Annotated in this window: 93 protein-coding genes, 1 tRNA gene and 1 CRISPR repeat array (2 of these 95 only partly in view); of the genes, 52 read left to right on the top strand and 42 right to left on the bottom strand. The window is 38.9% G+C overall.

Translation table 11 applies throughout. The features are described 5' to 3' along the window. Together R3E32_09145 and R3E32_09140 are read right to left on the bottom strand one after the other, a co-directional pair. On the bottom strand, positions 1–5,561 hold the 5' portion of the coding sequence (locus R3E32_09145) for a T9SS type A sorting domain-containing protein (protein ID MEZ4884877.1). It extends 4,318 nt beyond the left edge of the window; only the first 5,561 of its 9,879 coding nucleotides appear in the window; its start codon is at positions 5,559–5,561; its stop codon lies off the left edge, out of view. A 221-nt stretch (positions 5,562–5,782) separates the two neighbouring features. Continuing rightward, a complete protein-coding gene (locus R3E32_09140; protein MEZ4884876.1) occupies positions 5,783–7,108 on the bottom strand; it encodes a hypothetical protein in 1,326 nt (441 codons plus the stop codon). A 35-nt stretch (positions 7,109–7,143) separates the two neighbouring features. Between R3E32_09140 and R3E32_09135 the strand changes: the two genes are divergently transcribed. The 4 genes from R3E32_09135 to R3E32_09120 are packed head-to-tail and all read left to right on the top strand — an operon-like array spanning position 7,144 to position 13,016. Next, positions 7,144–8,232 carry a nucleotidyltransferase domain-containing protein gene (locus R3E32_09135; protein ID MEZ4884875.1) on the top strand — a complete coding sequence of 363 codons (1,089 nt, stop codon included), beginning with the start codon at positions 7,144–7,146 and terminating at the stop codon, positions 8,230–8,232. Positions 8,233–8,244: 12 nt separating this feature from the next. Further along, positions 8,245–8,520 (top strand): 50S ribosome-binding protein YggL, encoded by a 276-nt coding sequence (locus R3E32_09130; protein MEZ4884874.1) that lies wholly within the window; start codon positions 8,245–8,247, stop codon positions 8,518–8,520. 51 nt (positions 8,521–8,571) lie between these two features. Continuing rightward, on the top strand, positions 8,572–9,435 hold the full coding sequence (locus R3E32_09125; GenBank protein ID MEZ4884873.1) for an Rpn family recombination-promoting nuclease/putative transposase: 864 nt from the start codon (positions 8,572–8,574) through the stop codon (positions 9,433–9,435). Between the two features lie 53 nt (positions 9,436–9,488). Next, positions 9,489–13,016: a LamG-like jellyroll fold domain-containing protein gene (locus R3E32_09120; protein MEZ4884872.1), complete on the top strand. Its 3,528-nt coding sequence runs from the start codon at positions 9,489–9,491 to the stop codon at positions 13,014–13,016. Positions 13,017–13,258: 242 nt separating this feature from the next. Here R3E32_09120 and R3E32_09115 read toward each other — a convergent pair whose 3' ends face one another. After that, positions 13,259–14,284, bottom strand: a complete 1,026-nt coding sequence (locus R3E32_09115) for an SPASM domain-containing protein (protein MEZ4884871.1) — start codon at positions 14,282–14,284, stop codon at positions 13,259–13,261. Positions 14,285–14,664: 380 nt separating this feature from the next. On the opposite strand from R3E32_09115, the gene R3E32_09110 reads away from it, so the two are divergent. Further along, a complete protein-coding gene (locus R3E32_09110) occupies positions 14,665–14,994 on the top strand; it encodes a hypothetical protein (GenBank protein MEZ4884870.1) in 330 nt (109 codons plus the stop codon). Between the two features lie 252 nt (positions 14,995–15,246). Here R3E32_09110 and cysS read toward each other — a convergent pair whose 3' ends face one another. The 5 genes from cysS to R3E32_09085 form a co-directional block, all read right to left on the bottom strand. Next, on the bottom strand, positions 15,247–16,743 hold the full coding sequence (cysS, locus tag R3E32_09105) for a cysteine--tRNA ligase (protein MEZ4884869.1): 1,497 nt from the start codon (positions 16,741–16,743) through the stop codon (positions 15,247–15,249). 37 nt (positions 16,744–16,780) lie between these two features. Next, positions 16,781–17,308, bottom strand: a complete 528-nt coding sequence (locus R3E32_09100; protein ID MEZ4884868.1) for a T9SS type A sorting domain-containing protein — start codon at positions 17,306–17,308, stop codon at positions 16,781–16,783. Positions 17,309–17,440: 132 nt separating this feature from the next. Further along, the gene (locus tag R3E32_09095) at positions 17,441–18,982 is read right to left on the bottom strand and encodes a trypsin-like peptidase domain-containing protein (GenBank protein ID MEZ4884867.1); all 1,542 of its coding nucleotides are present in this window, start codon (positions 18,980–18,982) and stop codon (positions 17,441–17,443) included. 134 nt (positions 18,983–19,116) lie between these two features. Continuing rightward, positions 19,117–20,355 carry a serine protease gene (locus tag R3E32_09090; GenBank protein ID MEZ4884866.1) on the bottom strand — a complete coding sequence of 413 codons (1,239 nt, stop codon included), beginning with the start codon at positions 20,353–20,355 and terminating at the stop codon, positions 19,117–19,119. A 529-nt stretch (positions 20,356–20,884) separates the two neighbouring features. Then, positions 20,885–22,420 carry a serine protease gene (locus R3E32_09085; protein ID MEZ4884865.1) on the bottom strand — a complete coding sequence of 512 codons (1,536 nt, stop codon included), beginning with the start codon at positions 22,418–22,420 and terminating at the stop codon, positions 20,885–20,887. A gap of 723 nt (positions 22,421–23,143) precedes the next feature. Here R3E32_09085 and recG point away from each other — a divergent pair. From recG to R3E32_09055, 6 genes are all read left to right on the top strand, one after another. Further along, entirely contained in the window at positions 23,144–25,267 is a 2,124-nt protein-coding gene (gene recG / locus R3E32_09080; GenBank protein ID MEZ4884864.1) for an ATP-dependent DNA helicase RecG, read from the top strand. A gap of 349 nt (positions 25,268–25,616) precedes the next feature. Beyond that, on the top strand, positions 25,617–26,543 hold the full coding sequence (locus R3E32_09075; protein MEZ4884863.1) for an oxidoreductase: 927 nt from the start codon (positions 25,617–25,619) through the stop codon (positions 26,541–26,543). Between the two features lie 67 nt (positions 26,544–26,610). Further along, positions 26,611–27,099 carry a (2Fe-2S)-binding protein gene (locus R3E32_09070; protein ID MEZ4884862.1) on the top strand — a complete coding sequence of 163 codons (489 nt, stop codon included), beginning with the start codon at positions 26,611–26,613 and terminating at the stop codon, positions 27,097–27,099. 104 nt (positions 27,100–27,203) lie between these two features. Continuing rightward, positions 27,204–29,477 carry a molybdopterin cofactor-binding domain-containing protein gene (locus R3E32_09065; GenBank protein MEZ4884861.1) on the top strand — a complete coding sequence of 758 codons (2,274 nt, stop codon included), beginning with the start codon at positions 27,204–27,206 and terminating at the stop codon, positions 29,475–29,477. 147 nt (positions 29,478–29,624) lie between these two features. Next, on the top strand, positions 29,625–31,349 hold the full coding sequence (locus R3E32_09060) for an AAA family ATPase (GenBank protein ID MEZ4884860.1): 1,725 nt from the start codon (positions 29,625–29,627) through the stop codon (positions 31,347–31,349). A 208-nt stretch (positions 31,350–31,557) separates the two neighbouring features. Beyond that, entirely contained in the window at positions 31,558–33,801 is a 2,244-nt protein-coding gene (locus R3E32_09055; protein ID MEZ4884859.1) for a PQQ-dependent dehydrogenase, methanol/ethanol family, read from the top strand. Between the two features lie 408 nt (positions 33,802–34,209). On the opposite strand, the gene R3E32_09050 is transcribed toward R3E32_09055, so the two are convergent. After that, positions 34,210–35,097 (bottom strand): PhzF family phenazine biosynthesis protein, encoded by an 888-nt coding sequence (locus R3E32_09050; protein ID MEZ4884858.1) that lies wholly within the window; start codon positions 35,095–35,097, stop codon positions 34,210–34,212. A 74-nt stretch (positions 35,098–35,171) separates the two neighbouring features. Beyond that, complete coding sequence (locus R3E32_09045; GenBank protein MEZ4884857.1) at positions 35,172–35,696, bottom strand: sigma-70 family RNA polymerase sigma factor; 525 nt, start codon at positions 35,694–35,696, stop codon at positions 35,172–35,174. 429 nt (positions 35,697–36,125) lie between these two features. On the opposite strand from R3E32_09045, the gene R3E32_09040 reads away from it, so the two are divergent. Together R3E32_09040 and ltrA are read left to right on the top strand one after the other, a co-directional pair. After that, a complete protein-coding gene (locus R3E32_09040; GenBank protein ID MEZ4884856.1) occupies positions 36,126–36,290 on the top strand; it encodes a hypothetical protein in 165 nt (54 codons plus the stop codon). A 155-nt stretch (positions 36,291–36,445) separates the two neighbouring features. Beyond that, entirely contained in the window at positions 36,446–37,732 is a 1,287-nt protein-coding gene (gene ltrA / locus R3E32_09035; GenBank protein MEZ4884855.1) for a group II intron reverse transcriptase/maturase, read from the top strand. A 107-nt stretch (positions 37,733–37,839) separates the two neighbouring features. Here ltrA and R3E32_09030 read toward each other — a convergent pair whose 3' ends face one another. From R3E32_09030 to R3E32_08995, 8 genes are all read right to left on the bottom strand, one after another. Further along, positions 37,840–38,508, bottom strand: a complete 669-nt coding sequence (locus tag R3E32_09030) for a hypothetical protein (protein MEZ4884854.1) — start codon at positions 38,506–38,508, stop codon at positions 37,840–37,842. Between the two features lie 342 nt (positions 38,509–38,850). Continuing rightward, positions 38,851–38,994 carry a hypothetical protein gene (locus R3E32_09025; GenBank protein ID MEZ4884853.1) on the bottom strand — a complete coding sequence of 48 codons (144 nt, stop codon included), beginning with the start codon at positions 38,992–38,994 and terminating at the stop codon, positions 38,851–38,853. Positions 38,995–39,296: 302 nt separating this feature from the next. Next, the gene (gene katG, locus R3E32_09020) at positions 39,297–41,480 is read right to left on the bottom strand and encodes a catalase/peroxidase HPI (GenBank protein ID MEZ4884852.1); all 2,184 of its coding nucleotides are present in this window, start codon (positions 41,478–41,480) and stop codon (positions 39,297–39,299) included. A gap of 1 nt (position 41,481) precedes the next feature. After that, positions 41,482–41,895, bottom strand: a complete 414-nt coding sequence (locus R3E32_09015; GenBank protein ID MEZ4884851.1) for a transcriptional repressor — start codon at positions 41,893–41,895, stop codon at positions 41,482–41,484. Between the two features lie 621 nt (positions 41,896–42,516). Next, positions 42,517–43,116 carry a hypothetical protein gene (locus tag R3E32_09010; GenBank protein ID MEZ4884850.1) on the bottom strand — a complete coding sequence of 200 codons (600 nt, stop codon included), beginning with the start codon at positions 43,114–43,116 and terminating at the stop codon, positions 42,517–42,519. A 264-nt stretch (positions 43,117–43,380) separates the two neighbouring features. Further along, complete coding sequence (gene mgtE, locus R3E32_09005; protein ID MEZ4884849.1) at positions 43,381–44,754, bottom strand: magnesium transporter; 1,374 nt, start codon at positions 44,752–44,754, stop codon at positions 43,381–43,383. Between the two features lie 22 nt (positions 44,755–44,776). Then, positions 44,777–45,661: a hypothetical protein gene (locus R3E32_09000; protein ID MEZ4884848.1), complete on the bottom strand. Its 885-nt coding sequence runs from the start codon at positions 45,659–45,661 to the stop codon at positions 44,777–44,779. Beyond that, positions 45,658–45,783 (bottom strand): hypothetical protein, encoded by a 126-nt coding sequence (locus R3E32_08995; GenBank protein MEZ4884847.1) that lies wholly within the window; start codon positions 45,781–45,783, stop codon positions 45,658–45,660. Before R3E32_08995 ends, R3E32_09000 begins: the two co-directional genes overlap by 4 nt. Positions 45,784–45,797: 14 nt before the next feature. Here R3E32_08995 and R3E32_08990 point away from each other — a divergent pair, with 14 nt between their 5' ends. The 3 genes from R3E32_08990 (at position 45,798) to folE (ending at position 49,429) form a co-directional block, all read left to right on the top strand. After that, on the top strand, positions 45,798–47,342 hold the full coding sequence (locus R3E32_08990) for an oligosaccharide flippase family protein (GenBank protein MEZ4884846.1): 1,545 nt from the start codon (positions 45,798–45,800) through the stop codon (positions 47,340–47,342). Positions 47,343–47,549: 207 nt separating this feature from the next. Next, entirely contained in the window at positions 47,550–48,452 is a 903-nt protein-coding gene (locus R3E32_08985) for a histone deacetylase (GenBank protein MEZ4884845.1), read from the top strand. A gap of 200 nt (positions 48,453–48,652) precedes the next feature. Beyond that, positions 48,653–49,429 (top strand): GTP cyclohydrolase I FolE, encoded by a 777-nt coding sequence (gene folE, locus R3E32_08980; protein ID MEZ4884844.1) that lies wholly within the window; start codon positions 48,653–48,655, stop codon positions 49,427–49,429. A gap of 86 nt (positions 49,430–49,515) precedes the next feature. On the opposite strand, the gene R3E32_08975 is transcribed toward folE, so the two are convergent. From R3E32_08975 to R3E32_08965, 3 genes are all read right to left on the bottom strand, one after another. After that, positions 49,516–50,544 (bottom strand): FecR domain-containing protein, encoded by a 1,029-nt coding sequence (locus R3E32_08975; protein MEZ4884843.1) that lies wholly within the window; start codon positions 50,542–50,544, stop codon positions 49,516–49,518. A gap of 113 nt (positions 50,545–50,657) precedes the next feature. Then, positions 50,658–53,900, bottom strand: a complete 3,243-nt coding sequence (locus tag R3E32_08970) for an RNA polymerase sigma-70 factor (protein MEZ4884842.1) — start codon at positions 53,898–53,900, stop codon at positions 50,658–50,660. A gap of 338 nt (positions 53,901–54,238) precedes the next feature. Beyond that, positions 54,239–55,054: a hypothetical protein gene (locus R3E32_08965; protein ID MEZ4884841.1), complete on the bottom strand. Its 816-nt coding sequence runs from the start codon at positions 55,052–55,054 to the stop codon at positions 54,239–54,241. 487 nt (positions 55,055–55,541) lie between these two features. Between R3E32_08965 and R3E32_08960 the strand changes: the two genes are divergently transcribed. The 7 genes from R3E32_08960 (at position 55,542) to R3E32_08930 (ending at position 59,202) form a co-directional block, all read left to right on the top strand. Continuing rightward, on the top strand, positions 55,542–55,685 hold the full coding sequence (locus R3E32_08960) for a hypothetical protein (GenBank protein MEZ4884840.1): 144 nt from the start codon (positions 55,542–55,544) through the stop codon (positions 55,683–55,685). A 63-nt stretch (positions 55,686–55,748) separates the two neighbouring features. Next, on the top strand, positions 55,749–55,925 hold the full coding sequence (locus tag R3E32_08955) for a hypothetical protein (protein ID MEZ4884839.1): 177 nt from the start codon (positions 55,749–55,751) through the stop codon (positions 55,923–55,925). A 123-nt stretch (positions 55,926–56,048) separates the two neighbouring features. Then, a complete protein-coding gene (locus R3E32_08950; GenBank protein ID MEZ4884838.1) occupies positions 56,049–56,192 on the top strand; it encodes a hypothetical protein in 144 nt (47 codons plus the stop codon). A 63-nt stretch (positions 56,193–56,255) separates the two neighbouring features. After that, entirely contained in the window at positions 56,256–56,438 is a 183-nt protein-coding gene (locus tag R3E32_08945) for a hypothetical protein (protein ID MEZ4884837.1), read from the top strand. Positions 56,439–56,527: 89 nt separating this feature from the next. Continuing rightward, positions 56,528–56,671: a hypothetical protein gene (locus R3E32_08940; GenBank protein ID MEZ4884836.1), complete on the top strand. Its 144-nt coding sequence runs from the start codon at positions 56,528–56,530 to the stop codon at positions 56,669–56,671. A 60-nt stretch (positions 56,672–56,731) separates the two neighbouring features. Continuing rightward, a complete protein-coding gene (locus R3E32_08935; GenBank protein MEZ4884835.1) occupies positions 56,732–56,941 on the top strand; it encodes a hypothetical protein in 210 nt (69 codons plus the stop codon). Positions 56,942–57,042: 101 nt separating this feature from the next. Beyond that, complete coding sequence (locus R3E32_08930) at positions 57,043–59,202, top strand: tetratricopeptide repeat protein (GenBank protein MEZ4884834.1); 2,160 nt, start codon at positions 57,043–57,045, stop codon at positions 59,200–59,202. A gap of 3 nt (positions 59,203–59,205) precedes the next feature. On the opposite strand, the gene R3E32_08925 is transcribed toward R3E32_08930, so the two are convergent. Together R3E32_08925 and R3E32_08920 are read right to left on the bottom strand one after the other, a co-directional pair. After that, the gene (locus R3E32_08925; GenBank protein ID MEZ4884833.1) at positions 59,206–60,096 is read right to left on the bottom strand and encodes a glycosyltransferase; all 891 of its coding nucleotides are present in this window, start codon (positions 60,094–60,096) and stop codon (positions 59,206–59,208) included. Positions 60,097–60,406: 310 nt separating this feature from the next. Next, positions 60,407–62,812 carry a YfhO family protein gene (locus tag R3E32_08920; GenBank protein MEZ4884832.1) on the bottom strand — a complete coding sequence of 802 codons (2,406 nt, stop codon included), beginning with the start codon at positions 62,810–62,812 and terminating at the stop codon, positions 60,407–60,409. A gap of 168 nt (positions 62,813–62,980) precedes the next feature. Between R3E32_08920 and pseB the strand changes: the two genes are divergently transcribed. The 16 genes from pseB (at position 62,981) to R3E32_08840 (ending at position 77,839) form a co-directional block, all read left to right on the top strand. Beyond that, the gene (gene pseB, locus R3E32_08915; protein ID MEZ4884831.1) at positions 62,981–63,997 is read left to right on the top strand and encodes a UDP-N-acetylglucosamine 4,6-dehydratase (inverting); all 1,017 of its coding nucleotides are present in this window, start codon (positions 62,981–62,983) and stop codon (positions 63,995–63,997) included. A 25-nt stretch (positions 63,998–64,022) separates the two neighbouring features. Further along, positions 64,023–64,409, top strand: coding sequence for a DUF2306 domain-containing protein (locus R3E32_08910; protein MEZ4884830.1), 387 nt, complete (start codon positions 64,023–64,025; stop codon positions 64,407–64,409). Between the two features lie 167 nt (positions 64,410–64,576). Further along, complete coding sequence (locus R3E32_08905) at positions 64,577–64,936, top strand: Imm51 family immunity protein (protein MEZ4884829.1); 360 nt, start codon at positions 64,577–64,579, stop codon at positions 64,934–64,936. Between the two features lie 24 nt (positions 64,937–64,960). Further along, on the top strand, positions 64,961–65,560 hold the full coding sequence (locus tag R3E32_08900) for a GNAT family N-acetyltransferase (protein ID MEZ4884828.1): 600 nt from the start codon (positions 64,961–64,963) through the stop codon (positions 65,558–65,560). Between the two features lie 451 nt (positions 65,561–66,011). Next, the gene (locus tag R3E32_08895; protein ID MEZ4884827.1) at positions 66,012–67,055 is read left to right on the top strand and encodes an endonuclease; all 1,044 of its coding nucleotides are present in this window, start codon (positions 66,012–66,014) and stop codon (positions 67,053–67,055) included. A 280-nt stretch (positions 67,056–67,335) separates the two neighbouring features. Continuing rightward, the gene (locus R3E32_08890; protein ID MEZ4884826.1) at positions 67,336–68,538 is read left to right on the top strand and encodes a serine hydrolase; all 1,203 of its coding nucleotides are present in this window, start codon (positions 67,336–67,338) and stop codon (positions 68,536–68,538) included. Between the two features lie 573 nt (positions 68,539–69,111). Beyond that, positions 69,112–70,122, top strand: a complete 1,011-nt coding sequence (cmr1, locus tag R3E32_08885; protein ID MEZ4884825.1) for a type III-B CRISPR module RAMP protein Cmr1 — start codon at positions 69,112–69,114, stop codon at positions 70,120–70,122. Further along, positions 70,122–71,915 (top strand): type III-B CRISPR-associated protein Cas10/Cmr2, encoded by a 1,794-nt coding sequence (gene cas10, locus R3E32_08880; protein MEZ4884824.1) that lies wholly within the window; start codon positions 70,122–70,124, stop codon positions 71,913–71,915. Before cmr1 ends, cas10 begins: the two co-directional genes overlap by 1 nt. Beyond that, on the top strand, positions 71,915–72,982 hold the full coding sequence (gene cmr3, locus R3E32_08875; GenBank protein ID MEZ4884823.1) for a type III-B CRISPR module-associated protein Cmr3: 1,068 nt from the start codon (positions 71,915–71,917) through the stop codon (positions 72,980–72,982). The genes cas10 and cmr3 overlap by 1 nt, the downstream gene beginning before the upstream one ends. Continuing rightward, positions 72,979–74,127 carry a hypothetical protein gene (locus tag R3E32_08870; GenBank protein MEZ4884822.1) on the top strand — a complete coding sequence of 383 codons (1,149 nt, stop codon included), beginning with the start codon at positions 72,979–72,981 and terminating at the stop codon, positions 74,125–74,127. The genes cmr3 and R3E32_08870 overlap by 4 nt, the downstream gene beginning before the upstream one ends. Further along, positions 74,120–75,109: a type III-B CRISPR module RAMP protein Cmr4 gene (gene cmr4 / locus R3E32_08865; protein ID MEZ4884821.1), complete on the top strand. Its 990-nt coding sequence runs from the start codon at positions 74,120–74,122 to the stop codon at positions 75,107–75,109. The genes R3E32_08870 and cmr4 overlap by 8 nt, the downstream gene beginning before the upstream one ends. Further along, positions 75,081–75,464, top strand: coding sequence for a type III-B CRISPR module-associated protein Cmr5 (gene cmr5, locus R3E32_08860; protein MEZ4884820.1), 384 nt, complete (start codon positions 75,081–75,083; stop codon positions 75,462–75,464). Before cmr4 ends, cmr5 begins: the two co-directional genes overlap by 29 nt. 4 nt (positions 75,465–75,468) lie before the next feature. After that, positions 75,469–76,587, top strand: coding sequence for a type III-B CRISPR module RAMP protein Cmr6 (gene cmr6, locus R3E32_08855; protein MEZ4884819.1), 1,119 nt, complete (start codon positions 75,469–75,471; stop codon positions 76,585–76,587). Between the two features lie 10 nt (positions 76,588–76,597). Further along, positions 76,598–76,870: a calcium-binding protein gene (locus tag R3E32_08850; GenBank protein ID MEZ4884818.1), complete on the top strand. Its 273-nt coding sequence runs from the start codon at positions 76,598–76,600 to the stop codon at positions 76,868–76,870. A 21-nt stretch (positions 76,871–76,891) separates the two neighbouring features. Further along, positions 76,892–77,263 carry a hypothetical protein gene (locus R3E32_08845; protein ID MEZ4884817.1) on the top strand — a complete coding sequence of 124 codons (372 nt, stop codon included), beginning with the start codon at positions 76,892–76,894 and terminating at the stop codon, positions 77,261–77,263. Between the two features lie 51 nt (positions 77,264–77,314). Beyond that, positions 77,315–77,839: a hypothetical protein gene (locus R3E32_08840; protein ID MEZ4884816.1), complete on the top strand. Its 525-nt coding sequence runs from the start codon at positions 77,315–77,317 to the stop codon at positions 77,837–77,839. Here R3E32_08840 and R3E32_08835 read toward each other — a convergent pair. Together R3E32_08835 and R3E32_08830 are read right to left on the bottom strand one after the other, a co-directional pair. Continuing rightward, positions 77,830–78,465: a hypothetical protein gene (locus R3E32_08835; GenBank protein ID MEZ4884815.1), complete on the bottom strand. Its 636-nt coding sequence runs from the start codon at positions 78,463–78,465 to the stop codon at positions 77,830–77,832. The two genes, R3E32_08840 and R3E32_08835, sit on opposite strands and share 10 nt — an antisense overlap. 224 nt (positions 78,466–78,689) lie before the next feature. Continuing rightward, the gene (locus R3E32_08830) at positions 78,690–79,646 is read right to left on the bottom strand and encodes a YpdA family putative bacillithiol disulfide reductase (protein ID MEZ4884814.1); all 957 of its coding nucleotides are present in this window, start codon (positions 79,644–79,646) and stop codon (positions 78,690–78,692) included. A gap of 311 nt (positions 79,647–79,957) precedes the next feature. On the opposite strand from R3E32_08830, the gene R3E32_08825 reads away from it, so the two are divergent. After that, positions 79,958–80,761 (top strand): amidohydrolase family protein, encoded by an 804-nt coding sequence (locus R3E32_08825; GenBank protein MEZ4884813.1) that lies wholly within the window; start codon positions 79,958–79,960, stop codon positions 80,759–80,761. Here R3E32_08825 and lpxA read toward each other — a convergent pair. The 3 genes from lpxA to lpxD are packed head-to-tail and all read right to left on the bottom strand — an operon-like array spanning position 80,758 to position 84,110. After that, a complete protein-coding gene (gene lpxA / locus R3E32_08820) occupies positions 80,758–81,612 on the bottom strand; it encodes an acyl-ACP--UDP-N-acetylglucosamine O-acyltransferase (GenBank protein ID MEZ4884812.1) in 855 nt (284 codons plus the stop codon). The genes R3E32_08825 and lpxA overlap by 4 nt on opposite strands. A 44-nt stretch (positions 81,613–81,656) precedes the next feature. Beyond that, complete coding sequence (locus R3E32_08815; GenBank protein ID MEZ4884811.1) at positions 81,657–83,054, bottom strand: bifunctional UDP-3-O-[3-hydroxymyristoyl] N-acetylglucosamine deacetylase/3-hydroxyacyl-ACP dehydratase; 1,398 nt, start codon at positions 83,052–83,054, stop codon at positions 81,657–81,659. Continuing rightward, positions 83,055–84,110, bottom strand: coding sequence for a UDP-3-O-(3-hydroxymyristoyl)glucosamine N-acyltransferase (gene lpxD / locus R3E32_08810; protein ID MEZ4884810.1), 1,056 nt, complete (start codon positions 84,108–84,110; stop codon positions 83,055–83,057). A 98-nt stretch (positions 84,111–84,208) separates the two neighbouring features. Here lpxD and R3E32_08805 point away from each other — a divergent pair, with 98 nt between their 5' ends. The 8 genes from R3E32_08805 to R3E32_08770 all read left to right on the top strand — a co-directional run bounded on the left by R3E32_08805 (position 84,209) and on the right by R3E32_08770 (position 96,999). After that, a complete protein-coding gene (locus R3E32_08805) occupies positions 84,209–85,465 on the top strand; it encodes a glycosyltransferase family 39 protein (protein ID MEZ4884809.1) in 1,257 nt (418 codons plus the stop codon). Positions 85,466–85,487: 22 nt separating this feature from the next. After that, entirely contained in the window at positions 85,488–86,123 is a 636-nt protein-coding gene (locus tag R3E32_08800; GenBank protein ID MEZ4884808.1) for a CAP domain-containing protein, read from the top strand. Between the two features lie 34 nt (positions 86,124–86,157). Next, positions 86,158–86,997, top strand: a complete 840-nt coding sequence (locus R3E32_08795; protein ID MEZ4884807.1) for a peptidylprolyl isomerase — start codon at positions 86,158–86,160, stop codon at positions 86,995–86,997. Further along, positions 86,994–87,992, top strand: coding sequence for a HupE/UreJ family protein (locus R3E32_08790; protein ID MEZ4884806.1), 999 nt, complete (start codon positions 86,994–86,996; stop codon positions 87,990–87,992). The genes R3E32_08795 and R3E32_08790 overlap by 4 nt, the downstream gene beginning before the upstream one ends. A gap of 103 nt (positions 87,993–88,095) precedes the next feature. After that, the gene (locus tag R3E32_08785; GenBank protein MEZ4884805.1) at positions 88,096–90,105 is read left to right on the top strand and encodes an oligopeptide transporter, OPT family; all 2,010 of its coding nucleotides are present in this window, start codon (positions 88,096–88,098) and stop codon (positions 90,103–90,105) included. 506 nt (positions 90,106–90,611) lie between these two features. Then, on the top strand, positions 90,612–91,682 hold the full coding sequence (locus R3E32_08780; GenBank protein ID MEZ4884804.1) for a potassium channel protein: 1,071 nt from the start codon (positions 90,612–90,614) through the stop codon (positions 91,680–91,682). Between the two features lie 307 nt (positions 91,683–91,989). Then, positions 91,990–94,884: a CRISPR direct-repeat array (repeat unit 37 nt; unit sequence GTAATAACCCCATTTCCAGTGTAATTAGGATTGCGAC). A 243-nt stretch (positions 94,885–95,127) separates the two neighbouring features. Next, positions 95,128–95,781 (top strand): Maf family protein, encoded by a 654-nt coding sequence (locus R3E32_08775; protein MEZ4884803.1) that lies wholly within the window; start codon positions 95,128–95,130, stop codon positions 95,779–95,781. A 6-nt stretch (positions 95,782–95,787) separates the two neighbouring features. Continuing rightward, positions 95,788–96,999: an ATP-grasp domain-containing protein gene (locus R3E32_08770; GenBank protein ID MEZ4884802.1), complete on the top strand. Its 1,212-nt coding sequence runs from the start codon at positions 95,788–95,790 to the stop codon at positions 96,997–96,999. Between the two features lie 105 nt (positions 97,000–97,104). Here the strand turns inward: R3E32_08770 and R3E32_08765 are convergent, their stop codons facing one another. From R3E32_08765 to R3E32_08725, 9 genes are all read right to left on the bottom strand, one after another. Next, positions 97,105–97,764, bottom strand: coding sequence for a carotenoid biosynthesis protein (locus R3E32_08765; GenBank protein MEZ4884801.1), 660 nt, complete (start codon positions 97,762–97,764; stop codon positions 97,105–97,107). A 142-nt stretch (positions 97,765–97,906) separates the two neighbouring features. After that, positions 97,907–98,611 carry an SDR family oxidoreductase gene (locus tag R3E32_08760; protein MEZ4884800.1) on the bottom strand — a complete coding sequence of 235 codons (705 nt, stop codon included), beginning with the start codon at positions 98,609–98,611 and terminating at the stop codon, positions 97,907–97,909. 31 nt (positions 98,612–98,642) lie between these two features. Beyond that, positions 98,643–100,229, bottom strand: coding sequence for an NAD(P)/FAD-dependent oxidoreductase (locus tag R3E32_08755; protein ID MEZ4884799.1), 1,587 nt, complete (start codon positions 100,227–100,229; stop codon positions 98,643–98,645). Positions 100,230–100,279: 50 nt separating this feature from the next. Beyond that, positions 100,280–101,221, bottom strand: coding sequence for a C45 family peptidase (locus tag R3E32_08750; protein MEZ4884798.1), 942 nt, complete (start codon positions 101,219–101,221; stop codon positions 100,280–100,282). A 14-nt stretch (positions 101,222–101,235) separates the two neighbouring features. Next, a complete protein-coding gene (locus R3E32_08745; protein MEZ4884797.1) occupies positions 101,236–101,910 on the bottom strand; it encodes a hypothetical protein in 675 nt (224 codons plus the stop codon). Between the two features lie 6 nt (positions 101,911–101,916). Then, positions 101,917–103,107, bottom strand: a complete 1,191-nt coding sequence (locus R3E32_08740) for an SAM-dependent methyltransferase (GenBank protein ID MEZ4884796.1) — start codon at positions 103,105–103,107, stop codon at positions 101,917–101,919. 203 nt (positions 103,108–103,310) lie between these two features. Beyond that, a complete protein-coding gene (locus R3E32_08735; GenBank protein ID MEZ4884795.1) occupies positions 103,311–103,766 on the bottom strand; it encodes an HNH endonuclease signature motif containing protein in 456 nt (151 codons plus the stop codon). Then, positions 103,759–104,157, bottom strand: coding sequence for a hypothetical protein (locus tag R3E32_08730; protein MEZ4884794.1), 399 nt, complete (start codon positions 104,155–104,157; stop codon positions 103,759–103,761). The genes R3E32_08735 and R3E32_08730 overlap by 8 nt, the downstream gene beginning before the upstream one ends. Positions 104,158–104,289: 132 nt before the next feature. After that, entirely contained in the window at positions 104,290–106,506 is a 2,217-nt protein-coding gene (locus R3E32_08725; GenBank protein MEZ4884793.1) for a RelA/SpoT family protein, read from the bottom strand. 116 nt (positions 106,507–106,622) lie between these two features. On the opposite strand from R3E32_08725, the gene R3E32_08720 reads away from it, so the two are divergent. The 4 genes from R3E32_08720 to clpX all read left to right on the top strand — a co-directional run bounded on the left by R3E32_08720 (position 106,623) and on the right by clpX (position 110,717). Then, positions 106,623–106,704: transfer RNA gene (locus R3E32_08720), tRNA-Leu, on the top strand. A gap of 170 nt (positions 106,705–106,874) precedes the next feature. After that, positions 106,875–108,419, top strand: a complete 1,545-nt coding sequence (locus tag R3E32_08715; GenBank protein MEZ4884792.1) for a trigger factor — start codon at positions 106,875–106,877, stop codon at positions 108,417–108,419. Between the two features lie 97 nt (positions 108,420–108,516). After that, entirely contained in the window at positions 108,517–109,230 is a 714-nt protein-coding gene (locus R3E32_08710; protein MEZ4884791.1) for an ATP-dependent Clp protease proteolytic subunit, read from the top strand. A 245-nt stretch (positions 109,231–109,475) separates the two neighbouring features. Next, a complete protein-coding gene (clpX, locus tag R3E32_08705; protein MEZ4884790.1) occupies positions 109,476–110,717 on the top strand; it encodes an ATP-dependent Clp protease ATP-binding subunit ClpX in 1,242 nt (413 codons plus the stop codon). A 179-nt stretch (positions 110,718–110,896) separates the two neighbouring features. On the opposite strand, the gene R3E32_08700 is transcribed toward clpX, so the two are convergent. The 5 genes from R3E32_08700 to R3E32_08680 form a co-directional block, all read right to left on the bottom strand. Next, a complete protein-coding gene (locus R3E32_08700; protein MEZ4884789.1) occupies positions 110,897–111,616 on the bottom strand; it encodes a gliding motility-associated C-terminal domain-containing protein in 720 nt (239 codons plus the stop codon). 78 nt (positions 111,617–111,694) lie between these two features. Next, positions 111,695–112,234, bottom strand: a complete 540-nt coding sequence (ung, locus tag R3E32_08695; GenBank protein ID MEZ4884788.1) for a uracil-DNA glycosylase — start codon at positions 112,232–112,234, stop codon at positions 111,695–111,697. A 171-nt stretch (positions 112,235–112,405) separates the two neighbouring features. Next, positions 112,406–112,588: a hypothetical protein gene (locus R3E32_08690; protein MEZ4884787.1), complete on the bottom strand. Its 183-nt coding sequence runs from the start codon at positions 112,586–112,588 to the stop codon at positions 112,406–112,408. Positions 112,589–112,729: 141 nt separating this feature from the next. Further along, a complete protein-coding gene (locus tag R3E32_08685) occupies positions 112,730–113,872 on the bottom strand; it encodes an acyl-CoA dehydrogenase (protein ID MEZ4884786.1) in 1,143 nt (380 codons plus the stop codon). Between the two features lie 356 nt (positions 113,873–114,228). Further along, on the bottom strand, positions 114,229–115,343 hold the end of the coding sequence (locus tag R3E32_08680) for a hypothetical protein (GenBank protein MEZ4884785.1). The gene runs 1,816 nt beyond the window's last position; 1,115 of the gene's 2,931 nt are visible here — the last part of the coding sequence; its start codon lies off the right edge, out of view; it ends in the stop codon at positions 114,229–114,231.

Here is a 115,343-nt window from a genome sequence, read left to right as displayed (position 1 = left end):
TCCAAGAAATTGACCACACTTATGATGCCTGTTTTTCCGTCACCTACACCTATACCACCAAATCCCTCGTTAATTTCAATAAATCCATTGTCATTTACCACACCTGTTGCGCCCACATTCAAACCTACTCCTGATGAAGAAATAAATAAATGTCCACTAACATTCAAATTGCCGTCAACATTTACGCCTGTGACACTTGCTTCAAAAATGAGTGCTGCACCTCCGTCTTCAATGAGCATACTTGCTCCTGTTTGAATATCAATGCCTGTGGTGGTAAAGAATGTAATCAATTCTCCGCCATTAGCGATGGTTACTGAAGCATTGGCTTCAATGATGAGGTTTCCTATTTCTACAAAATCATCAATGATAGGGTAGTTGGTAAGCGGTGAAATATCTGCAATGGTCACTTCATCACTATAGTCTGGAATAATGCCTGTGCTCCAATTGTTGGGGTCGTTCCAATCAGAATTTGCAGGTTCACTGCCTCCTGTCCAGATGAAATCAGGAACACAATTTTCTATGGTTACTTCAATGCTGGTATATAAAGCACATTCATTGGAAGGGTCGTCAATGTAAAAGTCAAGTGTATGTGTACCTACTTCAATGATTGTATTATCAGGAGTAAAAGTGTTATTGGCGGAATCGTAAGTGCCAGCACTGCTTTCTGACCCTCCATCATACCAATTGGTTGAAACATCCAAATTCGTACCTCCATCTATCAAGGCGTTCTCAATTGATTCTCCCAAACAGCCTGTAAGGGGTAAAATGATGAGGCTATTGTTGGTAATATCTGCGCCACCATTGAAGGAATTGTAGAAGTCGTTGATAACTCCATTGTTGGTGAAAATACCTGATATGTTGTTTGTGCCATCGAAAGTGGTAGTTAATAAACCCTCGTTTGTGAAATTGGCATTGTTTACTATTTCACGATTTAGCGTGATGTTTGAACAGAAAGTATTGGTAAAGTCGGAAGATGCCAAGTTTTGGATAGCTTCGCTTGAAGAGAGCACTTCAATGTTTAATTCGCCATCGTTCACGAATAAGGCACTTGTTGCATTGGAGATGGCACTGTTTGTAGAAGAATTGTGAGAAATCAAAACAGTACCCTCGTTAATGAATTCTGCAACATTACCGAGGTTTACGATGCTTTGAGTACCTGAATTTCCTAAAATTATTTCACCTGAAAACACTTCAAATATTCCATAATTGAAAATACCGATGTCATTGGAGTCTTGAATGTTTAATTCTCCACGAATAGTCGTTGTGCCTTCATTTTCGAATCCATCATTGGTCGTATTGAGAATGTTCAATGTGGCAAGTGATTTCACCTCCAAATCTGCATTTTCTTCCACAAAAACGCCGTTTTCGCCGCCGTCTATGGTTAGTTCACTATTGGTGTCCATTACCAGACTGGCATTTGTGTTTATTTGTATAGATTTGGCAACGTTTCCAGTAGTAGAGATAGTGGGATAGTTAGAACTCTCTCCTAAACTAGGAATAATGACATCTTGTATAGCTAAAGGTTCTGTCCCTAATGACCAGTTGTCTGCTGTATCCCAATCTAAGTCTTCTGCACAGCCTGTCCATATATTTGTTGTACTGCTTGCTTGAGATTCATTGAGAATTGTGCCTTGATTGACAAAACCACCACCTGGACTGGCAAAAATATCGTTGGGGTCGAAAATAATCCCTGTGAAACCTTGTAGGAAAGTACCTGTATTGATGAAACTTGTGCCATCTGCATGAATGATTCCATCGTTAGTAATTGTTCCTCCATTTTCCAAAACATCATCGAACGTAATGCTGGCACATTGAAAGTTGTAAATTGCTCCTATACCTGACGTTACAAATATACTATTGGTTTCAATGGGAACTAATTTTTTATCTGGGGATGTTTGATTAATATTGATTTCCCCAAGATTGAATAGATTACTTGTTCCGCGTCGTGAGAGCCCATTTTCCCCTGCGCCACTGATTTCTAATGTTGCGTCACTGTCATTGTAGAATTCACCATTTGAAGTAAGTTTTAGCCCATCTTGAAGCGGGTCAATTATATAAAGACTACCTTCACTATTATTGAAAATGTCACCATCTAAGGCAACAGAAACGCCATTTGTCGAGCTATTGACAACCGAAATATTTCCACTATTCACAACTGTTCCGTTTGAAATATTCAAACCATTTGCATCAGATCCATCAATGTATATTGCTCCACTGGCATCAACAGTTAAAGTGCCATTTGTTAGGGTGATGGATTTGACTGTACCTACATTGGAGGCAATGACAGGGGAACTCTCTGCTTCTATAGCTCCAATTTGTACATCGGCATTGGCATCTGGAATACCGTTAGGACACCAGTTTAAAGGGTTGCTCCAATCTGTATCTATTTCTCCCGTCCATATAGGTGCATCCGCATCACAAGATGCTTCGTAGCAACCCATATCCAAAGTATTGAATTGAATTCTAAGATTGTAACTCAAATCAATATCAATTTCTTCTTCGATATTGCCATCACCATCTACATCGGTTGCGTCTGTTGGAATGCTAGCTGTATCTCCTGTATTGATGGCAGGAGAAGAAGGTTGAAGGGTAAAGTTTCCATCTGGAGAGGGAGAAGTAGTTGGGTCAATAGGAGTCATGAATAATGGGTCGGTAAAAATATTATTCGTCCCACTGCCTGACCATCCTCCTTCTATGCAAGAAAAACTGACGGTTGAGGAAAATGGATCTGAAATTTGCGTGTTTTCATTTTGTATTCCTTCTACTTCATTGTCCCAAAAAATGGAATTGATGGCATTAAAACCCGTTTCATCCATGTGTATGCCTTCGCCATGGTTTCCTACAACAGTGCAATTGCTCATGTATAGTATTTGACTGCTAGTTGAGCCAGTATGGTCAATTCCACCACCATCATTTCCCGAGATGAGGGTATTGACGATGGCTAAATCAGAAAAATAGTTGGCGATGGCATATCCCGAATTGGCTTTGAAGATACAATTCACAATCTTGGTATTGTCTTTTTTGAATTCTCCATTAAATATTGCACCTCCCGAATAGGAAGCATTGTTGTTGTAAAAAACGCAATTTTGGATGATGGCTTCTCCTAAGTTGTAGATTCCTCCTCCTTTGTTTTGAAGTACTTCGTTGTCTGTTTCGTTGGCATTTCCATCTGCAATATAAAATCCGTCAATTTTTACGCTGATGCCTTCATCTACTATGATTACTTGATAGCTGTTGTCACTATCATCGTTGTCAGCACCTATATCCCCACTCAGTATGGTTTCATACAACAGAAAATCTCTTTCACTTCTAAGGGTTTCTGTTCCGTTGAAACCACCATAGAGTTCTACTCCATCGGGAAGATAGAAGGAAATGCCTCTATTGGAGGTGCTTGTTGGAAAATATCCACCTTCTGCTACCCAAATTTCTAATGGACAAGTGGCTGCAAAAGCTAAAGCATCTTGTAAATCTATATACGCATCTTCCCAAGAAGTACCATCGTTGTTTCCTGAAACAGCATCTACGTCCACATAAAGAATGTCTGGAGGAGAAACTCCAGTTGCATTTCCTTCATAAGTTCCATTATCGGTAAAAGATGCCTCCAATAAATTAATAGTACCCAAATTGACTATTTCTCCGCTTGCATTGTTGGTTAAATTATTGGTAATGTTGATGATAGATTCACAACCATCATTGAAGAGTTGGCCGCTATTGTCAATGATTTCTGTGTTTAAGGTAGATTGATTGGTAACGGATGCGTCTAATTCAATGTTCAATTCACCCACATTTGCAGTTGACAGAATGGTGGGATAAAACCCCACACCCGCAGGAACAATTGCTGTTTTTGAGTCATTGGGTGAATCGGCAGTCCAGTTTCCGTCATTCGACCAATTGGTGTCTGTATCGCTACAATTTGTCCAAACAGTAGTATTTGTGCTTGTAAACTCAAATCCGTTGCTTTCTACATTAGTAGTGAAAGTTCCGCCATTTAGATTGTAAATAACTCCTTCGTTTTCGATTGTACCTACATTGACTCCATTGAAGGTAGAGGTGATGACTCCATTGTTGGTAAAAGTAATTGCGCCTCCATTGTCAATTTCATCATTGATGGTAATTGTGGTACAACTGGAGTTATCAAATTCTGAAATATTCCAAATCGAACCATCAGAGGGTGAATTGGAGGTATTGATGTTGATTTCGCCATCATTGGTGAAAAGTGCTCGGTTGTCTATTCCTGATTCTGGATGGTTTCCAGTAATATTGATGGTTCCACTATTCAAAAAGTCAGAGCCAATCTGATTGAACAATCCATCGTCTCCTGTGCCTGTAATGGTGATTGTTCCTGCATTTGTAGCCATGTTTTCGTTTCGCAAGCCGTCACTTGCAGAGTTCAAAATGCTCAACCCTCCATCATTTGTGAGTGTTCCCAAATTGTGCAAACCATTGGAATTGGAACCGTCTATAGTCAATTCTCCGTTTGTTTCTATTTGAAGAGAAGTACCTACTTGAATGATGACAGATTTGGCTGTACTTCCAGTAGTTGAAATGCTTGGAAAAGTAGAGCTTGCCGAAAAGTCGCTTACGATTACGTCGTAAGTACCGTCTGGCTCTACCCCTAAACTCCAGTTTTCTGCTGTTTCCCAACTGGTTGTGCCAGCACAAGCTGTCCAGATATTGGTAGTCAAGTTGGTGTAAACAGATCCAAAGCCAGTTGTAGTTAGTGCCGTTGAATTGGGATTGTAAATGATGCCATTGTTTGTAATTGTACCAGAATTGTCATTGTTGCCATTGAGAATGATTACGCCATCGTTGTCAAAAGAAGAACCTTCTACATCATTATCAGTTCTATTATTGGTTATTACTTGACCACAAAGATTGTTGGTAAATTGGCTAGTGTTATAAATAGCACCACCTTCAGGGGCATCGTCTATGTTGATATCCAGTGTCCCAAAGTTTTGAAAGTTGCCCGCATTAAAAAAACCTGCAATGCCTCCTTGAATGAATAGGTCGCCATTGTTGGTTAAGTCTGCCATGTTGAACAATGACTCAATTGCAGAATCTACAATTAGGATTGTTCCATTATTGATTATTTCAATCCCATCAGGGGTGTTGTCAAGTGCGAACTCGCCAAGCGTACCAGTGATTTCAAGCGAACCTGTAATGTTGATAGTCCCAACATTGACCAATCCACTTTCTCCCGCATCTATGATGAATAAGTCGCCATCTATACTTAGTGTTCCTTCAATGGTAACCGCATCGGAAGTTGAATTGCTGACCGTAAGATCTGCCCCCACTTCAATATCCAAAGTAGAAATAATATCTATCATGTTGATAGATTTAACCATGTTTCCCGTAGATGAAATAACAGGATAATTGGTAAGCATAGGTGGAATCACCACATCATCCGATGCAGTAGGTTCTGTTCCTGTATCCCAATTAGTACCAATATCCCAGTTGGCATCGGTATTTCCTGTCCACGTAACTGTGGCTGCTTGCAAGGAAGTTGCGGAAATAAGAATAAAAAAGATAGTAATTGTAGCCCTAAAAAGCTTTGTTGACATGGTTTCTATGCGTTTAAAGTATCGGGAATATTATTAGCTGACTTCTTCTATTTATTTTTTTAATAGCTTGAAAAGCGAAAAAGTAAACATACAGAGTGTACGTAAAATTTGACAAACATGTGTCAAATCAATATTGAATTAAAACAATAAATATATATCAAGGTGCTTCTTTGCCCTAAAAATAATTTTTTTGGAGTTGATAAACACCCATGAATTGATATTTATTCCAAATTTATTTTCAAAATAACAATGTCTGATAACTTATCTTCCGAAAACATTGTGCCATCTTTTTCATATTTAGCCCAAGGACTATTAGCAATATAGAAAAAATTACTGCCCACCATGACTCCTAAAGTGGGTTCATCGAAAGCAGGATGGTGATGGTCAAGTATTTGGGAATGGTTAAAAGTAAATTGGTTGTCTTCAAAATAATGGCGAACAACACGCATTGGGTTTACCCCATTTTGAATAGAAATCAAGCTATTATCATAAAAATACAATCCATCAATACCTTTGAAAATCACCTTTTTAGGCGGAGATATTGGGTGTATTTTTTGAGTTGTCAAGTTTATTTTGAAAATGCCATTCTGATAATCAGCAACAAAAAGGTAGGAGGCAGATTTATCTAACGTTATACCTTGTAAAGATACGAAATTAGGGTGAGTAAAATACTGTTCTAAGCTATCTGATTCGGGTTTTATGCAAAAAATGTACGGCTGTTTGCTATCTGTGGCATAAATAGTTCCATTTGGATCTAACTCTAAATCACCCAACCAATGTGGTCCTTCTTCCTTCAATACATACTTCTTCAATAACTTACCACTCTCCAAGTCATATTTGAAAATACCTGTTTGTCCATCTTCACTTTCTTCAAAATGAACCATTTGAGGAGCAGCAACCGTTGTAACCCAAAGCCACCGATGACTTGTATCTATTTTGATACCACTGACCGCCCAAATTCCATCCTGTGCTTCTTCAATAAAGTCGCTTACCTTACCCTCTTTGTCCACCCGCACAATTTTGCGAAGGTGAAAACTGCTCAAATAAAAATCACCTGTTTGAGCATCAAAAGCAATGGATTCTGGATGCAAAGTTTTTGCAGGGATAATCATAGCCGTATCGGAGTATATAATTGGAGTTTGAAGGCTATCAAGGCTTGCAAGCACTTCTTTGAAGCCATCTGAAGAACGAATATTGTCAAAATCGGCTTCTGTTCGGATTTGCTCTTTTGCGTCAATCAACAATAATTGTTGCAATGTTTGAACGGCTTCGGCTTCTTTTTGGTTAAGGGAATAAGCACACGCCAAATTGTAGAGAATAGTAGGGTGATTCTCTCGAAGTGAATCCATGTTCTGGCAGGACTTCAAAAAAGTTTCAAAATCTTTATCTTCATAAGCTTTCGTTGCGGCTTGATAGTACTCGTTTACAGTTGTTTGTGCATAGATTGCAGTGCTTTGAAGTACAAAAATCCAGCAAATGAATGTAAGGAAGAAAGTGTTTAGTTTTAAATTTGTACTTTGAGTTTGTATTTGTTCGATTTGTTTCATATTTATATTTTTTAATGATTTGAAAAAAGTGAAAAATGACCCTTCAAGAACTTCAACATCAAGGCCTCAAACTATTTGAAGTCATCACAGGCAGTCAGGCGTATGGCTTGGCATTGCCCACTTCTGATATTGACCTCAAAGGCGTTTTTGCGCTGCCACAGACCCAACTTTGGAGTTTGGACTATACACCACAGGTCAATGATGCCAAAAACGATATTGTGTTTTACGAATTGCAGCGATTCATAGATTTGCTCTACAAAAACAATCCCAACCTCTTGGAAATGTTGAATGTATCCTCTGACTGTGTGCGCTTTCGGCATTCTGTGATGGATTGGGTCAAGCCCGAACTATTTTTGTCCAAACTCTGCCACCAAACCTTTGCAGGATATGCGTTCAGTCAAATCAAAAAAGCACGGGGATTGAACAAAAAAATCGTCAATCCCATGTCGAAAGATAAAAAGACTCCGCTTGATTTTTCCTACATAACTATGGGGCAAGGCAGCATGAGTGTGGTCAAATGGCTGCAAAAAAAGGGTTGGAAACAAGAATATTGTGGATTGGTGAATGTGCCGCACTTCAAAGATGTGATGGCTCTGTACTACGACCTTGAAGCACATGAAACGAATGGAGATAATAATTTGAAATTCAAAGGTATCATTCAGAAATCAACCTCCAATGACATTTCTCTTAGCAGCATTCCAAAAGATATGAAGCCCGTCACCTATCTTCACTTCAATCACGATGGCTACAAAAAATACTGCAAAGATTACCGAGATTATTGGTCCTGGGTCGACAAACGCAACGATGTCCGCTACAAAAATACCATCTCACATGGCAAAAACTACGATGCCAAAAACATGATGCACACTTTCCGACTCCTCGACATGGCTGCCGAGATTGCTACCGAAAAACGTATAGTCGTCAAACGCCCAAACCGTGAGTTTCTGTTAAAAATTCGACGGGGTGAGTTTGAGTATCAAGAGTTGGTAGGAATGGCGGAGGAAAAGGCAAATCGGATTGAAGAACTATTTGCGAAGAGTGATTTGCAAGACGAACCTGATAAGGAAAAGGTGAATGAGATTTTGGTGAGGATGCGTAGGGAATTGTTATTTAAAAAATCATAAAATTACCTAGTAGTGGAAAAAGGTTTTGAATTTAAAATCGACTTCAAATACCCCATTGACCAAAAACGAGATGAAAAACTTTGGCGTGAATTCATACTTAACTTTGTGGAGGCGAGCAAACTCACTTTTGGTGGAGGTGGAGACCGTTTTGGAATCCGAGGATATTTAGATTATGAAGAATCGAATCACAGCCTTCAATCTTTAAAGAAAGTATTGATTTCCTTTTTTAGGAAATACAAGTTTGTAGGAGAAATTTGGATAGATGGCGTTTATATCTCCCCCATGTAGATAAAATGGCTTAACTTTATACTTCTCATTGCAGCAAATAAAACAACAAAAATGACAGGCATTATACCAGATAAATACATCAATCCTTTAACTGACTTTGGCTTCAAAAAGTTATTTGGCAGCGAACCCAATAAAGACTTATTGATAGATTTTTTAAACGTATTATTGCCTTCAAAGCATACGATAAAGAATCTTACCTATACTAAAAATGAACATCTTGGAGAAACACTCTTAGATAGAAAAGCTATTTTTGACATCTATTGTGAGAGCGTGACAGGCGAGAAATTTATTGTTGAAGTGCAAAAAGCAAAACAAACTCACTTCAAAGATAGAAGCATTTACTACGCTACTTTTCCTGTACAAGAACAAGCCAAAAGAGGAGATTGGGATTTTAAATTGGCAGCCGTTTATACGATAAGTATATTGGATTTCATTTTTGAAGACCACACAAAAGACAGTAATTTGATACATGTTGTAGAATTGAAGAATCAAGACGGAGAGGTATTTTATGACAAATTGAAGTTTATTTATATAGAGTTACCAAAATTTAAGAAGCAAGAAAATGAATTACTCAATCGGTTTGATAAGTGGCTCTTTGTTTTTCGGCACTTAGCGGAACTGCAAAAAAAGCCTGAATCCTTGCAAGATAGAATATTCAAAAAACTTTTTGAAGCTGCCGAAATTGCTAAATTTAGCCTTACAGACCGTGAAGCCTATCAAAATAGTTTGAAATATTATCGAGATTTGAAGAATGTTGTAGATACTTCAAAAGAAGAGGGACGGGAAGAAGGTATAGAGGTAGGTATAGAGGTAGGCATAAAAAAAGTAGCCATTAGTATGAAACAAGCAGGTATATCAAATAAAGTTATCGCAGAACATACAGGATTGACTATTGGAGATATTGAAGAATTGTAAAAATCCTTAACTTTAAGCTCACTTTAATTTGAACAAGTAAAGTTAGCTTACTTATGAAACAACTGATACTCCTTCTAACTGCTGCAATTTTTACCCTTGCAGTCACCTCCAACACTTTCGCCCAAATCACAGTGAAAGGCGATACTATTGAGGTTCAAACTTTTACCTTTGCAGATGAAGGGCCGCCAGCTTGGGGTAGTTACAGTGGTACTTTCGATTTTCCTCCTGCGGGGGAATCCTACCGCAAGGTATTGATGTACCAAACCCTCAAATGTGACCCAAGTACCAAACAGGATAACTTCAACTGTGGAGAATGGGACTACTTGACCTATACCTATTTGACGGACTCAACAGGCATCATGGATTCGACCAAACGTACTCACCCCAATTTTTGGGTCAATGGCAGTCCAAAAGATAAATTTGCCTATACTAGTTCGCCCACTTTCACCACTTACCAAGAAGAACAAAAAAGGGTGAATTATATAGACACAACTGATTATCAACTATCAGTTGTGGGAGAAGGAACAACTGCAATTGGTTTTCCGCTTCAAACAAGTCAGCAAAAAGGAAAATCACAATTTCTTTGGCGACAAGATGAACTCCTTGCAACAGGATTGGTGGCAGGAAATGTTCATGGTTTAAAACTGCAATTGGGAGAAATGAACATGCCACAAACGGTTCATTATTTGACCATTCGCATCAAAAACACAACGCTCAATGAATTGGACACCGACCGATACGAAAAAGACAACTTTGCGAACGTTTACCGCCTCAATACCGCATTGGAGGCAGACGAAAATGGCTGGGTAAGTTTTCACTTTAGCACACCTTTTTTCTGGACGGGTGTGACTGGTATTGCAGCAGAATTTAGCTGGGATGAAATGCCTGAAGGAAGCACTGATTATACGGTTTTATCGGAAGATGAAGGTTGGAAAACAAGTGTTTATACGACGGCAAATGAAGAGGCATATTTTGACTTTGATGGCAATGGTGATTATTTGGACTTGGGCAATGAGGTACAAATTGAAGGAAATGCACCTCGTACGATTGAAGCATGGGCTTATGCCGAAAGTTTCAACAATGCAGGTATTTTTCAAGCGGGAACAACGGGAACTGCTGGCAAAGATTTCTCATTGCGAACGACAACTACTGACAATAACTGGCGTGTGCAACAATGGGGCACAGGCTTTGATTTTGATGTGACACTACCGAATAGCAAAAATGCTTGGCACCACTACTGCCTCACTTATGATGGTGCGGTCACACGATTGTATTATGATGGTGAGTTGGTGGCGCAGAATACGGCCACTTTGAATACAGGTGATGCCTCTTTGCTTATGGGGCGTTGGAATGGAAGTTCTTACGATGGGAAAATCGATGAAGTACGGGTCTGGGATGTGGCTTTGCAGCAAGCAGACATCAAAGCATGGATGGAAAAACAAGATCTTTCGGGGCATCCAAACATTAACAATTTGCAGGCGCAGTATTCCTTCAATGGTAGCAATGGCGTGTTTGTCAAAGATGGAACGGGCAAACAAGCCGATGGTGTGGTAAGAGGCGATGCAAGTCGCCAAAAGATAGCTGCAACTGATTTGTTCCGAAACATTGAAGTGAGCCAACAACGCCCGAACGTTGCATTTGAGCAAGGAACGTTTACCACCAACATTGAAGTGAACATTGCAGAAAGAATGGAAGAAAATATGCCTGTTCTATTGACTTTATTTGACAATCTGCATGGTCAAATCATTGCAGACGATGCACAGAATCACCCTACGATTCCGACAGATGAATTGATCGTTTGGGAATCAGATATTTACAACTACACCTTCAATGAAAATGGTGAGGCAATAGATTCGACTTATAGCACACCCGAAAAAACCTTGATTCGCCAAGACAAAGATTATTATAGCAACATTGTGCGCTACGAATTGGGACGTTTTATCACGCCTTATGGAATCAATCTTGACCTTGGACCAGAAGGTTTTACATGGGTTTTTGATGTGACTGATTACGCACCTTTGTTACACGACAAGGTGTATTTGCAGTCTGGCAATGCTCAGGAATTGTTGGATTTGAAGTTTGTGATGATCAAAGGAACGCCGCCGAGAGATGTTATCAGCGTCAGCAACGTTTGGGCGGGCAGTTTCCAATACACTGCTTTTTTGGATGATACAAGAGGAGAGCCTCGACAAATCAATATTCCTTCGGAAGGCAAGTATTTTCGAGTGAAAACCCGCACAACGGGGCATGGTTTTGGTACAAACAATGAAAACTGCGCCGAATTTTGCCGCAAAGAACACCGATTGAACATCAATGGAGAACGCAAATTTGCATGGGATTTGTGGGAAGAATGTTCCAATAACCCTGTCTTTCCTCAGGGTGGAACGTGGATTTATGATCGGGCTGGATGGTGTCCTGGTATGGATGTTCGGACCTACGACCACGAACTTACGCCTTATGTAACGCCTGGCGATAAGGTGGTTTTTGATTACGAAATTGAAGAACCTGTTTTGGCTCCAAATGGCAACTGGGTGATGGAAACGCAGTTGGTGACTTACGGTGAGGCCAATTTTCAGTTAGATGCTGCTATTTCGGACATCATTGCACCGAATGACAAAGATGTTTACAGCCGCCTTAATCCGATTTGTGACAATCCTATTATTGAAATCCAAAACACTGGTGCGACAACACTGCAATCGGTCTTGATTACCTACGGTATTTATGGTCCAGGAGGAATTGAATTGTTGCCTTGTTATTACCGTTGGTCGGGTAATTTGAAGTTTATGGAAAAGGAAATCGTGGAGTTGCCGCTCTTCAATTGGATTGGTTTTGAGAAAGACAACCCTCGTTTTTGGGTGCGTTTGAGTCAGCCCAATATAGGGAATGATGAATATGCTGCCAACGACTACATGGAAACCCATTTCACTACACCTGTTTTGTATGATGATGGTAATTTGGCTCTGAATTTTCGCACCAATAATTTTGGAGGAGAAAATTACTACGAATTGATGAATGACAAAGGGGAGATTTTATATTCTCGCTACAACCTGTCGAGCAATACGACTTATACCGACTTGTTTGAGTTGGATAGAGGTTGTTATGTTTTGCGGTTTGAAGATACAGATGATGATGGTTTGAACTTTTTTGCGAACAACGATGGTAATGGTTTTGTGCGGCTTAGAGATAAAAACAACAATCTTTTGGTGGAGTTTGAGCGGGATTATGGGGATGGCATTACCTATCATTTTACGGTCGACTACGATATGTCGGCTGATTTCTTAGGTGTGGTTTGTGATGACATTACGGACATTGACGAAGTGGATGTAACCAACCTGAGAGCCATCAATATCTATCCAAATCCTACTCGTGATAAGGTGAGCATTGACCTTGATTTGAAGCAAGCAGAAGAGGTGAACCTAACGATTTACAATGCACTTGGACAAGCAGTTTTGACTATAGATTATGACCATTTGCAGAAGGAGGCATTGCAGGTAGATATGCCAAAAGCGGCGGGGGTCTATCATGTAGTAGTGAAAACTAAAACTGAGTTGTTTTCAAGAGAGGTAGTGGTTTTGGAGTAGGTGAAGTACGGTGAAACAAAAATGATTCATTTACTATAAATGAAATATGGGCTATGCCCTTTATGTTGTTAATAAAACTTTCGATAGAGTGTCGCTGCAAATTTGAAAATTAAAAACGCATTTGTGGTACTACTCTATCGGAAGTTTTTTTTTAATTGGCTAAAAATGAATGTGTTTTGAACTTGAACTTGTTACTTGAACTTGTTACTTGAACTTGAACTTGTTACTTGAACTTGAATTTCTTACGCCCAAACCTTCGTTCCTTCCGAACAATTGGCGCAGATGTCAATCTCCTTGCGTGACTTCAGCAGCGCACGCCTGAACCTATTGTAGGGTTCACCTTGCCAAACCTCTTTGAACGTCTCAAACTTCAAATCACCGAGTTGATGACTCGCATCTTTGTCAAAACAGCAAGGAACGATTTTGCCATCCCAAGTGATGACGCAAGAATGCCATAGTTTCCAACAGTGGTTCATTAGTTTATTTTTGATGGTGTAAGTACCGTCCGATTGTTTGGCATAGCGAGCATATTTGTCAATTGTAGGAATCAATGGGTTGCCATTTTCGTATTCATAGACCTGTGCCGTTTTGAAGACCACCTGATCCACGCCCATTTCTTTTCCCAATTGCAGCACATCGTCAATTTGGTGTTCGTTGGGTTTGACGACCAAAAATTGAAAAATGATGTGCGGTGTTTTCGACTTCAATTCCTTTTTCCACGCCACTAGGTTTTTTGTTCCCTCCAATACTTTGGTCAATTTTCCGCCCACTCTATACGACTGATAGGTTTCTTGTGTAGTGCCATCAATCGAAATAATGATTCGATCCAATCCTGCTTCAATTGTTCTTTTAGCGTTTGCATCGTTTAGAAAATGGGCGTTGGTTGAAGTTACCGTATAAATTCCTCTATCTGATGCATATTTGACCATTTCCAAAAAATCGGGATTGAGGTAGGGTTCGCCCTGAAAATAGAAATAGAGATACACAAGGTGGTCTGATAATTCTGCAATGCTGTCCCTAAAAAAATCTTTTTGCAACATACCTGTTGGTCTGGTGAAGGAACGCAGACCGCTCGGACATTCGGGGCAGCGCAAATTGCAGGAGGTAGTTGGCTCGAACGAAACGGTGAAAGGCAATCCCCATTGATGGGCTTCTTGTTTCCATTTGGAGTAGTAAAAAGAAGATAAAATTTTTATTCCATTCCAAATACGCTTTGCAGTGAGTTTGGATAGAAAATTAATAGTATCAGAAAAATGAAAATTTGACATTTATTTTTTCGCTTTATATTGTATAATTTAATTATTTCATACATTATGTGTAAAAAAAACTCTCTATGACAATGACCTACTTTAATTGCAGATTGGTCATGACAGTGTAAAAAAAAACATAACAACAATTAACTAATCAAGCTTTTATGATGGATTAGTGAAAATAACTGTTATTTTCGTGCTTCAAATAAAAACTCAACCAAAAGTTAAGAGTTTTCGCAGTAAGCCCTCATAAGAAGCACCCACAATCAAATAAGCTTAGTTTTTTGCCTAATCACTAAGATGCATGGCACTTTTGACATTTTAGATTAAAGACCCTAAACCAGCCAAAGGAAAACCACGAAATAATTATTTTTTTATAACTATAAATCATATACAGTATGTGTAAAACAAGCCCATTTTTTTACTCATTATGTTTTGTGATTTTGTTGGGTTCGCTTCAATTGTCTCAGGCTAATAACAATGTTAATGGCGAACAACAAAACCAAAACAGTACAGAACAATCGCAATTAAATATGGTAGAAAGCCCACAAAAAGCTTCTACCTCTGACTTGGAACTGCAAATGGTCGATAGACCTGTGCAAGCTCCAAATAGTAGTTCACGTATCGAGCGAGAAGGTACACTGGTCGACATTGCGGATTTAGGTGGTGGCAAACAAGCTACACCTGCAAGCACCGACAATACTCCAACGCCTAAAGGTAAGGAATAAGCTACAATATCCATTTTATCAGGTTTTGAATACACACGCACTATATAAATAACAAAAGCCCTACATCTTTGCTCGATGTAGGGCTTTTGGTTTTTTACAAAATAGTATTTTACAACAGTTCGCAGTGTTTTTCTAATGAATTGATAATCAAGCTATTAAGATGTAAATTGAATTTTTGCAACTATCTGACAATCAAGCCTTTGCGTCTCTTTGTCTCTACGTTTAGTAAAAACTACCCGAACCATTGACTGATTACAAAACGACCCAACTGCTGCCTTCCTTGCTATCTTTCACCAATACGCCTATTTCCTTCAATTCATCCCGAATCTTATCAGAGGTAGCCCAATCTTTGTTTTCCCTTGCTTCCTTGCGGATGTTCAAGAGCAAATCCATCAAGCCGTCCATCAAACCATCATCCGTAGTCGAAGTTTCGTCTTGAAGACCCAAAATGTCGGTTACAAAAGCATTGAAGGTTGTTTTCAAGTAGTTGAAGGTTTCTTCATTGATGGCAGACAAAGGCAATTGTTTGTTGGAAAAGGCATTGATTTTGTTGGCCAATTCAAATAAATCTGCCAATGCCATTGCTGTATTGAAGTCGTCGTTGATGTGTGTGTAGCAGTTGTCACAAGCCTCCTTGATTTGATTGTCCAAGTCTGCATCTATTGTGCCTCCATCGGTATATTCCAATTTTGACAGCAAGTTTTGTGCATTCATCAAGCGTTTGTAGCCTTTTTCGGCAGCTTTGAGGGCCTCATTGGAGAAGTCGACGGTGCTGCGGTAGTGGGCTTGCAGGAAGAAAAAACGAACAGTCATTGGAGAATATCCCTGCTCAAGACTCGGATGATTTCCCGAAAAAAGTTCGTGTGGCAAGAAGGAATTACCAAGTGATTTACTCATTTTTTTGCCTTCAACGGTAAGCATATTGGTATGAATCCAATATTTGACGGGCGCACAGCCAATACCTGCCACAGATTGGGCAATTTCACACTCATGGTGTGGAAACTGCAAATCCATTCCGCCGCCATGTATGTCAAAAGTTTCTCCGAGGTACTTGGTACTCATGACCGTACATTCCAAATGCCAGCCTGGAAAACCTACTCCCCACGGTGAATTCCAACGCATGATGTGTTCGGGATTGGCTTTTTTCCAGATAGAAAAATCGACGGGATTGCGTTTTTCTTGTTGCCCCGAAAGTTCACGGCTGTTGTTTTGAAGGTCATCCAATACCTTGCCCGATAATTCGCCATAAGGGTATTTTTCGGCATATTTCATGACATCAAAATAAACCGAGCCTTCTGATTCGTAGCCATATCCAGCGTCAATGATTTTTTGAACCAACTCGATTTGCTCCACAATATGCCCCGTTGCAGTGGGTTCAATGCTGGGTTCAAGGTTGTTGATTTGACGCATTACGTGGTGAAAACCATTGGTATAGTTCTGCACAATTTCCATGGGTTCGAGCTGCTCCAATCTTGCTTTTTTGGAGATTTTGTCTTCTCCTTCGCCCGCTACTTCGTCTTCGAGGTGTCCTACATCCGTAATGTTGCGGACATAACGAACCTTGTAGCCCAAATGCGTAAGGTAGCGATAGACCACATCAAAAAACATGAATGTTCGACAGTTTCCCAAATGTGCATCGCTGTAAACGGTTGGTCCACACACATACATACCTACGTGCGGAGGATTTTCGGCTACAAAAACCTCTTTTTGTCTTGTTAAACTATTGTATATTTTCAGATCGCTTTTCATGCTGCAAATATAATTGGAATGAATGAAAATCTCACTATCAATTTTCAATTATCAACTTCCCACTGCTCACTTCCTTCCCTTCAATGCTTACTTTGTGCAAATACAATCCACTTTCCCAACCTTCAATATTCAAATTCATTTCCGAATCGCCACTATCTAATATCCAATATCCAATTTCTCGTCCCTGATAATCATACACCTTCAATACGCCATCTTTGGGAATTTGATACTGAATTGTAGCCTGACCCCGAACAGGATTGGGACTAATCTGCAAAAAAACTCTGTGTCTCTGTGTCTCTGTGTTCTCAATATCCACCACTGTTTCTACACACCCCAATTCCTCACAGAAATTACCTTCTTCGTCTATCGTCACCAACCAACCATACTGAGGAACAGGAGAAAATTTGTAGCCCGTCAATACATAGCCTCCTTCAATTTTATCTATATCCCTTACATAGTTAATTGCAAATAAGTCAGAAGTAATATGTTTCGTCCAAAGTAGATTCCCATTCACATCAAAGTTCATTATCAAAGGATAGGTGTAATTATTAAGAGTATAAGCCACTCCAATCCACCTGTGGCAGGTTATTTCTGTAATTAATAGCTGTCAGAGTGTTAGATGCATTCCATACATGAAAAGGAAAGGAGCTATTAGTTGGAATATTGTGCCAAGAACCTCACACTTCATTGCCACGCTTCACTCCTTATAAACCTTGATATAAAAAACAAAATTAGATAGGATTTTGACTTGTTCGGTCAGCGACATTCCCTGTAAGAGGTTTTGAGTAGGAAGGTCGATATGTTCGGGGAGGAGTTCGATTAGGTTGAGCGTGCTTCTTGATTTGACGGCATAACCCGCATTTTCGGCGTTGGCGTGTTTGGCTTTGATGACACCGATCAACTGTCCCGTTTTGTCAAACAAGGGGCCTCCGCTATTTCCAGGTTGCACAGGCACAGATATTTGATAAGTATTGGCATCACCTTGATAGCCTGTTCTCGAACTGATTAAACCATCTGTTAATTTGATTTCTGAACCCATTGTAGCAGTCAGTGGGTAGCCGAGTGTGAATACTTCTTCTCCTACATCAACGAGTGCTGGCTGAAAAGCGTAGGGTAGATTGGGCAGGGAGCTAAAGTTGAGGTCGTCAATCTTCAATATGGCAATATCGGTTGTGGGATCTTCGCCAACGATTCGGGCATTGTAGGTAGTGGGAATGCGTTCTGGGTGAAGTTCTACTTCTATTCTTTTGGCATTTTTGATGACATGGTAGTTGGTAATAATGTATCCTTCTTTCGAAATTGCAATGCCACTGCCTGCTGCATCAATAGGTGCAGAGGGATTCTGAGCAGCCAATATTTCTTTGACAGTCCGTTTAACATACAGACTTCGCACATCACTGTCATTGAAGTTGATGGCAAAGGATGTTTCGGTTTCGAAGGTAATAAAGGCAGGCATTATTTTTTTGTCAAAGCTAGACCAGTTTACTTGTCTGTATAAAAATTTGTCTTTACTTGGAAAAATTTCGCCCATGTATTCCCCCTCAATCCAATCTGCAGCGTTGGTAGCACCCTCTAAATAGATGACATCGTAGGTTTTACGGTTGTTTTTTAGAATAGCAATTTTATATTTTTCGGGAACAGGTTTGAGCGGGTTGAAAACTTCCTCATAAATTCCTTCTAAAAATTCAGGCGTTTTATTGACTAAGTTTTGCATGACTACATGCTCAGAAGCGAGCATCTTGTTGGTAGGGAGTTTTAAGCGATTGTGTGGTTGATAGATGAGTTCATGGCGGTAAATTTTTTGTAAGATTGCCCCCATGTTTATCAATTCATTTTCGTCTTTGTAGATGATTCCCATGTAGGGAACTGTTATTTTATCGTTTAAGCAAGAACGAAAAATGAAATTAATATCAGTGTAATATTCATCTGTTTCGGTCATCGAAATTTGCATCCAAGCAATATCACAAATAGAATTTACATTTCGAAGCAATTTCTCTTTCTCATCAGATCTAAATGCTACGTCTTTGATACCCAGTTGTTTGAAGTAAATACTGAAATGCTCAATAACATTGTCTCCGTTTCTATCTACTTGAGTTTGTTTTTCGGGGCTTACTTCAATAATAACATATTGAACACCAGTCAGTAATTTGTGTAAGTCAATTTGTAAAGGAGCATCCATGTTGATAGCAGATGCAGTCATGTGGGTGAACCATAAAAATAAAAAGGATAAATATTTCATGGAGTAGGCTTCATTTGTGATAAAACAGAGTCGAATATATGAATTAATCCATACATTCGACTCTATTTTGCTAGTAAAGTTTAAGTAAAAAGTCCAATATCCGTGCCAATCCTTATTGGAATTAAGACAGAGGTTTACTTATAAGCCGCTACACGAAAGGCAAAAGGCTTTAATTTCTTAACTTGTTCGGTAAGTGGAAGGTGAGAAATTTTATCTTGATTTGGAATGGGAACAGATAGATGGTGTAAAATTCCGACCAAGACCTGACTTCTGATGGCATAACTCATGTTGTCAGATTCCGAAAAACGAGAATAAACAATGCCCTCCAAATTGCCGGATAAACTAAACAATGGGCCGCCGCTATTGCCTGGTAATAGTTTGATATTGGTACCATACGCTTTTGCATCATCTCCATAACCATAGGGGGAATTGATAAGCCCTTTTTCCAATTTTACTTCTTTGCCCAATTGTTCACACAATGGATAGCCCAATGTGTAAACATCTTCCCCTTGTTCTGCCATATCTGTGGAAATGGAATAAGGGATTTCATCAAAGCCTGAGAAATGATGATCATTAATCTTCAATACGGCGATATCATTCATAGCATCCGTATAAATCAGTTGAGCATCGTAGGTTACGGAGTCTCCCCATTGATATTGTGTTACTTCAAAGTTTTTTGCACCATTTACAACATGCTCATTTGTCACAATATAGCCATCCTTTGAAATAGCCACGCTGCTGCCATACGAAATTGAATTGGGTTCGTCTATCATATTTTTTTGAAGAGAATTGTTGTTACTGCGATGATCATCAATACTATTTTTGGTTGGTTCAGAATTTTCATTAATGGTTTTTGGAAGATGTATATTGTTGCCTTTTTGAGAAATCTCTTTTTCGTACCGAACAAGTATGTCTGGGTGATCACTGAAACTTAAAAGAAGTTTGTTTCTATTGATTCCTGAAAAAGCAAGATTCGCACATGTACTTAGTATTCTATTGGGTAGAAACCACCTCAACTTTGCATAATAATATTGGCTTTGCAACTCCGAATTTTTTGGAATGAATCCCATTTCATCTCCTTGCTGCCAGTCCATAAAGTAACTAGCTCCATGAAGAAAGATGACCAAGTAATCGTCGGTTTGATTTTTTATGATGGCTATTCTATGGTGTTGTCGGTCGTTTTGACTTATACATCTATACTTCCCTTCAATGGCATCCATTTTTTTATTGGATAACATAAAGTTGATGGTTTGTTCTGAATAGCGTACAGGGTTGTTCAAATTTGGAGGCAATTCTGAAAGAGTATAGGCACTTGATTTTGCAGAAATAAGTATTATAGTAATGAATATGTATTTTGTTAATAAATTATTCATGATTGGGCTTTTTAGGGAATAAAATTAATAACTATAAAAAAGGGTTTTAAAAAATCTTATTCAAAAATCAGTTAATCACATACTTTATATAGGGCAAACGCACCAAAAAAACAGGTGCTAATTTTTAGCGCAAAACAAAGTTTATATAAAACTTATGTTTTTATTTTTAACTTTAAATATTATTCACTTATAAACCACTTTTTTATGCAAAGTGGTTTGGTGCGTTTGCCCTATACTTTATAAAAAAACATAGGAATTTAATATTGAAGAATTAGGGTATTTAAACTTCAATTAAGTGTGATATGTGTGATATTTGATAAAGAGATAAACTTGATGGAGTAATTAGAAAGGTTTTTTCATATCTACTTTTTTAGAGTTAATAAATTGAAATTATTTGTGTGTTGTGTGTATAAAAGAGTTGTGTTAAAACTTACTGCTAATATACGAAAGAAAAAGTGGATTGGTTTTTTCAAAAAAATATTTTAAAATGAAAAAATTAATAATTGAAAGTAATCATTTTTTAAACTCTTTATTTTAAGGATTTTATGTGAAATATAAAAGGCTTTAATAATTTTATTTGTTCCTTCAATGGTAGGTTTTTCAAAGCAATGGAGTTGGGTAGTTGGATTGTTGGTAAAAAAGTATGAACTATTTTTTGCAACACAGAAGATTTGATAATAAAGCTAATGTTAGGTGATTGGGTATATTTAGATTTGACCAAACCAATCAATTCTCCCGATGAACTAAGAGCAGCACCACCGCTACTGCCTGGCTGAACATTGAGGCTTGTTTCATAGGTATTGGGATTACCATCATAGCCATTTTGTGCAGTAATATCCCCAGTCCTCAATTTCATTGCATGGTCTTTTGAATAATTGGGATAACCCAATGTGAATATATGCTCACCAATTTCTGCTTGATTTTTTTGAAAAGAATAAACGAGAGGAGGTAAGGAGTAAAATCTTTGGTCATTTATTTTTAGAATAGCAATGTCTTCTTTTCTGTTCTCCAAAATCAAATCTGCATCATACACTATGCCATCATTTGTTTCCACCTGAATACACTCTGCTGATTCTACAACATGTTGATTAGTAATGATATAACCGTCAGTTGTCAATGCTATGCCGCTACCATACGAAAAAGCTTCGGTACATGAAAGGATAGGGGCTTCGGGGATTTTGGTGAATGAAAGGAGCAAGTCTGAATCGCTAAAACTCAATAGAAATTGTTTTTTTTGTTGTCCTTTGAATACAATATGGGCTTCAAAAGAGGTTTTTTTGTTTAAAAAATGCCAATTCACATGGTTAAAAGCAAAAAAACTGTCGTCAGGAAGTTTATCTGCAATATAACCCATTATTTCTCCTTCTGTCCAGTCAAGAGAGTTGGGAGCACCGCTTAAATAAAGAATATCAAAGCCGTAAGTGTGATTTCTGAAAATTGCCACCCTTACATTTCTATAAATATTTGTTGATTTTAAGTCAGATGCTTGGTATATTCCTTCAATGAATTGCATTTTTGCATCTTTCATTACCCACTGCAATGTTTTTTCAGCATATTTTATGGGATTTCGTGGGATAGTAAGCCGATATAAGGGATTATAATTAGGTCTTTGAAATTCACTGTTTGACCAGATAGCCAAAAGACTCTGTGATAAGAAAGAATCTGTTCTAATATATTGACTAAAAGATACTTGAATGTTTTTTCCTTCACAAAAATGAAAGATTAACTCCATATTATCCAGTATGTTATAGGCGTATCGAAATTTGAAGTCAATTTCTACTAAATCACAGTAGGTGGTTATTTTTTGTGATAAATATTCCTTTTCATTGGGACTAAATGCTACATATTCAAAACCTATTTCTCGCAAGTACTTTGAAAATGAAAGTTTTATTTCTTTTAACAACGGAGAATTATCATTTTCAAGTGTAAGTAAATCTATGGATACATATTTAACACCTTGCAGTAAATCAGATAGGTTATTGAAGGAAGAAGTTTTACCCTTCATTGTGATACACGAAAAAAGAAACAGTATTAGTATAAGTTTTTTTAGGAGAAAATTTTTCATTTGTGTTGAGTTGTTTTAAGATAATTGGACTCACTCTATGTTTTTAGTGGAAAGATTAAGACTCGAAGTTTCCTTTTGAGAAAGTGCTGGTTTTCAAATATCTCATATCTTTGAGATAAACTTCAAAAGCCTCTTATCACTAAAGCCTTAGATGAACCGATAATTGTTTACTGAATCTTAGAACACAAATTTCTCACCCATTACAAATAGCATACAAACCTACAGGACTTATTTTTGTTGAAGTGGTGGAGGTTTTTATAGGAACTGAATATAAACCTTAGAGTGTTGATGGCAAAGCATAAAAATATGAAGAACATCTTAATGCTTTATTGCTCTCTTTCTGCTGATAGAATACTTTTGAGTAATGCCAATTTTATTCTAAATAGCATATTAATCAATACAATAGACTGAAAAATAGTGGTTTTATCCTTCAATAAGGTGAATGGCAGTGTCCTATTAAAAGACAGGTAAGTTGGTCTTTGAGTTCAAGATTTAAAATAAAGGTTAATTAATTAAAATGAAAAATTCCCTCATAGAGACTGACAAATAACGGATAATTGTTGAATACATCATAATAATAGAAAATTTAAATGGTGTGTAGATGTGTAATTTATGAATAAAATCAAAGTGTGAATGCAAATATAATAAAAAGTTAAATATTTTGTGCAAAAAAATATTTTTTTTAAATCTGTGTTGAAACAGCCTATCTAAATAGAAATAATCATGGTTACTAATAATGCTAGAAACATTTTAGATACCCCTATTGAATACCTCAAAGGAGTTGGCCCAAAGCGTGGAGAGGTGCTCAAAAAAGAATTGCGGATTTTTAGCTTTGGAGATTTACTTGAACATTATCCTTTTCGATACATTGACAAAACCGAATTATATACCATTGATGCCATTGACAAAGATACGAGTGTGGTGCAACTAAGAGGCTATATTTCCAATATTCAAATAGCAGGAGAAGATAGAAAAAAACGCTTAACTGCCTGGCTGAGAGACAAAACAGGTAGAATTCAATTGGTATGGTTCAAAGGAGCAAGCTACATGAAAAACTACCTGCAAGAAGGTAAAGAATATTTGGTCTATGGAAAACCGAACTTGTTCAATCAAAATTTTAGCTTACCACATCCCGAATTGGAGTTGATAGAACCCACACAGAGCGTATCTTTGACAGACCGCATTCAGCCCGTTTACAGCAGTACCGACAAACTGGGTAGATTCAACTTGGACAGCAAAGGCATTTATGGATTGATCAAAATGCTTTTTACCAAAATTCAGGCAAGTGATTTGCCCGAAAACCTGCCTGAAGAAGTGCGGACTGCCTACAAATTGGTCAATCGTTTTGAAGCTTATAAAAATATCCATCTACCTGAAAACGAACAGAATCGTAAACAAGCAGAACTGCGATTGAAGTTCGAAGAATTTTTCTTTATCCAAATCAAACTGGTCCAACAGAAGAATTTTAGACACCTCAAACTGAACGGGTATGTTTTCCCCGAATTAGCGGAGAACTTTCATGGATTCTACGAAAAATTACCTTTTGAACTTACTGGGGCGCAAAAACGGGTATTGAAGGAGATTAGGAGAGATACATTGGTGGGGAAACAGATGAACCGTTTATTGCAGGGAGATGTCGGAAGTGGGAAAACAATTGTGGCTTTGCTGACGATGTTAATGGCAATTGACAGTGGTTTTCAAGCGTGTATGATGGCTCCTACTGAACTATTGGCGCAACAACATTTCACAGGAATCTCCAAATTTTTGGAAGGTGTGGGCGCAACGGTGGACATATTGACAGGTTCAGTCAAAGGCAGGGCAAGGCGAAACTTACTGGAGAAGTTGGAGTTGGGCATGATTGATATTTTGGTGGGTACACATGCTTTAATCGAAGATCCTGTGGTATTTCAAAATTTGGGTATGTCGGTCATTGACGAACAACACCGCTTTGGCGTAGCACAGCGGGCGAAATTGTGGGAAAAAAATGACAAGCCACCACACGTTTTGGTGATGACTGCTACTCCGATTCCCCGAACTTTGGCGATGACCGTTTATGGAGATTTGGACGTGTCGGTCATTGACGAATTGCCACCTGGTCGAAAAGCGATTCAAACGATGCACTGGCGAGAATCGAAGCGATTGCAGATGTTGGGTTTTTTGAAGAAGGAAATCGCAAAAGGACGACAGGTGTACATTGTATATCCACTTATCAATGAATCTGAAACGCTGAATTACAAAGACTTGATGGATGGTTATGAAAGTGTACAAAGGGCATTTCCACAGCCTGAGTACCAAATCAGCATCGTACATGGACAAATGTCGGGCTATGCAAAGGATGAGGAGATGATGCGCTTCAAAAACAAGGAAACGCAAATCATGGTGGCAACTACGGTAATCGAAGTGGGCGTAGATGTGCCAAATGCTACGGTAATGGTCATAGAAAGTGCCGAACGTTTTGGATTGGCTCAGTTGCATCAGCTTCGTGGTCGTGTGGGACGAGGAGGAAATCAGTCATACTGTATTTTGATGACTGGCAATAAGTTGTCTGCCGATGGCCGAAAACGTCTGGCTACAATGGTGGAAACAACAGATGGCTTCAAGATTTCGGAAGTGGATCTACAATTGCGTGGCCCCGGCAATATTGAAGGAACGGAACAAAGTGGAGTTTTGAACCTACGTATTGCAGACATTGCAAAGGACAATAAATTGCTGCAAGTCGCAAGAAAGGCTGCTGCAAAGGTGATTGAGAATGACCCGAAACTGGAGAAACCTGAGAATCAAAATTTGAAGCAGTATCTTCAAAGTGGGGCAAATGATGAAAAAAGCAAGTGGAGTAGGATTTCTTAGCAATTATAGGATAATAAAAAAGAGGCGATCTGTTGTGATGCCAACTTATACAATCATCACTGCAATTAGATGATTTTCATTGCATATTAGTTTAGTATTGGACATTGGAAGGGAGATGTAATAGATAAAAAATGATAACCAAAATCTTAACCCATTCATCAAATTAAGTATCTACACTGACTTTATGAAATGGCCAGAGATAAGACTTATGCAATTGGAACTATCTTTTGATTGTGAACAATTTGGCTTACTTTTGACGTAAAAGTAAATCACACGATACAGAACTTATTGCTAAATAATTAACAATAAATGATTTACGTTCCGTTTTCACAATAAACAAACACCATAAATGACCCAATTAACTTGGAAGCTCAACAGTGTTCCTTTACAAAAAGGCAGAATTGCCATCGTCACAGGAGCCAATACGGGACTCGGTTTTGAAACCGCTTTGGCATTGGCAGGCAAAAACATGGAAGTAATTTTGGCTTGTCGCAATATGGAAAAGGCCGAAGCTGCAAAACTCAAAATTCTGCAAAAACATTCCTTTGCAAAATTAGAATGTATGCAGATTGACCTGAGCAGTCTGCAATCAGTGAGAGCCTTTGCAGCCAACTTTTTGCAGCAATATGACCAACTCGATTTACTCATCAACAATGCAGGCATCATGATTCCGCCTTTCAGTTTGACCGAAGATGGTTTTGAAAGTCAGATGGGAGCAAATTATTTTGGACATTTTTTGCTCACCGACTTGTTATTAGAAACCATCATTAAAACGCCTCAATCCAGAATTGTTTCGCTGAGTAGTATTGCACACAAACGGGGTAAAATCAATTTTGATGACCTGCAATCCGAGAAGAAATATTCTGCAATGGAAGCCTATTCACAAAGCAAATTGGCTTGTCTGATGTTTGCCTACGAACTGCAAAGGCGACTGGAAAAAGCTGAGATTCACACAATTTCCGTTGCTGCACATCCAGGAATATCTGATACCGAATTAAGCCGACACATTCCGAAATTCGCAACCCTCCTATTGACACCCATGTTCAGCCTAGTCATTGCCCACAAACCTGACAAAGGAGCATTGCCCACCCTTCGAGCAGCCTTAGATGAAAATGTAGAGGGAGGTGATTATTATGGTCCCGACGGATGGCGAGAATTCAAAGGAAAGCCTGTAAAAGTGCGCTCTACCCGGAGGTCAAGGAATGAAGAAACTGCAAAGCGACTTTGGGAAGTGAGTGAGGAACTGACAGGAGCGACTTACAAGGCTTTGAGTTGAAAAATAGATACAAAAAATGTATCTTTGAACAATCGAAATAAGTCTTTAACAAATAATTAATCCGCTTATGGAACTGAACATCAATGGGAAAACCCATACCATCAATACAGAAGAATCTATGCCTTTGTTGTGGGTCATTCGGGACGAACTGAACATGACAGGTACAAAATATGGCTGTGGTGTGGCATCTTGTGGTGCCTGTTCGGTCATGATAGACGGCGTAGCGACACGAACTTGCACCCTTCCCGTTTCAGCAGCAGTAGGCAAAAAAATCACCACCATTGAAGGAATCAACCCAAATGGAGAATTGACCGCTGTTCAAAAAGCATGGATTCAACATCAAGTGCCTCAATGTGGTTATTGTCAGTCGGGTATGATTGTGGCAGCCGAAGCATTGCTCAATGAAAATGCGAACCCAACGGATGAAGACATCAACAATTCTATCACCAACATTTGCCGCTGTGGAACCTACAATCGCATCCGAGCAGCAATTCATACCGCAGCAGAATTAAGAGCAACCGAGTCAGAATTGCTTCAAAAAGTGATGGGGGAATAGTGGGTTAGTGATTAGTGGAGTAGTGATCACTAACTGGAAATAGTATGATTTGTATGTAACTAAACACCAATCACCAGCAACCAATCACCAAAAAAAACAAACATATGTCAAATAATAACAATGCTTCAAAAACAAAAAAATGGACCCGCAGAGCCTTTATCGCAACAGGCGGTTTGGCTGGTGTGGGCTTAGTCGTTGGCATAGGAGGCAATATGTATCTGACCAAAAATGCCTACAACTATTCAGGCAAAGGCTTTGGCGATGGAAGTTCGCTCAATGCTTGGATTCGAATTGCGCCCGATAATACCATTACAATGGCAGTTCCTCGTGCTGAAATGGGGCAAGGAGTTTACACGGCCATTCCGATGATGATTGCAGAAGAATTGGAGGTCAAAATGGAGGACATCAAAGTGTATGCCCCCCAACCTGAACCCGCTTATGCCAATGCCTTGTTTTTGGTTCCAGAACCCAAAGAAGCATACAGTAGCCTGACATTCATGCAGAAAGTAGCACACTTTATGCCTTTGGTAGCTACTGGAGGAAGTACAACTGTCTCTGATGGCTTCAACTACATGAGAGCCGCAGGAGCTACGGCAAGGGAAATGCTCATTGAAGCCGCTGCCACAAAATGGGGCGTGGAGAAGTCTAAATGTTATGCTGAAAATGCCCATATTATCAACAAAGACTCCAAAGAAAAATTGACCTATGGAGAATTGGCAGAGGCTGCTTCAAAGGTCAAACTGGCCGAACAGCCTGCATTGAAGGAAAAGAAAGATTGGAAAATTTTGGGGAAACCCGTAGCCCGTCTGGACATTCCCGAAAAGGTGACTGGAAAGGCAGAATTTGGTTTGGATGTGCGCCAAAAAGGAATGTTATACGCAGTAATTCGCCATGCAACTTACCACGGCGGAACGATTACTGCCATCAACAATCAAGCAGACATTGAAGCCAAAAAAGGCGTAAAAAAAGTGCTGATTTTGCCGAAAGGCATCGGCGCAGTTGTCGTGGCAGACAATACTTGGCGGGCAAAAAATGCGGCATTGGCTTTGGACTTGCAGGAAACTGGCGACAATACGCTTTCTTCTGCAAAAATTGCCGAACAAGCCGAAGATGTGATTGCCAACAAAATCATAGCGACTCCATTGCAGAAAGGCGATGCGGCAAAGGTATTGGACGGTGCAGAGGGAGTGCTTGAAGCCAAATACGATGTGCCATATTTGGCGCACGCTTGTATGGAACCCATCAACTGTACCGTTTTGGTGGAAGGCGACAAAGCACAGATTTGGTGTGGACACCAAGGTTCTTCGATTATGTTGGATGGAGTGAATGCGGCGGCAGGAATTGCCAAAGAAAACATCACCGTTCATACCCAATATTTGGGTGGAGGATTCGGAAGGCGGGCCGAAATCGACATGGTTTTGAATGCAACTCACGTAGCGAAAGAGATGAACGGAACGCCTATCCAACTGGTCTATACCCGTGAGGAAGACCTTCGGCATGAGATGTACCGTCCTGCGGTGAAAAGTCACTTCCGAGCCAAATTGGACGCATCGGGAGGGATTGAAGCATGGGAAAACAAAATGGCTTTGCAATCAGTGGGTTATAGTTCGGTCATGCGTATCAAACCCCAATTTGCAGAACCGCCCGAAAAAGATGGTTCTTCATCAGAAGGGGCAGCAAATTTGCCTTACGAGATGAAAAACGCTTTGGTGGCGTTTGGTCAATTGGATTTGCCGATTCAAGTAGGCAACTGGCGTAGTGTGGGCAGTTCTCAAAATGCCTTTTTCACTGAGTCTTTTATGGACGAGTGCGCCCATGCTGCAAAACAAGACCCTTATCAATACCGCAAAAATTTGCTGCAAAACCAACCTCGATTTGCTGCCGTTTTGGACAAAGTAGCGGAGATAAGCGACTGGAAAACACCGCTGGGCGAAAACCGATTTAGAGGCATCGCCTTACATGAATCTTTCCGTTCGATTGTGGCGCAAGTGGTCGAAATCACCAAAGTTGAAGACAAGAAATTTAGCATTGATAAATACTATTGTGTGATTGATTGTGGTCGGGTCATCAACCCCGATACCGTTGAAGCACAGATGGAAAGTGGGATAATGTATGGCTTGACGGCTGCTTTGTATGGGGAAATTACCTTTGCAGGTGGTGAAGTAGAACAGTACAATTTTCCTCAATATGAAATCGTCCGAATGAATGTTGCGCCACAAGTACAGGTGCATATCATGGACACCGACACGCATCCTGGCGGTGTCGGCGAACCTGCTACACCTCCTGCTGCCCCTGCTTTGGCAAATGCCATTTTTGCGGCAACGGGTGAACGGATGCGTGCTTTGCCTTTGAAGAAACATGGGTATTCGTTTGTTTAGATTGGATGGAAAATAGACAACAGAAGTCTTCAAGACTTTTGTTGTCTGTAGTTGGCTGGTGATTGGTTTTGGAACTAATCACCAGTTTTTTTGTACCTTTAAACAAGAGAACCTATCTCATACAACCTAAACAATCGCCTCAAAATTATGATAAAAATTCCCTACGGAATCAGCAATTACGCCACACTTATTCGGGAAGGAAATCACTATGTAGATAGAACTCCCTATATTGAAGTGTTGGAAAATTTCAATGCTCATTACCTATTCTTTGTACGTCCCCGAAGATTTGGAAAAAGCCTGTTTATCTCTACTCTTGAACACTATTATGATATTGAGCATAAAAATTCCTTCCATGAACTATTTGGCAATCAATACATCGGACAGAATCCCACAAAATCTGCCAATAAATATTTAACCTTAGTGTTTGATTTTTCAGGAATAGATACCTCCTCTTTTGAGAATACACAACGTTCTTTTTTAAACAGTGTTTTAAATTCTTGCAGAGCTTTTTTAGGCAAGTATGCTCAATTTTTCAATCAGAAAGACATTGAAGAACTGAACAGGTATAGCTATCCTTCGGAAGTTATTCAGCACTTATTGACCACTGTGGAACTCAAAGCCTCTAACTATAAAATCTATTTACTGATAGACGAATACGACCATTTCGCCAACGAGATATTGGCATTTCGCTTTGACGAATTCAACAATATGGTAGGAACAAATGGGTTTGTACGAAAATTTTATGAATCCTTAAAAACTGCTACTCGGGATGGGGTGATTGATAGGCTGTTTGTCACAGGCGTTTCTCCAATCACTTTAGATAGTTTGACAAGCGGCTTCAATATTGCAACCAATATTAGCTTGGAGGAAGACTTCAATGCCATGATGGGCTTCAAACAGGCAGAAGTTGAAACCATTTTGAAGAAGATAGAAGTGCCTGATGGAGAATTGGGAGAAGTCCAAAAGAAAATTAAGGGGTGGTACAATGGCTATTTGTTTAGCAAGTATGCGGAAGAGAGGGTTTACAACTCTGACATGGTACTTTATTTTGCACTACATTATGGTCGAAAAAAACGCTATCCAGATGAATTATTAGACCCTAATATAGTCAGCGATTATACAAAGATTCAGCGTTTGTTCAACATCAAAAATAAAGAAGAGGAACATCTGACTTATTTGAAGGAATTGTTAAAAACGGGAACGATTGAATCCAAATTGATTCGAGAATTTGACTTGGCTCGTCGATTTGAAAAATACGATTTTATTAGTTTGTTGTACTACATGGGAATTCTGACTATTTCGGAAGGAGGTCTGGATGATTTGGTTTTCAAAATGCCCAATTTTGTAATCGAACAATTGTATTATCAATACTTTCACCAAATCATTTTGGAGGAAAGTAACTTAACTGGTTATCAAACAAATGTGCATCAAAAAATCAAAGTATTGGCCTTGCAAAATGACATTCAACCTCTTGTGAAATATACGGAAGCCATTCTAAGCGAACTTTCTTCAAGAGACAAAATAAGTTTTGATGAGAAATACATCAAAATCATTTTCACCTCTGCGTTCTATACTTCTGGTATTTACACGATTCACAACGAATTTGAAGTGAAAAGATCAAAAACCGAAAAAGGCTATGTAGATATTTTATTGATTACACGCCCACCTCACAAGCCTAAATATCAGTTTGTTATTGAACTCAAGTATTTGAAAAAAGCGACTGCTGCAAAAGCTACAATAGTTAAAAAAGAAGCCGTTCAGCAACTGAAAAACTATCTTACCCACGATGATTATCTGCAAAAATTACACGAGCTAAAAGCCTATGTGATTTTGTTTGTAGGGAATGTTGGTGAGGTAGTAGAGGTAGAATAATCAACTGTGATTTGGTGTGTTTTTGCAGATAGAAAAATGGAACGAGCTACCTGAATAAGTTTATTCATTCACTAAAAAAGTTTTTCAGAACAAATGAAAACCCACAACAAATATTTGAGCTTGATTTTTTTTTACCTATTTTTAGCTGCAATTGTCAAAAAAACATCTTTTTGAAGTCCTTCCGCAAACTACAAACCAACATTCAAATATGAAACAAACAATTACACTTCTATCTCTCATTTCCCTTTTAGTAGTGACTCTTTGGCAATGCCAAACCACCACCGAAACCCAAGTCGAAAAAGGCTCTACTGAACACATCAAAGCCGTTACCGATGCGGTTGACGATGCTGCAATCGCCAATGCTGACAAAAATCAAGGCGATTGGCTCACCTATGGACGCAACTATCAAGAAGACCGCTATTCTGAACTCGACCAAATCACCAAAGAAAATGTCAAAGAATTGGGCTTGGCGTGGGCGATAGAATTGGGAACAAAGCGAGGGATTCAGGCGACACCCATTGTTGTTGATGGAATTATGTTTGCAACAGGGCCATGGAGTGTAGTCTATGCCTTCGATGTGCGAAAAGGGAAAATTATTTGGGAATACGACCCCAAAGCGCCGAAAGAAAAAGTAACCGACCTTTGTTGTGGGGTCATCAATCGAGGAGTAGCACTCTACAAAGGTTCGGTGTATTCAGGAACTTTGGACGGGCGATTGATTGCAGTAGATGCTGCAACGGGTAAACTGAATTGGGAGAAAATGACCGTTGATACGGCGCACCAATATTCGATTACTGGCGCACCGAGAATTGCCAACGGCAAAGTTTTGATTGGAAATGGCGGGGCAGAATTGGACGCAAGGGGTTATGTGACTGCTTATGATGCTGTGACTGGTGAACAAGTTTGGCGTTTTTATACCGTTCCTGGTGACCCAAACAAACCTTTTGAACATGAAGATTTGGAGGAAGCTGCAAAAACTTGGACGGGTGAATGGTGGAAACAAGGCGGCGGTGGAACGGCTTGGGATGCCATCGTTTTTGACCCCGAACTGAACACCGTTTACATTGGAGTCGGAAACGGAACGCACTGGGACCGACTGCATCGCAGCCCAGAGGGAGGCGACAACTTGTATTTGTCGAGCATCGTGGCAGTAGATGCCAACACGGGGGCTTATAAATGGCATTATCAAACTACGCCTGGTGATTCATGGGATTATACGGCTACACAACACATCGTTTTGGCGGACATGGAAATTGAAGGAAAGCAGCGCAAAGTGTTGATGCAAGCTCCAAAAAATGGTTTTTTCTATGTGATTGACCGAGAAACGGGTGAGTTTCTTTCTGCAAAGGCTTACACCTACATGAACTGGGCTACGGGTATGGATTCAACAGGTCGCCCGATTGAAGCCGCAGGTGTAAGGTATGAGGATGGACAATTGCACTGGATTTCGCCGAGTTCTACGGGTGGTCACAATTGGCAGCCGATGTCCTTCAATCGAAAAACAGGCTTGATGTACATTCCCGCTTTGATCACATCGGGGCCTTACTACCACAGTCCTGCACATGGTTTTGGAGAGCAAGGCGGCGCAGCTTCGGGCTTGGGCGCAAATGTGAGTTTGGGCAACAAACTCTACCTGCCTCAAGTGTTTGACACCAACAAAGATGCGCCTCCCCCTGGCGTAGATTCGGGCAAATTGATTGCCTACGATCCTGCCACACAAAAAGAAGTATGGTCTGTTCCACAACCGTTTCGCTACAATGGTGGAGTGATGTCGACTGCAACGGGTTTGGTTTTTCAAGGGGATGCAGAAGGGATTTTCTCGGCAAGAGATGCTTCAACGGGTGCGGTCTTATGGTCGGCTGATTTGCGGTCGGGTATTTTGGCCCCTCCAATTACCTATTTGGTGGATGGTGAACAGTATGTGACGATTATCGTGGGTTGGGGTGGAAGTCAAGGGCAGTCTGGAAAAGCGGTTCCTGTTTTGCATCAAGGCACGGTTTACACTTTCAAAATCGGCGGCAATGCGACTCCTCCTGCAAAATTGGAAGGGGAAGCGGTGAGACCTTTTGCAACTGCAAAAACGGATGCCGAGCCACTTAGCATTGGTCGTGGGGTGAATGTCTATATGGAATATTGTGTGGGTTGCCACATGAACACAGGTCAAGGGGGCGGCAATATCCCTGATTTGTCACGGTCGAGTGAGGGAGTGTTGAACAGCTACCAACAGATTGTTAGAGAGGGCTTGTTGGCAGGACAAGGAATGCCGAATCTTGGGGATAAACTGACCGAAGAGGATGTGGAGAATGTCAAGGCTTATGTGCTTTATACGGCTCAGTCTTTGAGTAGTGGCATGGAACCTTTGGAGTACATGACGAATCTGGCTAAAATGCAATATTTGGCAGATCAAACGCCTAAATCGCCTGAGAATCAAGAGGTGGAGAAGGAACAATAAATTCAAATACAAAATCAAAGTACAAGCTCAAATTTGGGTCTGGAGGAGGAATCCGTAAGGGCTTTTTGAAGGAGATGGCTTGCGGATTTTTTTTGGACTCATGGATATTTTTAGTGGAGGAGTTAAAGACTTTTGTAGTTTACTTTTCAGAGTATACTGATTTCCAAACATTCCATATCTTTAAGAATAAACTACAAAAGTCTCATTCCACTAAAATCTTCGATGAACCTTTTTTTGAGGGCTTATGAAAGTTTGGTGAAAACTATCATGGGGTAAGGTAGCAATAATGAACCGTCGAGTACAGCCTACTCCGAAGAAATGAAGTGTAATCGGAGGTGGTGTGAGAGGTACTTCCGTAGGCAAACCGCTTACGGGCTACCTACTCGATTGGCTATTATCTTTCAATTTCTACTTTTTCAAATTAATGATTTTTTTAGATATCGCTATTCCTTTTCCTCCTGTCATTAACCCTATTATTTTATCATTAAAAATATCTAACTTTGTAATTATTAAACTTATAGAAGCTGGCATCATAAACTTCCCTTGTTGAATCATGAATTTATTTTTTTTGATTTTAATTTTATCATATAAATAACATGCAAGTGGTCCTGCAGCCATTCCTGTGCCTGCTTCCTCTTCTATTCCATACCTAGGAGCAAACATTCTGGTTGTTACGTCTCGGTCTTGTTCTTCAACATCCAATGTAAATACATAATAACCTATTAGATCAAATTCTTCACTTAATTGCTTGATTAAATCAGAATTGGGTTGAATATCTCTTAATACTTTAGAATTAGCTACTGGGATAATAAAAAAGGAATTTCCAGTATTTACCAAAGATAAACATGCACCCTCCAATAAGTCTTCCTCTTTCAAAGAAAGAGATGTTAAAATATCTTTCTTTCTATTAGAAACATCTGTATAAGATGGCGCTTTTTGTTCCATGAAAGCAAGACCATTAGTAACGTTTATTTTTCTATTTCCGTCAATAGTTTCTTTTGAAGTAATTGGATTAGGCACCTTTCCTAATTGACTTAAATAAGAAAAAGTGGCAATAGTCGCATGACCACAATGGGCGATTTGTTTATTTGGAGTGAAAAAATCAAGTTTAAAGTCTGCTGTTTTAGAAGTAGAAACAAATGCTGTTTCTGATAACCCAACTGCTTTAGCAATTTCTAATTTTTGAGGAGTTGATAAATTATCTGCATTCAAGACTACACCTGCTGGGTTGCCACCTTTATTATTATCAACAAATGCATTTAAAATTTGAACTTCTACTGTTTTATTACTGTCCATTACAACTAATTTAAATTAAAAAATATTCTTATCGCTCGATGGACGTAGCAATTCAAAAAAAGACGCAAAAATAATTAATCATCCAAATTATGTTCAATTTTCGTGTTTTTCTGGTCTGTTTCTACATTTTCACAAGCTATTACAAGTTCTTTTAGCTTTTCTTTTGCTCGCTGCACTCTCGACTTTGTTCCTGAGTATGAAATTCCTAAATATTCGGCTAATTCTGTTTGTTTTAGATTTTTGAATGTTGTTAAAACCATTGCTTCTTCATATTTTTCTGGAAGCTGTTTTATTTTACTATTAATGCAGTTTGACAAGTTTTGATAGGAAGGTTCTTGCTCAACTACTAACTCTAAATGCTCAATTTGAATTGTATATTTCTTCTTTCGAAAATAATCATTAATATTATTTCTGGTGATTTGATAAATCCAAGAAGTTAGCTTTGAAGAATCTTTAAGATTTTGGATATTTGAATGAGCTTTCAAAAAGGTATCCTGTAATATATCTTTACTTACTTCGTCATTTTTAACTTTGCTATTTATGAAAGCAAATAATTCATTATAAAGGTCTTTCCAAATGCTTTGAATTTCATTATTCATGGTTTCTTTTTTTTGCTTGTAGCCAACGGTCTTGTGTATGTGGCGTGGCGGGCTTTTGCCCGACATGAACACATACACGTTGTTCTGCTCAGTTGTGTGTCCTGAACGACCTTTGCTATAAAGATAGCAAAAGTCGGTGCTGATTTCAAGATGATGGAAGTTTTTTTTTCGGGGCGATTCCTCTGAAAACAGAACCTGACCCATCGGTAGGGGCTGAACCGAGCAGACCTACCAAACGGCTAAGAGGTGCTTACCTTTAACGGGTTGGTGCTGAGCGTCTTAGTGCAGTAAGAAGATAGGAGTTGAACGAAAGTGAACCGTTCGATGAAGTGTCGAAAATAACCCGTCGTGCTTCTTGTTCTTTTTAGGAGTATAGTCGGACAGATTCTGTCAAAAGGGAAGGTTGGCGTGCGTTCCCGATGAGTATGGATGCAAGAGAACGGTCGAGTAGTCCATGCGGCAGGCGGCATTAAGGCGGCAAGACCTATCATTGGGCTTGAAATCGGAACAGGAGAACCTGTGTCGTGTGAAGTATTTATCCTTGCCAACCGAAAGTGGGACGGACGAGCGAACAGTCGAACCCATCTGGTGTGAAGAGCCACCAGCCGAGTTTCGGGATGATGAAAGCACGATACAGGGGCGGATATGCTCGTAGTAGTGTTGGATGCCTTGTGAAAGCAAGGAGTAGCGAAGGGGCATACAGGATTTTTTTTAGTGACAAATTATTCACAACCAAAATTATTGGGAAGATGAAATTATTTGAAACGGAGACATTAAGGGGTAAGACACAACCCATTACATTGGAGGAGATAGCCGCAGCTTACCGAAAAGTAAAGTCAAACGGCGGTGCAGCAGGGGTGGACGGCAAAACGTTGGAAGCCATTGAAGCCGATAAAGTTAGAATGCTTTACAAGTTATGGAATCGCATGGCATCGGGCAGCTATTTTCCTCAATGTGTAAAGGGTGTGGAAATACCGAAATCAGATGGTACAAAACGCTTGTTGGGCATCCCGACCGTGACGGATAGGATAGCGCAACAGGTAGCTGTATCGGTGATAGAACCGATAATGGAGCGATTGTTTCATGCCGATAGTTATGGTTACAGACCTAACAAATCGGCACATGATGCAGTTGCGAAGTGTGAGGAGCGATGCTATAAGTATCGTTGGGTGATAGATATGGACATCAAAGGTTTTTTCGACAACATCCCCCACGACAAGATGATGGAGGTGCTAAAACACTACATCAGCGAAAAGTGGATATGGATGTATGTGGAAAGGTGGCTAAAGTGTCCGATGCAAATGCCCGATGGCAGTATCGCAGAACGCACAAAAGGCACACCGCAAGGCGGGGTCATTAGTCCAATATTGGCAAATATGTATTTGCATGTGGTCTTTGACCAATGGATGCAGAAGCATTACGCCAACACGGAATACGGCTCTATAAGGTGGGAGCGATACGCAGACGACATCATCGTTCATTGCAACAACGAGAAACAGGCAAAATACCTGCTGAATCGTATCAAAGAACGTTTTGCCGACTGTGGATTGACCCTTCATCCTGTGAAAACGAAAATCGTTTACTGCAAGCAGAATAACCGTAGAGGGGGGAACAAAAGTGTCCGCTTCGACTTTCTGGGCTTCACTTTTCAACCCCGACGAATGTACCATTCAAAGGGGAAGGAGAAGGGTAAACGATGGTTGGGTTTTGCCGCTGCCATCAGTAGAAAGGCATCCAAACACCTCAAAGCACAGGTTCGTAAGCGTAAAATCCACCGAGCGACAGGGGCGGAGTTGCAAGACATTGCGAATTCTATCGCCCCAATGGTACGAGGATGGATATACTACTACGGACGTTTTCGACCGTCTGCATTGCGAGAGGTATTTTCGGCATTGAATGAGCGATTGGTACGTTGGCTCACCAATAAGTACAAGCGATACCGAAGGCGTATGAAAGAAGCACGAACAAGATTGAAGGAAATCGCCAAAGATTTTCCGAACTTGTTTGTGCATTGGCAGTACGGCTATACTCCCTGATATGTTTCTAATCCTGAAGAGCCGTATGAATCGAGAGGTTCACGTACGGTTCTGTGAGAGGGTAGGGAACTGTTTTAGTCAGTTCCCCGCTCTACTCGACTTCTTTTTTATTTAAATTTTAGAATGAATTTCTCTCGTTGTAATTCTTTCGGATAATCCATTCCTTTTTCATAATGACTTGTTGCAAAAACCACATAAATATCTTGGTTTATTTTCTCAATAGGATAATCATATTCAATTTTATCATATCCTCCTTCGTCCCTTTTATCTAAATCGTAAATATTTTCAACAGTTACTTCTGCATAGATAATTCCGTCTTCAACTTTCACACCTTTATCCATTCTATACCAATCAATTTTTTCGTCATAAAACCATACTCCATGATAGGTTTGGTCTCCAACATAAATATCTTTGCTTTCATTAAATCTATCTTCGTTTCCTGTTTTTATTGAGACAAATCTGCAAATTTCGTTTATGCCTTCGGCAGATTCTTCATCACATTCAAAAATATTCTCTGTTTCTGGATATTCGTAATAATGTGTTCCCCAAGAATTTGACACAAAAACATCTTTCGTTTTGATGAGTGTCAATTTGTATTTAAATGGCTTTTTCTCTAACTGAATTACATTGTTTTTCTCTTTAACTACTTTCCCGTTTTGCACTACTTCAACTTTAAAATAGGCTTCTTCTACTGACTTTTTACCTTTTTTCAATGTACTACATGATAGAAGCATTGCTATCGAAATTGTAATCAGCATTAGATTTTTCATCTTCATTTTTTCGTTTATTTTTTTATTAATTGAGCAGAACTTGAATATTCGTACACCAAGGTGTATTAATATCGCAAATGATTTTTGAACAATTTACTTTATATCAATTGGGTACTTTTTTGACAATCAAAAACATCTACAAATTGAAGTTCATGAAAACCTCAACTACTTGATATTTCTGCATATCAAAAACCCCACACCTCAAAAATCCAAAAACAATCCCAAATAACAAAGCCTTTTTCCTTCTTTCTTACTCAAAATAAGAAGATTACATAAACTTACAATTACATGACGGAAATTTATGCCAATCAAAGTTGAAGAAAACGCAATGTTTGACATACGAAACTCCTAAGTCACTTGATAATCAAGAGGTGGAGAAGGAACAATAAATTCAAATACAAAATCAAAGTACAAACTCAAATTTGGGTCTGGAGGAGGAATCCGTAAGGGCTTTTTGAAGGAGATGGCTTGCGGATTTTTTTTTGGACTCATGGATATTTTTAGTGGAGGAGTTAAGGACTTTTGTAGTTTACTTTTCAGAGCATACTGATTTCCAAACATTCCATATCTTTAAGAATAAACTACAAAAGTCTCATTCTACTAAAACCTTCGATGAACCTTTTTTTGAGGGCTTATGAAAGTTTGGTGAAAACTATCATGGGGTAAGGTAGCAATAATGAACCGTCGAGTACAGCCTACTCCGAAGAAATGAAGTGTAATCGGAGGTGATGTGAGAGCTTCACCCTTAGTCAATACCGACTAAGGGCGGGCTACTCAATTCGCTGCTGGGGTGCTTACTTCTTTAGATCGTATCTATCTGCATTCATTACCTTTACCCAAGCCTTCACAAAGTCATTTACAAATTTTTCTTTATTGTCATCTTGGGCATAATACTCTGCATAAGCTCTGAGTATTGAGTTAGAACCAAAAACCAGATCCACCCTTGATGCTGTCCACTTTGTTGCTCCTGTATTGCGATTCACAATTTCGTAGAGATTATTACCAGAAGGCTTCCACGAATAGTTCATATCCGTTAAATTGACGAAGAAATCATTCGTCAATGCACCAACATTATCCGTAAATACACCGTGTTGACTGCCTCCGTAGTTCGTTCCAAGTACTCGCATTCCTCCAATTAAAACCGTCATTTCAGGGGCTGTTAATCCCATTAACTGTGTTCTATCAAGCAACATTTCCTCAGGGTTTACGGCATAGTCCTTTTTCAACCAATTTCTATATCCATCGTGTAAGGGTTCTAACACTTCAAAAGATTCTACATCGGTCATTTCTTCAGATGCGTCACCACGACCAGGACTGAATGGTACAGTTATATCAACACCAGCTTTTTGAGCAGCTTGTTCGATAGCGGCACTTCCACCAAGAACAATTAAATCAGCAATGCTTACTTCCTTTGTAAAATCATATTGAATTTTTCTTAATACATTCAAAACTTTATCAAGTCGGTTGGGTTCGTTTCCTTCCCAATCTTTTTGAGGAGCTAGCTGGATTCGTGCCCCATTCGCACCTCCTCGATAATCAGATCCTCTATATGTCCTTGCGCTATCCCAAGCAGTATTAATTAATTCAGATGGAGTCAGACCACTATCTAATATTGCAGCTTTTAAATTATTAATTTCGCTATCGCTTAAAGTATAATTAACAGCAGGAATTGGGTCTTGCCAAATTAAGTCTTCCTGAGGACTATCGGCTCCCAAGTATCTACTTTTGGGGCCTAAATCTCTATGTGTTAATTTGAACCAAGCTCTTGCAAACACATCTTCAAAATATTTAGGATCTTCGTAAAAACGCTGCGATATTTTTCTGTATTCAGGATCCATTTTCATTGCCATATCGGCATCTGTCATGATTGGATTTCTACGTACATTGGGGTTGTGAGCATCTACTGGTTTATCTTCTTCTTTCATATTTACCGGCTCCCATTGATGGGCACCAGCAGGACTTTTTGTTAGCTCCCAATCGTGGTTTAGTAATATATGGAAATAGGTGTGATTCCAACGGTCGGGTGTTGATGTCCATGCACCTTCAAGACCGCTCGTTACTGTATCCGCAGCATTTCCATTGTTTCTGGGGTTAAACCAACCAAAACCTTGCTCGTGAATTTCTCCGCCTTCTGGTGCTGCTCCAAGTATAGATGCATCTCCATTGCCGTGAGCTTTACCAACTGTATGACCACCAGCAGTTAGTGCTACAGTCTCTTCATCATTCATAGCCATTCGTTTGAACGTTACTCGAACATCATGCGCTGTTTTTAGCGGGTCAGGTTTTCCATCAACTCCCTCGGGGTTTACATATATTAGCCCCATCATTACAGCAGCCAAAGGGTTTTCTAAATTCCGTTCTCCAGAATAGCGACTACCTTCACTTCCAGTAGGTGCCAACCATTCTTTTTCTGCTCCCCAATAAATATCTTTCTCTGGATGCCAAATATCTTCACGTCCTCCTGCAAATCCGAAAGTTCTAAAGCCCATAGATTCATAGGCCATATTTCCTGCTAAGATGAATAAATCCGCCCAAGAAATTTTATTACCGTATTTCTTTTTTATAGGCCACAATAATCTTCTTGCCTTATCTAAATTGCCATTGTCTGGCCAAGAGTTTAAAGGTGCAAATCTTTGATTTCCAGTATTACTCCCGCCACGTCCATCAGCTAACCTATATGTACCTGCAACGTGCCAAGCCATGCGTATCATCAAGCCACCATAATGTCCCCAGTCAGCAGGCCACCAGTCCTGACTATCCATCATGAATTCTTTTAAGTCATTTTTAATAGCTTCTAAATCCAGCTTTTTAAATTCTTCTCTGTAATTAAAATCTACACCACTTGGATTGGTTTTAGTATCATGCTGATGCAAGATATCTAAATTAAGGGCTTTGGGCCACCAATCCGTAACTGTTGAACTCGATTCGGTGTTTGCTCCGTGATGAAACGGGCATTTTCCGTTTGTTGGATTACTCATATTATATTTTTTTAAATTTTCCTGTTATTTGAAGTTTGAAGTCTTCTATTTCAAAATTTTTAATTTTTTTCTGTTTAAAATATTCTTTCACAAGAACATCTAATTGCTCGTCTTCATAGTCTTCAATTCTATCGGTGTCAATACAATATAAGTGATGGTGATGTTCTAACATTGCATCATATCGCATAACATCCTTCTCGCTTTTCACCTTTTTTAAAAGACCAGTATCAACAAACACATTGAGTACTTTGTAAACTGTTCCTACAGAAATACTGGGATAATCTGTCTTGATTAAATCTACAATATTTTCTGCAGTAGGATGATTTTTCAAATTCACCACAGCATTATAAATGGCTATCCGTTGAGGAGTCACCTTTAGTCCCTTTTCTTTCAATTTTTCTTGAATAGAAATCATTTACTCTCAATCATTAAATGATAATAATTGTACAAAGATAATCATTATCCTTTAGAAAGAGAATATTTTAGATGGATTTTGATGATATTGCCTTGATGCCTTGCAGCTAACTCGTATATTCGCACATATAGGTACATATGTGGTGTAAATAATTTTTGAACAATTTAGTTTAAATAAAGCGGGTATTTTGTTGATAATTAAGAATATAAGAAAATAAAGCCTTTGGGAAATTCAAAAACAATCCCAAATAACAAACCTTTTTTCTTCTTTTTTACTCAAAATAAGAAAGTCAAGTGATTTTATACTTGTATGACAAATCTTCGTAACAATCGAAATTGGATAAAATGCAGTATTTGACCGACCAAATACCTAAATCTACTGAGAATCAGGAAGTCTGGAAGGGGAAGTAATGAGGTTTCAAAATGATGGTAAAAATCCGCAACTATCATCGGATAAGGCATCAATAACGAACTGCCGAGTACAGCCTGCCCCGATGAATAATTAGGAAGACTCGTACGCTTGCCTGCTCCGAAGAAACGAAGTGTAATCGGAGGTGGTGTGAGAGGTACTACCGTAGGAAAACCGCTTACGGGCTACCTATTCGATTGTGTGCTGGCTATTTTAGCATTGCCATAGAAATTTTGCAGTTTTTCCATCTTTGCAGTCAAATAAATAAGCAACTCCAGCTCCACCAAAATTCATCGCTGTTCTATGATCAGGTCCTTCTTCTAATTGAGCCACAAATCTCATAGGTTTTTTACAGCAGTCACAGTCTGGCGTTTCATCTCCTTGAATCCAACTTGGTTCGCCGTACAATTGTCCCAAAACATCTCTTTTATTTCCTTTCCAATTTTCTATGGCACTGTCATAATCAATATCTTCGGTTTCAACTAAAGTTACTCCATACTCTGTTTCTCTTATTGATAGTTCAACATTAGTAGGTTTAAAAAACTCAAGATTTTTTTCGTCAATAATAATAGCTTTGTTTCCACCATCTTCTGCATCCCATTCATCACACATTCCAGGGTCATTATTGCACATGAAAATTAATTCGATTCCAATGTCTGTTTTAATCTTTCCTTGATATTGCATTTCAGCCTCACAAGTTCCACATTTAGGCCATTCAATAATTTTATCAATTTCTTTAACAGGAAGTCCACCAAAACTGGTTTCTTCAAGTATGTTACTTTTTGAATTGTCGTTAATTAATAGTCTTATCATATTTTCTATTATACGTTACGGTTGTATTAGCTTGCACACAACTCGTCAATATGTATCGAAAGTGATTTTTAAACAATTTAGTTGATATTTGTTGGGTACTTTTTTGACAATCAAAAATATCTGCAAATTGAAGCTCATAAAAACTTTAAATAGTTGATATTTCTATATCTTAAAAACCCCACACCCCAAAAATCCAAAAACAACTCAAAATAACAAAGCCTTTCCCCCTCTTTTTTCCTCAAAATAAGAAAGTTACCCCAAATTCTACATCCCCTGCAAATGCCCCAAAGCCATACCCGCAAAAGTCAGTGCCAAAAAGAACCCAAGCATATCCGTAATCGTGGTTAAAATTGGGCCAGAAGCCAATGCGGGGTCAATGTTGAATCCTTTGAGCAAAAGAGGCACTGTTCCGCCTATCGAAACAGCAAACAAAGTGTTCAAGGTCAAGGCTGAACCAACTACAAGCCCTAAATAAACATTCCCTTTCCAAATAAAAGCCGCCAAACCTATGAGGATTCCCAACACTACTCCATTGATGATGCCAACCGAAATTTCTTGGCGCAAAACACGAAACACTTCCCCCGGTGTGACCGCCCCAATAGACAACTCCCGCATACTCACCGCAACTGCTTGATTGCCAGAACAACCACTCATATCCGAAATAATCGGCAAAAAGACAGCCATTGCAATCACAGAACTCAACACATCCTGATTATAGGCAATGACACTTGCTGCCACAATATTCAGCAAAATGTTAACCGACAGCCAAGACAAGCGTCGCCTTGCCCTCAAAAGAACGGGCATCGTCCGAAGCTCTTCTCCTCCCACGATACCTTGACTTTCCAAGTGCTCCTGCGTGACCCGTTCTGTTTGCGCCTCCAAAATATCCTTTCGCAAAATAACACCCACTAATTTTTGGTCATCATCGACTACTGGAACGCCAAACAATTCGTTCTTGTGAAAAAAGTCAATCAATTCATCCAGCGTAACCAAATGGTTTACATACAACACATCTTTGATTTTGATATCAGACAAAGGAGCATCTGCTTGTCCAAGCAGCAAATCCTGCATTTGTAAAACGCCTTTCAGCCTTGTATCCAAACCCGTCACAAAAATATATTTCAGTTGATAGTATTGGTATTTTTCGGCATTGAAGCGGAGATCTTCGGTTACTTGTTCGATGGTTTGGTTTTCAAAAAATGAAAAATATTCGGTGTGCATCATCCCGCCCGCCGTATCGTATTCATAGTTGAGTAGCCGCCTCACAGAAGCCGCCTCTTCGGGCTTCATCTTATTCAAAATGGCCTGAGCATCGTCATCATCCAGTTCCATGATAAGGTCTGTTTGATCGTCACTTTCCATTTCGTTCAGAATGGCAGCCGCATCTTCGATTTCCATATCTTCAATGATTCCAACTGCCTGTGCTTCTGGGATTTCTTCCATCACTTCCGCCGCATCTTCGGGAGACAAAAGTGTGAAAAGCTGCATTTGGTCATTTCGGCTCAAATGACCAATTAGGTGAACAACTTCCTTTGAAGGAAGGTCTTCCATTATTTGGGCAAGTGATTCAGCATCATGCTGTTCCACCAGTTGAAGCACTTTTTTTCTAACCTCGTATGTAGATGATTCTTGCGGCATTTTTTACTGTTTTTTTGAAGTTTTACGGTTCTTTCACAATTTCTTTGCGCTCAAAGGCATCAATAAAAGAATTGGGTGTTGAATTCCAAATTTTTACTCCTTTTGTTTTTGCATATTTGTTGAGGATAAAATAACCTTTGAAGGCCAGCATAAATTTCTCCAATACCTCGTACAGTTTGCGCTTACCAGTCGCTTTACGCATCGGTTTCGGTACGGAGGTCGTATCGTCGTAGAAGTGTTTTTGGTTGATAAGCACCTCGTTTTGGTCATTGACCGAAATTTCGGGCAGCCAAGAATGGTCAGACCCAACGAGATAAATGTTTTGGTAGTGCATGTTGATGGTCAGCCAAATAGAAGGCAAAAGTACATTGTGAGGGCGAGGCATTCCGAGGCGGTGTTTGAAGAGAAAATGATTAATAGAAGTACAACCTTCAACGGGAGTTCGATTGAAGTATTGGATGTGGATATTGGGTTTGTTTTTGAAAAGTTCCTTCCATGCCTTCGATTTTTTGGCTTCCCACGGAATGAGGATGGTCATTTCCCAGTCGGTTTTTGCTTCAATGTTTTCAAAGAGTTGGGTGCGCTTTTGCAGAATCGTAGATATATCTTCAAACTCTTCCACCCAATATTCAGGTGCTATCAATACACAATAGTTGGGCTTCAATCGTTCGTAAAAATCGGTATTGGCGAAGTAATTGACGCAAAATAGGTCGTATTTTTCTTTGTCAAACGCATCGGGATTTTGGCGCAAGCTGTCTTTTAGAGAAGGCCCATTGGCGAGGATGATGCAATTTTGCTTACTTTTGGGCGGCATCGGAGAGCGAAATTTGGACTGTATCACCACTTTGGCGAGGGATAAAAAACTTTGTGCTGTGTGTTCCAAAAAAAGTTGTATGTTGGATTTCATTCGCTTTGTTTGCTATTCGGTTGAGGCTGCAAAATAGCAAAGTCGAAGGCACTATCAAAAGATTTGCAGACAATGAATGAACAGATAATGGCTGAAAGTGTAATAAAGAGAAATCTAAACATTCTATAAATTTTACATGGGAACAATCAAAAAGCAAAGTATTTTTTCTGCAATCTATGTTTACATAGGCATTTTCATTGGCTATATCAATGTCACCTTACTCTATCCCACCATTTTAGGTTCGGAGGGTTTTGGATTCACACGATTTCTTATTTCTACGGGAGCGATTTTGGGTGTATTTGCACAGTTGGGATTGTCGGGGATTGTTATTCGTTTTTTTCCATTCTTTGAAGACAAAGAAGGTAAACACAATGGTTTTTTGGGATTGTCTTTTTTAGTCCCTTTGGTTGGAGTGGCATTGGTGAGTTTGTTCATTGTGATTTTCAAAGACTGGGTAATTGAGCGTTTTCATCAGCCCGAAAGCCTCGATTTGATCACCCGTTATTATTTGCTATTGATTCCCGCCTTTGTGTTCACGGTCTATTACGGCATCATTGAAGCCTACTCGACCTCCTTACTCAAAGCGGCTGTGCCCTTCTTCTTTAGAGAAGTATTCAGTCGAGTTTATAGTTTTGGCTTGTTGGTCGTGTATTTTTTGGAGTGGGTTAGTTTTGAGCAGTTTATGTTATTGTTTGTTTTAGAAGGAGGATTTCGGACGATAGGAATGATGGTGTATTTGAAATGGTTGGGGCAGTTGTCCTTCAAAATAGACTGGAACGTGTTCCGAAAACCCATTTTCAAGGAAATGATGGAATATGGTTTTTACACCATGCTTTCGAGAGGTAGTGTATTTATTATCAGTGGTTTGGATGTCATTATGATTTCTACCTTTTTGGGTTTTCAATACACAGGTATTTACTTTGCTTTTTTGGCAGCAACTCGATTGATTACCGTTCCTGCGTCTTCCATTACCAATATTGCAGCTCCTTTGGTAGCGAAAGCTTGGAAGGAAGACGACATGACTTTGATTCAAAATTTGTACGAAAAAACGGCTATTACTCAGCTTGTTGCAGGACTTTTGTTGTTCATAGGATTGTGGGCGAATTTGGATAACTTCATCTTTTTATTGGAACGTTCGGGCGAAAGTTTTGCAGTGGGGAAATACGTTGCCGTTTTTATCGGAATTGGCAATCTCTTCAATGTCATGACGGGCATCAATGGGGCGATTATCATCAACTCCAAACTCTATCGTTGGGATATGGTGTTTGTGGTCTTGTTGGTTGTTTTAACCTATTTCACCAACTATTTTTTGATTCCGATATATGGCGTTGTTGGAGCAGCATTGGCAACCATGATTACGGTAGTCTTATACAATGGAATCAAACTCATTTTTGTGTGGAAAAACTTTGACATGCAGCCATTTACCAAAAAAACTTGGATTACTTTGCTGATTGGTGGACTAATCTTGTTGCTCAATTTTCAACTACCTTATGCGGGCGATTTTTTGGTGAATTGGACAAACAATTCGTTGCTTTGGATGTTGGGTGATTTGGTGTATCGTTCTGCAATTATTACGGTGTTGTACGGTTCGGCGGTCTTGTACTTCAATGTTTCGGAGGATATGACGGTAATGGTGGGCAATATTTATCGAAAGACGGTGGGGAGGATTTTGAGGAGGTGAGTTGAAGGACTGAAAGAATTTGAAATCAAGTGGTACTGAATTAAGGAATCTCAATAAAATAATTTCCTGATTTAGACTTTTGACATTTTGCTTCAAAGGTTCTCTATTGCAATGAAAATCAATATTTTTCAAAGAGTAAACTTCAAAAGTTTCCACCTCAAATGTGATATTTATTTTGTTGGCAATCCTAATAGAAAAACACATATAATGCTAAAAATCGCCTACTCACCAATTTACGCACATCCACTTCCAAAAAACCACCGTTTTCCGATGGCGAAATACGAGTTACTCCCACAACAGTTGCTCTATGAAGGCACAATTACCCAAGAAAACCTATTCACTCCCAAACCCTTAGCCGAACAATACATCCTCAATACCCATTGTGCTGATTATTGGCAAAAACTGCAAAACCTCGAATTGACCCGACAAGAAGAGCGGCGAACGGGTTTTCCGCTTTCAGCCGAATTGGTGCTGCGAGAAATCACCATCGCCCAAGGCACGATTGATGCCGCACTATTTGCCTTGCAGCATGGCGCAGCGATGAACATTGCAGGAGGTACACACCATGCGTTCACGAATAGGGGAGAAGGTTTCTGTTTGTTGAACGATCAAGCCATTGCAGCCAATTATTTGCTAGAAAAGCAGTTGGCGCATCAAATATTGATAGTGGATTTAGACGTACATCAAGGCAATGGCACAGCCGAAATTTTCCGAAACAATCCCAATGTATTCACTTTCAGTATGCACGGCGCAAAAAACTATCCACTCCGAAAAGAACCTTCGGATTTAGACATTGGATTGGAAGATGGTACGACAGATAAATCCTATTTGGCGATACTTTTCGATACACTCCACCGTCTAATCAATGAGGTTTCACCAGATTTTGTATTTTATCAGTCAGGCGTAGATGTCTTACAAACCGATAAATTGGGGCGTTTGGGGCTGACCATTGAAGGTTGCAAACGCCGGGATGAAATTGTATTGGCTGCCTGCAAAAACAATCACTTGCCTGTGGCTGTTAGTATGGGCGGTGGGTATTCCGCTCGCTTGTCGGACATCATTGAAGCCCATGCAAACACTTACCGAATGACTCAGAAATTGTACTTTTAACACTTTTTTTTCAGAAAATCACAAACATTCTTACAGATAACTTGTTACCTACACGCATTTCAAACAGACGAAAAATCAGGCAGTTGTGTATTGCCAGTTATCTCTTCACTCCAAAAAAGAGTCTAATTTTCAGCACCCTAATTTAGCCGAATAATTATTTTCTTTTTTATATTTTTTTTCATTCTAAAAAAAATAATCACATGAAATCAAGTAATTTGATATTAAATGGAAATGGACAAAACGCCCACTCCAACGGACACAGTTTGTACGGCAAATCCGTTAATGGCAATTGTCAATGTGAACATCCAAACGACGAAAAACACGATGAAGCTGAAAACGACCTTATTGGAGACAATCATATTTTCACTTCCCTGAATACTCCTTTGCGAGCAGATGCTTTTGAAATGGACGACACAGAAAAAATTGCGAAAATCGAAGAACATTTCAAGGTAATCATGGAAACCTTGGGCTTGGATTTGACAGATGACAGCTTGAAAGGTACGCCCCGAAGGGTCGCCAAAATGTATGTCAAAGAGATATTCAGCGGTTTGAATCCTGCTAACAAACCAGCCTACACCCTTTTCGACAACAAGTATCAGTACAATGAAATGCTCATAGAGCGTGACATTACTTTTCACTCCAACTGTGAGCACCATTTTGTACCAATCATCGGCAAGGCGCACATAGCCTATATTCCTGGTGAAAAAGTAGTGGGTTTGTCTAAGTTGAATAGAATTGTGCAGTATTTTGCCAAGCGTCCACAGGTACAAGAGCGATTGACTATGCAGATAGCCAACGAATTGCGAGAAGTATTGCAGACCGAAGATGTGGCGGTGCTTTTGGAGGCAGATCACGCGTGTGTGATTACGAGAGGTGTTGGTGATGTGAATAGCAGCACGGTGACATCTAAGTTTTACGGAAAATTTGAAGAAGAAGCAACTCGTAGAGAGTTTTTGCAGCTGATTCGGAAAGTATAGGTATTGAAGTTCAGTAGTAGAATTTCATAAAAAAAGGCACTCAGTTATTTTCACTGAGTGCCTTTTTTATGAGATAAGGAATCACTTTAATTGCAAGCTTCTCCCTTCAATAAATATCCGTCTTTCGTTGTGGTAAAGCTAAAGCCAAATATCAACTCCATATCCTTCAATAATACTTCTAAAGATTGGTTATCAAGTTCATAGTTCAATTTGCAGTTGGCGATTGGACTGCCTTCGGCGATTTGAATATTTTTACCAAAATGTCGCTTGATGGCGGGCAGTACCTTTGATAGAGGTTGGTCTTCAAATTTCAAAACCCCTGTCTTCCATGACAAAAAGTTGGGGTCATTGTTGATGGTTTTGCTTACTTTATTGTTTTCAAAAATACCTTTCTCACTCTTTTCCAGATAAACCTTGTTGCCATCGCCTTCCTTATTGTAGAATTGGACTTTACCACTTTCTACGGTTACTTCGATGTGTGCTGCATCTCTACTGTTCACATTGAAGGAAGTTCCCAAAACTTTCACATTGGTATTGCCGGCTTCAATGACAAAAGGTTTTGCAGGGTTTGGGTTTACTTCAAAAAAAGCTTCTCCTGTGAGCAATACGTTTCGGCTATCTGTTGGAAAAGTAGTCGGATACTTCAAAGTGCTGTTTTGATTCAACCAAACCGTTGATCCATCAGAAAGATTGACCTTCAATAAATTATCTGAACTTTCTGCTATTTTGTAAATAGGTGATGGATTGGTAATTGTGAAATAATTTTGGTAAAAAATCAATCCTACCATGAAGAAAACCAATATAACTGCTGCTATTTGAAGAAGAGGGCGGTATTTTGATATTGAGGTTTGTTCTTTTTGCAGTGGAATCCGTTTGATGGTTTGCTTAAGTGTATTTTGGTTCTCGACTTCAATAGTTTTCTGAACCTTTTTCCAAGCTGCGTTTGTGTCAAAAGTCTGATAGCCTTTGAGTTGGTCACTCATCTCCCACAGCTTTTTCAATTGCATAAACTCTTTCTTATTGGCATCTGCTTCGTTGATCCAATCCTCGACAGCAGCCATTTCTGCTTGTGAGGCAGTTTGATTTAAGTATTTAAGTATGATTAGTTCGTCCATGACCAAAATAAAATCTTGCTATTTGATACACTTAAAGGATGCACGAAAATAACTTTACCCCTATTCGTGAAATGAAATCTTAGTAGGAGCATTGGTAGAAAGCAAACAGGTATTCAAAACTCCAATCCGTATGTAATGAATGGCAATCTCGGCAATAAATTGACTTCATAAAGACCCAATATTTTAGGATCTTCTGTTGAACCACCTGTATTGCTAATGCTTTCGAATTCGTTGATATAAGCAGGGTTTTCACGATTGTATATATTGTAAAAACCTGCTTTTAATGTTCCTTTTGCCCATTTGTTTTTGAAGAAAGAATGTTGCCAATTGATAGATAAATCCAATCTATGATAAGGCGGTAGTCGGTAATTGTTTCGCTCCAAATTGCTATCAAAATGCTCATTTGGGGTCGTAGTTTTGCTACTACTACCTGTGGCAAATTGACTATTTGTTTCATCAAACGACAGCGTTGTGACATTTCCTGTGGCAAAAACCCACACACAACCCAAGCTCAATTGTGGGGATACTTGTTGGGTCAATGCCATGCTGATGTCGTGTCGCCGGTCGTATTCATACGGAAAACGTTCACCCTCGTTGATGCCATCAAATTGTCTATCAGTTTTAGAAAGCGTATAGCCAATCCATCCCGTTGTATTGCCGATTTTTCGTTCCAACAACAATTCCAATCCATACGCCCTGCCATTGCCTCGCTCCAACTCATGTTCCCAATTCGGTAGTTCTTGGTGCATCCATAGATTGGGATTGTGGCGGAAGTCGAGTAGGTTTTCAAATTTTTTGTAATAACTTTCTATACTCAAATCAAAAAGTTCGGGAAAACGATGTACATATCCGACTGCAAATTGATTGGAATGTTTGGGGCGAAGTTCGCTTGTACTTGGAATCCATAAATCAGAAGGCAGACCCAGCCATGGTGTGTGTACCATATGTACAAATTGGGTCATGCGTGCAAAAGAAGCTTTTAGCGCAGAATATTCTCCCAACAAGTAACGGGCGGAAAGACGGGGTTGAGGAGAAACATAGTGCGTATTATCCGATATGAAACCAGCCAAATGGATTCCTGCATTGAGGCTAAAAGTTTCACTGACTTGTATATTGTCTTCAAAATATGCGTAGTAATCGTCGGCAGGAATTCTTTTTAGTCCAACATCTTCGGTAAATTCAAATTCGTGGTCTTGATTGTCTCGAAAACGTGCAATTGCAGGAGTAAATATGTGATGGGTATAACCGATACCCCACTTCAAATGATTTTTGGGAGTAGGGTAGTAGTCGAAATCAGCTTTCAGACTCAAGTCTCTAATATTGGAAGTGGCTCTCAAACCTATATCCGCCACATAGCTATTGTTGTATTCAAGGGTATTGGATACATAATGATTCGTAAAACCATAATTGTAGTTACTGTAATTGATAGTAAAGTTGGAAAACAACTTGGCGTTGATAATGCTGTTCCAACGAAGAGCTGCCAGTTTATTGCCCCAACTCAAATCCGTTTTCCAGAATGGCTGAATGGCGTGATAGATTCCATAAGTATCTTCTACGCCGAGATGTGGACTTGCTTCTGTATAAAATTTATCTTCTCCCAAATACCCACTAAAAAACAACTGATTGGTAGCCGAAAATTGATGATTAGCTTTCAGCGACATATCGTAAAATCCATATTCTATATGGGTATCCGCTCCTGTATTTATCAGCGTTTTTGCAAGTTTGTTGTTCATCAAACTACCTCTAGTCGATAGGTGAAATGAGGATTTCCCTTTCGCAATGGGCCCTTCTACGCTTGCCTTTACAGAGAATAGCCCTAAGGTTACTCCGCCGTGAACCTCTTGATTGTTGCCTTCCTTCAATCGAACATCTAAGATTGAAGACAGTCGCCCACCGTATCGGGCGGGAAATCCACCTTTTATCAGTTCAACACTATTGATGGCATCTCCATCGAAAATAGAAACGAAACCAAATAAGTGGTTGGTATTGTAAATGGTTATGCCATCCAAAAGCATCAAGTTTTGGTCGGGACTACCTCCACGCACATACAAACCGCTTGCTGTTTCATTGACAGATTGAACTCCTGGCAACAACTGAATAGATTTGATGACATCAGCTTCACCCATCAATACGGGCAATTCTTTTATTTTTTTTACATACAACTTGTTGCTGCTCATTTGGTCCAGCTCTTGGATATGCTCACTTTCAGAAGCTTCTACGACTACTTCTTCCAGCTCGGTATTGCTTGCCAAAAAAATGTCTTGTTGAACATCTTTTTGTAAGTTGATTTGCAGGAGAGTAGTTGCATAGCCTACATACGATACCATTAAGCTTGGGCTTTGAGCAGCAAGCGTAAGGCTATAAAAACCATAGACATTGGTGCTTGTTCCTTTCTTACTCACAGGTTCATAAACCGTTGCACCAATCAATGCCTCACCGCTTTCAGTGTCTTTGATGTAGCCACTAATGGTATATTTTGCAGTAGGTATAGAGGGAATTTGTTTTGTTATACGTTCCGTTTCTGAAGAATTTTTTTCTTTTTTTCGCTGAGAAACTAGTAATATTTTGCGTTTTCGCTCTACAATACGAATCGGTACATAAGCGATAATTCTTTGAAGGTAATCACCCAATGTCTGTTCATTACCCGTTAGTTGTATTGTTTTTTGAAGAGGAATTTGATTGGAGCTATAAGCAATAGATACATCAGATTTTTTGCTTATTAAATCCAAAACTTGCTGAATACTACCTTCTTTTATCTGCAATTTTACCTTGCGTGATAACAAATTACTTTCTTGCGCCCACAATAGATTGGTGAGGAATAGCAAGAAAAATAATAGATAAGTTATATTCTTCAATTGTGCACGCAATATTTTTAGAGCTTTACTCATTTGATTCTCTACGGTTTTAACAGAAATGCTCAAATCGTCTGCAATTTCTTTGTAAGTTAAACCACTTAATTTACTCAATTTGAAGATTTGCTGACATTTAGGCGGCAATATTTGAATAGCTTGCAGTATTTTTTCCTTCAATAAGAGTTGTTCTTCGGCATCCTGCACGTCTTCTGTATAACTAGTAACATTGCTTTGTTGAACATGTTCGGCGTAGTTAGATTTATATTGTTGACGACGCAAGACCATTAAAGCGTTGTTTTTGGTGGCAGTAAAAAGATAACTTGATAGTTTATTGGTTATTTCCAGTTCATTGCGTTTTTTCCATAATTTGATAAAAACAGCCTGTACCACATCTTCTGCCTCATCTCTGTCTTTGACAAACTGATATGCAAAATTGCAAAGCGGCTGATAAAAGTTTTCAAACGCTTGTTGATATTCTTGTATGGTTTGTGGTACTTGATTCAATGTTTATTCTGTTCAAAACAATTTTTTCTGTATTGCAATCCTTTTTTATGCTACTCAAAAGGAGCCAAGTATGTAAATTCTCGGACCTTGCTTATCGTACTGTCATATAGATGATAACTGCCTCTAAAAAACGTATTGAAGGCTTGATTTGTTGATAAAGCTCTATGCTCTATCAACAAGATTAAGGTTGAATGATAAGTACGAATATTTTTTGAATGGTTAAAAATAGAAAATATCACACTCTTTATACGGGTGTATAAGAAAAATAAGTACATACCAATACCAAAAAGGGAGTGAAGACTGTCTTCACTCCCTTTCGAATAGCCATTATTTTACCATTAATTAGAAGGTTTGAATGAGTGGGTGAGTAACTCCAAATACTGCCGGTACCTACTGGCATCTAAGTAGTCTATAATTTCATCTGTGTTTTCTACAAAACTCGACAAGTTTTTTGGAGTCACTCTTTTCAGGTTGGTGTTTACTTCTTCGTGTGGAATGTCTAAAAAACTGGTCACAATTTCGGTTGTGGCAGCTTGTTGTTCAGGAGTATTAAGATCCTGCTCATAAATGATGTGGAGGTGAGGCAATAACTCAAGCATTTTTTTTTCATACACCTTCAATTCTTCAATTCCATCCATCCAATTTTTGAGTACTACGGGATCTATCGTCATTTTTGTGGCATTTATGTTTTGCCCTTTTTTGACATGCCATTGATCTCGGTGATAGGCATACATAACGGATAGTGCTTGACGAAGAATATTTTTTCGTTCTAAGTATATTATTTGAAATTTATTATCTACTAAATCTTGTAAAAATATCTCTTTTTCTTTAATCGAAGTCTGAACATTTTTGAGCTGATAAGATAAGAGCTTGAAGCCAAAAACGGGGTTTTTAGATATTTGGCTGCATCGGTTGATGTATGCAGCAGGATAGAGCATTTTCCGCCTCAATATTTCTCCCTCGCATTGTATTTGTGAATGACTGTCTAATAATTTAACTAAAAGTGTACTGCCTGCTCTACCACTACTAAACAATACAAATTTCTTATCTGGCAATTGTTTTTCCATAAAAGGATAGGAGAGAAGGTTTGAGAGTTCTACGCCATATCCTAATAATGAATGGTTTATAAATTGCGTTAGCTTATTTCGGTTCATAAACGGTATTATTCGTAGATTGAATAAATGCTGAATAGTGAAATATTGGGTGGGATGAGATATTGATAAAATGGCGGGCTATTGAAGTAAGTACAATAATCGTGCAAAATATACACCGTTTTTTAACTTGATTAAATAAAATAATTGATTTATGCAATAAATATTTTCATTGTAATTTCGATTAAAATATTAATGTTTTGTATTAAAAATAGATTATCAAGAGTTTGTTAGTGCTAAAAATGGAATGTTGTATTTACAAATGTAAATGAATTGCAAAAAGAAGTAGTTTAATAACATTGGAAGATGAATAAATGTAAGTCAAGATTCCAGTAGCTTACAATATTATGACAAAAGTGGCATGGTATTGGAAAAGTTTAGATTGTAATAGTTCTGTATAATGTACCACTTCAAAATAAATAAAGATACATAGATTGACTTTTGAAGAGGTGCTATTATAATTCACTCTAATCTTTTAAATAATTTAACTATGGCTATGTTAAAGAAACTGAAAAGTTTAAATCAAAAAGTTGTTCTTACCAAAAAAGAAACCAACTACGTAAAAGGCGGTAGATGGGTCGACAGTGAAAAAGGCAAAAGCCACGGATGTCCTCCTCCATTCGACGAACAATAATGTTTGTTGTAATTATTTGTGGTTTTTTACTCTTTTATTTTTTTACTTCAAAAATTTCGACTCATGAAAAAATTTAACAAACTGACCGAATTAAAGTCAGTAAAAGTTCTCACAACAGACAAAGCAGGCTCTTTCAAAGGTGGCGGCGGTACAGGAAATGGCAATGGTTATCCACCTCCATTTGGTGAAGAAACAATCCCTCCATTACCTCCATTACCTCCATTACCACCGATTGTATAAGACGAAGACTCGCTAATTTGAAAGGTAATTTTCTTAGCAATTCATAAAAATACCATCTCTGTTTTTTGGATGAGAATTTGAAGTGAATGTTGAGATTTTCTCAAATTTTTAAATTTTTATATCATGCATATATTTAGCAAGTTAAGAGCCTCATTGAATAAATACTTACTTACCCAAAATGAATCCCAGTATATCAAAGGTGGCTTGTTGGTCGATCCGCTTAAAGGTAAGAGTTATGGATGTCCTCCTCCTTTTGACGAAGAATGATATTCCTAAGTATTTAATTTGTAGTCTATTTTAATTACATGTTTATTTTAAAAATTTCGACTCATGAAGGAATCTAATAAATTAAAAAATATCGAATCTGTGAGTGTTATCACAGTTGAGGACGCTCAGTCGTTTAAAGGCGGTGGCGGTACTGGAAACGGTAACGGTTACCCCCCTCCATTTGGTGAAGAAAACTCATGTCTTTCTCAGCTTATTAAGACAATTCTTGGCCTTTTAGGATTGTAAAATCCTAAAATAATATAAAAAATGCCATCTTGGCGTAAGGTGGCATTTTAAATTAATAATTCATTCTAATTTCATAAAACATACATATTATGTTCACATTCAAAAAAATAAAAATTGCATTAAACAAGTATTTGCTTACCAAAAAAGAAACTAACTTTATCAAAGGTGGTTTTTGGGTTGATCGAGAAAAAGGTAAGAGTCACGGATGTCCTCCTCCTTTTGGAGAAGAGTGATTCCCGCAGAAATGGATTGTAATTTTTCTTATTTTCTTATTTTTTTCAAAAATTAAACTCATGAACAAATTTAGTAATTTTAAAAATATCGCTTCTGTGAGCGTTATCACAGCAGATAAAGCACGTTCTTTTAAAGGCGGTGGCGGTACTGGCAACGGTAATGGTTATCCACCTCCATTTGGTGAAGAAACTGGTCTTCCGCCATATACCGGCGGTAACGGTAACGGTAACGGTAACGGTAACGGTAACGGTAACGGTAATACACCATAACATCAATCGTTAGGCGATATATAAAAATGTCACCTTTAGCTAAAGGTGACATTTCTTTAACAATAATTTCATCCCACTCGCTACAATTTATTTCTATTGCTATGAAAACTATAAGGCTAAACCAAATTGTATTCAAACTTCTAAGTGGTTTTTTATTTTTTGCATCTATGCACTGTCAGGCTACAAATGTGGATAGCTTATGTAGGCAGGTAGAAATATTTGAAGGCACGAGGAACTACCAAGTACTATCGCAGACCTACGCAGAGATAGGAGATTTTTATTTTAAGGATAAAGACTATGAATATGCGCTAATCAATTATAAAAATGCCTTGGAAAATATGCGAAAAGCAGGGCAAAAAAACATTGAATTGTATTTTCATTTAGGTAGAACGTACCACAGAATGAACCAGTTTGACGATGCATTGGACAACTACTTTATGTTTTTGGAGCATAAAGGAGAAAAAATTGACTTAGAAAAGAAGGTAAATGCATTGGGGAGTGTCGCCAAAATTTACCAAGAAATGGGTAATTTCAAATTGGCCTACAATTACCGACTGCAAGCACTTCAAATTTATGAAGAAATACCTGATTCTCTTGGGATTGCAAGGTCTGTTTACGAAATAGGAAACATCTATTTCTATCAATTTCGATTTGAAAGCGCACTCGAATATTTTACCAGAACTTTGATAATTGCAGAAAAAATAGGCAATGAAACGGCCATTTATGCCAGTTTGGGAGCAATTGGAAGTACTTACGAGCGATTGGATAAAATTGAAGAGTCGTTGGAATACAATCTAAAAGCCTTGAAATTGGCAGAAGAAATGGACTATGTGACAGGTATTGCTTATGCTACCCAAAATGTTGGATCTAATTATTTCAATATCGGAAAATGTGATTTAGCCCTTCAATACCTCAACAAATCTTGGGAATTGAAGAGTGAATTGGGTGACAAATGGGGTGAAGTAGAAAGCCTTAGAGCCATAGGAAATGTGTATGTGGATTTGGATAAATTTTCGGTAGCCATCAATTATTTTAAAAATGCGCTATCGATTGCCCATTCTATTGGTTCTCGACCTCGAATCATTGAAGTATATGAATCTATGGGGGAAGCATATCGGCGAAATGGCGACATCTCGAACGCCTACAAATACCAAACTGCATACCTCAATTTGAAAGATTCTCTACTGAATGAGAACACATTGCAGGAAATGAATCAGGCGAAAATCAACTACGAAATGTATAAAAAAGAGCGTGAAATTGGCTTGTTGAAGAAAGAAAATGAACTTTTGCAAAAACAACAAGAGATTCGCTTTTACCAAAATGCCTCTCTTATGGGAATGGCATTTTTTACCATTTTCACTACTGCTTTGTTTTTATACTATCGAAAACTACGTCAATACAATGAGATGCTGAAAACCAAAAGTGAACAAATTCAGCAACAAAACGAAGAGCTTGAAACAATTAACCATCAGCAAATCAAACTGAACAAACTACTCGCCAATAAAAACGACCATATCCAAGAACAAAATCAGCAGCTCGAAAACTCCAACCTTGAGCTTCGACAATTTGCCTATATTGCTTCTCATGACCTCAAGGAACCGCTTAGAACCATTAGTTCTTACACCTCTCTTTTGGATAGGCGCTACAAAAAAGAACTGGACCAAGATGCCCAAGAATTTATGGGTTTTGTGACCGATGCCGTAAAAAGAATGTATGCACTCTTAGACGATCTGTTGGCTTATTCAAAAGTAGGTTCACAGCATCAAACCAAAAAATCCATAAACACCAAAGAATTGGTAGATTCGGTCATTAGCATATTGCAGCCCACGATTCACCAAAAAAATGCCAAAATTCACCTACATTTTTTGCCGACCATCAAGGCGAGTCAAGTGCAAATGCAGCAATTGTTTCAGAATCTTATCAGCAATGCCCTAAAATTTCAAGTAAAGGAGGATCCTCAGGTTTGGGTTGATTGTCAAAAGAAAGATAATTTATACGTATTCTCTATCAAAGATAACGGTATAGGAATAGAAGAAGATTATCAGCAGAAAATATTTGAAATGTTCAGAAGGCTGCATACCAAAGAGGAGTACGAAGGCACAGGAATTGGATTGGCTACTTGCAAAAAAATTGTAGAACAACACGGTGGGCAAATATGGGTCGAATCGGGTATAGGACAGGGTAGCACCTTCTTTTTTACCCTCCCTATTGACCAACCTGCAAAAAACGGCGCATCGGTGGAGAAAATGCAGATGGTATAAATATCAATTGCGGTAAAAGAAAAAACCCTGCAAAACGTACCAACGCACCAAGACTATATAAGCAGCTTTTGAAGCCTGCCCCTTCAATAAATAACCAAGACCAATCGCCCAACTTGCTCCCAATTTAAAAAGGTATTCTATCAATTTAATGGTCAATGCCAACCAATCAGGATAGAGTCTTTCCCGCTCACCAGCCCCGACTAACTGACTGACTTTGATTACACTGGCTTTCGACATTCTCGTTTCGTCAATGTTGTGGTAAGCAATCGCCTGAGGAAGATAATAAATCGCTTTCTTGCTTTTCTTCAACTGCAAAAACACAAACTTTTCATCACTGCGGTACTTCACATTCGTATTGAAGCTGCCCATCTGCTGCAATGCCGATTTTTTGAAAGACATATTGCAGCCCACAGGAAATTTCTTTTCAAAAAGATGCACTTTCTCCCCTCGATCAATCAGTGAAAAAACCCCTTCAATGTATGGACTCAACCAATTGGGAGCCATACCCGTTGGATAAGTACCCAACACTTTGCCCCCTGCTGCAACGGCATCTTTCTTCTCTTTGTAAATCTGCAAATGCTGCGCTAAAAAATCCTTATTTGCAGTCGCATCATCATCTATAAACACCACATAATCCCCCTTGCTCGCTTCAATGCCACAATTCCTTGCAAAAGACAAACCCGCCTGCGTTTCCAAACAATACTGAATATTTAGATGAGAATTGTACTTGATAAATCCCTGACTAATAGCCGCAACACTATCCGTAGAATTGTTGTCCACTATCACCACCTCATAACTATCTGCCTCCAAAGACTGCTCGGCAAGCGATTGAAGCGTTTTGAACAGGTGCTTTTCCCCGTTGTAGGTACAGACAATTGCAGAAATTTGAATCATGTATTGGTATATTGGTGATTAGTAATTGGTATGTCAAAAGTCTCATTCCACTATTAGACTTTAGACGAGGGAGCAGAGATGCGAGAAGTGGGACATTAATCAATTGATAATGAATAACTTATGATTAAACGACGAAAACAAGCAAATCATTGATTACCAAATCTTTACATCTTGCCTCCCGCTTCTCACTTCTTTCGTCCAAAGTCCAATTCCACTAAATTGACAATTGAAAGGGCCTAACCAAGACCCTATTTGTAGAAATTGTCTTGATGAATAAACAATAGGAGCGTATCGGCACAATTAAATTCAACTAATCTTCAATCACTGCCTTCTCCCGAAACCACTGCACCGCCGCTGCAATGACCAACAACAAAATCACCGTAGAAGCTGCAAAAGAAATCATACTGCCCGAATAAAAACTGTTTGGCTCAAATTTGAACTCAATCGTATGTTGTCCAGCAGGCACCTTCAATGCCCGCAAGATGTAATTCACTCGAATATGCGGCGTTTTTTCACCGTCAATATAGGCGTTCCAACCTTTGTGATCGTTGTAATAGACCTCCGAAAAAACCGCCAAATTCGGTGCGCTGCTGTTGCTCGAATACTTCAAATAATTGGGTTGATACTCCGTCAATTGGATGCTCGCCAAAGTATCGGCAGAAGCATTGAAACCTGTCAGATAATCTTCAAAACGTTTGTCCACAATTGCAGTAGTAGCAGGATTGAAGTCGGTCAACGCTGCGCTTTCCTCGTCCGCATTGTTGACCATTTGGATATTGCTCACAAACCACGCATTGCCCAAAGCCTGTGGATTGAGTTGCGGAGTAGGCTGCCCATTTTCTCCTTTTTGAATCACATATTTTGTATTGAGCATACTCATTACCTTGACATTGCCCTGCGTCAGATGTTCGTCGATTAAATCTTGGTAACGTGCCAATTTTGCGCCGTGATAACCACCGATGGATTTATGATGGTAAGAAGTCACCCCATCATTGAAAGGACTGCGGGTCATATTGAAAACCCGATAGTGAATATCAGGGTCTTGCAAAATTTGTTTGTCCGCCTCCGTTGCAGTAAAATAAGCATCTTCTTTGCGCTCGTTTACAAAATCGCTGGTGTCCAAATACCGCTTGTCAACCGTCCACAAGTCGGTCAATATCAACACACCAATTGCAGCCGCTGCCCAAGTCCATTTGATTTTTTGCACAGCAAAAAGGTAAATTGCCCCCACGCTCAACAAAATGAAAACCAAAGAACGAATCGCATCCATCCGAAGCATACTCGCTCGATCAGCCTCCAATGCCCTCACCAAATTTTCGGGATAACCACTGTCACCCGTTGCCGAAAAATCAAATAACGAACCGCCCAACAAAATGAAAAACACGAGCAATCCACCCACTATTCCAGTGCTGATTTTCAATGCTTTCACCAATTCTCCTTTCTCCATTTTTTCGGTCAAAACCTTGTGCAAAGCGAAAATACCCAACATTGGAACCGTCAATTGCACCATCACCAAAGCCATCGAAACGACCCTAAATTTGTTGTACATCGGAAAAAAGTCGAAAAATAGCATGTTGAAGGCTTCCAAGTTTTTGCCCCATGACAAGACAATAGACAAAACGGTAGCAATCACGAGCCACCACTTCAATGGCCCTTTGACCACCACACAACCCAAGACAAACAAAAAGCAGATGATTGCACCCAAATAAAACGGCCCACCTGTAAATGGTGAATCGCCCCAATACATCGGTCCGACTTCCGAACGGCTGCCCAAACTCCGCAAAGTTTTGTAGGTTTTGGAGTCTTTAGAGATTTTTTCACCCGAAGCACCTCCCGCAAATCGAGGAATCAACAAGGTCATGGTTTCCATTTTACCATAACTCCACGCAAAAGCATAGTCGGCTTCCAAACCGTCTGACGCTCCTTTTTTGGTCAATTCTGAACCGCCCCGCATCGTTTCTTTGCTGTATTCGTAGGTCGTAGCCATTCGCACATAGTCCGTTGCAGTAGCGACTACAAAGACTAAACCGATAATCACAGAGGCCTTGGCGAAATCTGCTAAAGTTTTGTTTTTCACCGCTTCAATCAAATAAACGATGCCAAAAACCAGCAAAATCAGCATCATGTAAAACGTAATCTGATAGTGCGCCGCCACAATATTGAAAGCAAAACCAACGCCTCCCAAGGCTGCACCAATCAAATACCGCCCTCTGAAAGCCAGCAGCACCCCTGCAATGACCAAGGGCATGTAAGCAATCGACATAGCTTTGATGATGTGTCCTGCTTCCAGAATCAACATATTGTAGGTCGAAAGTCCGTAAGCTATCGCCCCTGCTGCCGCCAATATGGGATGTACCCCCATCACAATCATCAAGATATAAAACGCCACCATACAAAAAAGGATGATGTTGGCAGGTTTGGGAATGACCTTCAACATGGTATTCCGAATCTTGTTGATAAAATTTCCTTTGGGCTGCATACTGATTTGATAAGCAGGCATTCCACCAAACATAGAGTTCGTCCAAAGGGCTTCCTCTCCCGTTTTGTCACGAAAATCATCTACCTCTTTTGCAGACCCTTTCCACTGCACAATATCGGACTGCACCAATATTTTGCCGCTAAGTAGAGGGCTAAAGTAAATGACCGCAACGAGGAGTAGGACACCAAAGGCGGATAAATGAGGAATGGCTGATTTGAGAAGCTGCTCTTTATTCATTACAATAATAAATTAATTCAATTGAAGCTGCAATTTACCGAATATTGCCAACAATGAAAAACAGGGAATTGAAACAATCAAAATAAAAATGAAAATCGAAATCAAAAAAAAAGTGCTTGATATTTCGCAATTTTGGGCTTTAATAAATAGTACAACAACAAAGAAACTATGTTCACATTAAACGGAAAATCTATATTAATAACGGGAGGAACGGGTTCTTTCGGCAAAAAATTTGTGGAGATTGTATTGCAGCGGTATCCAGAAGTAAAACGTTTGGTCGTGTATTCGAGGGATGAATTGAAGCAATTTGAAATGGCGCAAATTTTTCCAAATAAAAAATACAAGGCAATGCGCTATTTCATCGGAGATGTAAGAGATGGCGCACGCTTCAAAAGGGCTTGTGAAGGGATTGACATCATTGTTCATGCTGCTGCATTGAAGCAGGTACCTGCGGCGGAATACAATCCTATGGAGTGCATCAAAACCAACGTTTTAGGAGCGGAAAATGTCATTGAAGCGGCTTTGGATTCGGGAGTCAAAAAGGTCGTTGCGCTTTCGACAGATAAAGCGGCTGCGCCCATCAATTTATACGGTGCTACCAAATTGTGTTCAGATAAATTGTTCATTGCAGCCAACAATATGAAAGGTTCTCGTGACATTGCTTTTTCAGTGGTACGTTACGGAAATGTCATTGGATCAAGAGGTTCGGTAATTCCTTTTTTCATGAAAAAACGCAAAGATGGCGTATTGCCGATTACCCATCCCGATATGACCCGCTTCAATATCACCTTGACCGAGGGCGTTGAATTGGTCTTGTTTGCCTTGGAACATGCTTGGGGAGGGGAGTTGTTTGTACCCAAAATTCCTTCTTATCGCATCACCGATGTAGCGACTGCAATAGCTCCGAATTGTGAGCAAAAAATCGTGGGTATTCGCCCTGGTGAAAAACTGCACGAAGATTTGATTACCGAAACGGACTCGCTCAATACGGTAGAGCTGGAGGAGTATTATGTGATTTGCCCTGCAACTTCTCGTTGGAGCAAGGAGGATTATGCCGAAGCTAAAAATGGAAAAACACTCCCATTTGGTTTTCGCTACAATTCGGGTACAAATGATGAATGGCTGACTGTTGAGGAACTGAGAGAGCAGATTCGGGCGCATGTGGATGCGAGTTTTGAGGTGTGAACATTCATAACTTAAACAGTAAATCATGGAATATATCGAATTGATGTATCTTCATTTGGCAACAGTTGTTCCTTGTTTCATTATTGGAACTGTTCTGCTTTTGATTCAAAAGGGCACTTCCTTTCACAAAAACTTGGGGCGTGTTTATATGGTTCTGATGCTGTTTACTGCAACAGTCACCTTGTTTATGCCTGCACAGGTGGGCCCAAGATTTTTGAATCATTTTGGTTGGATACATGGCTTTACTTTCCTGACACTTTATACAGTGCCAACTGCTTACCTTGCCATCAAACGAGGAGATGTGAAAGCCCACAAACGAAAAATGATTTTGTTGTATTTTGGAGCAATCATTATTGCAGGAGGTTTTACTTTTGTGCCAGGCAGGTATTTGTATCAATTGTTTTTTGGATAAACTATAGGTCTTCACATTAAAAAGGAATAAATCGCAACCCACCCCTGCCCCTCCAAGGAGGGGAATACTTGTATCAAGTGGGAAATTCCCCTCTTGGGAGGGGTAAGGGGTGGGTTTAAGTAATATAAACAATCAATGCGGAAACCAATAAACAAAGTAAAATTACAATGAAAGACTACTTACAAATTGTCAAACATCCTAACCAACTCTCCATTATCTTCAATGTAGAAGACGAAAAAGTGATGGAAATTGGAGAAAAAATGAACGAAATCAACGAGGAAGCCTATATGAATGGCTACAATTGGGAAGCGTTTTTGAACCATTATCTAGCCAAAAATCATCCTGAGCTAATGGAGGGTATGGATAGCGATCCAGAAGCAGGAACCTTTGTTGCGCTCTATGCTTTGAATCCAGAAAACGAAGAAAAGGCAAACAAACTGGTAGAAGTGATTGAGGGTTTGATTGAAAATGAAGCAAAGTTGTATCTTCTTGTTGAAGAAGAAGGAAATGATATTGAGTGGGATTAACACAGTAATAAACCGAAGTAGCAAATGACAAATAATTGGCTCACACCTATCACCTTAGAAGGACAAAAAGTAAAATTGATTCCTTTAGACCATTCGCACAAAGAAGCCCTTTTGAAGGCGGCAAATGATGGCGAGTTGTCGGAACTTTGGTACACGTTTGTTCCTTCAATAGCAACTATTGACAACTATTTGGATGTAGCTTTTGAAGATCAAAAAAAGGGCAATGCTCTGCCCTTTGTAGTCGTTGACAAAGCAAGTGGTCAAATCATTGGCACAACGAGGTACTGCAATGCGACTCCTGAACACAGGCGTTTAGAGATTGGTTATACTTGGTATGCAAAGAGTTACCAAAGAACAGGTGTCAATACAGAATGTAAATTTTTGCTGCTGCAACATGCTTTTGAAAACTTGGATGCCATTGCAGTGGAATTCAGAACGCATTGGCACAATCACCAATCGAGGAATGCCATATTGAGGCTTGGGGCAAAACAGGATGGCGTTTTGAGGAGTCATAGAATAGACTCAGATGGAGCTTTGCGGGATACGGTGGTTTTTTCTATTATTGAAGTGGAATGGAAAACGGTAAAAAAATCACTTCAATTCAAGATGAAAGCCATACATTAGCAATGGTGAAAAAATAAATTCTACTTTTTCCTTGTTCCTTAATACGCTGTAATGAAGGTTAGTATAGCCAATAAAATAAGTTCCTCAATAGCATCAAGAAGACTTTTGTAGTTTTCTATTGATAAAATGTTGATTTTCTTACTTCTAATATTTTTTTTAAATGAAACTACAAAAGTCTAAATCGGGATATTATTTTATTGGTGTTCCTTATTTGACAATTACAAGGGCATGGCCCTGACACTATCTGTAAGAAAATCTGTAATGATAGAAACATAGGAGCATAGCTTCGGCACAACTAACCAAGTGATTATCTGTGGTGTCGAGGCTACGCCCCTCATAAGAATCTCTCTAGCATTGTTCCTACAAAGAGAGCCGCAGCGATGCTGCTAAAATATTAAAATTTTTCCTTTACACGGTACTTACTATTTCATTTCTCTACACAAAAAATACCATGAAATACCTATTTTCTCTGCTTCTTCTGTTAACTTCAATAGCTTTACAAGCGCAAAATTTCATCGAGCCCTGCAAATATGGGCAACCGCTTGTAGATGCTTTACGCAATGCCTATACGCCCAACAATCCCTTGGGTTATGGGCCAGGAAGGGATATTTTGTATTCCAAAATTGACAACAATGGACTGCAATTGTCGTGCATCTACACCGATTTTACGGTTACGCTCGACCCCAATGCAGACCCTAGTGTTTCTGCATTTTCGGGAGGAATAAACGCCGAGCATGTGTATCCACAATCTTTGGGTGCTGGGGATGAACCTGCCAGAAGCGACTTGCACAATATTTTTCCTTCAAAAGTGAATGTAAACGAATCGAGGGGAAGTTGTCCGTTTGGTGAAATAGCAGACAGCGATACCGATCAATGGTTTTATCTGAATACGCAGTTGAGCAGTATTCCAATGACTGACATAGACTTGTACAGCGAAAAAGATGAGGAGGATTGTGTTTTTGAACCACGAGAAAAGGTGAAAGGAGATATTGCCAGAGCCATTTTTTACTTCTATGCCATTTACCAACCGATTGCAGATGCCGCTTTTTTCAACCTTCAAAAACAAACTCTCTATGAATGGCATTTAGCGGACCCTGTGGACGAAACCGAAAAACGAAGGGATGATTTGATTGCAGCCAATCAAGGCAACCACAATCCGTTTATTGTGGATGCTTCTTTGGTGCAACGTGCTTATTTTGAAGCGGATGCCTCCTTTCCCGATGGCGATCCCAATTGTGTGGTAACGGCTATTTCGGAGTGGAGTCAAGCGGATTGGGCAACGATTGCGTCCAATTTTGTAAGGGAGGAGGTGCTTATTGAAGCGACCAAAAATACAGGAAAAGTACAGCTATTTGACCTCTATGGAAGACTTATCCGAGAACAGCTTTTGAAGTCTGAAACCCGATTGCAGGTAAGTGATTTGCCGCAAGGTGTGTATATTTTGCAGATTCAATCGGAAGGTTTGGGGAAGGTTTTGAGGGTGTATAAAAAATAGTGGAGCAGTTAAAGACTTTTGTATTGGTTTCCGCATTGATTGTTTATATTACTTAAACCCACCCCTTACCCCTCCCAAGAGGGGAATTTCCCACTTGGTAAAAGTATTCCCCTCCTTGGAGGGGCAGGGGTGGGTTGCGATTTATTCCTTTTTAATGTGAAGACCTATAGTTTCCTTTTGAGAGCATACTGATTTTTAAACATTCCATATCTTTAAGAATAAACTACAAAAGTCTCCCTCTACTAAAATCTTTGATGAACCAAAATAAAAGCGAAAAGAAATGAAGACTTGGAAAAAAATTGGATTGGGTTTGATGCTGGTATTGCTTGTTGCAGCGGTTTGGTTTTATCCCAAATACAAAATGTTGAATCATACGATTCACTTATTTGACGAGGATAAAATTGTGGAGAATTTCAGGTCTTTTGATGACATTTGGACGGTAAGCCGCATGAAACCATCCTCTAATCCGCATACCTATCCAAAAGGTTCGGTGATGACCTTGCCCGACAACTTTACCTTTGAAGGAAAAACCCTCGATACAAAGCAATTTCTAAAAGACTCTTGGACAACGGGTTTTTTAGTGATTCAAAACGACTCCATTGTGTTTGAAGAATACTATTTGGGCAATACCGAATCGACTCAAAACATTTCCTGGTCCATGGCAAAATCGTTTGTTTCGGCATTGGTCGGAATAGCCGTTGAAGAAGGCAAAATTTCGGGAATTACCGCAAATGTGGAGGACTATGTGCCAACATTGAAGGGTACGGCCTATGATGGTGTGCGTATCAAGGATGTACTACAAATGTCGACGGGTGTTCGCTTCAATGAGGATTATGGCGACTTCAACAGCGACATCAACCGATGGGGAAGGGGTTTTGCTTTGGGTGATTCACAAGATGCTTTTGCCGCTACTTTGGAGCGTGAATTGGAACCTGGTACGGTCAATCACTACGTCAGCATCAATACGCATGTCTTGGGGATGATTCTGACCAAAGCTACTGGCAGATCCATCACGGACTATATGCAGGAGAAGCTATACGAACCAATGGGAATGGAGTATGAAGGGTATTGGTTGATGGATGGTTATGGCATGGAAATGGCTTTGGGCGGGCTAAACTTGACATTGAGGGATTTTGCCAAAATAGGAACTTTGTACTTGAAAAATGGCTACTGGAATGGCAAACAAATTGTGCCGAAGGAATGGGTTCAGGCCTCTCTAACCCCCGATGCGCCTCACCTTCAACCCCGTAATGGAGAATTTGGGTATGGCTATCAATGGTGGATTCCGAAAAGTGATGTGGGGGAATTTATGGCGATTGGGGTCTATAACCAAAATGTCTATGTCAATCCCGCTACGAATACGGTGATTGTCAAATTGTCCGCCAATCCTCGATACAATGATGTGAGTTATGTGCCGAGTAGCGATGCGGCGGCATTGGAATTGTATCGGGGGATTGTGGGTTCTTTTGAAATTCCCATTTAATCAATACTTGTGCCCAGTCATTGATATGGAACTTCAATGCAAGCCTCTTATAAAATGAAACTTCCGAAGTCTTTATTGCTTCTACAAAAATTATCACAGAACCGACTTTTTGATTCAAAGGTTTTCTATTGAATTGAAAATCAATATTCTTCAAATAGTAAACTTCAAAAGTCCCCACCTCGAATGTGGTATTTATTTTGTTGGCAACCCCTTTGTCGAAAGAAAGCGATGTTCTTTTTGCTTCGATAACAAATAGATTCTTGTCATAATTTGGGATGTTATAGTATTGGATAGTGTGGTTCTTGAAGGGCAAAAATAGGGGCTTTTGGGGGTTGGTGGGTAATCATTGTGGAATCGGATGGGCTTATTATAGCTCGACTACATAAAAATAGTAAGTGGATTGTTAAAAAAAATTGTGGGAAATTGAATTATTGTTTACTTTTGGTTTTTGCTTTTTGATTCACAGCTTACTACCAATGGGATAAATAACTCGACTGCCAATTATTTGATTTTGGCTGAGTGGGTTTGGTGTGTGCGTTGGTTTGATTCTTTATACAAAAAAACAAGAACGGTATGCAATCCATAACTTTTGAATGTGAAGTAATTACGCCGATGTTTTTGGCTGGTGCTGATGGCAGTACGCCTGAATTGCGTCCGCCGAGTATTAAAGGGGCTTTGAGGTTTTGGTGGCGGGCTTTGAATGGGCATTTGCCGATTGAAGAAATGAGAGAAAAAGAAGTAAAAATATTTGGTGGTGCTATTGATGATAAGGCTTTTAAGTCAAATATTCTTGTGAGAATAAAGAACCAAAAATTGAACTATTCACAAGATAAATTTCCAAACCATAGAGTATCGACATATTATCGTAAAAACAGAATAATAGAAACGAGAAATGGAGAACGTCCAATGCCTGATTTTAAAATTAACGTATTGGACTATTTAGCATTTGGAATTTCTGATAGAGGAAATATTGGACGAGAATATATAACTCCAACTTCTACATTTGAAGTGGTACTAAAACCATTAAAAATATCAGAAGAAGATTTTAAAGGTGTGCAAGAAGCATTTATTTCTTTATCTCAATACGGAGGACTTGGTGCAAAAAGTAGAAATGGGTTTGGATGTTTTAGAATTAGCAATAATGATAAAACTATTTCAATTAGAAAAGAAGCAGTGAAAATTCTCAGTTTCACTGCTATTTCAAAAGAAACTAAAGTTATTTATGAAGACAAAAATTCACACAACTCTTGGGATAAAGCATTGGCGAACATAGGTAAGAAATACCAAAAAGCAAGAGAAACGGTTGAAGATTGGCGTAACTATGATAAAAGAGTATTACTAACACACCCTACAATTATTCAAGAAAGAGGTAAAAGTAAGGAGGTAAATGAAACTATTTTAGAAAATGGAAGGCATTCAAAGCCTTATTTTTTGCATATAGAAAAAGTAGAAGAAGGAAAGTTTATCGGGCAAATACTTTGTATGCCGTATGATTTTTTAAAGGGAACTGAATTTTATTCTCCAGAAAGACAAGAGCAGTATTTCACTGCAATTAAAGACTTCAACGCTAAACTTAAACAATAATGAAAAACAATCACATATTCATACTCTCCATAGGACCAGTTCAAACCTTTATAGCACAAGCACGTAAAGCACAGGACTTATTTGGAGGCAGCCGATTATTGAGTCATTTGTGTACAGAAGCTATTGATTTTTCAAAAGAAAAGGGAGTTCAGGTCATTTTTCCTGTAATCAATAAACAAAAATCTATTCCGAATAGATTTGTAGGTACAATAAATGGAAGTCAAGAAGAACTTCGGAAATTAGGCGAAGCAATAGAACAACATATTCAAGATACTTTTTTGAAGATTGCTCAAAAAATTAAGAATGAATATAAAATAGGAAATGTCATCAATTTTGACGAGCAAATCAAACAACACTTAGAAATACATTGGATTTTTTATCCGATTGAAACTAACTATGAAACGGATTATGCCGAAGCTGAAAAATGGTTTGGTGCAGCTAAGAATATTCGTCAATTTCAGCAACTGCCTGAAAGTGGCAGAAAGTGTAGTCTTGATGGTGAACGTAATGTAAAAGTTTATCGCTTGAAAGATAATGAGGACAGAAAAAAAGTTTTAAAACGAAAATTGTTTCAAGAAGAAGACGAGGTACACATTATTCAAAATAATTCAAAAATCCCATTAAGCCTTTTATCAGAAGGAGAAGGATTAAGTGCCGTTAGTTTTGTAAAAAGAGATTTTGATACTCTAAATTTTCCATCTACTGCTAAGATTGCTTTGATGGATACATTAAATAGTATTTGGAAAAATGGAGATGATGGAATAAAGTTACTTGTTGATTATATGAATGAGTTTATAAAAACTACAAACTTTGATGAACAATTACTATTTGATGAAAATGTAAGTATAGATTATTTCAAGTATCATGGCTATTTATCATTGATGCAGAATATCGTACAAATAAGAAAACGATATGAAGACTTGGTAAAATATATGAATAAAAATAATTTACCGCTACAAAAGTATTATGCTTTGATGGTCTTTGATGGTGACAGAATGGGGCAAATTATTAGCGGTAAAAATTTAAAAACAACAAGTAAGCATAAATTAAGAGATTTTCAAAAAAGAACATCTGAACTATTAGCAGAATATGCAGAATGGGCTTATAAGTATTTAGATAATCCCAAAGGACAAACAATTTATGCAGGTGGCGATGATTTTATGGGATTTATCAATTTGAATTATCTCTATGAAGCGATGCAAGAATTATACGATCAATTTAATTGTAAGGTAAATAAAATCTTAAAAACTGAATTTGCTGAGGATTTAGACGATGGTTTCAATTTTACTTTTTCTGCTGGTGTCGTGATTACTCATTATAAAACGCCTTTGAGTATCGTGCTGAAAAAGGCTCGTGAAATGGAAAAGTTAGCTAAAAAAGACGAACATAAAGGCGGAGGTGGAAGAGATGCTTTTGCAATTAGTGTAATTAAACATTCAGGAGAAAGTCATGCAACGGTTTATAAATGGAGTTATTTATCGAATATAAAAGGCATTAATGACCAACTTCAAAGCGAAAGCTACTCTAATACTTTTATTAAAAATATTCAGAATGAATTAAATGCTTTTGGCACAATGAACACTTTTGATTTTGTAAAAGATGGTCACACAGGAGCGGCAATAGCAGAAAATGAAATTAAAAGATTAGTAGAACGCTCTCGAATGCCTAATCAGCCAAAAGGTACAATGCAAACCGATATTATTGATATTTTTCATTCGACCGAAGAATTTGATAATTTCTCACAGGCATTGAATATTGCACAATTCACTAAACGTCAATCAATCGCAAAATAATGGATACACAAATATTACGCATCAATCCTTTTGATACTTTCTTTTTTAGAGATGGGAAGCCGTTTTCTATGGGAGAAGAAACTTGGGCAGATGGTATTTTTCCGCCTGCACCAAGTGTTATTTATGGTGCTTTACGTTCTTTATGGCTTTCGCAGCAAGAAGAAGGCTTTTCAGAGGAAAATGTTGAAACATCAGAACGGTTAGTAATCAAAGGAATTTTCTTAGAGTTTAATACAGATATTGCTTTGCCAACACCAAGAGACGTAGTGCATGAAAAAGGAAATCCGAAAATGACTTTAGGGATTTCACCTACAAAGAGTAAAGTAATAGGAAAATCCCAAATTCAAAATATTGCTACTCAATCAGAGGTAGAGTACGTTGAAGAATTTAGTAATACTTTTTTATCATATTTTAATTATGAAGACTACTTAAATGGTAATGTGAATGAATTACAAGTCAATGAAAATTTTTTAGTTGATGAAAGCAAAATTGGGATAGGGCGACAATTTGGTACAAGAACTACCTTGCAAAGTAGTTTATATCGTGTCGATATGAAGCGATTTAAACAAGATAATATTTCAATTCTTGTAGAATGTAGTGGGCTTGATTTTTCTGCGAAGTCAATTGCAAAATTAGGTGGAGAAGGTAAAGCTGCCGCTATTGAACTAATTGAGGATAAACATTACACCGAAATCCTTTGTCCAAATTCATTTGATGATAATTGTTTTAAGTTATGTGTTGCTACTCCAACTATTTTTAAGAAACATGGATGGCTTCCCGAATGGATAAATCCTATAACGTTTGAAGGAAATTATAAAGGTTTAAAATTGAAATTGCAGACAACTGTATTAGGCAAACCTATTTCTATTGGAGGTTTCAATATGAAAACGACGAAAAAGGTGCAAAGAGGACCAAAAGTAATGTATAAAGCTATTCCTGTAGGTTCAGTTTATCATTTTAAACTTTTAGAGGGAAGTATGGAAAAAGTTAAAGAAACTTTTCATTATCAATCAATTTCAGAACATAAAGCACATGAAGGCTTTGGAATAACTTATATAGGCAAATGAAAACAATCATAACAACAGTAGGTACTTCTATTTTTACTAATCTTACGAAGGATAATAAAAATCCTGAGATTAAACAGCGTTTCAACTTACTAAATGAGCCAAAACAACATAGTTTCTCTATGTGGGATGAGTTTAAGAAAAGGGTAATAGATGATAGCGGAAGAAGACAAGGGTTAAGAACCCTAGTAGAAAATGCCATTGAAAATGACCATAAAGCCTCCGCAGAAATAGAAAGTATTTTAAAAATAGCAAAAGATGAAAAAGTGAATATCCATCTTTTGGCGACAGATACTATTCTTTCGGTTTTGGCGGCGGAGATTGTAGCGAAGTGGTTTGAAGGAAAGCAAAATGTAACCTTTAATGCTTCTTATAAGCAAGATGTAATTGAGGGATTACGGGTCGAAAACCTTATTGACTTCAAAAAAGGGTTAAGGAATTTAGTTGAACGATTTTATAAAATCTACAATGCAAATCCTAACCCTAAAGATTATATCTTGAATATTACAGGAGGCTATAAAGGCATCATTCCATTTATGACTTTATTGGGGCAGATTACAAAAATAGACCTCAATTATAAGTTTGAAGAAACAGGAAGTCTTATCGAAATTCCTCGTTTACCTATTAAGCGAGATGATGATATTTTTGATGAATATTTTGATGTTTTCAAAGAAATAGAAGAAGAAGTTGAAATTGATGGAAATAAGCATTATTCGTTTATTCAAAGGGCAGAAAGTTGCTTAGAAACTTATAATCATGGACAAACTTATACTCTCAACGCTTTAGGTTTGTTGTTTTGGGAAGCATATAAGAAGGAATATTTTAATTTCTATTGTCCTGATAAAGTCTGCTCAGAGCTTAATAAACAGGAAAAAACAATTCACTTTTTCAAGCAAACTTTCATTGAAGAAGAGCAAAGGGAAAAGTATAATGTTTGTGAGCAATCGCATAAAACAGTCTGTAAAAAATTTAGTGATGTAATTAGGGTTTACTGGTTTGAAGATAATAGTAAAATTTTTGTATATAAAACATTTGATGACCATGATAAGCATGAACGTTATATTAATTCTGTCAATTTTACAGAAGATTTAAAACAAGAAATTATCAAAAATTCTAAACTGAGAAAAATAAAAATAAATCATGTATAAAATAGCAAGACCATTATTTTTGCATTGTCAAACGGCAATGCACGCAGGGACAGGCGATGACTTAGGTATCGTGGATTTACCTATTCAGCGTGAAAAACACACGGGTTATCCGAAGATAGAAGCATCGGGACTAAAAGGGGCAATTAGAGAAAGTTTTGAGGAAAACGCTACAAGTGTAGCCGACCGAGTAAAATTGCATGTAGCTTTTGGATATGACGAAAAAGATGCTTCGAGAAAACCATCAATCACCGATGAATTTAAGGATAAAGAAAGTCGTGACTTTGCTGGTACAATAGGCTTTACAGACGCTCGTATCGTCTTATTCCCTTTGAAGTCCTTAAAAGGTATTTTTGCTTATGCAACTTGTCCTTCTGTTTTGAAAAAATTAAAACAGGAGTTACAGGATATATGTCAATTATCAATTACTATTGAAACAGATTTCAATAGTATTGATGTAACCAAAGTTGCCGTAGCTAATGCAAGTCATTTGAGCAGTAACAACAAAGCTATTTTGGAAGAGTATAGTTTTGATTGTTCTGATACTGACTTGAATAAAAAAGCTAAGGAGTTAGCCAAACAGTTAAATGAGATTTTAGGAATAACTGATTTAGAGAATAAATTAGTGGTTTTGGAAGATGATACTTTTGCAGATTTTGTAAAAAACTCAACAGAAGTCGTTACTCGAATTAAGATTGATAATGAAACGGGTACGGTTGCCAAAGGTGCATTATTTACAGAGGAATATTTACCTACTGAATGTGTCATGTATTCGTTAGTGTTGGCAAGTAATGTATTTGCTCCGAGTAAAAAGGATAAATTTGATAAAGGTGAATACCTCAGCGTAATGAACTACTTTGCAGATACACTAAATAATGTTATTCAAATAGGCGGTAATGCAACACTCGGAAAAGGTATTGTAAAAACTATTAAAACACAACTAAAACAATCAAACGATGGCGACACAGCAACTACACAAGCATAATATCAATCAAGAAAGGGCAAAAGCGGCTTGGAAGTATGCAGAAGCATCTAAAAATAATGGGAACTATGGTAGTTATGCTAAAAAGTTCCCAATGTATGTAATGAATACAGGACTTTTGAATGCGGTTGCTTTTGCTTACAATAAAAGTGATTGGAAACAACTTTATAAAGATGTTCAAGATTGGTTTTCAAAAGAACCACAGGAACTTATCAAAAGTAAGTTAGCAGCTAATGCTTCAAAAGGAGATAAAGCCTTAATTGAAACCCTTTTAGAATTAAATGATAATGAACTACGACAGGTAAAGAGTGAAGTATTGGCTTTATTTACTTGGTTGCGTCGTTTTGTAAAAGATTAAGATTATGAATAAAAAAAAGAAAGCGAAAGTAGTTCGGGATGGTGGTGAGAAGTGGATTTTAGAAATCGAGGGAATAGATAGACCGCCTTGGCTTTATAAAGATAAAGTTGAGCGTTCTCCTATGCGTGGTCAAGTTTCAATAGGAAGCGAAATGCTGGTTGAATTAAAAGAGGTCGAAAAGTATGGTAAAAAACAATTGAGAATTGGTAGAATATTTCCATTAAAAGGAAATGCTAATCAAGGAACAAAAAAAAGAAATCATCATCAAAATAAAAAAAGTGATTTTACATTCCCTAAACCTGCTCAAAGTAATGAAAATCTTTATCTAAAAATGTTCAAGCAAAAAAGATTATTTAACGATAATTATGAGTTTGATGATAAAGATTATCAATACAATACTAATTTTCAAAAATCTAAATTTGATACAAACTTAGTTGAGCAGATTAATAATAATCATATTGAGCAAATCAAATCGTTGCTTGGTGAAGATAAAGTATTTTCAGAGTTGGTTTTATCTCCTGAATGGCGATTGTCTTTAGGTCTTGGCGGCACTTCTGTCTATGAAACAGGTTTGACCTTACATCATGTTTATGGTATTCCGTTTATTCCTGCAAGTGCCATTAAAGGAATTGTGAGAAGTTATGTTACTACGGAAGTTTACAAAAATGAGGTAGAAGCATTGAGTAAACAAGATTTTTGTGATGTGTTTGGTTGCAATGGAGAAGGTAAGATTGGAGAAGACAAGAAACCTTTTAAGTCTTTTTATAAGAAAGAAGCAGAACGCTTGGAAAAAGAAAACGATTTAGGTACTCGACAAGGTAAGGTTTTATTTTTTGATGCCTTTCCTCAATCTACAATCAAATTGGAAGCAGATATTATGAACCCACACTATCCCGAATGGTATAAAGATGGAAAGACACCTCCTGCCGACTGGCAAAGTCCTGTTCCTATTCCTTTTTTGACTATTGGAAAAGATACAAAGTTTCAGTTTGTAATAGGTGTTAAGTCGGATGAGCATCTTCCAATTTTAGAAAAAGCTAAAACTTGGCTTGAAAACGCTTTAAAGGAAAAAGGCATCGGCGCAAAAACCGCAGTCGGCTACGGCTACATGATCAACTCTTAAAAACAATAAAATGTCCTATACAAAAGACACAGAACGAGAAGACCGAATAGACGAGCTTATGGCAGGCTGTATGGATATGGAAGAAGTCTATGTAGCATGGTATTATTACTTTGCCGAAAACTTAGACTTTCCCATATCTGCTGTTGCCCGTTTGAAGAAACGAGCAGGTTCAAAAGAAGATGTCGAAGTGAGATTGGTAGATGTCGTTAATAAACGTGCAAATAATTTATCGAACCTTGTATTCAAATTAAAAAACATATCAGTAATAACACTACCCTTTTGATTATTCAAAATTCATTTAGCAATGCTCCTAAACCTCTCCAATCACCCCTACCCCAATTGGAACAAGCACCAACACCAAACCGCCGTCCAGCAATACGGCGAAATACAAGATATCCCCTTTCCCAACATACCGCCTGAATTTGCCCCCCAACAAGTAGCAGAATTAGCAGATGTTTATTTGCAGAAAATCCAAAAACTACAACTCGACCATCCACAACTGACCGTACACCTCATGGGCGAACTCACCTTCACCTTCACACTTGTCCTACTACTTCAAAAGCAAGGCATTGAAGTAGTAGCCAGCACCAGCGAGCGACTGACGACCACCAACGAAGACGGCACCAAAAACATACGTTTTGAATTTGTGCGCTTCAGAAAATACGCCCATTACTAAAAAAAATGCTATATTGTTAGTCATTTGAAGGGATAAAAAAGCCACCAAAAAATGAAATATACCGAAGAACTTGCAGACCATCTCCAGCGCAAATACAACCTTGCAGGCAGCACCATCCGCACTTGGAAATACCGAGGAGCGATTCCCGAACAATATGCCGACCCCGACTACAAAGAGCCAGAAGCTGCTACGGAAAAAGAATTGAAGGAGTTGGAAAAACTATTGCAACTGCCTTATTTACAAATCAAAAACTATCGGGGTATAGAAGATTACCGCTTGCGAGACTTCAAAAGAGGAGGCGGAAACGCACGCATCCGCAAGGAAGAAATCAAGTCCCTCCGAAAAGAAATCAGTCTATTGCGTAGGCGAATAGAATTGTTGTTGAGGGACAAAACTTATGAACGGTTCAAAAAGATAGAAGAACTTCCTTTTGTCAAAAATTTTACCCTCATTTACGATTACCGCCTATATGACCGCATTCGCAAGCAACAATTTACAAACATGAGCGAAAAAGATTGGGCGTATATAAATCAGCGCTACCAAAAAATATTGAAGGAACTGCCTTTTCAAACTTGATAGATATACACTTTTCCGATAATTGGTTTTCCGCCTCTCAAAGCCAATTTCCAATAGTACAAACCAGAAGGAAACTTGTCTTTGGGAAGCAAATCAATTCGGAAAGAGGTCGTACCAGCAGGCAATCGTTCTTTCACCAACCTTCGCTGATGGTTTTCTAAAGTGAGAATCAATTCGTTGTTGCTGCTTGTTTCCCACTCAAAATCAATGAAATTTTCCATCACCAACTGTTCTTCAATCGGTGTTTTGACCTTCAATGGCACAGCCGCTGCTGCCGAACTGCGAAAAGCAAATTGTTCTTCAATCGCCTTTTCGTAGGTTAGATTGAGCAATGCTTCGGTTTTCAACTGCTCCAAAATACGGTCTATATCATTGATATCGTTGCCGATTGTTTTATTGCTCAAATCGAAAAAAGGATGAGGTTCGCTTTCTGAATATTCTTCATTCTCTATTAAGGTGTATAAATCAATGATTTCTGCACTTGCCCATGGCGATTGCAGCACATGCTCATAGAGATCTGTTGGCAAATCGTCTAATCTATTGAGGCGAATGGCTTCAGCATAGAGCATTCGCCCCAAGGCATTTATCTCTCCGTATTTATTGAAATATAGTTGATTCGTTGTCATTTGTGAGTAGAATTTATAAATTCATAATATATGGTTGCAATTGTGAATTTCAAATTTTTGGTTTGGTCATTTTATACACACCAAGTATATCCAAATTACCGTACCCAAAAGGATTGATAGTTTCATTCGTATCTATTAGACGAAAGGAGTCCCTTTCTTCCGACATAAATTCCCTTTTTTCTAAAAATAAAAGTACAAACTGAAATAGGGGTTTTAGTAAGGAATTATTTATTCTTTAGATCTGCAACAATTGTCTCAGCATGAATACGCGAATTTTCGATAAACCACTTATTCGTTTTGTAACCTCCACATACAACCCCCGCTAAATAAACGTTTTTTACATTCGATTCTTGTGTGTCGGTATTGTAATGAGGAGTTTTGTACTCATCTTCTTGAAATTCAACGCCCAACATTTCTAAAAAAGCAAAATTGGGTTTGTAGCCAGTCATTGCCAACACAAAATCATTTTCGAGTGTAATCGTACCTTCGGGCGTTTTTACTTCAATGTGTCTGGGATAAATCGCTGTTATTTCAGAATTGAAGTGAGCCTTAATTGTGCCTTCCTTGATGCGGTTTTCGATGTCGGGACGCACCCAATATTTCACCGTAGGCAAAATGCCATCTTCCAATATCACCATCGTCACATCTGCACCCTTTCGATAGGTTTCCAAAGCCACATCAACTGCCGAATTTGCAGCCCCAATCACTGCAATTTTCTGCCCAAAATAGGGGTGAGGCTCTGTATAATAATGGCGCACTTTCGGCAAATCTTCACCTTTCACACCAATTAGGTTGGGAATGTCATAAAATCCAGTTGCCACAACTATGGCCTTTGAAGTATAGACACCTCTTGAAGTTTCAATATGAAAAATATCTGATTGTTTCACAATGTTTTCTACCTTTTCATATAAATTTACCTTCAATTTCCAACTCATAGCCACCCTTCTATAATACTCCAATGCTTCGGGTCGGGTCGGTTTGGGTAGGTGTGAAATGAACGGAACGCCACCAATTTCCAAGCGTTCGGAGGTCGAAAAAAAGGTCATGTTACTGGGATAATTGTAAATAGAATTGACCAAAACCCCTTTTTCTACAATCAGATACTCCAGTCCTGCTTTTTGGGCTTCAATGCCACAAGCCAGGCCAATAGGGCCTGCACCTACAATTAATACATCTAACATGGTGTGGAACAAATTAAAATGAAAATAAAAATTACACTTCAAAATCAGCTTTTTATAAAATTAATTTTGAAGCGTTCTTATGATAAAATATTTAAAACTACAAAATTAAAAAGGTAATGGTTTTAAAATTACTTTTGCCGTAGATTTACAAAAAAATAAGGCTCATCGAAGATTTTAGTGGAATGAGACTTTTGTAGTTTATTCTTAAAGATATGGAATGTTTGAAAATCAGTATGTTCTCAAAAGGAAACTACAAAAGTCTTTAACTACTCCACTAAAAATATCTATGAGTCAAAAATAAAATCAACCCAATGACTCCTTCTATTCCATTATTTGATTCTTTAGCACATCCAACTTTAACTGCTAAATGGCTGGACAAAAAGTCAATAGATGCAAGTTTTGAAGCCTTGCAAAAATCTATGACGGATGTCAACTTCAAAGCAGCGTGTGCCATTGGTATGGCGAATATAGAAGGCTATGAACATGGTGCTTTTTTGAAGCAATGCGACAAATATGCCAATTTGATACCTATTGCAGGATTTCAGCCGCCTGCAACACCCTTTATCGCCAAAGAACTTGCCGAAATTGCTGCAATGGGATTCAAAGGTATCAAAATTCATCCGAGGTTTTCAAATCTAAACTTGGTTGGACATGAACCTATTTTGGTCAAAACATTGCAAGAAGCGGCAAAACAAAATTTGGTGGTCTTTTGGTGCACCTATATGCACACGCATTTGAAGAATTACCCAAGCCAAGATCCATTTTACGGTCTGGTGAATATTTTGAAACAAAGTCTTGATACAAAGGTGGTTTTGGTGCATGGAGGGGATATTCAGATATTGAAGTATGCAGAATTAGTACGCTTCAATGGCAACTTGCTGTTGGATCTATCCCTTACCCTCCAAAAATACTCGAATAGTTCAGTAGATGTAGATTTGCAGTTTCTATTCCAACACTTTGACCAACGAATTTGTATAGGTTCCGATTTTCCTGAGTACACTTTGCAGCATACCCGTCAACGCTTTGAACATTTTGCAGCAGGTGTTCCACTTCAAAAACAGGAAAACATCGCATGGAGGAATTTAAGTCAATTTTTGGGAATTGTGTTTGATTAGGATAGCTTCTCCATTAATTTCCCATTGGTATTGCTATGCGTGCCATTTGTATTGGCACCGTTTAGAAGAGAATTAAAACTTTTCATGATTCCTTTGGGTGAGTTGCGGATAAAACTGAGAATGTGTTTTTTTTCTTCGCTATCAAGGTGATCGTTTTCAATTATCTCAAGAGCAGTAGCAATGTTTTGTCGGCGAATAAAAACTTCTCGGTAAATGTCCTGAATGTTCTTAATGCTTGTTTCATTGAATCCACGTCGGATCAAACCCACAGAATTGACTCCAGCATAAGCGAGAGGTTCACGAGCTGCCTTGACATAAGGAGGCACATTTTTGCGAACCAAAGACCCCCCTGCAATGAAACTATGTCGCCCAATGCGAATAAATTGTTGCACCGCAACCGTGCCTTCCAAAATTGCCCAATCTTCTATTTCTACATGTCCCGCCAGGTTCACATCATTGGCTAAAATCACTTGATTTCCTAAGACGCAATCATGTGCTACGTGGACATAAGCCATTAACAAACAGTGGCTTCCGATGACAGTCTTTCCTGAATAAGCTGTGCCTTTATTGATGGTGACATACTCTCGAATAGTGGTGTAGTCCCCAATTTCAGCTGTTGTTTCTTCGCCTTCATACTTCAAATCTTGGGGAATAGCTGCGATGACTGCTCCCGGAAAAATGTGACAGTGTTTGCCAATAGTAGCTCCTTTGTAGATGGTCACATGAGGTTCAATTCGAGTGCCCTCACCTATTTCAACTCCCTCATCAATGTAACAGAAAGGACCAATTGTCACATTTTTACCAATCTTAGCATCAGGATGTACTTCCGATTTATCCGAAATATTCGCCATTATAGAAAATTATTGATAGTAATAATAATTAAGTCAATAGGATGTTATTGAACGTGTTTTCTTACTTGTGCGGTCATAAGGGCTTCTGCTGCAATTTTTTTGCCAACATAGGCCGTTGCTTTCATTTCACACAATCCCCTTCGAATAGGAGCTAAAAGTTCCATTTTAAAGACCAAAGTGTCACCAGGAACAACCATATTTCTAAATCTTGCCTCTGCAATTTTTAGAAAATAGGTAATATAGTTTTCTGGATCAGGTACTTGATTCAAGACCAAAATACCACCCGTTTGGGCCATTGCCTCCAAAATTAATACCCCCGGCATCACAGCTTGATGAGGGAAGTGTCCCCTAAAAAAAGGTTCATTGTATGTAACACACTTTACCCCTATTACGGTTGTCTTAGTAAGCTCAATAATTTTGTCTATCAACAAAAAAGGAGAGCGGTGTGGCAACAAACCTTTTATTTGTTCAATATTGTAAAGTGGCGGTATGTTAGGGTCATAAACAGGCGCATCTATTAAATGTTTGTGTTCCTTAATGTATTTTTTTATTTTTTGAGCAAATGCAATATTGGTTGCATGACCTGGTTTTGTGGCAATCACCCGTCCTTTGATAGGTGTTCCAATGAGTGCCAAGTCGCCCACTACATCCAATAATTTGTGTCGAGCAGGTTCGTTTTTGTGTCGTAGTTCGACATTGCTCAAATACCCTTCCCGTCTTACTCTTACCGAAGGTTTGTTGAATAAGGTAGCCAAACGGTTCAATTCTTCATCTCCTACTTCTCTATCTACTACCACAATGGCATTGCTCAAGTCACCTCCTTTGATAAGATTATTTTTTAGGAGCAACTCCAATTCGTGTAAAAAACAGAAAGTACGTGCCGATGATATTTCGTCTTTAAAGTCCTTCAACTGTTGTAAAGTTGCATGTTGTTTGCCCAATACAGGTGAATTGAAGTCAATCATCACTGTCACTTGGTAATCATCCGCAGGCAATACCATCATTTCAACATCTTTTTCTACATCATTGTAATAAATATTTTCGGTGATGTTGAAAAACAGTTTTTTCGCATCTTGTTTTGTTGGAATAGCATCCAGGAGTGCGGCCACAAAAGGTTGTGAACTGCCGTCCATGATAGGTACTTCTTGGCTATTGAGTTCAATCAACACATTGTCAATTTCAAGCCCCACTAATGCCGCCAAAGCGTGTTCAACTGTGCTAATCTTTACCTTATTGCGCTCTAAGGTAGTGCCTCTTTGTACATCTGTCACAAAGTCGGCATCTGCCTTAATAATGGGTTGATTTTCCAAGTCTATGCGCTGAAATCGAATACCATAATCGGGTGGAGCAGGTTTGAATGTCATTTCTACCTGCTCGCCTGTGTGTAAGCCCACTCCACTAATGCTTACTTCTTTTTGGATAGTATGTTGAAAACTTGTCATTTATTGATGGCTTTTGTCCAGATTAGCTGATAATTCTTTGATTTTTTTTTCAAGTTCATTGAGCTTTTTTGCTAAAGTTGGTAAATTTCGATATACCACATATACACGTCTAGCGTGTCGGTGATCCATGATAGGTGAACCCAATACCGTTGTATTTGGTTCCGTAACAGAATTGCTAACACCACTCTGTGCACCAATGATAGTGTAATCCGCAATGTTGAGATGTCCTACTACACCTACTTGACCAGCCAATACACAGTGTTTGCCAATCTTAGTGCTTCCCGAAACTCCTGATTGTGAGGCAATAGCAGTATGCGCTCCAATCACCACATTGTGGGCAATTTGCACGAGATTATCCAGTTTTGCTCCTTCTTCGATGAGTGTTGCGCCCATTGTCGCTCGGTCAATTGTCGTATTTGCACCAATTTCCACATGGTCTTTGATGATTACCTTTCCCAATTGTGGGATTTTGCGGTAACTACCATCTGCTTGTGGTGCAAATCCAAATCCATCGGCTCCAATCACTGCATTGGCATGAATGATACAATTCTTTCCGATTTCGCAATCTTGGTAAACTTTTACACCTGCATAGAGTACAGAATTGTCATCAATCGTCACATTGTCACCAATATAAGTGTTTGGAAACAATTGAACGTTATTGCCAATCTGGACATTTTTGCCGATATACGCAAATGCTCCAATGTAGGGGTTTTCACCAATTGTGGCAGAGTCATCTACATAGGAAGGTGCTTCAATCCCTGCTTTGCGTTGCATGGTCGATTGATATTTTTCGAGGAGAGTTGTGAAAGCAGTGTAAGCATTGGGAACTTTGATTAAAGTTGCTTCTACTTCTGCTTCCAATATGAGATCATTGTTCACAATCAATATTGAAGCCTCAGTCGTATAAAGGTAAGAGGCATACTTGGGATTAGCTATGAAACTAAGCTGTCCCTTTTTGGCCTCTTCAATTTTGGCTATATCGTGAACTGTTACGTTTGGGTCGCCAACCACTGTTCCGTTAAGCAAAATGCTCAATTGTTGTGCTGTAAATTGCATGGTGCAAAGGTAAAAATTAATTTTTATTGAAGATTGAAGCCCAACCAAAATTAAAATAAATGCGATGGGTTATTTCTATCTTTGACAAAAATTAACGTTTGGAGTCAATTCTTTTTCTTTTTTACACAGGCTTGTTAAGTATTGTTGTCACCAAGTTTTCTTTCTTCAAAAATAGTCAAATTCCTGCAAAATTCTTATTATCAGCTTTTTGGCTAAAAATTGCAGCAGGATGTCTGTATGGGTACTTACACCTCTACTACTACAATGGGGGTGATACCTGGTCTTTTTTGAAGGATAGCCATACCATCTATACGAGCTTATTTGAGAATCCGCTTTATTTTCTCGAATTGGTATTTGGCCCAATCAATCGTCCAATACCCAACTATTTAGCGGGTTATATAGATGCGATTGTTGGTTGGACAGATTGGCGGTACTACAGTGTTTTGAGGATAGATGCACTCATTCAATTGTTTGCAGGAAATTACTACAGCGTTCATGTTGTTTTTTGGGCTTTTTTGTCCTTTATCGGCATCATTGGTTTTTATCGAACTTTTACCGCTTATTTCAGTACCAAAGCTTCACCAATTGCCATATTGTTGTTTTGTACCCCTTCCATCGTTTTTTGGACTTCAGGAATACACAAAGACGGACTCACTTTTTTTTGTATGGGGTTGATGACTTATTATTTTCATCGGTCATTACAAAACGGCTTCAATATCAAAAGAATGTTGATTTTGTTCTTCAATATGGTTTTTTTGGCGATGTTGCGCCCTTATGCCATTGGACTGTTGATTCCTGCAATGATTGCTTGTTACTGGACATTTCGCCGACCCAAATACATATTTGCTAAGTATTTAGGCGTTTATGTAGGGATGTTGTTGATTGCCCAACTGATTAGTTTTTATTCTCCCATCAATATTTTTGCGAAAATTGCAGATACAAGGCAGTATTTTGTGGAAGACAGCATTGGAGACGCAGACATAGATATTGCAATCCTAGAACCTACTGCATTGAGTTTACTTCAACATTCGCCGAAGGCCTTTTACAATACCTTGTGTCGTCCACACTTAGGCGATGTTAACTCGTTTCGACGGGGGGTGTCAGTGCTTGAAACCTGGTCTTTTCTGCTCTTGATAGGAATTGCACTTTTATTCAGGGATAAGTTTCCCAGTGGCAGAGAATTGGCAATTTTTTATTTCGCTTTGTTTTTTAGTGTTTCTTTTTACATATTTGTCGGACTCATTGTAGATAATTTGGGCGCAATTGTGCGTTATAGGACGAATGCCCTGCCATTTTTACTTTTGACGATGTTGGTTTTGATAGATGTGGAGGGCATGAAGAAACGATTTTTCTAATTCTCATTTTTACTTACTTTTTATGACTGTGAAATTGCTTACAACCATCTTGGCTTTGGTGGCGATGAATGCCTGTTTTTTGACGCACAAAAATCCGCCTTCTCCCCCCGTCTCCATTGAAGAAAACGAAACTTCTCCTAGCAGACCGATTGACCGAAATAAGGCGAACGAAAACATTGATATCAATCATTTTGATATTTCATTGATGGAAGATTTGGTGCATGAAGAAATCAACAATTTGAGGGCCAAAAAAAGACGTGTGGATTTACAAAAAGACAATTGCCTTCGCAAAGCAGCTATCCTTCAAAATGAATATGTGATGAAACAAGGTAAACTCACACATGAACAAAGAAACAAAGATATGAAAAGTGTGATGGAACGTACCCGAATCAATAACTGCACACATCGAATGGTGGGTGAAAATCTGCAGTTTATGGGTTTTACTTTGGTGAAACAAAATGGGAAACTAATTGATATAGAAACCCCTACCTACAATGAAGCAGCCAAAGAAATTGCCCAAAATTGGAAAGGTTCACCAGGGCATTACGACAATTTGATGCACGAATCTTTTTTTAGGGTAGGAACGGCTGCAGCCTATGATAGTCGAGAGAAAGGAATATATGTCACTCAAGTTTTTGGAGCAGTGCCACCTGAGTAATGAGGATTCACCAATTTTTATTTATTTTCGCCCCATGACCACAATACTCAAAGATCCACTTTTACACTTCCTTTTATTAGGCGGATTGTTGTTTGCTTTATACGGTTTTCTCAATAGAAATGAAGAACAATCAGGGGATTATCAAATCATAATAGAAGCGAGTGATGTAGATAGATTGGCGAAATCGTATCAACAAAATTGGAATTATCCGCCTGACAGTGTCACACTTCAAAGCCTTATTGAAGCAGAAATCAAGGCCGAAATATTTTATCGAGAAGCCTTGCGAATGAATTTAGACCGCAATGATGAAATCATTCGCCGTCGCCTCAAACAAAAGTATGAATTTTTGGTGAAGGATTTGACTACGCCACAAAGAGCATCAGATGATTTGTTGCTACAATTTTACGAGGCGCATCCCAACAACTATCAAAGCCCTAAGAAAATCAGTTTCCACCAGTTTTACTTCAATCCCGATTTGAGAGAAAAACCGCTTGAAAATGCACAAAATGCCTTGAAAGTGCTTCTAAATCAATCTTTTGAAGGGGGAGGTAAAGCACAGATTGGAGATAAATCACACCTGCAATCTTACTTTGCGGCAAAAGATGCGGACGATGTGCGTCAGATATTGGGGCAGGAATTTACCCAAACTTTGTTTACTGCAAAAGAAGTAGGATGGATGGAACCGATTCAATCGGGGTATGGAATTCACTTGGTGTATATTGCAGCTATTGAAACAACGGATTTGCAGCCTTTTGAAATGGTAAAATCGCAGGTTTTGGAGGATTGGAAAATGGCGGAACAGTTTAAGTATCAAGAGGACTTGTTTCAGAATTTGCGGAAAAAATATCAGGTGACTTACAATTTGGTGAAATGAAAAAGAGGTACTTACAGTATTGCCCATTGGTCTTCCTATTACTGTGTCTGTCTTATCCTTCAATAGCACACGAAATTCGCCCTGCTTACCTCGAAATCAATCAAAATACTGATTCGACAGACCTTTACCAAATTACTTGGAAAGTTCCTCTGATTGGGGACAAAACTCCAAAAATTACCCCACTATTTCCCGATGGTTTTGAACTAATTCAAACGACTGACAACTTTTTGCCTGATGCCTATATTCGACACTATATAGGGAATTATGAACGCTCTTTGAATGGGAAGAACATTTCTATTGAAGGTTTGGAATTGACCTTAGTGGATGTGTTGGTACAAATCAATTTGGCGAATCAGACTTCTTATTCGTTGCTTTTGCAGCCAGATAAGCCGCAGGAAATCATACCGATAGAGCCGAATGTGTGGGAAGTAGTGCAACTGTACACAGGTTTGGGTATTGAGCATATTTTGTTAGGAATTGACCATCTGCTTTTTGTGTTGTGTTTGCTGCTGCTGGTGCAAAGTTTGGGTGCATTGGTCAAAACGATTACCGCTTTCACGGTTGCTCACAGTATCACTTTGGCATTGGCTTCAATGGGTTGGGTGCATGTTCCGCAAGCACCTATTGAGGCGGTGATTGCGCTGAGTATTGTGTTTTTGGCGAGGGAATACTTGTATTTTCGTGAGGGAAAAAACAGTTTGACAGCACAATATCCGTGGTTGGTGGCGTTTGTATTTGGATTATTGCATGGATTTGGTTTTGCAGGGGCATTGTCTGCCATCGGTTTTCCGCAGCAAAATATTCCTCTGGCCTTGTTGACCTTCAATGTCGGGGTGGAAATTGGCCAGTTAATGTTTATTGGAGTCTGTGTAGTGATTTTAGGGATCTGGCTGAAAATGGGTATAGAACTTCCTCGGTGGGCATGGAAAATTGTGCCTTATGGGATTGGAACTATGGCGGCTTTTTGGTTGATAGAAAGAATCTTGGCTTTTTGAAGTCATCACTTCTTTGTAAAAAAAGAGATGGAAAAGAAACGATTTGTTTAAAATGTCTATTTTTACGCTGTTTCCGCTTTTCTACCATTTTCAAAAACATAAGATGAACGAAAACCACAAACCTTATATCAAACCCCAAACGGTTCTACCTGAAATTACCATTAAAGGTGTGATTTTGGGAGTCATTTTGTCGGCAGTGTTGGCGGCTGCTAATACTTATTTGGGCTTGTTTGCAGGACTTACGGTAGCGGCTTCTATTCCTGCTGCGGTGATGTCTATGGCGATTCTGCGTATTTTTAGAAACTCCAATATTTTAGAAAACAATGCAGTACAAACGGCTGCTTCGGCAGGTGAGTCATTGGCTGCGGGGGTAATTTTCACTTTTCCTGCCTTAATTTTGATGGGCTACTGGGCGGATTTTGACTATTTCGAAACGGCTGCGATTGCGCTTTGTGGAGGGGTTTTGGGGGTTTTGTTTACCATTCCTCTGAGAAATGCGCTGATTGTGAAGCAGGGATTGAAGTTCCCTGAAGGGATTGCTACGGCGGAGGTATTGAAGTCGGGTACAGAGGGCGGTAATTTCATCAAGTTTTTATTGGCGGGTGGTTTGATGGGAGCATTGTTGAAGTTGTGTGAACAGGGTTTTCGGTTGTGGGAAGGTATTTTGGAGAAGGCAACTGTGCTTGGAAACAAAGGATATGCTTATTTTGGAATGAATACTTCCCCGGCTTTGGTAGCGGTTGGATATATTGTGGGGATTCGCATTTCGAGTTTGGTATTTTTGGGTGGAGCGATTACTTGGTGGATTGCAGCACCTTTGTATATTGCGATTTTTGGTTATGATGGAACGGTGAATGAGTTGGTTGCAGCAGGTAAATTGGCCTCAGCGGAGGGCGTTTCGGCGGTGGCAGTTGGTGGCTCACTTTGGAGTTATAAGCTGCGGTACTTGGGGGTCGGAGCGATGTTGGTGGGTGGTCTGTGGGCTTTGGTGGGTATTCGCCATGCCTTGATAGATGCGGCGAAGGAGGCGATGAAGGCGTTTCGCAAAAAGGAGGACAACACAATGGTACTGCGAACGGAACGGGATATTCCGATGCATTATGTGTTGATTGGTATTTTGGTGATGATTGTACCGATTTTTTTGATTTACCAAAGAGAAATCAATATAACTTCTGTCACCTTGTTTATGTCGGTGGTGATGGTCATTGCAGGTTTTTTGTTTTCGGCTGTGGCGGGGTATATGGCTGGTTTGGTGGGTAGTTCTAACAATCCTATCTCGGGTGTTACGATTGCAACTGTTTTTACTTCTTCATTACTACTGCTCTTGTTGATGGGAACGGATTCGGCAAAGGGACCTGCGGCAGCAATATTGATTGGAGCAGTGGTGTGTTGTGCGGCTGCTATTGCAGGAGACAATATGCAGGATTTGAAGTCGGGTTATCTTTTGGGGGCAACGCCTTTCAAACAACAGATTATGCAGTTTATTGGTGTGGTGGCGGCGGCTTTGACGATTCCTTTTGTGTTGTCACAATTGAATCAGGCCTATGGTTTTGGACCTAAAACGGTAACTAGACCCGATGCTTTGGCGGCACCTCAAGCGACTTTGATGCAAAGTGTGGCGGATGGTGTTTTTGGAGGTAATTTGCCGTGGGTAATTGTATCGTTGGGGGCTTTGTTGGGGGTGTTGGTGATTGTGGCGGATGTGGTTCAAGAACGTCGTGGTTCGGATTTTCGTTTGCCTGTACTGGCAGTTGCAGTGGGTTTGTATTTGCCTTTTGAGTTGGATAGTGCTATCATGTTGGGTGGTATTATTGCTTGGTTGGTAAGCCGCTATCATGCGAATCGTCAGGCTGCAATGGATTATGAGGAGTTTGAGACTAAGGAGCAAAATAGCAATCAGGCGGGTTTGTTGTTTGCTTCGGGTTTGATTACGGGGGAGGCATTGATTGGTATTGCGATTGCGATTCCTGTGGCACAGTCTGGTGATTCGAGGGTGATGGCTTTGTTGGAACATCCCTTGAATGATTGGATTGGTTTTGGGCTGGTCTTAGGTGTTTCGGCGATTTTGTATGTGGTGACAACGATGGTGTTTCAGGTTTCTTCGAGGGAGTGATGAGATGTGGGACGGCAAACAGGGGAATAGGACGGAAGATTTTGAAGGCAGGGAGGATGGCGGTTAAATTTTCACCTCCTACCTCTAACAATAGTTCGGGTAGTTTTTATTAAACGCAGAAACAGAGATGCGCAGAGGTTTGATTATTAAATAGTTACTCGATTAGAATATGGGACAAGTTTTGTGCTTTGAATTTGAGTTTTCACTGATGACAATTTAAAGGCTTATCCGAAAACCAATTGGGAAGAATGTGGTTATTACATTCAAAAATCGTATCATTGTAAAAAGTAAACCGAAGTTAGCAACTCCAATAATATAAGTTCCTCAATAGCATCAAGACTTTTGTAGTTTTCTGTTGATAGAATGTTGATTTTCTTCCTTCTGATAGATTTTTAAATGAAACTACAAAAGTCTAAATTGGGAAGCTATTCTATTGGCGGTCCTTATCTACTTTTATTTGACGAGAGTTGAAGTTTGGTGCAAAAAAAAGTAAACCCTATATCGCTTTGAGTTTTTTTAGTCTTATACGTAAGAAAAAATTTGCAGATTATATTCGGGAAGGCTTCATTGCTGTCGTCCTGCTGGTGTCGGTATTGGTGCTGGGGACGGTTGGTTTTATGCTGATAGAAGGATATACCTTTATTGAAGCATTTTATATGTCGATAATTACGTTTTCAACAGTCGGTTATACCGAAGTTAGACCGCTATCGGATATAGGAAGGGTGTTTGCGTCTATGTTGATTTTGGTTAATATTGGCGTGTTTGCGTATGTGCTTTCGGTGCTTACGGCTTATGTTATTGAAGGAAATTTTCAGGAAATGTGGCAAGATTACAATATCGAACAAAAGATAAATGCACTTAATAACCACATTATTATATGTGGCTACGGCAAGTATGGGGCAGAGGTGGCGGCTCACTTTATTCACCAAAAAATGCCTTTTGTGGTCGTAGAATTGGAGGAGTCGGTTACGAAAGACATGCGACTGCTCAAGGATTTTTTGTTTGTGGAAGGTGATGCAACAAACGATGATATCATGGAAGAGGTGGGGATTCGAAGGGCGAGTGCTTTGATTACTACTTTGCCTGATGATGCCGAAAATGTGTATGTGGTTTTGTCGGCGCGTCAGTTGAATCCTGGCTTGAAGATCATTAGCCGAGCGAATAGTCCTAAGGCGGAGCGAAAACTGCTGAAGGCGGGGGCAGATCGGGCGATTACCCCCGAGAAAATTGGAGGTTTCTACATGGCTACGCTGGTGGGGAAACCTGATTTGGTGGAGTTTTTTCAGATGGTGTCGAATGAACAGTCGAGTCAGATTAGTTTTGAGGAGATTGACATTTCGGACATGGATACGGGGCGACCGATGAAGACGATTCGGGAACTGATGATTCGGCAAAAAACGGGGGCGAGCATTGTGGGGGTGAAAAAAAAGGATGGGGAATACCTTATCAATCCTTCGCCTGATACGGTGTTGTTGCCTGGTATGCACCTGATTGTGTTGGGAAGTAAAGAGCAGATGGACAATTTTAAGGATTATTGGAGTGATTTTACGGCAGATGATAGAAATCTGGAGAGATAAGTTGGAAATGAAAATGGAAATGAAAAAATAGCTTGCTCGGAGATAATGCGCTTCAAAATCAGTTGTTTAGGAGATTGTTTTTGTGGGGGTATTTTTGAAGTGGTTTGAAAAAAAAAAATATGGGAAATAAATTTGGCATTGTTGTTTTTTATATTTATTTTCGCCTTTGTAAGCTGCAAAGCTTGCATAGCTCTTTGACATCGGTGAAAAAATAGAAATATGTAGTTAATGTCATTATATTATGATTTATTGCATACTTCTCATAAGTCGCTAAGGGTTAATGTTTTAAATATTATATCGCAACAGGGTAATAACCCCATTTCCAGTGTAATTAGGATTGCGACCTCCATGCTGACTTCATCATAAGCGGTCACAAATTCGTAATAACCCCATTTCCAGTGTAATTAGGATTGCGACTAAAATGACTAACATATTAAAAATTAAACATTTTGTAGTAATAACCCCATTTCCAGTGTAATTAGGATTGCGACAAAACTCAAGACTAAAAACAAAAACAGAATTAAATGTAATAACCCCATTTCCAGTGTAATTAGGATTGCGACATGACCTCCTTTTTGTTTGTTTTTTTTCATTTCTTATAGTAATAACCCCATTTCCAGTGTAATTAGGATTGCGACAGTATCATGTGCCTCATGTAGGGTCTTGATATTATATGTAATAACCCCATTTCCAGTGTAATTAGGATTGCGACTTTACAGCGTTGCATGATGCACTTACAGAAATCGGGTAATAACCCCATTTCCAGTGTAATTAGGATTGCGACTCTAATTTCGTTGTTCATACCTGTTACTTTTTTTGGTAATAACCCCATTTCCAGTGTAATTAGGATTGCGACAATTGGAAGTAATATCATAATAATAATAATATTTGTAATGACCCCATTTCCAGTGTAATTAGGATTGCGACTTTTTTAGAAGGGCAAATCCTCTTCCTCCACTACTTCGTGTAATAACCCCATTTCCAGTGTAATTAGGATTGCGACTTTATCACTTAAAACAGTCTTCAAAATGAAAACATTCCAGTAATAACCCCATTTCCAGTGTAATTAGGATTGCGACGAAAATTTGTATTTTGTTACCGTTTGATCTTACTTGGTAATAACCCCATTTCCAGTGTAATTAGGATTGCGACTAATTGTGGAATATCAAAAGACAAGGCAAAACAATGAGTAATAACCCCATTTCCAGTGTAATTAGGATTGCGACTTATTTTGTTTTTAATTTCATCAACTCCACCATAATCGTAATAACCCCATTTCCAGTGTAATTAGGATTGCGACGTATTGTGAATTCGTCCCTTGTGCAAGTGACGAAATAGTAATAACCCCATTTCCAGTGTAATTAGGATTGCGACATAAGTGCTTTCTAAACCACGACAGCATTTATCAAGTAATAACCCCATTTCCAGTGTAATTAGGATTGCGACAATGATACTAATAAGATAAAAAAGATTAAGTATTTCAGTAATAACCCCATTTCCAGTGTAATTAGGATTGCGACTTGTGAAACGAAAGAACCGCCAGATGTTTCTTTCACGAAGTAATAACCCCATTTCCAGTGTAATTAGGATTGCGACTGAAATATTGGCACTATGAACCAGAGCCATAGTTTATTGTAATAACCCCATTTCCAGTGTAATTAGGATTGCGACAGGCTTAACGTACCTTTGTGTTGATGTTATCTCTACGTAATAACCCCATTTCCAGTGTAATTAGGATTGCGACGAAATTACGCTAATGTCTACCAAAATACGTATGTAGGTAATAACCCCATTTCCAGTGTAATTAGGATTGCGACCTATTCTTTGACGGATTCGGAAAGGTTGTCATTGAGTAATAACCCCATTTCCAGTGTAATTAGGATTGCGACGCTTTCGTTTTTACCCTAACCATCCGTTTTTACTAAGTAATAACCCCATTTCCAGTGTAATTAGGATTGCGACTTCATTACTTGAACAAACTCTATCTTGCTTATTTCGTAGTAACCCCATTTCCAGTGTAATTAGGATTGCGACATCTGCCAGCCTTTGTTTGCACCTCCCATCTGTGCAGTAGTAACCCCATTTCCAGTGTAATTAGGATTGCGACATCTGCCAGCCTTTGTTTGCACCTCCCATCTGTGCAGTAGTAACCCCATTTCCAGTGTAATTAGGATTGCGACAAAAGATTACAAAGCCTTTCATTTTCGCAAAAATGGTAGTAACCCCATTTCCAGTGTAATTAGGATTGCGACATAAATAACAACTCCATTCGTTTTTACCATCATTAAAGTAGTAACCCCATTTCCAGTGTAATTAGGATTGCGACTCAACCGAAACCTCTTCATTGAAGAAAACCTAGCTTGTAATAACCCCATTTCCAGTGTAATTAGGATTGCGACATGGTGTGGGGTTTCCGAGTGTGGGATTGGGGTTCGAGTAATAACCCCATTTCCAGTGTAATTAGGATTGCGACTTTTTCGTTGTTCGGTATGCCGAGGAGCATTGCATCGTAATAACCCCATTTCCAGTGTAATTAGGATTGCGACTTACTTGTGTGCATTTTCAGCACGCAACTTGCTTTCTGTAATAACCCCATTTCCAGTGTAATTAGGATTGCGACTTTTTAGGGAGATTTTTGGTTAGTTTTGTTTTGACGTAATAACCCCATTTCCAGTGTAATTAGGATTGCGACTGTCGGTTGTATAGAAATTCAACGGCAGCATCTACTGTAATAACCCCATTTCCAGTGTAATTAGGATTGCGACAAATCATGGCGGTTTGTTTTTATTTTGAATTGGGCGTGTAATAACCCCATTTCCAGTGTAATTAGGATTGCGACAGCAGGTTTTCTGTGGCTGCAACTGTTATTTTTAGTAATAACCCCATTTCCAGTGTAATTAGGATTGCGACAGAATCGAACTCTGAAATTACTTATGATAATATTCCAGTAATAACCCCATTTCCAGTGTAATTAGGATTGCGACCGAATGCTTTGCCCGATCTCATGGGCACTATTGGTGTAATAACCCCATTTCCAGTGTAATTAGGATTGCGACATGTTTTAGGTTTGAGTTGTTCCTTGAGGAGTTTAAAGTAACAACCCCATATCCAGTGTAATTAGGATTGCGACTCTATGTTCCATCCAAGCTAATGTTTGAAAATCTTGTAACAACCCCATATCCAGTGTAATTAGGATTGCGACAAACCTTACAAAAGAGTAGAAGACACCGCACACAATCAACTATTTTTTGTACCGAAGCTACGCCCCTCCAATTGATTCTACAAGATATTTTTCTACAAATAGGGTCAAGGCCATGCCCTTGCAAAGGTCAAAAAAATAGGCTATTCTGAAACCAGTCCAAAATCTTGTGCCATTTTGGTAGAAGTTTCAAAAAAGCCTCTGCGTCTCAGTGCCTCTGTGTTCAAAATAGTTATCCCCCCAAAGATGAAAGCCGCAAAAATTTTCCCTATTTTTGTCACTGCCAATCACCAACCCCAAAGTTTCGGGGCAAGTTATCCAATCACCAATATCCAATATCCAACAATGTACGTCCTTGCCTCCAAATCTCCACGTCGTCAGCAACTGCTTCAAGAAGCGGGTTTGCCCTTTCGCATCATCACCCAATCCACCGATGAAAGTTATGACCCAACGCTTAGTACCCGTGAGATTGTGTCGTACATTGCAGCCCAAAAAGCCAAGGCTGTTTTCTCACAAATCGAAGACCACGAAACCATTATCAGTGCAGACACCATTGTTTGTCTGGGCTCCACCATTTTTGGGAAACCCAAGGATGAAGCAGATGCTTTTCGCATCATTCGGGCATTGAGTGGGAGGGTGCATGAGGTGATGACTGGAATTTGTTTGTTATCGAAGGAAAAAGAACACTGTTTTGTGGAAAGCACCAAAGTGTATTTTGGAGAACTGACCGATGATCAAATTCACTACTACATCCAACACTACCAACCCTTTGACAAAGCAGGTGCCTATGCCATTCAAGAATGGATTGGAATGGTGGGTATCGAAAAAATTGAAGGGGATTACTTCAATGTGGTGGGTTTGCCTGTTTGTCGGCTTTTCAAAGAATTGAAGAAATTTTGAGAAGCCATGAAAAAGAAAAAAATCCTGTTTTTAGGTGCAGCCGCATTTCAGCTTCCTCCCATTCAATACGCACTGAATCAAGGATATAGGGTCATTACTGCCGACAACAATCCTGACAATCCCTGTCATCAATTTGCAGAAACTGCCTACTCTGTCAGCACAACCGATCGAGAAAGCATTTTACAAATCGCTCAAAAGGAAGAAATAGATGGCATCATGACCTTTGCCTCAGATGTGTCTATGCCTACGGTAGCCTATGTTGCAGAAAAATTGAATCTCCCCGCACCCAATTACGAAACTACTTTGGTGCTTACCAACAAAGCACTTTTTCGTCAATTTCTGCAAAACGAAGGGCTGCAAACCCAGTTTTTTCAAAATTTTGAAGCCTACGAAAAACAGGTGGCACTTGCTTACATACGCTTGGCAAAGTTGCCTATAATTATCAAACCTGTGGATCGGTCGGGCAGTCGAGGAGTGGGGATAGTTCAAATATTGGAGGAAGCCGAAAAACGGGTAGAAGAAGCTTTTGAAGTGTCTATCAAAAAGGAAATCATTGTAGAGCAGTACATCGAAAAGCAGGGAAGACAGATCTGTGGGGATGGATACATGGAGGACGGTAAACTGGCTTTTGTTGCTTTTGGTGATGGACATTTCTACACGGATGAACGCTTTATGGCTCCTTATGCCGAAACATTTCCGAGTGAGCATTCGCCTTCATTGCTGAAAATGACAGCGCAAAAATTGGAGCAAATTCTTCAAAGGGTAGGTTACGACCAAGGCCCTTTTAATTTGGATGTATTGATTACAAAAGCGGGTGAAATATTTGTCAATGAAATTGGGCCTCGTTGTGGAGGCAATTATATCCCTATTTTGATTCAACTGAGGTATGGTGTAGATTTGGTGGCAGCAGCAGTTGAAGGTTGTTTGACTGCGAATTACAAATTATCAATTCCTAAATTTTTTTCTCCGAAATATCATTATGCTTCTTATATGATTCACAGTTTGCAGTCAGGAGATTTGAAGGGAATACAGTTAGACAACAGCTTGAAAGACAAGATTCATGCCCATCATCCTTATATTGGTAAGACAGATAAAATTAGTGCTTTTCACCAAGCAGGTGCTGCAATTGGCAATTTGATTTTTCGATTTGACAGCGAGCGTGAAATGCACCAGATGATGGATACTATCAATGATTTGGTGAAGGTCATGGTGGAATAGGAGTAAAATGAAAATGAAAAAAAACACCTCAATATCAGTTTTTTATCAAAGAAAATTGGTGAAGTTATTTTTTCACCATTGCATAGTGATTTTAACAGGTGAAAATCACACAAAATTCAAAAAGCCAAAAAATAGCCATAAGGTAAAGTAAAGCGAAGTCGCTACGGGATTGTCTTTTTGGAAAGGCAGTCGGTAGTACAAACAAAGGAGCATAAAAGAAGCAATAAACCAAGTGCCGTAGTTCCAAAGTGGGATCAGGTTATTTTCCCATTGCCAAAATCCCATTTTCATCGCAACAGGCTCAATGACAGTATCTAATAACAACATTAATACTGCACCTATTCCTGCTTTCACCCACCCATTGAAGGGAAAACGGTTGGCAATCACTCCACAACAATAAATGCACATCAACCAATTTGAGCCAATCACCAAAGGCACGCCCCCAAGTTTCCAGCCCAAAACTGTTCCATAAGCGTATTCTCCAAATAGGTATCCTGTCTGAACGCCAATAACTTCTGCTCCGAAGCCTACACAAAAGGTAGTAACACAAAAAAGAACAAAAGATGGCGACCAATCGTCATGGTTCCACAACAGCAAAACCGTGGAGAGTACTAGGTTGAAGGGGGTAACGAGCAGGAAGAGTGAACGGGTTGTTTCGCAAGCAATGAAAGGTAATCCCGCCGCATGAAACAAAATGATGGTGAAAATAGCAATGTTTCTCTTTGAGACTTCAATGGGGGGGATAGGGAAAGCAGTGGATTTCATTTATTCATATTGGGTTACTTATTCCATTGACTAACACCTTTCTCAGACTATGGTTCAAGCTTTTTTTCTGCCTCCATATTTGAATCAAGATTTTTGAAATTGCCTTTTGATAAATTATTGTTTTTCAGACCAATCGCTGTACTTACACATCTGGATTGTTCAATGCCACAGGAATCACCTGTCCATTGAAAAACCGATGTCCTGTTGTGCTGAAATCCACAATAAACTGTGCCATTTCAGGGCTATTCAGAGGAGCTTTGTAGGTTGGAAATGCTTGTTGCAACATTTCGGTATTGACTGCCCCCAAGCACAAACAATTGCAGGCAATGCGGTAGCCACTTAATTCTCCTGCCAAACATTCCGACAAATTCGCCAAAGCTGCTTTGCTCGCACTATAGGCCGACAAACCTCCAAATTTACTACTTCCCTGAAATCCACCCATGCTGCCAATATTCACAATGTGAGGTGATTGTGCCTTTTGAAGGTAGGGTAGAAGGTGTTTGATCAATTTAACAGGACCCAATACATTTACTTCAAATAAAGTGCGCCAATCTTCTGTACTCAATTCTGCAAAAGGTTTGCTGATAAGCAAGCCCGCATTGTTGATGAGGATGTCTATGTGTCCATATTTGTCTAAATGAATGGTCAGTTCCTTGTAGTTTTCGGAAGTGAGGTCAAAAGCGATTGGCAACAATCTCGCGCTTTCATCCTTAGTAGTCGGTAAATTGGAAAGACTTTCAATGTTTCTCGAAATAGCAATTACATTGCAGTCCGTTTTTTGTAAGAATAATTTTACGATTTCAAAACCAATTCCTTTGCTTGCACCTGTAACGAGGATGTTTTTCATTTTTCTATATTGTTTGCTGCAAAAATAGCGATTACTGCATTACCTTCTTCAAAAAATTCTTCTTCGTCATGGCAGAAGCCGTAATCAATCCCGAAAACAAAGCTGCACCAACCCCTGCCGACACCACATCTTGCCCCGTAAGGTACAAGTTTTTGATGGGCGTATGTGGGCGCAAAAATTTGTTTTTGAAGCGGTCGGGGCTGTGGTCCAAGCCATAGATTTCCCCTTTTTCGTAGTTGATAAAATGCTGTGTGGTAATCGGCGTAGAAAGTTCGTAATAAGCAACTTTTCCCTTCAATTGAGGCTCCAATCGGTAGAGCGTTTCCAAGAGTCGCTGGGAGATTTTTTCCTTCAATGCCTCATAATCTGCCCCTCGTTTTTTCCATCGTGTACCTTCCCATTGTTCAAATATTTCGTAGGGCATCAAAGTGATGATGTCCACCGTACTTTTGTTGGGATAACGGTTGCTCCAATCAGGGTCTTTTGCGGCAGGAAACGACACATATACTACTGGAAATTCGGCGTTGATGTCTTTGGTGTATCGCTCCACACATTCGTCGTGTGTACCTTCGACGGGATAAACCCAGTAGTTGGCTTTCGGCAATTGCAGTTCTTCGGGAGAAGCCTCAAAACCAATATACAAACACGCATGAGCTACCGAATTATTGACCTTCTTCAACTGTTTTTGGAGGGCATGTTTTTGTACTACATCATTGGGTAACAGTTTTTTGTAGGTGGTCATAATTCCTGCCCCACTCACAATATTTTTAGCCAAAAACTCCTTGCCATCCTTCATCCGTACACCAACAGCCTTGTTGTTTTCGATAAGGATTTCATCTACTTCTGCACTGACCAATACTGCTCCGCCTGCTTGGGTAATCACAGGTAAAATCGTTTCAAAAATCCGTGCAGAGCCGCCAATCGGGAAGTTGCCCCCTGCAAAATAATGACGCACCACCGTAGCGTGCATCGCAAAACTACTTTGGCTGGGCGGCAATCCATAATCACCATATTGCCCCGTCAAAACCTTAATGAGTTCTTGATTGTTAGTAATGCTTTCCATCACTTCAAGCGTGGTTTTCCCTGCAAATTTCATGTACGCCGATCGCAACAACCCTCCCGAAACCTTGCTCACCAAAGGCGGCATGGCTTTCTCCAAGTAGAAATTGCGGCTCGCTTTGGTGGCTTCAAACACTAAGTCCACATATTTGCTAATAGCTTCAGCCTCATCAGGAAAATAGTCCAACATCTTCTGCTTGAAGTTGTTCGTACCTTTCACATAGTCGTAAATCTTGTCACCAATCACGATTCGATCATAGACTTCGCCCATATCTGCCCACTCCAATTTGCCATCACTGACATAATCGAATAGCTGTCTGAGGATGCTGTTTTGTCGCTGCATTTCACCGATGTAGTGAATCCCAACATCCCATTCGTAGCCTCTGCGCTTGAAGATATGCGTAAAACCGCCCGCCGTATAGTGTCGCTCTAAAACCAACACTTTTTGCCCCTCTTTCGCCAATAATGCAGCAGCTGACAGACTTCCTAAGCCCGAACCGATGCAGATAACATCAAAGGAATCACTGATTTGGTATTTTTGTTTGTAGGATTGAAGCATGGAGATGAATGAAAATTAAAAGAAGAATGAAAACGCAAATATAGGCACATTTACAGTAGAATTATTTTATTATCTGTCAAGTCAAAAACCATCTGTTGAACAGTGATGTTCATTTTTACCTTTTTATCGTTCAATACTTTGAAGGCTTCAATTTCATTTTGGGGAAGTGATTTTTGCAGTAAGGCTTCCGCTTGATTGTACCTTCCACAAGAAGATGTCTGCAATATATCACCTGTTTGCTTTTCACCTTTCATTTGTTTGTAATCATTGGTCACAATCAGATAATTATCTTTCGCTTGTCTAATTTCAAATTGCGTAGGAGTTCTTTCTATAACATTCATTTCTCCTTTATTTTTGCCCACAATCATCAACAAACAGTCTGACGCAATGGGAGTTGTACATAGTTGCTGAACAGCACGTTGGTAATTAGGTTCATTCTCCAATACATCCCTCAATAAAAAAGTAACAGGTTGTGCAAAATTTGGACTTTCTTCACTCAAAACAGCATTCAACGTAACAGAATAGCCATCATGCCGCATACCCGATAATACCCCAATGAAGCCGCACCAACTAATGGATGTAAACACAGTTTTCCCGTTTTTGCTGAAGTGAAATACCTTCGTGTGTTTGTTTAGGACATCATTCTTAGTCCACCAATCCAAATTCCTAGCGTGAATCATTCTGTCGTCATTTTGCACTGCAAAAGATGTACAGCCAAAGACAAACTTTAAGGCATCATAGTATAAGTTCGTCAGTAAGATTTGATTTTCAGAATATTGCGAAAACTGAGCAATGCTTCTTATCTCTTTTTGGTAAGAAATGGGTACAAAACCTTGTTTGTATTCTTCAATTAAATCTTCAAAAAAACTAATGTCACTCAAGTCGTCCAAATAATAACCTATCATTTCATCAATTTCGACTTTGTATTTCTCCAAAAACAACCATCTTTTTTCAGGTGGCAGGTCTAAATTGATTGTTATTTCCTCTTTCATTTCTGCTGTTATTTTCAAAACATCTCTAGAAACCTCGGTGTAAATCCTCCTTGAACACAACCTGCAACAGGCAATAATTGATCACCTGTTTGATCTACGCCCAAGGCTACAATCTTGTTGTAGAATGATTTTTTGTGGGCAGGTTCTACTTCAGAAAGTCGAACCAATAGGTGATATCCTCCTCTCGTTTCCAATATCTTCAAACAAGAAACATTCACCACCTCCTTCAATTTCTCAAAGTCAAAATCTTTGGTGTCCACATCAAAATCCAAGAAAATTTGTCGTCCCAAACTGCGCTGAATACAATTCAGGAGTTCGGCATGAGGATTAAAATTTCTACGGTTGTTTTTCAACAGTTGGGTAAGCTGAATGATTCCATCGTAAGTTGCTTTTGTCAAATCTCTTGGATTTGGATTGATATACAGTGCCAAAGATTCTTGCGGCGCATCTATGTTCTTCAATTTGTAGGCTCCGATTTCGACCTCCAATTGTTTGATTTTCTCAAATAGTCTTGACTTATCCGACACAAAACGTTTGAGCTGAGTCTTGTCGCTCGATTTCATTTGCCCTTCACAATACTTTTTTCGAGCAAACAGACAGCAGTAATATTTTTCGTTTGCTTCCAATTCGGGCAGCCATTCGATAAATTCGTGGAGTTTTTTGGGGTTGGTGATGATTTGGTAGTTCATAGCATTTTAGATTTGATTGTTAAGGACTTGCTTCTCTAAATGATGTACTCCAATCCCGAAAAATGCCTTCGTTTTCTCAATTTTCTTCAAAATCGCCTCTTTATCTACGTTTGAATGTGGCTTTTTCACCCCAACGACCAACACATTTTTAGGCGTATGTGCATCCGAAATAAACTCAAAAACTTTGGTCGAATACCCAAAATATTCCAAAATCAATGCACGAATTCCGTCTGTCACCATCTCCGCCTGTCGTTCCAAAAAAATGCCATATTGGGTCAAAAAATCCAGTTCATTTTTGACTTTGTATTGCTCCATTTCTCGCCGAATCTGCTTGTGACAGCAGGGCGCAACGACAATCAAATCGGCATCTCCACGAATACCTTTCGCAATCGCATCATCCGTAGCCGTATCACAGGCATGAAGTGCAATCAAAACATCAATCGAAGGGTTTTCATAGTTTTCAATCGTTCCTTCTTCAAATTGCAGTTGGTCAAAGCCCGACTTTTTCGCAATGTCATTGCACAAATCCACCAAATCTTTGCGGAACTCAACACCCGTCACCTTCGCTTTTTTCTTCAAAACGTTGTTTAGGTAATCGTACAGGGCAAAGGTCAAATATCCTTTCCCAGCTCCCATATCGACTACATTTATCTGTTCACTTTGAGGAAGTTCCTTCAATAGGCTGCTCAGAATTTCGATATAGTGATTGATTTGACGGTATTTATTTTGGGCAGCCTTATAGACCTTTCCAGAAGCATCTGTGATTCTAAGAGCTTGAAGGTAAGGTTGATTTGAGGCTTCGATTTTGCGGTTTTTTGGGCGGTCGTGTGCCAAAGAGGGTAGGGTAGTAGTGGTGGGTTTTTGTTTTTGCAGTCGCCATTTTCCCTTTTTATCCACCATCAATTGCAGGTCAAAATCGGTGGTGCATAATAACAAATGTCGAAAACCGTCCATTTTTACTTGTTCTTCCATCAGTTGAATACCTCCTTCAAAATCATAGTTTTTCACCACATCCCTTGTTTTGAAGCGGTATGTAAAACTTAGTTTGTCTTTTCGTTTGATGAGTGTACGCTTCACTCGGATGTTTTTTAGTTCCGCATCACTGCCTTTGTAATTGCCCAAAGAGAGCTTTACAAAAGTATTGTTATTGAGACTTTCTTGGAGAAGGGATTTAATTTTTTGTAAGTCAGAGGGCATACAATAGAGTATTTTTATTCACTAGACTTGTACGGATTTGATTATGATAGAGTTATGTGAAAAGTGATTTGTTGTGTGCAATTATTTTCCTCTTGAAAAACATTTGTTATAATCAAAATATAGGACTCTTTTTCAAAACATTTGTTTATGAGTGTTTTAAGCATAAAATAATAAATCATTAAATATTTTCAATAATTTATTATTCACTGATTATCGAGCCGAACAAGTCTACTTAATTTAGGTGGATGTTCATTAATTGTGAGCAGTAGTTTTCTTAAATTAACCAATCCAACTCTATTCATTTTCAAAGTAGAAACAGTTACTCTTCCAACTGCGGTAAGACCAATTATTTGTACTTTATCCTCACTCCATTCAAAATGATCTTTCCATTTTTGTTTTCGTGGATTAAAGAGAGGAACACTTTCACCTATTTCTATATCCTCAACTTCTGTTTGTTCATGTTTATGCCCATTGCAGCCTCCACAGGCATAGGCAAGGTTTATTAATTCAGTAACACCTCCTTTACTAACAGGATTGATATGCTCATTAACAAATGCTTGCATAGAATAGGTATCAGGAATAAGACAATACTCACATCTAAAACTCGCACGTTGTGCGATGGTTGCTTTCTCCTGTTTACGAATATAACGTCTAGTCATGAGTAGGTTTTTGTAGCCCTAGTTGCTGCATAACTTCAGAAACAGTAGTTTGTCGAATATTGGCGAGTTCTATTAGCAATTCAAGTCTTACTACACTAAAATTTTCCATTTTTTCATTCAACTGCATAAATTCCTCGTGCTCACTCTCGCTTAGTTGGTCTATTCCAAGTTGATGTGAGAGTTGTTCATATCTAGTTTTAATGTTTTGTGGAACAAGGGTATAAATTTGATAAATTATTGTCCATTCTTTAGCTTGCTTGCTATCAGATGTTCTATTTACAAGTAACTGAACTACTTCGTTTGTGAATATTCGCAGATTATCGGTGTCTAATAAGGCAATGCCCTGTAATACACTATTGAGATCAATTTGTATAGCAGTATTTACTTCCATCTTTACAAACACATTTTATATTGCAACTCAGTAGTTGCATTTACTTATAGTATGAGGGTTTTAGTTTGATAAAAATAAACAGATAAAAACAATAATAAGTTCTCATTTCCATTTCGGTGTGACTGGCTATTTTTAGCTCAATCGCTCGATTTTGTGAATCCCCTCAACTTGTTCCAATTTTTTGATGAGCAGCTTCAATTCTTGGTTGTCGTTCATATATACTTCAATGTTTCCTTCAAACAATCCATCTTTTGCATCCAAAGAAATAGCACGCATATTTATCTTCAAATCGTTGGAAATGATGCTAGTTAGCTTGTTTACCAAACCAATGTCGTCGATTCCACTGATGCGAATGTGGGTGAGGAACAGTACATTTTTGGAAGCTTTTGACCATTTTATTTTGACAATTCGGTAAGGATAGCGTGTGCACAAATCCTCTGCATTTGGACAATTTTTTCGGTGAATGTGAATGCCTTTGCCGACAGTAATAAAGCCAAAAACTTCATCACCAGCCACAGGTCGACAGCAGTTAGCAATGTTGTAGTCTATTTGATCCGCGAAACCTTCAAAGATGTTGATATCCACATCATCGAGTTGGTGTTTGCTCGGAATATTTAGGTCTTCAACATTGATGGTATTGGGTTTGTGTTCCTTATTGACAATGATTTTATCACCTATAATGTTGAGTTGTTTCAACACCGAAAGGTCAAATTTTTTCTGTGAAATTTGGTAGAGAAACTCCAAGCGGTCGTCAAATTTGTAGTAATGGGCCAATTCGTCAATGAGGTTATTGCTAATTGATGCCTTCAATCCACGAAGTTTGCGTTCGAGCATTTCTTTACCGAGATCTGCTATTTTCCGCTTTTCATTTTTCAGTACCTGCCTGATTTTGGTTCTTGCCTTGCTCGTCACAGCGGTGTTGAGCCAATCTTCGGAGGGTTTTTGTTTTTTGGAGGTGATGATTTCTATTTGGTCGCCACTTTTGAGGCGGTAAGAAATAGGGTATAATTTTCCATCAATTTTTGCCCCAATGCACATACATCCCAAATCGGTGTGAATATCGAAGGCAAAATCCAAAATAGTTGCATTGCTGGGAAGTGTGCGTACATCCCCTTTTGGAGTAAAGACGTAGATATTATTGACGTAGAGATTGTGTCGAAAATCATGCAGCAAATCCACAGCAGTACCTTGTGGGTTTTGAAGGTATTCCCGTACCTTTTGCAGCCAATCGTCAAACTGTCCATCTGCTCGACCACCTTTGTATTTCCAGTGAGCGGCTACCCCTTTTTCTGCAATTTCATTCATAATCACCGTTCGAATTTGCACTTCAACCCATTTTCCTCCAGGCCCCATCACTGTCGTATGCAGTGATTCGTAACCATTTGATTTGGGGTTAGAAATCCAATCTCGGAGTCTGCCAGGGTTTGGGCGGTAAAGGTCGGTGACAATCGAATAAGCTTTCCAGCAAAGGGCTTTACCTTCTTTGTCATCTGCATCAATGATGATTCGTATGGCAAACAAATCATAAATCTCTTCAAAAGGAACACCCTTGTTCCTCATTTTGCTGAGAATAGAAAAAATGTGTTTAGGACGACCATATATTTGGAATTCACCAATGTCTCCTTCCTGCAATTTTTCTTTGACAGGCTCAATGAATTCGTGAATAAATTTTTCCCTACTTCTTTTTGTTTCACTGAGTTTTCCTGCAATTTCTTTGTAAATCTCTCGCTGTGTGTACTTAATAGAAAGGTCTTCTAGTTCTGATTTGATGCGATACAATCCCAGTCGATGTGCAATTGGTGTATATAAAAACAGTGTTTCGGAAGCAATCAATTCCTGCTTATGGTGGGGCATGGCATCCATTGTTCGCATATTGTGAAGGCGGTCTGCCAGTTTTATCAAAATAACTCGCACATCTTTTCCCAATGCAAACAATATCTTTTTGAAATTTTCTGCTTTTTGAACCACCCAACTTTTATTGTAGAGTTTTATTTTGGTAAGTCCGTCCACAATGTCTGCGACCTTTGCACCAAAATCTCGCTGCAGATCTTCCAATGTCATGTCCGTATCTTCTACTACATCGTGTAGAAGCGCACAGATAACAGATGTAGCTCCCAGTCCAACTTCACTTGCCACGATTTGAGCCACTTCAATAGGATGCAAAATATATGGACCACCTGCTTTACGCATCATTCCCTTATGAGCATCATAAGCTACTCCAATGGCTCTTTCGATGCGGTCTCTATCGGCATCGCTCAGTGGCTCACAGGCTTGAAGTAAATCTTTGCAGGCTGTAATCACCTCTGGTTCTTCAATTTTTTCAAAAACGTGTGTCGAAATCATGCTCATTTTTTGCTGGTTATCATTGAAGGTAAAAACAAAATCAAAATAAAAATAACAAATTTTTGTGGTTAATTATCAATTTTACAAAAAAAGGCTAAATTTGCACTCTCAAAATGAAAAATGCGGGTGTGATGGAATTGGTAGACGTGCTAGACTTAGGATCTAGTGCCTTCGGGCGTGGGGGTTCGAGTCCCTTCACCCGCACTTTCAACCAAAAAGCGAGTAGTATTGATTCAATACTGCTCGCTTTTTTTATGCAGTGAATTTAAAAGTTAACTACGTAAGCAATGTGAAATTTGTTTGTTGAGAGTTTATACGTACTTTTGCAGTTAATTTAATTAAAAGAAATTTACTAACAAAATTTGTGTAGATAGATGCAAGTTAACAAGGAAATACTTGAAAATGGTCTTGGTTTGATAAAATTGACGATTGAACCTGGCGATTATCAAGAGGCGGTCAATAATGAACTGAAAAACCTGAGAAAGAAGGCGCAAATTAAGGGTTTTAGAGCGGGCATGGTGCCTATGGGTGTGGTTAAGAAGATGTTTGGAAAATCTGTTTTTGCAGAACAATTGAATAAGGTGCTGGAAGAGCAGTTAAACAATTTTCTGAAAGAAACGGAATGGGAAATATTGGCGAATCCTGTGATGATGGACAACGATATGGATAAGATGGATGTGGATGGTGATAAAAACTACACGTTTGATTTTGAAGTAGCCTTGAAGCCGTCTATAGAAATTCCATTGTTGAACGATAGTGATACGGTTTTTGATAATTATCAGATTGAAGTGGCTGACGATTTATTGGACGAGGAAATAAGTCGTTTGCAAAAGCAATATGGCACTAGTGAAGAGGTCGAAAATGATATAGATGAATCGGATTCCTTGGAGGTGTCATTTGTAGAATTGGATGCAGAGGGAAATGTGAAAGAAGAAGGTGTGGAGAATACAACTTGGATAGCGGTTGATATGCTAAAAGAAGAAGGTCCACGAGAAAGTGTATTGGCATTGAAAAAGGGAGATTCTATTGATATAGACATATTTGAAGCTTTTGACAGAGAAGATAATCAAATCTCATCTGTTTTGTTAGACTTGGATGTAGATGACGATGGCGATTTTATCGAAACTTCTGGTAAGTTTAGAATGACCATCAAGACGGTGAAAAGACTGAAAAAGGCTGCTATTGACAAGGAATTGTTTATGAAGGTCTTTGGATTGGAAGATGATACGGTATTGGAAAGTGAGGATGAGGAAACTGCGGTAGTGAACTCTGAAAGTCTTGTTCCAGAAATTGTAACACCTGAATTTTTTCGTGAAAAAATCAAGGAATCATTGGCTCGTCAATATGATGATCAAACAAGTTCAAGATTGTGGCTTAGGCTCCGAGAGCACATTGTCGCAACTACTCAAGTAGATTTGGCAGAAAAATCCATACGTAGCATGTGGTTTTTTAATAATAAGGATGAAAAGATTGAAGATAAAGAATCTGCCTTTGCCGATTATTTTAACGATTTGAAATGGCGAGTTATACTTGAGGATTTGGCGAAACATTTTGAAATTGAGATAGACAACAATTTAATTATTTCAGAAACGATTAAGGAAGTCAGTTCTATGTTTCGGATGTATATGGGAGGACAAGGAATACCTGATGATTTTCTCAAGCAGTTGGTAGAGTCACGTTTGCAGGATGAAGAATATGTGAGAAATATGAGCGCAAAGGTAATAGAGAAACAAGTGGCGCTTAAGCTAAGGGAAACGGTTTCTTTGAATACGATAGGGTTAAGTGTGGATGAATACAATGACTTACTTAAAAAAGACAATGAAGTAGAATCAGTGGATGAAAATTCTTCTATTGAAGAAGCAGTTGTTGAGAACAAAGAAACGGAAGATACTGTTGTTGTGGCAGAAGAAGAATCTTAGTGTATGTAACCTTTTTGGGTGAAAGCACCACTATTGTATGCGGGTAACTTCCTTGCATTTTTTTATTTACAATTAAACAAGTAAAAATTTATAAACTATGGATTTTGGAAACGAATTCAGAAAATATGCTGTCCAACATAAAGGATTGAATAGCTTGACGGTAGACCAATTTGTAAACCATACCAATACGAATGCAAGCAATGTGTCGCCTAAGGGTATGACTCCTTATATCATTGAAGAACGTCCGATGAATGTAGCTCAATTAGACGTGTTTTCTCGATTGATGATGGATCGTATTATTTTTATGGGTGTTCCTGTGACCGATCAGGCTGCAAATATCATTCAAGCGCAGTTGTTGTTCATGGAATCGGTTGATCCCAATCGTGATATTTCTATTTATATCAACAGTCCAGGTGGTTCTGTGATTGCAGGATTGGGTATTTATGATACCATGCAATACATTATGCCTGATGTGAATACTATCTGTACGGGTATGGCAGCTTCAATGGGAGCCGTACTTTTGGCTGCAGGTGCTAAGGGTAAGCGTACTTGCTTGCAGCATAGTCGAGTGATGATTCACCAACCGATGGGCGGAATGCAAGGTCAAGTTAGTGATATGGAGATTTCTTATAAGTTGATTATGCAAATGAGAGAAGAACTCTACAATATTTTGAGCCATCACACAGGACAAGATTTTGAGAAAATCTCAAAAGATAGTGACCGTGATTATTGGATGCGTGCTTTGGAAGCTAAAGAGTATGGTATTGTGGATGAGGTTCTTACAAGAAGCAAAGGCAAAGACGATAAGTAGTGTAAACACTATCCTTAGATAAATGTTTCCTAACAATTGAATCTATTGGTAGGAAGTCTTTCTCGAAGATTGAATTGTTTAAAACAACCTTTTTGATATTATTTCTTATCTTTGCTGGCTCAATAAAACAATAATTAATTATTTTTAATATACGTGCTATTGAACAGCAATATTTATAATCTAAACCCTCAAAAGTAAATCCAGATTTACTTTTGAGGGTTACTTTTTGTTAATAGTAGAGCAACATGGCAAGACGAAAAAAAGATGATTTTGAATGTACTTTTTGTGGTAAAACCAAGGATGAAACACTGATTCTCATTGCAGGATTAAATGGGCATATCTGTGAAACTTGTATCGCACAAGCTCAGCAAATTTTGGAGGAGGAACTGTATCAAACCAAACGCAAATTTCAGTTTTCACTCCCTAACTTGTTGAATCCCAAAAAAATAAAAGAATATTTGGATTTGTATGTGATTGGACAAGAAGATGCTAAAAAGGTCTTGTCTGTTGCGGTGTATAATCACTACAAACGCTTGAATCAACCTGATGATGATGAAGTTGAGATTGAGAAATCGAACATCATGATGGTTGGGCGCACAGGAACAGGAAAAACATTGTTGGCCAAAACCATTGCCCGATTTTTGAATGTGCCTTTTGCCATTGTGGACGCTACTGTTTTTACAGAAGCAGGTTATGTTGGAGAGGACGTAGAAAGCATTTTGAGCCGTTTGTTGCAAGTTTGCAATTACGATGTTCAAGCTGCCGAAAAAGGAATTATCTACATTGATGAGATTGACAAAATTACCCGCAAAAGCGACAACCCTTCTATCACCCGTGATGTTTCGGGCGAAGGTGTTCAGCAGTCCATGTTGAAACTTTTGGAAGGTTCAGAAGTATTGGTTCCGCCACAGGGAGGACGCAAGCACCCTGAACAAAAAATGGTGAAAATCAATACTCAAAACATCTTGTTTATCTGTGGAGGTGCTTTTGACGGCTTGGAAAGAATGATTGCGAACCGTATTCAAAAATCGGTTATCGGCTTCAAATCTGATAACCTAATTGGTCGCACACATGAAGACAGTTTGTTGCGCTATGTTAGCCCTAGAGATATCAAAAGTTTTGGATTGATACCTGAGTTGATTGGTCGCATACCTGTGCTGACCTACCTCGAACCACTTGATGCAAAAACACTTCGATTGATTCTTACCGAACCTAAAAATGCCCTTATCAAACAGTACAAAAAACTGTTTGAAATGGAAAAAATAGATCTTTCCTTCACCGAATCTGCATTGGATTTTATTGTAGAAAAAGCAATTGAATTCAAACTCGGAGCAAGAGGGTTGCGTTCTATTTGTGAGGCAATAATGACCGATGCCATGTTTGAATTGCCTTCAAAAAGTCATGTTAATGAGTTTATTGTGACTTTGGACTACGCTCAAGATAAGATTGCGGGGGAGAAAGTGAATACATTGAAGATTGCATCTTAGGAATGTGAATTAAATAACATACTTCTTTTGTACAAAGACTTTTGAAGTTTCTCTTTATAAAGTATTGTTTTTCTTTGTAAAAACAAATTTTTGAAATGAAACTTCAAAAGTCTAAATCATAATATTAGCTTATATCTTGCATCTCACTTCCTGCTTCTTTTATCCAAAGTTCAATATTCTTATTTTATCAAGGTCAGATATCCCTTCAATATTTTTGTTTCTCCATCTTCAAAACGAACCCAACCGTAGTAGGCATAAATACCCACAGGAACTTCTTTCCCCTTAATAGTTCCATCCCAACCATAAGTATTTGTTTCATTTACCTTACAAATAGACTCTCCCAAGCGGTTAATAATTTGGAGTTCATAAGCCAATAAATTTTGACCCTTAACTTCAAAATAATCATTGGATTGGTCGCTATTTGGAGAAAACGCATTGGGAATCAATACAGAGTTTGGTTTGTGAGAAGCAAGGTCGGATGAAGTGTAAAGATTGTGTTCTGCAAGTGTTGTATTTGGTATTTGGGTAGCTTTTTCTATATAGGGCAGATTGCTTAAAGTTTGGAGGAAAGAAGTGGTTAGGTTTGACTTTTTGAAGTAAAAAAAATAGGCATTTTTGGCTTTATCTGTCGTCAATTTTTCGATTTTGGTCACTTGATACTGCAATATCCACCGCTTCAATCCATGATTTTTTGGTTTGTCGAGCGCTTCATCATATTCCCAATTCATGCTTTGGTAGCGTGCTTTTACTTCTACATACAATTTTCCTTCTACATATTTATTCTGATAGAGAGGTGCTTGATTTTTTGCAAAAATGGAGGGAGAAGTCACACAGATTGCAGAGAATATCCAAATCAAAAAGGACAGCCAAATAATTTTAGAGAAGTAATGTGAGGTCATACAGGATTATTTTTTGAGCAAACATAATAACCAATAAGGTAGTTGTTTATGTAACCTCTTTTCCTGTTTTTTATTGCCCTACTTCAATGTCCAATCAATCGGTGTTTGGTCTTGCTGCTGCAAATAAGTATTGGCTTTTGAAAAGTGTTTGTTGCCAAAAAACGCGCCGCCTGCCATTGGAGAAGGGTGCGCTGCTGTCAATACCAAGTGTTTGTTTTGGTCAATCAAATCGGCTTTGGTCTTCGCAAAATTACCCCACAACATAAATACAACTCCAGAACGTCCGTCCGAGAGTTTTTTGATGACCGCATCCGTAAATCGTTGCCAGCCAATAGTGCTGTGAGAATTGGACTTCTTTTGCTCCAAGGTCAAGGTAGCATTTAGTAGAAGTACTCCTTGTTCAGCCCAATCGGTCAAGTCGCCATGCTTTGGCGCAACAAAACCTGCAATATCAGACTCCAATTCTTTGTAAACATTTCGCAGAGAAGGCGGTACTCGGACACCTTTTGGAACGGAGAAAGACAAACCCATTGCTTCACCGGGGTTTTTGTAAGGATCCTGCCCCAAAATCACCACTTTCACTTTGTCGAAAGGTACTTTGTTGAAAGCATTGAAGATTAGACTTGTTCGGCTCGATAATCAGTGAATAATAAATTATTGAAAATATTTAATGATTTATTATTTTATGCTTAAAACACTCATAAACAAATGTTTTGAAAAAGAGTCCTATATTTTGATTATAACAAATGTTTTTCAAGAGGAAAATAATTGCACACAACAAATCACTTTTCACATAACTCTATCATAATCAAATCCGTACAAGTCTATTAGTGAACCTGGAGGATAAATGATTTTACCCGCTTGTTTCTCTTTGACCAAAAACTGTTTAATTGCTGCAAAGTAAGGCTCTTGAAATTCCTTTTCCAAGGCAATTAGCCAACTTTCTTCAATTTTGGGGTTTACGTTTGACATAGAATCAATTAAAATATGGAATAACAAAGGGATGCAGACTTCGGAAGTTTAGCTCTTAAAAAATCGAGGAACTATTTCACTGAGAGTTGTTCGATTTAAAATGAAACTTCCGAAGTCTTTATATGTCTTGAATCAGATAGGTCAATCCTTCAAAATTGTCCTTGAAATCACCACCCTTTGAATCTCAGAAGTTCCTTCATATATTTGGGTGATTTTGGCATCTCGCATCAATCTTTCCACATGGTATTCTTTTACAAAGCCATAACCGCCATGTACTTGCACCGCCTCTGTTGTGGTTTTCATGGCCACTTCTGAGGCAAACACTTTTGCCATAGAGGAAGCTAGGTCGTAGTTTTGGTGTGTATCTTTGAGGTAAGCCGCTTTGAGGCATAACAAGCGGGCAGCTTCAATTTCGGTAGCCATGTCCGCCAATTTGAAGGCAATCGCTTGATGGTGACTAATTGGTTTGCCAAAAGCCTTTCTTTCTTTGGAGTAAGCCAAAGCCAATTCATAAGCACCAGAAGCAATTCCCAAAGCTTGAGCAGCAATGCCAATACGTCCACCAGAAAGGGTTTTCATCGCAAATTTGAAGCCGAAACCATCCTCTCCAATTCGGTTTTCTTTGGGTACTTTCACATCCTGAAACATCACCGAATGTGTATCAGAAGCCCTGATTCCCAATTTGTCTTCTTTTGCTCCATGACTCACCCCTTCCCAATCTTTTTCGATAATCAGCGCATTGATTCCTCGGTGTCCTTTGTCCACGTCAGTTTGTGCGATTACCATGTAAATGCCTGCTGTTCCGCCGTTTGTAATCCAGTTTTTAGTCCCATTCACCAAGTAGTGATCGCCCATGTCTATCGCTGTTGTGCGTTGTTGTGTGGCATCCGAGCCTGCTTCAGGTTCGGATAGACAGAATGCTCCTACCATTTCACCTTTTGCCAATCGAGGTAAGTATTTTTCTTTTTGTTCCTCATTGCCAAATGTTTCCAATCCCCAGCATACGAGAGAATTGTTCACCGACATGATTACCGAACACGATGCATCTACCTTAGAGATTTCTTCCATTGCCAACACATACGAAATCGTATCGAGTCCACTTCCACCATATTTGGGGTCCACCATCATCCCTAAAAACCCCAACTCTCCCATACGGCGCACTTGTTCAGCAGGATAGGTTTTGTGGGTATCTCGGTCGATTACACCTGGCTTACATTCATTTTGAGCGAAATCTCTTGCCGCATCTCTGATCATCAAATGCTCTTCGGTGAGTTTAAAATTCATTGTTTTTGGGGGTTATGTTTTAGTTAATTAGAAGGAGAAAATGGAACACAAAGGTACGTTTTTTGTTCTTCCTTCAAGAATATTGAAGGGAATAAAACGGTAGAAATGAATGAATGTAGAATGTAAATAATTGAAATTTAACAAATTGAAGAATTTGGGGACTATACCATATTTCTACTTTATATCGAGTGAAAATTTGCCAACACCTTTAGGTTTTGTGAGATTTGAATGGTGAAAGATACATCAAGCGTTGCCAAAGTTTTCACTCGCATAAAAAAACTCTCCGTCTCAGCGTCTCTCCGTTCAAAAATCCAAAGTGGTACAAGCAAGCAAAATCTCCGTGACTCTGTGTTCAATCAATACCTCACTTCCTCCACCCCAATCACCGAAGGATGCCCCTGATACAAATTGTAGTCCTGCACCCCAACAGCTCTATCCAAATTACAATCCCCATCCACATAAGCGTTCAACATCGATTTTTGCTCCGAATAATAATTGAAGTCAAAAACAGAAATCACTCCATCCGCATTAAAATCCCCTGCAATAGCCGCATAACTGCCATTCTCCAATTGCGTCAATTGTGCTGCACCACCCATCACATACGAAGGGTCGGCGGTAAAATGGTAGTGATTCGAATTAGGAAACGGAATAGGGACAGAACTCATGATTGCCAAATGGTTGCGGTGTCGGACGATGGTGTAATAACTGTTGTTTTCGGTTGCATTTTGAAACAGAACGCCATCATTGCCCTCGTCCACGATGTTGCCATTGGAGAGGAGGATAGCCGCTTTTCGTTCCACGATTGTTTCTGAGTTGTTGGCATCTCGAAGCTCGACTAAGACCCAATCTACTGCATTGACAGGCATTTCGGTGATGCACTCCGTACCATTATAGTTCCAGGGCGCACGGTTGTAAGGTTGGTCGAAAGGAATGAGGTTGGCGGCTTTTAAGTGGTTGTTCATTTGATTGCTGCTCGAATACGCACCTTCCAAAAACACCTTCAATCGGGCTTTGACAGGCGCATTTTCGTAGTCGCTTACCCGCACACACACATCGCCATAAGTATAGCCAAAAGGATTTTGAGCCGAAGCCACTTGAAGGAAATAGTCGGCATCGCCCTCCAATTCAAACACCACACCTTCATCGCATTTTGAAGGATTGTAGGCGCAGCCCATTTCCTCCAAATTGCTACAAGGGCCACCAAAAACGGACAAGACATTCACAAAATCTGCACCCGTATTGACCAAAACCCTGCCCGAAGAAGGGGCGGTGAATCGGAACCATATTGAAGCCGTTGGGGCGACATCGCAGCTTGGGCGAGGGCCATTGAATGTAGCGTAGGTATTGTTGCCGATGGTGCAGCTTTCACCCAATTGCAGGTTGATGGCACCGTTACACAAATCGTTTTCAGGGGCAGCTTCCGCCGAACTCACTTTCATGCAGACCGTTCCTTCGACTGTCGAGAAGAAAC

This window comes from Chitinophagales bacterium, assembly GCA_041392475.1.
GTDB lineage: Bacteria > Bacteroidota > Bacteroidia > Chitinophagales > UBA2359 > JAUHXA01.
The sequence above is the reverse complement of the archived record's forward strand: the minus strand, read 5'-3'. Positions and strand labels throughout refer to the sequence as shown.

What these genes read in the sequence shown, in the direction of transcription:
- R3E32_09125 (MEZ4884873.1), top strand. Translation starts at nt 8,572, where the DNA reads ATGACAGGCATTATACCAGATAAATACATCAATCCTTTAACTGACTTT.
- ltrA (MEZ4884855.1), top strand. Translation starts at nt 36,446, where the DNA reads ATGAAATTATTTGAAACGGAGACATTAAGGGGTAAGACACAACCCATT.
- R3E32_08925 (MEZ4884833.1), bottom strand. Translation starts at nt 60,096, where the DNA reads ATGATTCAAATTTCTGCAATTGTCTGTACCTACAACGGGGAAAAGCAC.
- recG (MEZ4884864.1), top strand. Translation starts at nt 23,144, where the DNA reads ATGGTTACTAATAATGCTAGAAACATTTTAGATACCCCTATTGAATAC.
- R3E32_08825 (MEZ4884813.1), top strand. Translation starts at nt 79,958, where the DNA reads ATGACTCCTTCTATTCCATTATTTGATTCTTTAGCACATCCAACTTTA.
- lpxD (MEZ4884810.1), bottom strand. Translation starts at nt 84,110, where the DNA reads ATGCAATTTACAGCACAACAATTGAGCATTTTGCTTAACGGAACAGTG.
- R3E32_08815 (MEZ4884811.1), bottom strand. Translation starts at nt 83,054, where the DNA reads ATGACAAGTTTTCAACATACTATCCAAAAAGAAGTAAGCATTAGTGGA.
- R3E32_08785 (MEZ4884805.1), top strand. Translation starts at nt 88,096, where the DNA reads ATGAACGAAAACCACAAACCTTATATCAAACCCCAAACGGTTCTACCT.
- R3E32_08800 (MEZ4884808.1), top strand. Translation starts at nt 85,488, where the DNA reads ATGACTGTGAAATTGCTTACAACCATCTTGGCTTTGGTGGCGATGAAT.
- R3E32_08755 (MEZ4884799.1), bottom strand. Translation starts at nt 100,229, where the DNA reads ATGCTTCAATCCTACAAACAAAAATACCAAATCAGTGATTCCTTTGAT.
- R3E32_08940 (MEZ4884836.1), top strand. Translation starts at nt 56,528, where the DNA reads ATGTTCACATTCAAAAAAATAAAAATTGCATTAAACAAGTATTTGCTT.
- R3E32_09030 (MEZ4884854.1), bottom strand. Translation starts at nt 38,508, where the DNA reads ATGAAGATGAAAAATCTAATGCTGATTACAATTTCGATAGCAATGCTT.
- R3E32_09000 (MEZ4884848.1), bottom strand. Translation starts at nt 45,661, where the DNA reads ATGAAATCCAACATACAACTTTTTTTGGAACACACAGCACAAAGTTTT.
- R3E32_09090 (MEZ4884866.1), bottom strand. Translation starts at nt 20,355, where the DNA reads ATGAATAATTTATTAACAAAATACATATTCATTACTATAATACTTATT.
- R3E32_08765 (MEZ4884801.1), bottom strand. Translation starts at nt 97,764, where the DNA reads ATGAAATCCACTGCTTTCCCTATCCCCCCCATTGAAGTCTCAAAGAGA.
- cmr6 (MEZ4884819.1), top strand. Translation starts at nt 75,469, where the DNA reads ATGAATAAAAAAAAGAAAGCGAAAGTAGTTCGGGATGGTGGTGAGAAG.
- R3E32_08690 (MEZ4884787.1), bottom strand. Translation starts at nt 112,588, where the DNA reads ATGTCAAACGTAAACCCCAAAATTGAAGAAAGTTGGCTAATTGCCTTG.
- R3E32_09015 (MEZ4884851.1), bottom strand. Translation starts at nt 41,895, where the DNA reads ATGATTTCTATTCAAGAAAAATTGAAAGAAAAGGGACTAAAGGTGACT.
- R3E32_08850 (MEZ4884818.1), top strand. Translation starts at nt 76,598, where the DNA reads ATGTCCTATACAAAAGACACAGAACGAGAAGACCGAATAGACGAGCTT.
- R3E32_08700 (MEZ4884789.1), bottom strand. Translation starts at nt 111,616, where the DNA reads ATGACCTCACATTACTTCTCTAAAATTATTTGGCTGTCCTTTTTGATT.
- R3E32_08710 (MEZ4884791.1), top strand. Translation starts at nt 108,517, where the DNA reads ATGGATTTTGGAAACGAATTCAGAAAATATGCTGTCCAACATAAAGGA.
- R3E32_09135 (MEZ4884875.1), top strand. Translation starts at nt 7,144, where the DNA reads ATGACCCTTCAAGAACTTCAACATCAAGGCCTCAAACTATTTGAAGTC.
- cysS (MEZ4884869.1), bottom strand. Translation starts at nt 16,743, where the DNA reads ATGAAAAGCGATCTGAAAATATACAATAGTTTAACAAGACAAAAAGAG.
- R3E32_08890 (MEZ4884826.1), top strand. Translation starts at nt 67,336, where the DNA reads ATGAAGACTTGGAAAAAAATTGGATTGGGTTTGATGCTGGTATTGCTT.
- R3E32_08835 (MEZ4884815.1), bottom strand. Translation starts at nt 78,465, where the DNA reads ATGACAACGAATCAACTATATTTCAATAAATACGGAGAGATAAATGCC.
- clpX (MEZ4884790.1), top strand. Translation starts at nt 109,476, where the DNA reads ATGGCAAGACGAAAAAAAGATGATTTTGAATGTACTTTTTGTGGTAAA.
- folE (MEZ4884844.1), top strand. Translation starts at nt 48,653, where the DNA reads ATGAAATCAAGTAATTTGATATTAAATGGAAATGGACAAAACGCCCAC.
- R3E32_09050 (MEZ4884858.1), bottom strand. Translation starts at nt 35,097, where the DNA reads ATGGACAGTAATAAAACAGTAGAAGTTCAAATTTTAAATGCATTTGTT.
- R3E32_08910 (MEZ4884830.1), top strand. Translation starts at nt 64,023, where the DNA reads ATGGAATATATCGAATTGATGTATCTTCATTTGGCAACAGTTGTTCCT.
- R3E32_09085 (MEZ4884865.1), bottom strand. Translation starts at nt 22,420, where the DNA reads ATGAAAAATTTTCTCCTAAAAAAACTTATACTAATACTGTTTCTTTTT.
- R3E32_09055 (MEZ4884859.1), top strand. Translation starts at nt 31,558, where the DNA reads ATGAAACAAACAATTACACTTCTATCTCTCATTTCCCTTTTAGTAGTG.
- lpxA (MEZ4884812.1), bottom strand. Translation starts at nt 81,612, where the DNA reads ATGGCGAATATTTCGGATAAATCGGAAGTACATCCTGATGCTAAGATT.
- R3E32_08685 (MEZ4884786.1), bottom strand. Translation starts at nt 113,872, where the DNA reads ATGAATTTTAAACTCACCGAAGAGCATTTGATGATCAGAGATGCGGCA.
- R3E32_08730 (MEZ4884794.1), bottom strand. Translation starts at nt 104,157, where the DNA reads ATGGAAGTAAATACTGCTATACAAATTGATCTCAATAGTGTATTACAG.
- cmr1 (MEZ4884825.1), top strand. Translation starts at nt 69,112, where the DNA reads ATGCAATCCATAACTTTTGAATGTGAAGTAATTACGCCGATGTTTTTG.
- R3E32_08900 (MEZ4884828.1), top strand. Translation starts at nt 64,961, where the DNA reads ATGACAAATAATTGGCTCACACCTATCACCTTAGAAGGACAAAAAGTA.
- R3E32_08725 (MEZ4884793.1), bottom strand. Translation starts at nt 106,506, where the DNA reads ATGAGCATGATTTCGACACACGTTTTTGAAAAAATTGAAGAACCAGAG.
- R3E32_08920 (MEZ4884832.1), bottom strand. Translation starts at nt 62,812, where the DNA reads ATGAATAAAGAGCAGCTTCTCAAATCAGCCATTCCTCATTTATCCGCC.
- R3E32_08790 (MEZ4884806.1), top strand. Translation starts at nt 86,994, where the DNA reads ATGAAAAAGAGGTACTTACAGTATTGCCCATTGGTCTTCCTATTACTG.
- R3E32_09070 (MEZ4884862.1), top strand. Translation starts at nt 26,611, where the DNA reads ATGGAACTGAACATCAATGGGAAAACCCATACCATCAATACAGAAGAA.
- R3E32_08760 (MEZ4884800.1), bottom strand. Translation starts at nt 98,611, where the DNA reads ATGAAAAACATCCTCGTTACAGGTGCAAGCAAAGGAATTGGTTTTGAA.
- R3E32_09140 (MEZ4884876.1), bottom strand. Translation starts at nt 7,108, where the DNA reads ATGAAACAAATCGAACAAATACAAACTCAAAGTACAAATTTAAAACTA.
- R3E32_09095 (MEZ4884867.1), bottom strand. Translation starts at nt 18,982, where the DNA reads ATGAAATATTTATCCTTTTTATTTTTATGGTTCACCCACATGACTGCA.
- R3E32_08770 (MEZ4884802.1), top strand. Translation starts at nt 95,788, where the DNA reads ATGAAAAAGAAAAAAATCCTGTTTTTAGGTGCAGCCGCATTTCAGCTT.
- R3E32_09120 (MEZ4884872.1), top strand. Translation starts at nt 9,489, where the DNA reads ATGAAACAACTGATACTCCTTCTAACTGCTGCAATTTTTACCCTTGCA.
- katG (MEZ4884852.1), bottom strand. Translation starts at nt 41,480, where the DNA reads ATGAGTAATCCAACAAACGGAAAATGCCCGTTTCATCACGGAGCAAAC.
- R3E32_08745 (MEZ4884797.1), bottom strand. Translation starts at nt 101,910, where the DNA reads ATGAACTACCAAATCATCACCAACCCCAAAAAACTCCACGAATTTATC.
- R3E32_09040 (MEZ4884856.1), top strand. Translation starts at nt 36,126, where the DNA reads ATGCAAGAGAACGGTCGAGTAGTCCATGCGGCAGGCGGCATTAAGGCG.
- R3E32_09065 (MEZ4884861.1), top strand. Translation starts at nt 27,204, where the DNA reads ATGTCAAATAATAACAATGCTTCAAAAACAAAAAAATGGACCCGCAGA.
- mgtE (MEZ4884849.1), bottom strand. Translation starts at nt 44,754, where the DNA reads ATGCCGCAAGAATCATCTACATACGAGGTTAGAAAAAAAGTGCTTCAA.
- R3E32_08870 (MEZ4884822.1), top strand. Translation starts at nt 72,979, where the DNA reads ATGAAAACAATCATAACAACAGTAGGTACTTCTATTTTTACTAATCTT.
- R3E32_08955 (MEZ4884839.1), top strand. Translation starts at nt 55,749, where the DNA reads ATGAAAAAATTTAACAAACTGACCGAATTAAAGTCAGTAAAAGTTCTC.
- R3E32_08990 (MEZ4884846.1), top strand. Translation starts at nt 45,798, where the DNA reads ATGGGAACAATCAAAAAGCAAAGTATTTTTTCTGCAATCTATGTTTAC.
- R3E32_08895 (MEZ4884827.1), top strand. Translation starts at nt 66,012, where the DNA reads ATGAAATACCTATTTTCTCTGCTTCTTCTGTTAACTTCAATAGCTTTA.
- R3E32_09075 (MEZ4884863.1), top strand. Translation starts at nt 25,617, where the DNA reads ATGACCCAATTAACTTGGAAGCTCAACAGTGTTCCTTTACAAAAAGGC.
- R3E32_08995 (MEZ4884847.1), bottom strand. Translation starts at nt 45,783, where the DNA reads ATGTTTAGATTTCTCTTTATTACACTTTCAGCCATTATCTGTTCATTC.
- R3E32_08715 (MEZ4884792.1), top strand. Translation starts at nt 106,875, where the DNA reads ATGCAAGTTAACAAGGAAATACTTGAAAATGGTCTTGGTTTGATAAAA.
- R3E32_08930 (MEZ4884834.1), top strand. Translation starts at nt 57,043, where the DNA reads ATGAAAACTATAAGGCTAAACCAAATTGTATTCAAACTTCTAAGTGGT.
- R3E32_08960 (MEZ4884840.1), top strand. Translation starts at nt 55,542, where the DNA reads ATGGCTATGTTAAAGAAACTGAAAAGTTTAAATCAAAAAGTTGTTCTT.
- R3E32_08975 (MEZ4884843.1), bottom strand. Translation starts at nt 50,544, where the DNA reads ATGGACGAACTAATCATACTTAAATACTTAAATCAAACTGCCTCACAA.
- R3E32_08775 (MEZ4884803.1), top strand. Translation starts at nt 95,128, where the DNA reads ATGAAAGCCGCAAAAATTTTCCCTATTTTTGTCACTGCCAATCACCAA.
- R3E32_08740 (MEZ4884796.1), bottom strand. Translation starts at nt 103,107, where the DNA reads ATGCCCTCTGACTTACAAAAAATTAAATCCCTTCTCCAAGAAAGTCTC.
- R3E32_08950 (MEZ4884838.1), top strand. Translation starts at nt 56,049, where the DNA reads ATGCATATATTTAGCAAGTTAAGAGCCTCATTGAATAAATACTTACTT.
- R3E32_09060 (MEZ4884860.1), top strand. Translation starts at nt 29,625, where the DNA reads ATGATAAAAATTCCCTACGGAATCAGCAATTACGCCACACTTATTCGG.
- R3E32_08985 (MEZ4884845.1), top strand. Translation starts at nt 47,550, where the DNA reads ATGCTAAAAATCGCCTACTCACCAATTTACGCACATCCACTTCCAAAA.
- R3E32_08795 (MEZ4884807.1), top strand. Translation starts at nt 86,158, where the DNA reads ATGACCACAATACTCAAAGATCCACTTTTACACTTCCTTTTATTAGGC.
- R3E32_08735 (MEZ4884795.1), bottom strand. Translation starts at nt 103,766, where the DNA reads ATGACTAGACGTTATATTCGTAAACAGGAGAAAGCAACCATCGCACAA.
- R3E32_08840 (MEZ4884816.1), top strand. Translation starts at nt 77,315, where the DNA reads ATGAAATATACCGAAGAACTTGCAGACCATCTCCAGCGCAAATACAAC.
- R3E32_09115 (MEZ4884871.1), bottom strand. Translation starts at nt 14,284, where the DNA reads ATGTCAAATTTTCATTTTTCTGATACTATTAATTTTCTATCCAAACTC.
- cmr5 (MEZ4884820.1), top strand. Translation starts at nt 75,081, where the DNA reads ATGGCGACACAGCAACTACACAAGCATAATATCAATCAAGAAAGGGCA.
- pseB (MEZ4884831.1), top strand. Translation starts at nt 62,981, where the DNA reads ATGTTCACATTAAACGGAAAATCTATATTAATAACGGGAGGAACGGGT.
- R3E32_08750 (MEZ4884798.1), bottom strand. Translation starts at nt 101,221, where the DNA reads ATGAAAGAGGAAATAACAATCAATTTAGACCTGCCACCTGAAAAAAGA.
- R3E32_09010 (MEZ4884850.1), bottom strand. Translation starts at nt 43,116, where the DNA reads ATGATAAGACTATTAATTAACGACAATTCAAAAAGTAACATACTTGAA.
- cmr3 (MEZ4884823.1), top strand. Translation starts at nt 71,915, where the DNA reads ATGGATACACAAATATTACGCATCAATCCTTTTGATACTTTCTTTTTT.
- cas10 (MEZ4884824.1), top strand. Translation starts at nt 70,122, where the DNA reads ATGAAAAACAATCACATATTCATACTCTCCATAGGACCAGTTCAAACC.
- R3E32_08830 (MEZ4884814.1), bottom strand. Translation starts at nt 79,646, where the DNA reads ATGTTAGATGTATTAATTGTAGGTGCAGGCCCTATTGGCCTGGCTTGT.
- R3E32_08965 (MEZ4884841.1), bottom strand. Translation starts at nt 55,054, where the DNA reads ATGAACCGAAATAAGCTAACGCAATTTATAAACCATTCATTATTAGGA.
- R3E32_08845 (MEZ4884817.1), top strand. Translation starts at nt 76,892, where the DNA reads ATGCTCCTAAACCTCTCCAATCACCCCTACCCCAATTGGAACAAGCAC.
- R3E32_08905 (MEZ4884829.1), top strand. Translation starts at nt 64,577, where the DNA reads ATGAAAGACTACTTACAAATTGTCAAACATCCTAACCAACTCTCCATT.
- R3E32_09110 (MEZ4884870.1), top strand. Translation starts at nt 14,665, where the DNA reads ATGTGTAAAACAAGCCCATTTTTTTACTCATTATGTTTTGTGATTTTG.
- cmr4 (MEZ4884821.1), top strand. Translation starts at nt 74,120, where the DNA reads ATGTATAAAATAGCAAGACCATTATTTTTGCATTGTCAAACGGCAATG.
- R3E32_09045 (MEZ4884857.1), bottom strand. Translation starts at nt 35,696, where the DNA reads ATGAATAATGAAATTCAAAGCATTTGGAAAGACCTTTATAATGAATTA.
- R3E32_08935 (MEZ4884835.1), top strand. Translation starts at nt 56,732, where the DNA reads ATGAACAAATTTAGTAATTTTAAAAATATCGCTTCTGTGAGCGTTATC.
- R3E32_09025 (MEZ4884853.1), bottom strand. Translation starts at nt 38,994, where the DNA reads ATGAGTCCAAAAAAAAATCCGCAAGCCATCTCCTTCAAAAAGCCCTTA.
- R3E32_08945 (MEZ4884837.1), top strand. Translation starts at nt 56,256, where the DNA reads ATGAAGGAATCTAATAAATTAAAAAATATCGAATCTGTGAGTGTTATC.